This is a genomic window from Nocardia sp. NPDC058519, from assembly GCF_042719755.1.
In the GTDB taxonomy this organism is placed as follows: Bacteria; Actinomycetota; Actinomycetes; order Mycobacteriales; family Mycobacteriaceae; genus Nocardia.
On sequence record NZ_JBHXNK010000006.1, the window covers coordinates 56,792 to 169,696 of the forward strand.

General features: G+C 66.3%; 110 protein-coding genes, 1 tRNA gene, 2 pseudogenes and 1 riboswitch (2 of these 114 only partly in view). Of the genes and pseudogenes, 56 read left to right on the forward strand and 57 right to left on the reverse strand.

What is annotated here, in order from left to right; all coding sequences use genetic code 11:
• Both ACFWPK_RS09275 and ACFWPK_RS09280 read right to left on the reverse strand, forming a co-directional pair.
• A protein-coding gene (locus ACFWPK_RS09275) for a hypothetical protein (protein ID WP_378914108.1) crosses the window boundary here: on the reverse strand, positions 1-58 show its beginning. The gene continues 74 nt to the left of window position 1, outside the view; only the first 58 of its 132 coding nucleotides appear in the window; the start codon lies at positions 56-58; its stop codon lies beyond the left edge, outside the window.
• A gap of 235 nt (positions 59-293) precedes the next feature.
• Positions 294-1,007: an MgtC/SapB family protein gene (locus tag ACFWPK_RS09280; RefSeq protein WP_378914109.1), complete on the reverse strand. Its 714-nt coding sequence runs from the start codon at positions 1,005-1,007 to the stop codon at positions 294-296.
• Positions 1,008-1,210: 203 nt separating this feature from the next.
• A riboswitch (M-box (ykoK) riboswitch) is annotated at positions 1,211-1,391 on the reverse strand.
• Between the two features lie 106 nt (positions 1,392-1,497).
• Between ACFWPK_RS09280 and ACFWPK_RS09285 the strand changes: the two genes are divergently transcribed.
• A complete protein-coding gene (locus ACFWPK_RS09285; RefSeq protein WP_378914110.1) occupies positions 1,498-2,325 on the forward strand; it encodes a TSUP family transporter in 828 nt (275 codons plus the stop codon).
• A 136-nt stretch (positions 2,326-2,461) separates the two neighbouring features.
• Here ACFWPK_RS09285 and ACFWPK_RS09290 read toward each other — a convergent pair whose 3' ends face one another.
• The 6 genes from ACFWPK_RS09290 to ACFWPK_RS09315 form a co-directional block, all read right to left on the reverse strand.
• The gene (locus ACFWPK_RS09290) at positions 2,462-3,649 is read right to left on the reverse strand and encodes an MFS transporter (protein ID WP_378914111.1); all 1,188 of its coding nucleotides are present in this window, start codon (positions 3,647-3,649) and stop codon (positions 2,462-2,464) included.
• Entirely contained in the window at positions 3,649-4,215 is a 567-nt protein-coding gene (locus tag ACFWPK_RS09295) for a Chromate resistance protein ChrB (RefSeq protein ID WP_378914321.1), read from the reverse strand. The genes ACFWPK_RS09290 and ACFWPK_RS09295 overlap by 1 nt, the downstream gene beginning before the upstream one ends.
• Before the next feature lie 48 nt (positions 4,216-4,263).
• Positions 4,264-5,007 (reverse strand): ABC transporter permease, encoded by a 744-nt coding sequence (locus ACFWPK_RS09300; protein WP_378914112.1) that lies wholly within the window; start codon positions 5,005-5,007, stop codon positions 4,264-4,266.
• A 198-nt stretch (positions 5,008-5,205) separates the two neighbouring features.
• Entirely contained in the window at positions 5,206-5,649 is a 444-nt protein-coding gene (locus tag ACFWPK_RS09305; RefSeq protein ID WP_378914113.1) for a hypothetical protein, read from the reverse strand.
• Between the two features lie 193 nt (positions 5,650-5,842).
• Positions 5,843-6,478, reverse strand: a complete 636-nt coding sequence (locus ACFWPK_RS09310) for a TetR/AcrR family transcriptional regulator (protein ID WP_378914114.1) — start codon at positions 6,476-6,478, stop codon at positions 5,843-5,845.
• Positions 6,479-6,826: 348 nt separating this feature from the next.
• Positions 6,827-7,201: a hypothetical protein gene (locus ACFWPK_RS09315; protein WP_378914115.1), complete on the reverse strand. Its 375-nt coding sequence runs from the start codon at positions 7,199-7,201 to the stop codon at positions 6,827-6,829.
• 301 nt (positions 7,202-7,502) lie between these two features.
• Here ACFWPK_RS09315 and ACFWPK_RS09320 point away from each other — a divergent pair, with 301 nt between their 5' ends.
• Genes ACFWPK_RS09320 through ACFWPK_RS09330 form a run of 3 tightly spaced genes read left to right on the forward strand, consistent with a single transcriptional unit; the run spans position 7,503 to position 10,185 of the window.
• Positions 7,503-8,300 carry a CPBP family intramembrane glutamic endopeptidase gene (locus ACFWPK_RS09320; protein ID WP_378914116.1) on the forward strand — a complete coding sequence of 266 codons (798 nt, stop codon included), beginning with the start codon at positions 7,503-7,505 and terminating at the stop codon, positions 8,298-8,300.
• Positions 8,301-8,326: 26 nt separating this feature from the next.
• Positions 8,327-8,989, forward strand: a complete 663-nt coding sequence (locus ACFWPK_RS09325; protein WP_378914117.1) for a hypothetical protein — start codon at positions 8,327-8,329, stop codon at positions 8,987-8,989.
• Positions 8,986-10,185: a PrsW family intramembrane metalloprotease gene (locus ACFWPK_RS09330; protein ID WP_378914118.1), complete on the forward strand. Its 1,200-nt coding sequence runs from the start codon at positions 8,986-8,988 to the stop codon at positions 10,183-10,185. The genes ACFWPK_RS09325 and ACFWPK_RS09330 overlap by 4 nt, the downstream gene beginning before the upstream one ends.
• A gap of 268 nt (positions 10,186-10,453) precedes the next feature.
• Here the strand turns inward: ACFWPK_RS09330 and ACFWPK_RS09335 are convergent, their stop codons facing one another.
• Positions 10,454-11,137: a DsbA family protein gene (locus ACFWPK_RS09335; protein WP_378914119.1), complete on the reverse strand. Its 684-nt coding sequence runs from the start codon at positions 11,135-11,137 to the stop codon at positions 10,454-10,456.
• A gap of 237 nt (positions 11,138-11,374) precedes the next feature.
• On the opposite strand from ACFWPK_RS09335, the gene ACFWPK_RS09340 reads away from it, so the two are divergent.
• On the forward strand, positions 11,375-11,776 hold the full coding sequence (locus ACFWPK_RS09340; RefSeq protein ID WP_378914120.1) for a MerR family transcriptional regulator: 402 nt from the start codon (positions 11,375-11,377) through the stop codon (positions 11,774-11,776).
• Positions 11,773-12,777: an organomercurial lyase gene (gene merB, locus ACFWPK_RS09345; RefSeq protein WP_378914121.1), complete on the forward strand. Its 1,005-nt coding sequence runs from the start codon at positions 11,773-11,775 to the stop codon at positions 12,775-12,777. Before ACFWPK_RS09340 ends, merB begins: the two co-directional genes overlap by 4 nt.
• Positions 12,778-12,911: 134 nt before the next feature.
• On the opposite strand, the gene ACFWPK_RS09350 is transcribed toward merB, so the two are convergent.
• The 7 genes from ACFWPK_RS09350 to ACFWPK_RS09380 form a co-directional block, all read right to left on the reverse strand.
• Positions 12,912-13,673, reverse strand: a complete 762-nt coding sequence (locus ACFWPK_RS09350) for an ABC transporter permease (protein WP_378914122.1) — start codon at positions 13,671-13,673, stop codon at positions 12,912-12,914.
• Positions 13,670-14,476, reverse strand: coding sequence for an ABC transporter ATP-binding protein (locus tag ACFWPK_RS09355; RefSeq protein WP_378914123.1), 807 nt, complete (start codon positions 14,474-14,476; stop codon positions 13,670-13,672). The genes ACFWPK_RS09350 and ACFWPK_RS09355 overlap by 4 nt, the downstream gene beginning before the upstream one ends.
• Complete coding sequence (locus ACFWPK_RS09360; protein WP_378914124.1) at positions 14,476-14,847, reverse strand: DUF1048 domain-containing protein; 372 nt, start codon at positions 14,845-14,847, stop codon at positions 14,476-14,478. The genes ACFWPK_RS09355 and ACFWPK_RS09360 overlap by 1 nt, the downstream gene beginning before the upstream one ends.
• Positions 14,848-14,849: 2 nt before the next feature.
• Positions 14,850-15,179 (reverse strand): PadR family transcriptional regulator, encoded by a 330-nt coding sequence (locus tag ACFWPK_RS09365; protein ID WP_378914125.1) that lies wholly within the window; start codon positions 15,177-15,179, stop codon positions 14,850-14,852.
• Positions 15,180-15,308: 129 nt separating this feature from the next.
• Positions 15,309-16,199 (reverse strand): hypothetical protein, encoded by an 891-nt coding sequence (locus tag ACFWPK_RS09370; protein ID WP_378914126.1) that lies wholly within the window; start codon positions 16,197-16,199, stop codon positions 15,309-15,311.
• Positions 16,200-16,285: 86 nt separating this feature from the next.
• Positions 16,286-17,089, reverse strand: coding sequence for a DUF4239 domain-containing protein (locus tag ACFWPK_RS09375; protein ID WP_378914127.1), 804 nt, complete (start codon positions 17,087-17,089; stop codon positions 16,286-16,288).
• 238 nt (positions 17,090-17,327) lie between these two features.
• The gene (locus ACFWPK_RS09380) at positions 17,328-18,191 is read right to left on the reverse strand and encodes an acyl-CoA thioesterase (protein ID WP_378914128.1); all 864 of its coding nucleotides are present in this window, start codon (positions 18,189-18,191) and stop codon (positions 17,328-17,330) included.
• Positions 18,192-18,518: 327 nt separating this feature from the next.
• On the opposite strand from ACFWPK_RS09380, the gene ACFWPK_RS09385 reads away from it, so the two are divergent.
• Together ACFWPK_RS09385 and ACFWPK_RS09390 are read left to right on the forward strand one after the other, a co-directional pair.
• Entirely contained in the window at positions 18,519-19,280 is a 762-nt protein-coding gene (locus ACFWPK_RS09385) for a BTAD domain-containing putative transcriptional regulator (RefSeq protein WP_378914129.1), read from the forward strand.
• Positions 19,281-19,344: 64 nt separating this feature from the next.
• On the forward strand, positions 19,345-21,063 hold the full coding sequence (locus ACFWPK_RS09390; protein ID WP_378914130.1) for a hypothetical protein: 1,719 nt from the start codon (positions 19,345-19,347) through the stop codon (positions 21,061-21,063).
• Here ACFWPK_RS09390 and ACFWPK_RS09395 read toward each other — a convergent pair.
• Positions 21,053-21,820 carry a BTAD domain-containing putative transcriptional regulator gene (locus ACFWPK_RS09395; protein ID WP_378914131.1) on the reverse strand — a complete coding sequence of 256 codons (768 nt, stop codon included), beginning with the start codon at positions 21,818-21,820 and terminating at the stop codon, positions 21,053-21,055. The genes ACFWPK_RS09390 and ACFWPK_RS09395 overlap by 11 nt on opposite strands.
• A 141-nt stretch (positions 21,821-21,961) precedes the next feature.
• Between ACFWPK_RS09395 and ACFWPK_RS09400 the strand changes: the two genes are divergently transcribed.
• From ACFWPK_RS09400 to ACFWPK_RS09435, 8 genes are all read left to right on the forward strand, one after another.
• Positions 21,962-22,165 (forward strand): hypothetical protein, encoded by a 204-nt coding sequence (locus ACFWPK_RS09400; protein ID WP_378914132.1) that lies wholly within the window; start codon positions 21,962-21,964, stop codon positions 22,163-22,165.
• A gap of 65 nt (positions 22,166-22,230) precedes the next feature.
• Positions 22,231-24,642 carry a hypothetical protein gene (locus ACFWPK_RS09405; protein ID WP_378914133.1) on the forward strand — a complete coding sequence of 804 codons (2,412 nt, stop codon included), beginning with the start codon at positions 22,231-22,233 and terminating at the stop codon, positions 24,640-24,642.
• Positions 24,642-25,892 carry a hypothetical protein gene (locus ACFWPK_RS09410; protein WP_378914134.1) on the forward strand — a complete coding sequence of 417 codons (1,251 nt, stop codon included), beginning with the start codon at positions 24,642-24,644 and terminating at the stop codon, positions 25,890-25,892. The genes ACFWPK_RS09405 and ACFWPK_RS09410 overlap by 1 nt, the downstream gene beginning before the upstream one ends.
• Positions 25,893-25,916: 24 nt before the next feature.
• A complete protein-coding gene (locus ACFWPK_RS09415) occupies positions 25,917-26,444 on the forward strand; it encodes a hypothetical protein (RefSeq protein WP_378914135.1) in 528 nt (175 codons plus the stop codon).
• Positions 26,445-26,459: 15 nt separating this feature from the next.
• Positions 26,460-27,782 (forward strand): hypothetical protein, encoded by a 1,323-nt coding sequence (locus ACFWPK_RS09420; RefSeq protein ID WP_378914136.1) that lies wholly within the window; start codon positions 26,460-26,462, stop codon positions 27,780-27,782.
• A gap of 51 nt (positions 27,783-27,833) precedes the next feature.
• The gene (locus ACFWPK_RS09425) at positions 27,834-29,789 is read left to right on the forward strand and encodes a hypothetical protein (protein WP_378914137.1); all 1,956 of its coding nucleotides are present in this window, start codon (positions 27,834-27,836) and stop codon (positions 29,787-29,789) included.
• A 22-nt stretch (positions 29,790-29,811) separates the two neighbouring features.
• On the forward strand, positions 29,812-31,986 hold the full coding sequence (locus ACFWPK_RS09430) for a glucosaminidase domain-containing protein (protein ID WP_378914138.1): 2,175 nt from the start codon (positions 29,812-29,814) through the stop codon (positions 31,984-31,986).
• 480 nt (positions 31,987-32,466) lie between these two features.
• Positions 32,467-33,588, forward strand: a complete 1,122-nt coding sequence (locus ACFWPK_RS09435) for a serine hydrolase domain-containing protein (protein WP_378914139.1) — start codon at positions 32,467-32,469, stop codon at positions 33,586-33,588.
• 87 nt (positions 33,589-33,675) lie between these two features.
• Here ACFWPK_RS09435 and ACFWPK_RS09440 read toward each other — a convergent pair whose 3' ends face one another.
• Both ACFWPK_RS09440 and ACFWPK_RS09445 read right to left on the reverse strand, forming a co-directional pair.
• Positions 33,676-34,014 carry a hypothetical protein gene (locus ACFWPK_RS09440; protein WP_378914140.1) on the reverse strand — a complete coding sequence of 113 codons (339 nt, stop codon included), beginning with the start codon at positions 34,012-34,014 and terminating at the stop codon, positions 33,676-33,678.
• A gap of 174 nt (positions 34,015-34,188) precedes the next feature.
• Positions 34,189-34,273, reverse strand: a tRNA-Leu gene (locus ACFWPK_RS09445).
• A 67-nt stretch (positions 34,274-34,340) separates the two neighbouring features.
• On the opposite strand from ACFWPK_RS09445, the gene ACFWPK_RS09450 reads away from it, so the two are divergent.
• Positions 34,341-34,535 carry a hypothetical protein gene (locus ACFWPK_RS09450; protein WP_378914141.1) on the forward strand — a complete coding sequence of 65 codons (195 nt, stop codon included), beginning with the start codon at positions 34,341-34,343 and terminating at the stop codon, positions 34,533-34,535.
• A 617-nt stretch (positions 34,536-35,152) separates the two neighbouring features.
• Here the strand turns inward: ACFWPK_RS09450 and ACFWPK_RS09455 are convergent.
• The 6 genes and pseudogenes from ACFWPK_RS09455 to ACFWPK_RS09480 form a co-directional block, all read right to left on the reverse strand.
• Complete coding sequence (locus tag ACFWPK_RS09455) at positions 35,153-35,617, reverse strand: DUF1349 domain-containing protein (protein WP_378914142.1); 465 nt, start codon at positions 35,615-35,617, stop codon at positions 35,153-35,155.
• Positions 35,614-36,588, reverse strand: a complete 975-nt coding sequence (locus ACFWPK_RS09460) for a toll/interleukin-1 receptor domain-containing protein (RefSeq protein ID WP_378914322.1) — start codon at positions 36,586-36,588, stop codon at positions 35,614-35,616. The genes ACFWPK_RS09455 and ACFWPK_RS09460 overlap by 4 nt, the downstream gene beginning before the upstream one ends.
• A gap of 284 nt (positions 36,589-36,872) precedes the next feature.
• The gene (locus ACFWPK_RS09465) at positions 36,873-37,874 is read right to left on the reverse strand and encodes a hypothetical protein (protein WP_378914143.1); all 1,002 of its coding nucleotides are present in this window, start codon (positions 37,872-37,874) and stop codon (positions 36,873-36,875) included.
• Between the two features lie 10 nt (positions 37,875-37,884).
• Entirely contained in the window at positions 37,885-38,898 is a 1,014-nt protein-coding gene (locus ACFWPK_RS09470; RefSeq protein ID WP_378914144.1) for a trypsin-like serine peptidase, read from the reverse strand.
• 508 nt (positions 38,899-39,406) lie between these two features.
• Positions 39,407-39,580 (reverse strand): annotated as a pseudogene (locus tag ACFWPK_RS09475) (IS481 family transposase); the annotation flags it as partial.
• A gap of 267 nt (positions 39,581-39,847) precedes the next feature.
• The gene (locus ACFWPK_RS09480; RefSeq protein WP_378914145.1) at positions 39,848-40,207 is read right to left on the reverse strand and encodes a nuclear transport factor 2 family protein; all 360 of its coding nucleotides are present in this window, start codon (positions 40,205-40,207) and stop codon (positions 39,848-39,850) included.
• Positions 40,208-40,549: 342 nt separating this feature from the next.
• On the opposite strand from ACFWPK_RS09480, the gene ACFWPK_RS09485 reads away from it, so the two are divergent.
• From ACFWPK_RS09485 to ACFWPK_RS09495, 3 genes are all read left to right on the forward strand, one after another.
• The gene (locus ACFWPK_RS09485) at positions 40,550-41,827 is read left to right on the forward strand and encodes a serine hydrolase domain-containing protein (protein WP_378914146.1); all 1,278 of its coding nucleotides are present in this window, start codon (positions 40,550-40,552) and stop codon (positions 41,825-41,827) included.
• Entirely contained in the window at positions 41,828-42,619 is a 792-nt protein-coding gene (locus ACFWPK_RS09490; protein ID WP_378914147.1) for a class I SAM-dependent methyltransferase, read from the forward strand.
• A gap of 250 nt (positions 42,620-42,869) precedes the next feature.
• Complete coding sequence (locus tag ACFWPK_RS09495; RefSeq protein WP_378914148.1) at positions 42,870-43,376, forward strand: pyridoxamine 5'-phosphate oxidase family protein; 507 nt, start codon at positions 42,870-42,872, stop codon at positions 43,374-43,376.
• Between the two features lie 512 nt (positions 43,377-43,888).
• Here the strand turns inward: ACFWPK_RS09495 and ACFWPK_RS09500 are convergent.
• A complete protein-coding gene (locus tag ACFWPK_RS09500; protein ID WP_378914149.1) occupies positions 43,889-44,377 on the reverse strand; it encodes a hypothetical protein in 489 nt (162 codons plus the stop codon).
• Positions 44,378-44,610: 233 nt separating this feature from the next.
• Positions 44,611-46,095, reverse strand: coding sequence for a helix-turn-helix domain-containing protein (locus ACFWPK_RS09505; protein ID WP_378914150.1), 1,485 nt, complete (start codon positions 46,093-46,095; stop codon positions 44,611-44,613).
• A gap of 118 nt (positions 46,096-46,213) precedes the next feature.
• On the opposite strand from ACFWPK_RS09505, the gene ACFWPK_RS09510 reads away from it, so the two are divergent.
• The 3 genes from ACFWPK_RS09510 to ACFWPK_RS09520 are packed head-to-tail and all read left to right on the forward strand — an operon-like array spanning position 46,214 to position 48,433.
• Complete coding sequence (locus ACFWPK_RS09510) at positions 46,214-47,107, forward strand: helix-turn-helix domain-containing protein (RefSeq protein WP_378914151.1); 894 nt, start codon at positions 46,214-46,216, stop codon at positions 47,105-47,107.
• 32 nt (positions 47,108-47,139) lie between these two features.
• Positions 47,140-47,964, forward strand: a complete 825-nt coding sequence (locus tag ACFWPK_RS09515; protein WP_378914152.1) for an SAM-dependent methyltransferase — start codon at positions 47,140-47,142, stop codon at positions 47,962-47,964.
• A 55-nt stretch (positions 47,965-48,019) separates the two neighbouring features.
• Positions 48,020-48,433, forward strand: coding sequence for a hypothetical protein (locus ACFWPK_RS09520; protein WP_378914153.1), 414 nt, complete (start codon positions 48,020-48,022; stop codon positions 48,431-48,433).
• A gap of 93 nt (positions 48,434-48,526) precedes the next feature.
• On the opposite strand, the gene ACFWPK_RS09525 is transcribed toward ACFWPK_RS09520, so the two are convergent.
• Positions 48,527-49,462 (reverse strand): NAD-dependent epimerase/dehydratase family protein, encoded by a 936-nt coding sequence (locus ACFWPK_RS09525; RefSeq protein WP_378914154.1) that lies wholly within the window; start codon positions 49,460-49,462, stop codon positions 48,527-48,529.
• A 126-nt stretch (positions 49,463-49,588) separates the two neighbouring features.
• Between ACFWPK_RS09525 and ACFWPK_RS09530 the strand changes: the two genes are divergently transcribed.
• Complete coding sequence (locus ACFWPK_RS09530; RefSeq protein WP_378914155.1) at positions 49,589-50,323, forward strand: TetR/AcrR family transcriptional regulator; 735 nt, start codon at positions 49,589-49,591, stop codon at positions 50,321-50,323.
• 184 nt (positions 50,324-50,507) lie between these two features.
• Here ACFWPK_RS09530 and ACFWPK_RS09535 read toward each other — a convergent pair whose 3' ends face one another.
• Positions 50,508-51,734 (reverse strand): FAD-dependent monooxygenase, encoded by a 1,227-nt coding sequence (locus ACFWPK_RS09535; protein WP_378914156.1) that lies wholly within the window; start codon positions 51,732-51,734, stop codon positions 50,508-50,510.
• A 61-nt stretch (positions 51,735-51,795) separates the two neighbouring features.
• Positions 51,796-53,262, reverse strand: coding sequence for an MFS transporter (locus ACFWPK_RS09540; RefSeq protein ID WP_378914157.1), 1,467 nt, complete (start codon positions 53,260-53,262; stop codon positions 51,796-51,798).
• 215 nt (positions 53,263-53,477) lie between these two features.
• Between ACFWPK_RS09540 and ACFWPK_RS09545 the strand changes: the two genes are divergently transcribed.
• Positions 53,478-54,803 (forward strand): sensor histidine kinase, encoded by a 1,326-nt coding sequence (locus ACFWPK_RS09545; protein WP_378914158.1) that lies wholly within the window; start codon positions 53,478-53,480, stop codon positions 54,801-54,803.
• Complete coding sequence (locus ACFWPK_RS09550) at positions 54,800-55,480, forward strand: response regulator (RefSeq protein WP_378914159.1); 681 nt, start codon at positions 54,800-54,802, stop codon at positions 55,478-55,480. The genes ACFWPK_RS09545 and ACFWPK_RS09550 overlap by 4 nt, the downstream gene beginning before the upstream one ends.
• A gap of 249 nt (positions 55,481-55,729) precedes the next feature.
• Here ACFWPK_RS09550 and ACFWPK_RS09555 read toward each other — a convergent pair whose 3' ends face one another.
• Positions 55,730-56,101: a hypothetical protein gene (locus tag ACFWPK_RS09555; RefSeq protein ID WP_378914160.1), complete on the reverse strand. Its 372-nt coding sequence runs from the start codon at positions 56,099-56,101 to the stop codon at positions 55,730-55,732.
• Between the two features lie 966 nt (positions 56,102-57,067).
• Here ACFWPK_RS09555 and ACFWPK_RS09560 point away from each other — a divergent pair.
• The 3 genes from ACFWPK_RS09560 to ACFWPK_RS09570 all read left to right on the forward strand — a co-directional run bounded on the left by ACFWPK_RS09560 (position 57,068) and on the right by ACFWPK_RS09570 (position 59,028).
• Positions 57,068-57,469 carry a DUF4231 domain-containing protein gene (locus ACFWPK_RS09560; protein ID WP_378914323.1) on the forward strand — a complete coding sequence of 134 codons (402 nt, stop codon included), beginning with the start codon at positions 57,068-57,070 and terminating at the stop codon, positions 57,467-57,469.
• A gap of 123 nt (positions 57,470-57,592) precedes the next feature.
• The gene (locus ACFWPK_RS09565; RefSeq protein WP_378914161.1) at positions 57,593-58,201 is read left to right on the forward strand and encodes a dihydrofolate reductase family protein; all 609 of its coding nucleotides are present in this window, start codon (positions 57,593-57,595) and stop codon (positions 58,199-58,201) included.
• Positions 58,195-59,028 (forward strand): MBL fold metallo-hydrolase, encoded by an 834-nt coding sequence (locus ACFWPK_RS09570; RefSeq protein ID WP_378914162.1) that lies wholly within the window; start codon positions 58,195-58,197, stop codon positions 59,026-59,028. Before ACFWPK_RS09565 ends, ACFWPK_RS09570 begins: the two co-directional genes overlap by 7 nt.
• A gap of 23 nt (positions 59,029-59,051) precedes the next feature.
• On the opposite strand, the gene ACFWPK_RS09575 is transcribed toward ACFWPK_RS09570, so the two are convergent.
• On the reverse strand, positions 59,052-60,161 hold the full coding sequence (locus tag ACFWPK_RS09575; RefSeq protein WP_378914163.1) for a glutamate--cysteine ligase: 1,110 nt from the start codon (positions 60,159-60,161) through the stop codon (positions 59,052-59,054).
• A gap of 144 nt (positions 60,162-60,305) precedes the next feature.
• On the opposite strand from ACFWPK_RS09575, the gene ACFWPK_RS09580 reads away from it, so the two are divergent.
• The 3 genes from ACFWPK_RS09580 (at position 60,306) to ACFWPK_RS09590 (ending at position 64,772) form a co-directional block, all read left to right on the forward strand.
• Positions 60,306-60,917 carry a flavodoxin family protein gene (locus ACFWPK_RS09580; protein ID WP_378914164.1) on the forward strand — a complete coding sequence of 204 codons (612 nt, stop codon included), beginning with the start codon at positions 60,306-60,308 and terminating at the stop codon, positions 60,915-60,917.
• A 120-nt stretch (positions 60,918-61,037) separates the two neighbouring features.
• Positions 61,038-61,781, forward strand: coding sequence for a Crp/Fnr family transcriptional regulator (locus ACFWPK_RS09585; protein ID WP_378914165.1), 744 nt, complete (start codon positions 61,038-61,040; stop codon positions 61,779-61,781).
• An 87-nt stretch (positions 61,782-61,868) separates the two neighbouring features.
• A complete protein-coding gene (locus tag ACFWPK_RS09590) occupies positions 61,869-64,772 on the forward strand; it encodes a UPF0182 family protein (protein WP_378914166.1) in 2,904 nt (967 codons plus the stop codon).
• 20 nt (positions 64,773-64,792) lie between these two features.
• Here ACFWPK_RS09590 and ACFWPK_RS09595 read toward each other — a convergent pair whose 3' ends face one another.
• The 3 genes from ACFWPK_RS09595 to ACFWPK_RS09605 are packed head-to-tail and all read right to left on the reverse strand — an operon-like array spanning position 64,793 to position 66,465.
• Entirely contained in the window at positions 64,793-65,404 is a 612-nt protein-coding gene (locus ACFWPK_RS09595; RefSeq protein WP_378914167.1) for a methyltransferase family protein, read from the reverse strand.
• 15 nt (positions 65,405-65,419) lie between these two features.
• A complete protein-coding gene (locus tag ACFWPK_RS09600) occupies positions 65,420-66,133 on the reverse strand; it encodes a cation transporter (protein WP_378914324.1) in 714 nt (237 codons plus the stop codon).
• Positions 66,130-66,465: an ArsR/SmtB family transcription factor gene (locus tag ACFWPK_RS09605; protein WP_378914168.1), complete on the reverse strand. Its 336-nt coding sequence runs from the start codon at positions 66,463-66,465 to the stop codon at positions 66,130-66,132. The genes ACFWPK_RS09600 and ACFWPK_RS09605 overlap by 4 nt, the downstream gene beginning before the upstream one ends.
• Positions 66,466-66,579: 114 nt before the next feature.
• On the opposite strand from ACFWPK_RS09605, the gene ACFWPK_RS09610 reads away from it, so the two are divergent.
• Positions 66,580-66,912, forward strand: a complete 333-nt coding sequence (locus tag ACFWPK_RS09610; protein WP_378914169.1) for a YnfA family protein — start codon at positions 66,580-66,582, stop codon at positions 66,910-66,912.
• Between the two features lie 50 nt (positions 66,913-66,962).
• Here the strand turns inward: ACFWPK_RS09610 and ACFWPK_RS09615 are convergent, their stop codons facing one another.
• Entirely contained in the window at positions 66,963-67,790 is an 828-nt protein-coding gene (locus tag ACFWPK_RS09615) for an SDR family NAD(P)-dependent oxidoreductase (RefSeq protein WP_378914170.1), read from the reverse strand.
• Entirely contained in the window at positions 67,787-68,587 is an 801-nt protein-coding gene (locus ACFWPK_RS09620; RefSeq protein WP_378914171.1) for a crotonase/enoyl-CoA hydratase family protein, read from the reverse strand. The genes ACFWPK_RS09615 and ACFWPK_RS09620 overlap by 4 nt, the downstream gene beginning before the upstream one ends.
• A 140-nt stretch (positions 68,588-68,727) precedes the next feature.
• Between ACFWPK_RS09620 and ACFWPK_RS09625 the strand changes: the two genes are divergently transcribed.
• A complete protein-coding gene (locus ACFWPK_RS09625; RefSeq protein ID WP_378914172.1) occupies positions 68,728-69,318 on the forward strand; it encodes a TetR/AcrR family transcriptional regulator in 591 nt (196 codons plus the stop codon).
• A gap of 19 nt (positions 69,319-69,337) precedes the next feature.
• Here ACFWPK_RS09625 and ACFWPK_RS09630 read toward each other — a convergent pair whose 3' ends face one another.
• Complete coding sequence (locus tag ACFWPK_RS09630; RefSeq protein ID WP_378914173.1) at positions 69,338-69,739, reverse strand: DUF302 domain-containing protein; 402 nt, start codon at positions 69,737-69,739, stop codon at positions 69,338-69,340.
• Between the two features lie 307 nt (positions 69,740-70,046).
• Between ACFWPK_RS09630 and ACFWPK_RS09635 the strand changes: the two are divergent.
• From ACFWPK_RS09635 to ACFWPK_RS09645, 3 genes and pseudogenes are all read left to right on the forward strand, one after another.
• Positions 70,047-71,584 (forward strand): annotated as a pseudogene (locus tag ACFWPK_RS09635) (arylsulfatase).
• Between the two features lie 4 nt (positions 71,585-71,588).
• Positions 71,589-72,530 carry an HAD family hydrolase gene (locus tag ACFWPK_RS09640; RefSeq protein WP_378914174.1) on the forward strand — a complete coding sequence of 314 codons (942 nt, stop codon included), beginning with the start codon at positions 71,589-71,591 and terminating at the stop codon, positions 72,528-72,530.
• 74 nt (positions 72,531-72,604) lie between these two features.
• Positions 72,605-73,474 carry a formylglycine-generating enzyme family protein gene (locus ACFWPK_RS09645; RefSeq protein ID WP_378914325.1) on the forward strand — a complete coding sequence of 290 codons (870 nt, stop codon included), beginning with the start codon at positions 72,605-72,607 and terminating at the stop codon, positions 73,472-73,474.
• Between the two features lie 113 nt (positions 73,475-73,587).
• Here ACFWPK_RS09645 and ACFWPK_RS09650 read toward each other — a convergent pair whose 3' ends face one another.
• A complete protein-coding gene (locus ACFWPK_RS09650; RefSeq protein WP_378914175.1) occupies positions 73,588-74,619 on the reverse strand; it encodes an enoyl-CoA hydratase-related protein in 1,032 nt (343 codons plus the stop codon).
• 319 nt (positions 74,620-74,938) lie between these two features.
• On the opposite strand from ACFWPK_RS09650, the gene ACFWPK_RS09655 reads away from it, so the two are divergent.
• The gene (locus tag ACFWPK_RS09655; protein WP_378914176.1) at positions 74,939-75,868 is read left to right on the forward strand and encodes an SMP-30/gluconolactonase/LRE family protein; all 930 of its coding nucleotides are present in this window, start codon (positions 74,939-74,941) and stop codon (positions 75,866-75,868) included.
• A gap of 11 nt (positions 75,869-75,879) precedes the next feature.
• Here the strand turns inward: ACFWPK_RS09655 and ACFWPK_RS09660 are convergent, their stop codons facing one another.
• Positions 75,880-77,121 carry a PucR family transcriptional regulator gene (locus ACFWPK_RS09660; RefSeq protein WP_378914177.1) on the reverse strand — a complete coding sequence of 414 codons (1,242 nt, stop codon included), beginning with the start codon at positions 77,119-77,121 and terminating at the stop codon, positions 75,880-75,882.
• Between the two features lie 455 nt (positions 77,122-77,576).
• On the opposite strand from ACFWPK_RS09660, the gene ACFWPK_RS09665 reads away from it, so the two are divergent.
• Positions 77,577-78,377, forward strand: a complete 801-nt coding sequence (locus ACFWPK_RS09665; RefSeq protein ID WP_378914178.1) for an adenylate/guanylate cyclase domain-containing protein — start codon at positions 77,577-77,579, stop codon at positions 78,375-78,377.
• A 4-nt stretch (positions 78,378-78,381) separates the two neighbouring features.
• On the opposite strand, the gene ACFWPK_RS09670 is transcribed toward ACFWPK_RS09665, so the two are convergent.
• Positions 78,382-79,182, reverse strand: coding sequence for a PucR family transcriptional regulator (locus ACFWPK_RS09670; protein WP_378914179.1), 801 nt, complete (start codon positions 79,180-79,182; stop codon positions 78,382-78,384).
• Between ACFWPK_RS09670 and ACFWPK_RS09675 the strand changes: the two genes are divergently transcribed.
• Complete coding sequence (locus ACFWPK_RS09675; protein WP_378914180.1) at positions 79,148-79,522, forward strand: hypothetical protein; 375 nt, start codon at positions 79,148-79,150, stop codon at positions 79,520-79,522. The genes ACFWPK_RS09670 and ACFWPK_RS09675 overlap by 35 nt on opposite strands.
• A 238-nt stretch (positions 79,523-79,760) precedes the next feature.
• Positions 79,761-80,678 carry an LLM class F420-dependent oxidoreductase gene (locus tag ACFWPK_RS09680; protein WP_378914181.1) on the forward strand — a complete coding sequence of 306 codons (918 nt, stop codon included), beginning with the start codon at positions 79,761-79,763 and terminating at the stop codon, positions 80,676-80,678.
• Between the two features lie 67 nt (positions 80,679-80,745).
• Here ACFWPK_RS09680 and ACFWPK_RS09685 read toward each other — a convergent pair whose 3' ends face one another.
• Both ACFWPK_RS09685 and ACFWPK_RS09690 read right to left on the reverse strand, forming a co-directional pair.
• On the reverse strand, positions 80,746-81,123 hold the full coding sequence (locus tag ACFWPK_RS09685; protein ID WP_378914182.1) for a VOC family protein: 378 nt from the start codon (positions 81,121-81,123) through the stop codon (positions 80,746-80,748).
• A 106-nt stretch (positions 81,124-81,229) separates the two neighbouring features.
• Complete coding sequence (locus ACFWPK_RS09690) at positions 81,230-81,985, reverse strand: class I SAM-dependent methyltransferase (RefSeq protein ID WP_378914183.1); 756 nt, start codon at positions 81,983-81,985, stop codon at positions 81,230-81,232.
• 177 nt (positions 81,986-82,162) lie between these two features.
• Here ACFWPK_RS09690 and ACFWPK_RS09695 point away from each other — a divergent pair, with 177 nt between their 5' ends.
• A complete protein-coding gene (locus tag ACFWPK_RS09695; protein ID WP_378914184.1) occupies positions 82,163-82,591 on the forward strand; it encodes a hypothetical protein in 429 nt (142 codons plus the stop codon).
• 15 nt (positions 82,592-82,606) lie between these two features.
• Here the strand turns inward: ACFWPK_RS09695 and ACFWPK_RS09700 are convergent, their stop codons facing one another.
• Positions 82,607-83,539 (reverse strand): LysR family transcriptional regulator, encoded by a 933-nt coding sequence (locus ACFWPK_RS09700; RefSeq protein WP_378914185.1) that lies wholly within the window; start codon positions 83,537-83,539, stop codon positions 82,607-82,609.
• 113 nt (positions 83,540-83,652) lie between these two features.
• Here ACFWPK_RS09700 and eno point away from each other — a divergent pair, with 113 nt between their 5' ends.
• The 8 genes from eno (at position 83,653) to ACFWPK_RS09740 (ending at position 93,392) form a co-directional block, all read left to right on the forward strand.
• A complete protein-coding gene (eno, locus tag ACFWPK_RS09705) occupies positions 83,653-84,981 on the forward strand; it encodes a phosphopyruvate hydratase (RefSeq protein WP_378914186.1) in 1,329 nt (442 codons plus the stop codon).
• 79 nt (positions 84,982-85,060) lie between these two features.
• A complete protein-coding gene (locus ACFWPK_RS09710; protein ID WP_378914187.1) occupies positions 85,061-86,239 on the forward strand; it encodes a serine/threonine-protein kinase in 1,179 nt (392 codons plus the stop codon).
• A gap of 4 nt (positions 86,240-86,243) precedes the next feature.
• Positions 86,244-86,522, forward strand: coding sequence for a hypothetical protein (locus tag ACFWPK_RS09715; RefSeq protein WP_378914188.1), 279 nt, complete (start codon positions 86,244-86,246; stop codon positions 86,520-86,522).
• Entirely contained in the window at positions 86,519-87,718 is a 1,200-nt protein-coding gene (locus tag ACFWPK_RS09720) for a hypothetical protein (protein ID WP_378914189.1), read from the forward strand. Before ACFWPK_RS09715 ends, ACFWPK_RS09720 begins: the two co-directional genes overlap by 4 nt.
• 5 nt (positions 87,719-87,723) lie before the next feature.
• A complete protein-coding gene (locus ACFWPK_RS09725; RefSeq protein ID WP_378914190.1) occupies positions 87,724-89,259 on the forward strand; it encodes a serine/threonine-protein kinase in 1,536 nt (511 codons plus the stop codon).
• Entirely contained in the window at positions 89,246-90,691 is a 1,446-nt protein-coding gene (locus ACFWPK_RS09730; protein ID WP_378914191.1) for a serine/threonine-protein kinase, read from the forward strand. Before ACFWPK_RS09725 ends, ACFWPK_RS09730 begins: the two co-directional genes overlap by 14 nt.
• A gap of 33 nt (positions 90,692-90,724) precedes the next feature.
• Positions 90,725-91,927 carry a hypothetical protein gene (locus tag ACFWPK_RS09735; protein ID WP_378914192.1) on the forward strand — a complete coding sequence of 401 codons (1,203 nt, stop codon included), beginning with the start codon at positions 90,725-90,727 and terminating at the stop codon, positions 91,925-91,927.
• Positions 91,920-93,392, forward strand: a complete 1,473-nt coding sequence (locus ACFWPK_RS09740) for a serine/threonine-protein kinase (RefSeq protein WP_378914193.1) — start codon at positions 91,920-91,922, stop codon at positions 93,390-93,392. Before ACFWPK_RS09735 ends, ACFWPK_RS09740 begins: the two co-directional genes overlap by 8 nt.
• A gap of 10 nt (positions 93,393-93,402) precedes the next feature.
• Here the strand turns inward: ACFWPK_RS09740 and ACFWPK_RS09745 are convergent, their stop codons facing one another.
• From ACFWPK_RS09745 to ACFWPK_RS09760, 4 genes are all read right to left on the reverse strand, one after another.
• Positions 93,403-95,043, reverse strand: a complete 1,641-nt coding sequence (locus ACFWPK_RS09745; protein ID WP_378914194.1) for a LuxR C-terminal-related transcriptional regulator — start codon at positions 95,041-95,043, stop codon at positions 93,403-93,405.
• Positions 95,044-95,048: 5 nt separating this feature from the next.
• Positions 95,049-96,161 (reverse strand): flavin-containing monooxygenase, encoded by a 1,113-nt coding sequence (locus ACFWPK_RS09750; protein ID WP_378914195.1) that lies wholly within the window; start codon positions 96,159-96,161, stop codon positions 95,049-95,051.
• A gap of 91 nt (positions 96,162-96,252) precedes the next feature.
• Positions 96,253-96,726 carry a hypothetical protein gene (locus ACFWPK_RS09755; protein WP_378914196.1) on the reverse strand — a complete coding sequence of 158 codons (474 nt, stop codon included), beginning with the start codon at positions 96,724-96,726 and terminating at the stop codon, positions 96,253-96,255.
• Positions 96,727-96,914: 188 nt separating this feature from the next.
• A complete protein-coding gene (locus tag ACFWPK_RS09760; protein ID WP_378914197.1) occupies positions 96,915-97,580 on the reverse strand; it encodes a TetR/AcrR family transcriptional regulator in 666 nt (221 codons plus the stop codon).
• 63 nt (positions 97,581-97,643) lie between these two features.
• On the opposite strand from ACFWPK_RS09760, the gene ACFWPK_RS09765 reads away from it, so the two are divergent.
• From ACFWPK_RS09765 to ACFWPK_RS09775, 3 genes are all read left to right on the forward strand, one after another.
• Positions 97,644-97,946, forward strand: a complete 303-nt coding sequence (locus tag ACFWPK_RS09765) for a hypothetical protein (protein WP_378914198.1) — start codon at positions 97,644-97,646, stop codon at positions 97,944-97,946.
• 215 nt (positions 97,947-98,161) lie between these two features.
• The gene (locus tag ACFWPK_RS09770) at positions 98,162-98,338 is read left to right on the forward strand and encodes a hypothetical protein (protein ID WP_378914199.1); all 177 of its coding nucleotides are present in this window, start codon (positions 98,162-98,164) and stop codon (positions 98,336-98,338) included.
• A gap of 114 nt (positions 98,339-98,452) precedes the next feature.
• Positions 98,453-99,079 carry a TetR/AcrR family transcriptional regulator gene (locus ACFWPK_RS09775; RefSeq protein ID WP_378914200.1) on the forward strand — a complete coding sequence of 209 codons (627 nt, stop codon included), beginning with the start codon at positions 98,453-98,455 and terminating at the stop codon, positions 99,077-99,079.
• A 16-nt stretch (positions 99,080-99,095) separates the two neighbouring features.
• Here ACFWPK_RS09775 and ACFWPK_RS09780 read toward each other — a convergent pair whose 3' ends face one another.
• The 3 genes from ACFWPK_RS09780 to ACFWPK_RS09790 all read right to left on the reverse strand — a co-directional run bounded on the left by ACFWPK_RS09780 (position 99,096) and on the right by ACFWPK_RS09790 (position 103,364).
• Complete coding sequence (locus tag ACFWPK_RS09780) at positions 99,096-100,160, reverse strand: lipocalin-like domain-containing protein (RefSeq protein WP_378914201.1); 1,065 nt, start codon at positions 100,158-100,160, stop codon at positions 99,096-99,098.
• 17 nt (positions 100,161-100,177) lie between these two features.
• A complete protein-coding gene (locus tag ACFWPK_RS09785; protein WP_378914202.1) occupies positions 100,178-101,467 on the reverse strand; it encodes an oxygenase MpaB family protein in 1,290 nt (429 codons plus the stop codon).
• A gap of 94 nt (positions 101,468-101,561) precedes the next feature.
• Positions 101,562-103,364: a multicopper oxidase family protein gene (locus ACFWPK_RS09790; RefSeq protein ID WP_378914203.1), complete on the reverse strand. Its 1,803-nt coding sequence runs from the start codon at positions 103,362-103,364 to the stop codon at positions 101,562-101,564.
• A gap of 238 nt (positions 103,365-103,602) precedes the next feature.
• On the opposite strand from ACFWPK_RS09790, the gene ACFWPK_RS09795 reads away from it, so the two are divergent.
• Positions 103,603-105,231: an FAD-dependent monooxygenase gene (locus ACFWPK_RS09795; RefSeq protein ID WP_378914204.1), complete on the forward strand. Its 1,629-nt coding sequence runs from the start codon at positions 103,603-103,605 to the stop codon at positions 105,229-105,231.
• Positions 105,232-105,303: 72 nt separating this feature from the next.
• Here the strand turns inward: ACFWPK_RS09795 and ACFWPK_RS09800 are convergent, their stop codons facing one another.
• The 5 genes from ACFWPK_RS09800 to ACFWPK_RS09820 form a co-directional block, all read right to left on the reverse strand.
• On the reverse strand, positions 105,304-106,116 hold the full coding sequence (locus ACFWPK_RS09800) for an esterase/lipase family protein (protein ID WP_378914205.1): 813 nt from the start codon (positions 106,114-106,116) through the stop codon (positions 105,304-105,306).
• A gap of 28 nt (positions 106,117-106,144) precedes the next feature.
• Positions 106,145-107,689: a family 20 glycosylhydrolase gene (locus tag ACFWPK_RS09805; protein ID WP_378914206.1), complete on the reverse strand. Its 1,545-nt coding sequence runs from the start codon at positions 107,687-107,689 to the stop codon at positions 106,145-106,147.
• Positions 107,686-109,269, reverse strand: a complete 1,584-nt coding sequence (locus ACFWPK_RS09810) for a CocE/NonD family hydrolase (protein ID WP_378914207.1) — start codon at positions 109,267-109,269, stop codon at positions 107,686-107,688. Before ACFWPK_RS09810 ends, ACFWPK_RS09805 begins: the two co-directional genes overlap by 4 nt.
• Positions 109,270-109,525: 256 nt before the next feature.
• Positions 109,526-110,554, reverse strand: a complete 1,029-nt coding sequence (locus ACFWPK_RS09815) for a crotonase/enoyl-CoA hydratase family protein (RefSeq protein ID WP_378914208.1) — start codon at positions 110,552-110,554, stop codon at positions 109,526-109,528.
• 159 nt (positions 110,555-110,713) lie between these two features.
• Entirely contained in the window at positions 110,714-111,475 is a 762-nt protein-coding gene (locus ACFWPK_RS09820; protein WP_378914209.1) for a PaaX family transcriptional regulator C-terminal domain-containing protein, read from the reverse strand.
• Between the two features lie 542 nt (positions 111,476-112,017).
• Between ACFWPK_RS09820 and ACFWPK_RS09825 the strand changes: the two genes are divergently transcribed.
• Positions 112,018-112,188 (forward strand): hypothetical protein, encoded by a 171-nt coding sequence (locus ACFWPK_RS09825; RefSeq protein ID WP_378914210.1) that lies wholly within the window; start codon positions 112,018-112,020, stop codon positions 112,186-112,188.
• Positions 112,189-112,402: 214 nt separating this feature from the next.
• Here the strand turns inward: ACFWPK_RS09825 and ACFWPK_RS09830 are convergent, their stop codons facing one another.
• Entirely contained in the window at positions 112,403-112,618 is a 216-nt protein-coding gene (locus ACFWPK_RS09830; protein ID WP_378914211.1) for a helix-turn-helix domain-containing protein, read from the reverse strand.
• A gap of 269 nt (positions 112,619-112,887) precedes the next feature.
• Here ACFWPK_RS09830 and ACFWPK_RS09835 point away from each other — a divergent pair, with 269 nt between their 5' ends.
• Positions 112,888-112,905 carry the start of a hypothetical protein gene (locus ACFWPK_RS09835; RefSeq protein ID WP_378914212.1) on the forward strand. The gene runs 1,257 nt beyond the window's last position, so 18 of the gene's 1,275 nt are visible here — the first part of the coding sequence; the start codon lies at positions 112,888-112,890; its stop codon lies off the right edge, out of view.

Here is a 112,905-nt window from a genome sequence, read left to right on the forward strand (position 1 = left end):
CGACCGGCACAGCGCAGCGCATGCGCGAGGCGCCCGGATTCGCGGTCATGTCAGCCATCCAACCTGTCCCCGTCGTGGTCGATCAAGATCCAGCCGATCGGATTGACGATTCCCTAGCGCCCTGTCGCGAACGCGGTTCCCACGGCCGACGGCAACACCGACGCAGCGGTCGTCCACGGCGCGTGCCGGTCAGGGTGTCCGGCGTCGGTACGACCGCGCCCGCCGAACCCCTATCAGCACAACTCAGCTCCGCAGTTCCGGTTCGACGTGCCTTCTCGTCACAGACTCGGTCGTCACTGCGCCTGCGATTCGGTGATCTCGGCGGTATGCCAGCTGACGCTGGTCACGGAGGGCTCGAGGCTCAACCGGCTGACCGCGGACTCCATCTGCCGGTCGTCGCGATCGTCGCCGATCAACTCGGCAAGCACTTCGACCCGGCTCGGTACGCCGGTGTTGGCGCTGGCGATCGAGGTCAGCCGGAAATCGGTCCGCGTGAGCGCCTGCACCAGCAACGCCCGCACATGCGCCTCGTTGTCGTCGTCGGTCAACGCGCGGAATATGTACCGCACCGACTGCTCGGCACCGGAATCCGGCGCCCGGTCGACCGCGCGACCAGCCGCACGCAAGGCGACGTTCACAGCGATGATCGCGACGGTGCCCGCGGCGGCGGTGGAGTACATCCCCGCACCGGCCAACGCCCCGACCGCAGCCGCGCACCACAACGTGGCCGCGGTGTTCAGGCCGCGAACACTGACCCCGTCACGGATGATCACACCCGCACCGAGGAAGCCGATCCCGGACACGATCTGCGCGGCGACCCGCGTCGGATCAGCGGTTCCTCCCTCGAATCCATTGGCGGACAACAGAACGAACAATGCGGCACCGGCCGCGACGAGCGCGTTGGTCCGCAGACCGGCCATGCGCGCCCGGTACTGGCGTTCGATACCGATCAGCGCGCCCAGGCCGACACCGGCCCCCAAACGCAACAACATTTCCCAAGTGGACATGGGCAACAACCTTCGAAAGTTCGAATGGTGACCCCGCGCACAACAAACTAGGCGAGAACGACCCCGCCCGAGCCGACGCCACGATGGTCACCGCGTGAAATGTGAACAAAGCAATGTCTATGACTGCCGTCGGACACGACGACCACCTCCCTTCCACACACGAACATGCCAAGGCAGCGGATTCAGCACTGGGAAGACCGATCCGGTACCACTCCTCGTAAGACCTTTGGCACTCCACGGCGTGAACCCACACACCTGCTGGTGTCGGGAGCCAATCGGGGCCACCCCTTAAGCCGGGGAGACCTGTCCTGACCCGGGGCGTCTCTCGACGTTCGGGGTCGCTGGCCTGTATCCGTGAAGGAGCCTCAGCGAACGACGGCACCTTGCGTCAGGCAGTTAACACCCCGCCTTCAGATCACGCAACCCGCATAGGCCTCACAACACCCACCAGGAGCGATGCGGCCGAGCCGGGGCCGTACCGTCTCGGCATGTGAGCAAGACAGCTGAGGACCCGGCGACAACGGCTGCCGCGGCGCGACGCGATGCGCTGCTACTGGTCTTCGCCACCGGCGCGGTGATCGGTGTGCTGGGTGGCCTGATCGGCCTCGGTGGCGCGGAGTTCCGGCTACCCCTGCTGATCGGGCTGTTCGGGTTCGCGGCCCTGCACGCGGTGATCGTGAACAAGGCGATGAGTCTGATCGTGGTACTCACCGCCCTGCCTGCTCGGCTGATCACACTGCCGTATGCCGAGGTCGCCCAGCACTGGACGATCGCGGCCAATCTCCTCATCGGCAGTCTCGCCGGTGCCTGGTTGGGTGCGGGCTGGGCCACCCGAATGCACTCACGGGCCCTCTACCGGGTTCTCGCGCTGCTGCTCGTGCTGATCGCCGCTGCCCTGGCCGTGAGTCACCTGGGCCACCTCGGCACCGTCGAGCTCCCGGCACTCGCTCGTTTCGGAGTCACGGTGGCCGCCGGTGTCGGGATCGGGATCGTCGCCGCATTGATGGGCGTGGCGGGCGGAGAGCTGCTGATCCCGACCATCGTGCTGCTGTTCGGCGTGGACATCAAAGTGGCCGGAAGCCTGTCGCTGATGGTGTCGCTACCGACGATGCTGGTCGCCTTCGCCCGCTACAGCCGCGACCAGAGCTTCCAGATCCTGCGCACCAACACGCGTTTCGTGTTCGCCATGGCCGCCGGATCGATCGCCGGAACCATCATCGGCGGGCTGCTGCTCGGAGCCGTGCCCAGCGCGGTGCTGATCCCGATTCTGACCGTGCTGCTGCTCATCTCCTCGGTCAAGGTCTGGCGCCACCAATAGCCAGCGACGTCGGCGGTTGCCGATTTGCAGCGTGTGATGGCCGAGCTTCTCAGGTAGTCGACCGGACGAGTAGGCCACCGAGAAGAGGCTCAGCTCGCCGAGCCAGGATCTCAGTCGTCGGCCGACACGTTCGTTCTCAGCCCTCTCTCGTTGCGACTCGGGGGCCCGTTCGTTGGGCTACCAGTGCTGGTGCGGCGGCGAGGAGTAGAGCCAGTGCTGCGTAGCCGACCGTGAGCGTCGCCGCGGCAGCTACACCGGCGACCAGCAGCGGTCCGCCCGCGTCGCCGAGTTCGCGGCCGAGTTCGGCGGCGCCCATCGTCTGCCCCATCCGCTCGTCGGGGGTGGTGGCGGCCAAGGTGGCAAAAGCCAGCGGCGTGATGAGACCGGTGCCGATTCCGATGCCGACCGCGGCCAGCAGTACCCCGGCCAGGCCCGGGAACATGGCGAATCCCAGTCCAGCCGCGGTGATCACCAGTCCGGCCGCGATACCCTGCCGCGCCGGCAGACGACCGTCGTCCATCGCCCGGCCCGCGCGCGGCTGCACGACCGCGGCGCTCGCCGCCAGCAGCGAAACCGCGGCGCCGGTGACCACCGGTCCGAGACCGGCGGCGGCACCGGACACGGGCAGGAATCCGACGCCCACCGACAGCGCGGCGGTCGCCGCCGCGAGGGCAGCGGTCGGGCGCAGGAACGACCCTTCCGAGAGTCGCCTTGCCAGGTCGACGACGGTTTGTCTGGCGCGGGGCAGCGGCGGGACCGACGGGACCGCGCATGCCGCCCAGACCGCTACCCCGGCTGCCAGCACCGCCATGACCGTGAACAACAGCGACAGTCCGCCGACCCAGACCACGGCACCGCCGAGCAGCGGACCCAGGGTGTAGCCGATGCTCTTATAGAATCCGTAGCTGCCGAATGCTCTGCCCTGCTTGGCTTTCGGGTGCAACCGGGCAACAAGCGCGCTCGCAGCGGGTGAGAACGCCGAGGCGCCCGCGCCTTGGCCGAGGCGCGCCAGCCACAGCCAGCCGGAGTCGTCGACCATCACGAACACCGCGGACGCGGCCGCGAAGGCGATCAGCCCCCCGATCAGGACCGGACGCGCCCCGACGCGGTCCGCGATCGACCCGAACACCGGCTTGAGCACCACCTCGGCGCCGTCGTAGAGGGCCAGCAACAACCCCAGATACAGCAGCGAACTACGCAGATCCCCGGTCTCCGGCCCCAGATTCGCCGCGATGCCGTGGGCACCGAACGCGGTGGTGAAGCCCGCCGCGTACAGCGGCCACATCCGCCACCTGGGCGGGAAAGGAGGCGTGGAACCGGTCATCACAGCGCACCGCCCGCCGACGGGTCCGGCGCGTGCAGCGCGGCGAAGACCCGCTCGGTGTAGTCGGCGAAGCGTTCCGCGCAGTACTGCAAACGCTGTGTTGCCGCGGCCGCTTTCGGTGCGCCGAAGACGTCGCGCGCCTTGATATCGCGATGCCAGCGCCGCAGCCGTTCGAGGCTCTGCTCCTCCTCCTCGAGCTCGGCGAGGGTGAACTTGGCATTGCGGATCTCCTTGTCGAGTTCCACCTCGTACTTGCCGCAGTCGGCGACGAATTCCGACCATTCTTCTTCCCGCGCAGCGGTGAACATCGCCTCGAACCGGGTCGCGTCAGCGGTGCTCGCGCCCGAGGCATGCAATGAAATCGCTTCTCCACCAGCCTTTTCGGTCAACTCCACCGCCCGCGCGATGCCCGCGGCGAAAACCGCGACCTCCGGCGCAGCCCACACTCCCTGCCCCAGCGACAGCGCACCCACCCGGCGCAACTCCCGCCACACCGCCACCCGATGGCGCGACGGCTCCGAGGGCAACTTCACCAGCACAACGACCCACCGCATCAGCGAATCCATCTCCGTCACGGCCGCAAATGTATCAGGCGTTACATTCGACCGAGTAACTCAGCGCGGTCGAGCACGGTGGACACCTCTTCGCGCGACCAGTTCGACCGTCACCGCGACCGCGACCGCCTGCGAAAGCATCAGGCCGATCAGGACCAGGATCTGCACGGCACCGGCTTGAACGACCGACCCGCTCGTGAGCAGCACGCCGATGAAAGCGCCGGGGAGACTGACCAATCCGACTGTGCGGGCCTGGTCCACACCCGGTATCAGCGCGTCGATCGCGGTGTTGTCGAGGACCAGCAGGTGGGCCGCCCGTTCTCCGAACCCCAGGCTCAACGCAGCCTCGACCTCGCCCCGGCGCAGGGCGATGGCGTCCAAGCCGCGCCGCGCTGCCAGCGAGGTCGCTGTCATGGTGCCGCCGAGGAGGATGCCGCCGATCGATACGAGGGTGATCCCATGGATCGGGACGACTCCGCTGAGCAGGGTCGCGGGCAGCACCGCGGTGATGCCCGCGGCGATGGCCAGCCCGAGCCACGCTCCTGACCGGCCTGCCTCGGCGCGTCGCGCCGAGGTGACGGCCGCCGCACCGGACATGACGAGCAACACGAGCACCGCTGACCACACATGCCGCAGCGCCGCGGCGAGGATCAGCGCGATCAGGCTCAATTGCAGCACTGCTCGACCCGCCGCTGCGGGCACCACCGACAGTGAGCCCAAGTGGGCCAGCCAGTAGACCAGGGTCGCGGCGGCTACCAGCGCCAAGCAGAGCAGGGCGAGACCGAGACCGGGTGTGACCGCCATGATGTCTCCTCACTGCTCTCAGCCCAAGGCGAAATCCGCCTCAACTAACAGTCGACCGGACAAGATTCCCAGGTCACCCACGTTCCCATCTCCGATGTGCCCCGCCGGGGGCGCGTAGAAACCCGCACCGCATCCAAATCACGAACGGCGCCTCCGGAATTCCGGGGCGCCGTTCGGGCACTTCGCACCGCGTCCGGATCAGGCTTCGCGCACCGCCGTGACGATCGCGACGACCGCCGCGGACAACGCCCCGATCACCACCCCGCCGAGGACGACCACGGCGGCGGCGACCGTGAACTGATCCCAGCCCACCATGAGCGCGGCGACGCCGAGGACCACGAGGATCGCGTCGACGCCGACGGCGGCCAGGACAGCGTCGTCGCGGCTCAGCAGCCGAGAAGTCAGCGCAACGGTGGCCGAGCCGATCAGGACGGACACCAGGCCGACCACGACGAAGACAGGGACGGCCATTCCGGTGCCGACCTCGGTCCCCAGGATCAGCGTGGCGAACGGGACGAGGCCGTACAGGACGCGGATCGCGCCCACACCGCGCAGCGTCCACGAGGACACATCGACGGGGGCGCCCCCGGTAGAGGTCTTGGTCGCGTACGCCATGCGCACAGTTGCCACCTGGCTGGTCATATCCCGCTCCTTCGACATTTTCACACCTTCGTGCAATTGCACGTAGCTGTGAAACTACGTCCATTGCACACCAATGTGCAAGAACTCGTGAAGGGACTCACAGCCGCCCGGGTTCGTGCCGGCGAGCACACCCTTGGATTCATTCGGGGACAGCGCGTTTCGACGAGCAATCGCCCGACGAGCGCACCTGCGATCAGTGCTGCGCGGCCTCCGCGGCGGACCGGGCGATCTCCGCGGCACCGGAACGGTCGACGCCGACCGCGATCAGGCAAGCCAGGGCGGCGTCGCGCGCGGCTTCGGCACCGACCCATTCACCATCGCTGTGCGCTTTCAGCAGCTCGAGCACCAGCGCCGTGAGCACCCCGGCCAACGCTGCGGGCGGCAGGTGACCAGCGAAGGTTCCGTCGGCTTGACCAGCCGCTATCAACGTGATCAGCCGGGCGCGGACGGGCGCGAGCCGGTCGGCCATCCGGGCTCGCGACCCGGCTTCGTCCAGGCACAGCAGCAGCTGGAACTCGTCGCCGACAGCCCACAGCGCGACCGCCATATCCGCGGTCGCCCGGGCGGGCGGTTGCGCGGTGTCGATACCGTCGAGTGCGCGACCGACCTGCTCGAAGGCCTCGTCGAGCATGCCGTCGATCAGCGCTTCCCTTGTGGGGAAATGACCGTAGAGGGTGCGGCGGACCATCCCCGCGGCCACAGCGATGTCTTCCATACTCGCCAGGGGATTTCGCAGCAACTCGTCCCCGGCCACAGCGACGATGCGTCGCCGGTTGGCCAGTGCGCGCGGCCCGAGGCCGACGGTGGTCGAGTGCGTCGTCGCAGTCACGTCCGTCCTTTCACCCACCACCATCCCACACCTGCGCAAAGGTGTGCAAAAGGCCGTCGTCGCCGCGTTGGAACCGGACCACTTCGTGACTGCCGGGATCGCCGACGATATCGGGCCAGAACACGTCAAGTTTCCGGGCACAGAAGCCTCTTCGACCGAGGTCAGAGGGGTTTCACTGTCGGTCTGACAGGAATCTGACCTACGACCACTCGGCGCGCGTTCCAATTGTCCAAACCCATCAGTACCCAATAGCGCTCAGCGCCAGGCTCTTTCGCGAAACGACTGTTCTCACCGTTTCGCATGAATTCGCATCGATTCCGGTCAAATCTGTGAGGTTTCCGTGCGGCGCTACCTACAGCTTTCAGTGCTCGGCCGAGATTTCGTGTCCAGGCACCGCTTGCCCACCAGCTGCGCATCCTCGGCGTAGGCGTGGGAATGCATGATCTCGCCGGTGAATTCGGCTGCGCCCGGCCACATCGGGTCGGGCAGCCGCGGATCCCAGTGGTGGCCGTTGGCGACCAGTGCCGCGTCGTACGGCACGCTCTCGCCGGTCGAGAGCGTGACCTCGAAGGTGCTGTCAGGCTGTGGCGCGATGTGTGTGTGTGACCCCGCCCCGCCGAGACCGACCGCGACGAGGGCGAATTCGCCGCAGTCCTGGACGAGCTGACGCCCGACTCGTGCCCGGCCGCGCCGTCGCTGCACCGCTACGACGAACTGCTGCAATCACAGCAGTTCCGACCCTGACCCGGAGACGTCACAGTTCGGCGCCAGATTGTTCGCCCGAAATTGGCCAACCGATGCTCCGGCCGGACGAACCGGTACATCTACCGGTCAGCGTCCGCGATGTCGATCATGATCGAGATCAACCCCGCCAGCATGATTACCCCCTTCCCCCGCGAAGATACCGCGCACGGGCGGAGCCACCTTGCGTGGTTGCCATAAGGTCGCTACCAGAGCGGCAGGCGTCGAGCGACACGAGTCCATATCGAGCGTCCAGCTTTCCGGGCGGATATTCTTTACCCGCATGAGCACGCCCGAAACTGCGCTATCGGCCACACAGGCCGGTCGCCGCCGCCTGTCCTATCCGATGTTCGCGCTGGCCGTGATCGTCTATCTGGCGATCATCCAGCTCGGTGGCCTGCTGATGACCGAGCTGACCGGCGAGGACGACTTCTTGTCCACGCGTGCGGTGTTCTACGGCATGATCATCCCGCTCGGCGTCGCCCTGGCGTTCACCTACGGGCTCATCGCCTATCTCGGCTGGACGCGACCGGTTCTGCACGACGATCGGCCGACCCGGCCGTGGGTGCGGGTCGTGCCGATCGTGTTCCTCGTCGCGATCGTCTTCGGCATCAACTACAGCGCCCTGTCCGACAAAGGCCTGCTGTACACACTGGTGCTGCTGATCGCCACCCAGTTCGTCGGCTGGGGCGAGGAGGGCATGTTCCGCGGAATCGGCGTGGTGGTCCTGCGTGATCACGGGCTGAGCGAGGGCAAGGTCGCGCTGTGGTCGAGCATCGTGTTCGGGGCGGTGCATCTGACCAACGGCATCACCCACGGCGCGAACGCGATCGGGCAGGCGATCATGGTCAGCCTGGCCGGCTACTTCTTCTACCTGACGCGGCGGGTCACCCGCGGCAACACCGTCAACTCGGTGCTGCACGGCCTGTTCGACTTCACCCTGCTGACCGGCACGTCGATTCTGATCGATCAGACCTTCTATCTCGGTGCTCTGCTGCCGATCCTGCTCTACCCGGCGCTCGCGATCGTGCTGCTGGTGAAGCGCCACAGTATCGAGCCCGCTCCGGCGCACGCCGCCTGAGCCACCGACCGATCACGGAGACGCACGTGGGAACACATCAGCGAGAGACCGAAAGGGTCTTCTCGGAACAGTATTTCGACCCGGGTGACCGCTGGGTGCCGGTGGATCGCCGCTGGCTCGGCATGGACAAGCGGACCATCCTGCCCGCCCTGGTCGTGCTCGTGCTAGCCCTTCTGCAGGGGGTGCTGCTGCCGCAGATCGACGCCGCGATCCCGGAGAGGGACGTGACCGCCGTCGGCGATGTGATCGCGGTGCAGGGTCAGGTGGGCTTCACCGCCGCCGGTGGCTGGTCGCTGGTCGCCGGGGAACGTCGAAGCGACGAGCCCAGCGGGCAGGGCTACCCGCCGCAAGCGGTGCTCACCCGTGGCGGGACCCAATTCGTGGTCCGCACCGGCAATTTCGACGGCGACGCCACCGCCCTGCTCGATCAGATCCAGCGCACCGACGAACTTCTCGGCGGGGCGCTGAACGCGACCGGTGACCCGGTCGCCATCACCACCCGCGCCGGTCTGACCGGAATCATCACCCGCTACGCGGCCGCAGGCGTAGATGGTGTGCTCGCCGCGTTCGTTTTCAACGGAACCGGAATCGAGGTCGTGGCCGTCGGCCCGACGCAACCGGGCCAGGACATCCTCGGCGAGGTCGCCGAGATGATCGCCAGTATCGAACCGATCGGAGCAGTGCGGTGACCGGCAGCAGCGACCTGACCCAGACCAGGTTCCTGGCCATCGAGAACTCCGGCTGGGGCCGCGATTTCACCTTCTACCAGCCACGCAATCTCGCGTTCTGGGTGTATCTGCTGATCACCGGTTCCGGAGCGATGCTGTTCGTCTCACGCATCGCCACCAGCTATCCCGCCTACGGGCGCGCGATCGCCGTCACTGCCGTGGTGTTCACCGTCTACGGCGCGTTGTTCTGGTGGTTCGTCGCCCACATCGACCGCTACGCCCGCCAACCCACGAAACTGCTCGTCGCCGCCTTCTGCTGGGGCGGGTTCGCCGCCACCTGGTCGATGGCCTCCTACGCCAACACCGCCCTGATCGCCATCTACGGCAAGGTCTTCGGCCACGCCTTCGCCCAGGACTGGGGTCCGGGCCTGAGCGCACCGTTCACCGAGGAAACCGCCAAGGGCTTCGGTCTGCTGCTGATCATCGCCCTCGCGCCACGGCTGATCCGTACGGCGTTCGACGGCTTCATCGTCGGCGCGTTCCTCGGCCTGGGCTTCGAGATCATCGAGGACATCGCCTACGGCATGAACGCCGGCGCCTCGCAGTTCGGCGCCAACCAGGTCGGCGCATCGATGAGCACCGTCGTACTGCGCGTGATCACCGGCGCCACCGGCCACCTGCTCTACACCGCGATCTTCTGCGCCGGACTGGTGTATCTGCTGGGCCGCCCCGCCGAACCCCGCAAGATCGCGCGCGGCATCGGCCTGATCGCGATCGCGATGCTGCTGCACGGATTCTGGGACTCGATGGGCAACCTCGCCGGCGACAGCGCCCTGGGCAGCATCGCGATCATCGCCGGCACCATGATCATCGCCCTGTCGATCGCCGCAGGCGTCTTCGCGACCACGGTGCCCCGCGAACGAGAGTTTCTCGCCCGGATCCTGGCGCCCGAGGTCGACAACGGGACACTCACCGAAACCGAGGCGGCCGCAGCGTGCGCGGATGCCAAGGGCCGCAGGACATTCCGCAAGGCGGGAGCGGACAGGGCCGGACGCGCCCGCAACGAACAACTGCTCGACGCGATCTACGACCTGGCTGACGCGCTGGCCACCGACCGCGGCGGGGAAACACCACGGGTGGAATTCGCACGCTCGGAGATCACCCGTATCCGCGACGGGCGCCCGGCCACCCAGGCACAGCTGCCAGTCCGGATCTGAACACCTTTCGAGCAGCCTTCGAACACCACTGAAGCCGAGTTCGGAAACCCGTTCGGAAACAGGACTGAGCGAACTTGCCATGACCGCTCAGGACGACCGAATCGAAACCAGTCCGTACCAGCGGACCCGCACCGTCAGATCGGATATGAATCCGCGATGACCAGGCGTTTCCAGTTGCCCATGTTTTGTGTGTCCTGCCGAGGGCGCGAACCCGCGACGTGACCGCACCGTCATCATGGGCTCCCACATCGATGCCTGAACATCGAGGTCACTCCACAGCGGCATCGAGAGCAGCAGCCAGGTCGCGGGACCCGCTCACCGTGATCTTCTCGCCGTTGAGGAAGAAGCTGGGTGTGCCCGCGACTCCCAGTGCGAGGCCTTCGTCGAAGTCCGAATTCACGCGCGCCGCGGTGCGCGGGTCGTTATAGGCGATGTCGAAAGCGGCCATGTCCAAGCCGATTTCAGCGGCCAGGTTCCGGAACACCGTGTCCTGGGCGACGCGCTTCTCACCCCACTCCGCTTGGGTTTCGAACAGTCGCTGATACATCTTTTCGAAGTGCCCTTGCTGCGCGGCCGCCTCGGCGGCACGGGCGGCCCGGCCGGAGTTGAGGTGCGACGGGATCGGGAAGTAGCGCACCACGAAGCTGACGCGATCTCCGTACTCGGCGCGCAGGCGCTCCATGGCCGGGAACATCGCTCCGCATGCCTCGCATTCGAAGTCCAGGAACTCCACCAGGGTCACCCTGGCACCTGGAGGGTCCGACAGCCGGTGGCTGTCCGGACGCACCACCGCGGCCGGTTCACCGGTCGATCCGGCCTCGCGTGCCGGAGCGCCCTGGGCACGGTCGTCGCTGCGTGCCGCTGCCAGCACAATCGCGCCGACGACGAGGACGAGTACCGCGGCCAGCGTGGTCAGTATGCGGGTGCGGCGCGGCACCGGGCGGGCGTTCACCGCGCCCGACTACGGACAAATGAGACAAACAGGATGATCTCGACCATGGTCGCCATGTTAGCGCCCGCCGGTCCCAACAATCCAAATTCCCCTGAATACAGAATCTTATGTACTGATTGAGCCGACGGGCGTATCGCCGTCGCGCTGGGCGGCCTGGTGGGTCCGCGCCCGCGAACGCGACTGGAACCAGGCTGCGCTCTTGACCTTGTACCTGGGTACAGGGTCGAGAATGGCGGTATGCGAACCGGTGAGCTGGCCGCGCAGGCGGGAGTCAACGCGCAGACCCTGCGCTACTACGAGCGACGCGGTCTGCTGGCCCGCCCGCCTCGGTCCGCTTCGGGCTATCGCAGCTATCCCGACGAGGCGGTCGTGACGGTGCGGTTCGTCAAGCGCGCCCAAGACCTGGGCTTCGCGCTGGGCGAGATCGAGGAATTGCTCCAATTGGCCGACGGCGGCCCGGCGGACTGCGACGCGGCGCGCGCACTGGCGCAGGACCGGGTCACCCAGCTCGGGCAACGGATCGCCGACCTGCAACGCATGCAACGGTCGCTGGCGGAGCTGATCACGACCTGTGAGCTGCCGCCCGCGCAACGCCGCTGCCGGATCCTGACATCACTCCACGAGGGAGAACATCCATGAGGCTGGAGATCCTCCAGGTCCCCGACTGCCCGAATGTGGCAGTGCTCGAAGATCGAATCCGTCGAGCCGTCGCTGGTCGACCGGTTGACATCGAGATCGTGCATCGCATCGTCGACGACGCCGAACAGGCCGTATCCGCTGGGATGACCGGCTCCCCCACCCTGCTCGTCGACGGCCGCGACCCCTTCGCGACAGCCGCATCGGTGCCGAGCCTGTCGTGTCGGCTCTACCCCTCGCCGACCGGTCTCGACGGCGCCCCTACGGTCTCGGCGCTGAGGGCGGCACTGGAGGCGGCTGAGTACAGCGAGTCGAACGACGGTGCGGACACCGCGTCATGTTGCGCTCCTGGATCCGGGGCAGAGACCGCGGCGGACGAGCTGAGTTCCCAGCGTGCGGATGCCCGACCCGCTGATCCTGCCGAGCGTGCGCTACACCAGGCGATCCTGAGGGGATTCGCGGAGCGCGGATTCCCACCCAGCCGCGCCGAACTGTCCGAAGTGGTTGCAGGACAGAACATTTCTCTCGCTGAGGCGATGGAGCGGCTGCACGAGTCCGATGTCGTTCGTCTCGACGGCGGGGGCGAGGTCGCGTCGGCCTATCCGTTTTCGGGAACACCGACCTCGCACCGTGTCCAAATCCTGGGCGGGCCGGCCGTTTACGCCATGTGCGCTGTCGATGCCCTCGGTCTGGCGGCCATGCTCGACACCGACGTCGAGGTCAGCTCCACCGACCCGGTCACCCACACCCCGATCACCGTCACCGTCCACGGCCAACACCTGACCGCCGAGCCCGCGACCGCCGTGGTGTTCGTCGGAGGCCGGGCGACGCAGGGACCCACAGCGGAATCCTGCTGCAACTACCTGAACTTCTTCACCGACCGACCCGCCGCCGAGGCGTGGGCCGCTGACCACCCCGAGGTCCCGGGCCTGGTCCTTGACCTGTCCCAGGCGCATACTCTCGGAAACCAGATCTTCGCGAATCTCCTCCGAGACGTGGATTGACGATGACCCGGGTCGCGAACGCGTAAACCGCCTGCCTCCCAACACGGTTCGTGAAAACCGGCGCCGCGAGCACCGTGCCTGCACTGCTGTGGGTGACCGCATCGGATGCACGGCCACCCACAGTGGTCAGCGGGTCAGGAGACCTTTCGGCGATAGGTGGCCGTGGCGACGAAGTACGCGACGACGAGGATGCCGACACACCAGCCGAGGGCGATCCAGATGTCGCTGCCGACCGGCTCCTGGGTGAACAGGTCCCGGATCGCGTTGACGATGGAGGTCGCCGGTTGGTGTTCGGCGAAGGCGCGCACCGGACCGGGCATGCTGTCGGTGGGCACGAACGCCGAGCTGATGAACGGCAGGAAGATCAGCGGGTAGGAGAACGCGCTGGCACCGTCCACCGACTTCGCGGTGAGGCCGGGGATGACGGCCAGCCAGGTCAGCGCCAGGGTGATCAGTCCCAGGATGCCGGCGATCGCGAGCCACGACAGCACACTCGCCCCTGTCCGGAATCCCATGAGCACGGCGACGAGGACTACCACCACCACCGAGATCAGATTGGCGACCATCGAGGTCAGCACGTGCGCCCACAGAATGGCCGACCGTGCGATCGGCATGGACTGGAATCGCTCGACGATTCCGTTCTTCATATCCAGGAAAAGCCGAAAGGCGGTGTAGGAGATGCCCGAGGCGATCGTGATGAGCAGGATGCCGGGTAGCAGGTAGTTCACATACGACTCCGACCCCGTGTTGATCGCGCCGCCGAAGACGTAGACGAACAGCAGCATCATGGCGATCGGTGTGATCGCGGTCGTGATGATGGTGTCCGGGCTGCGCGCGATGTGGCGCAAGGATCGTCCCAGCAGGTAGCCGGTGTCACCGAGGAATCGGGTATTCATCGTTGTTCCTTGCTCATCGACGCCGACGAGGCGGCTTCGTCGTCACCGACGATGGCGAAGAAGATGTCCTCGAGTGTCGGCTGTTTCTCGACGTATTCGACCTTCGCAGGCGGGAGCAGTTGTTTCAGTTCGGCGAGGGTGCCGTCGACGATGATTCGCCCCTTGTGCAGGATCGCGATCCGGTCGGCGAGTTGTTCGGCCTCGTCCAGATACTGGGTGGTGAGCAGCACTGTGGTGCCGTTGTCGGCCAGCCCCTTGACGGTCTTCCAGACCTCGATGCGTGACTGCGGATCGAGTCCGGTCGTCGGCTCATCGAGGAAGATGACCGGCGGGTTCCCGATGAGGCTCATCGCGATGTCGAGGCGTCGGCGCATGCCGCCGGAATAGGTCGATACCTTGCGCGCCGCGGCCTCGGTGAGCGAGAAACGCTCGAGCAGTTCGTCGGCGACAGCGCCGGGGTTCTCGAGCCGCCGGAGGTTGGCGACCAGCACGAGATTCTCACGTCCACTGAGGATTTCGTCGACAGCGGCGAACTGTCCGGTGAGGCTGATGGCCTCGCGCACTTTCGCCGGCTGGGTGGCGAGATCGAAGCCGTGGACGCTGGCAGCTCCGGCATCCGACTTCAGCAGGGTGGACAGGATTCTCACGACGGTCGTCTTACCTGCCCCGTTCGAGCCGAGCAATGCGAAGATGCTGCCCCGCGCCACGTCGAAGTCCACGCCGCGCAACACATGCAGGTCTTTGAAGGACTTCTCCAGCCCCCGCACACGAATCGCCGGCACAAGGGTCTGTTGCGTTGTCATCAGCGCGGCCCCTCTTCCTTCTCTGCACGCTCGACGGCGGCGGTCAGCCGTTGCCGCTCCGCGTTGATCCACTGGCCGTCGGCGTAGTTCGCCAGGAATGCCTCCGCGAACTCCACCGGATCGTCACCGACGATCGCCCGAACCGGAACCGCTTCCGCCACGTTCTGCTCGAAGAGATCGACGAGGTCTTCCACCATTTCCATCAGGATGTCCGGGTTGGTGATCGCCCCGCGATACATCAGGTAGCGGTCCAACGCTTCGACCGTCACGCGGTAGCTCTCGGGAAGTTGCTTGACCCGCGCCTTGTACTGCCGGTAACGCTTCTTGTCCTCGAAGGGCCCGGTGACCCGCTCGATCCAGCTCTTGCCCATGGCTACTCGTCTCCTTCGCGAAGCTGTTCCAGTCGTCCTGCGAGGAAGCTCCAGGTCCTCCAGAACTCGTCGAGGTAGTCCCGGCCCGCGGCGTTGAGGGTGTACACCTTGCGCGGCGGCCCCTTCTCCGACGGAACCTTCTCCACGTCGACAAGGTCGCGCTTCTCGATCCTGACGAGCAGCGCGTACACGGTTCCCTCGGCGATGTCGGAGAAGCCGTGCTCACGCAGCCACGCGGTGATTTCGTAGCCGTATGCGGGCCGCCCGGCCAGGATCGCCAGGACCATGCCTTCGAGCGTGCCCTTGAGCATTTCCGTTATCTGCTTGCCCACCGACGCACCTCCTTCATCTACTAAGCGACACTTAGTACTGGTAGATAGTAACGCTGACTACCGGTACATAGCAATACTTACTAGCCAGGCGTGGGGTCGGCACCGCGATGTCTTTACGGCCCTCAGCGACTACTTCCGGCCACGCAGGCGAGCACGCGCGCCTGCGATGATCGTGATGATCATGACGGTCATGACCTGCAGCGCGGTGAGCGGAGGTGCAGAGGGTGGCTGAACACGTGCGGTGAACTCGACGGAGGGTGGCGGCAGCGGCAGCGGCGGCGGGATCGCTGCGGGGATCGATGGGATCACCTCGGGCAGTGGCACTGGGACAGGCACGGCGGCCGGTGCCACCGGTGTCGGTGGAATGGTCAGGGGGATACCGGGCTCCGGCAGACCCGGGACCGGTAGCAACAGCATGCAGGTCAGCAAGGCGCTGCCGGTCGCCGCGCTGCCGACGGCCACGCTGCCCGCACCGGCCGAGCCCGAGCCGACGCTTCCGCTGGAACCGAGGCCGACCAGGCTCGAGCCCATGCCGCTACCGGTGACGATGCCAGACCCCAGCGCGGCGCTGCCGACTGCCGCGCTGCCGACACAGGCGGGAAGCACATGGTCGGGGTTGAGGAGCAGCAGGCCGCCGAGCGTGTCCGGGCCTGCGACCGGAGTCGTCAGCGCCGTACCGGGCCCGGAATCGGCGGCCCCGGGATCCACGGCGGTTGGATCGATCGTCGCGCGGGCGGCATCGATGCCGCTGGGAGTGCTCGGTCCGAGGCCGAGAGCTTGCCCGGCCGCCGGGTTCGGAACCATCCCCGCCGAGCTTCCGGTCGGCGCCGACGACCAGCCCGGTTCACTCGCGGCGCTGCTGCCGGTGCCGAGCCCCAGCTCCAGCCCGCCGGTTTGTCCGTCGCCCGCGGCGGCCTCGGTGCCCGGAGCCGCACTGCCGCTGATGATCTGGTCGATCGCCGGTATTCCCGGGTCAGCCGCAGCGAGCGGTGCGTGGACGGCCAGCCCTGCCGCAGCCATCGATGCCGCCGCGAATCCTCGTACTGCTCTTCGTTTTCCGCGCACTACGCCTCCGAAAGCCAAGTACTGATTGCTGTTCGACCCGGTCAACGAGGAATATCGCCGCTGGACGACGTTTCCGCGGCAAGGTGCTGGAAGCGCGCGAGCGCGAGTTCGTAGGCGTCCTTGGCGACGTGGTTACCGCCGGCGAACGGCCGATCCAGTTGATAGACAGCCACAATGACCGCACCGATCACCAGACCGAACAACCCGGTCATGAGGATGCTGCGCTTGGTGACCACAACACCGGAGAAGACGGTGCCGAACAACAGCATGGCAGTGGCGAACCACAAGGCGATGTAGAGAAACCAGGGCAACCGATAACCGGCGTCCAGGCCACGGTCGAAGCGGGCATCGGTGATCGCCGCAACGGCAGTGGCGGTCTCCTCCTGGGCCGCCTTCGCGTCCGCGGTGGCGGCAGGCACGGAATTCACCGCCTCCCGCAGATCATCGAGCGTCGCCTGCGTGGACGAGCTCAGTCGGCGCTGTTCGTCCATGACCTGCCACTCCTCGTCGATCACCTGTCGGGTGTAGGCGGTCACCAGGGTTTGGATCTTCTCCCGATCCGGCTCGGGCATGCTGTTCGCGGACTCGTACACGCCCACCAGGGCTTTGCCCTCGGACACCGTGTGCGCGTGCGAGGTGTCGTACTGCTGCCACAGGATCACCACCACGAACGCCACGATGGCGGCGAAGAACATGTTGACCATGTCCAGCATCATCGAACCAGCACCGGAATCGTCGTCGTGCCGCCATGATTCGGGCCGCACTCGATCCCCCAGCACGAAGATCCCCACCGCGACGCCCACGAAAAGCGCCAATACCGCCAGCTGCAACAGAATTCCTAGCATTCCGCGACTCCGTTCCTGCCCGGGGTGGAAGCGATCACACGGTATTCGCGGCCGCCGCGCGGATGGATTGCGATCCGAATCCCTTCCACCCCAACGATTTACGACCGACCGGTCGCTTTCGTGGCGCTGCCGCCGTGAACCCGGCCGACGCGCGATCGTTCGAAGACGGCGATCTCGAGCCCGGTGAGGAGCTGCTGCGGCTCCCGACGGCCCGTGTACGACGTCGGCTCTGGAATGCTCAGTCGTGGGTTTTGGAGGAGTACCCGTGCGCGCGCATCAGGCCCTGCGCATCCACCGAAGCCACCAATTCGCCTGCGGACGTGAATATCTGAATCCGCGCGTACATGCGCCCCGCACCCGCGAAAGGACTCTCGCAGCGCAACAGCAGCCAGTCGTGCACGGTGAACGGACGATGAAAGGTGACAGTCTGGGCGAGCATGGCCGACTGCCCCCGGCCACCGCGCCGCGCGATCTCGGCCTGCGGATACGGGCGCGAGGCGACCGGGCCCAGGAAACCCTCACTGCCATGGGCCAATAGCGCCCGCGAGAACACAGCCAGATCGGGAGCCTTGTCACAGCGCATCCACACATCCAGGGACGGCGGACCCGCGAGATCGAGCGCCAGCGCGTCCGCGCCACCGGGCGTCCGGACCTCCCACGGCAGCAGGGCACACGGCAGGTCGGCACACTCCTCCGGACCAGGCACCTCGGGCGGCAGTACGGCATCGTGTGCGAGGAAGTCCGGCTCGTCGACACTGAGCATGGCCAGCACCCGGGCGTGCTCGCGCCCGTCCTGCCGGAACGACACCTGCACGGTGGCCAGCGCCCGCCCCGACTGGACGACCTCGACATCCACGTCGACCGCACGATCGGCGTGCCCACCGCGCGGGAACACACCGTGCAGCGACTGCACCGCCATCTGCGGCACCGTGCGCTCGGCCGCGACCACCGCCTGCGCCAGCGTCTGACTGCCCAACGTCGTCGGCAGCGTCGAAGTCACGTTCCTCGCCCGAAATCGTCCGGGCGCGATCTCGGCGAGATCGAGCACTTCGAGCAGGTCGGCCAGGTCGACGACCGGCCAATTATCGGTTCCACCAGCCACTGCGGAATGCTCGCACACACCTCGACCTCCAGGGAAGCCACGATGAGCGGTGAGTGGGACACTTACTCTGGACGACCCCGCCGCACAGTGGTCACGTCAACGGGGACCGGCCACTGGCGATTCGAGTAGGAAACTACTCGTGTGAGGCTGTCGAACAAGAGGTCTCATTGATGTCGAGCTCATTGTTGTGTCGAGATCGATTGCGTTCTCAAAGGACGTACAGGCTATGTGGACATCAAAGTCGACCGTCGGCCGCGGCCGTCGAGCGAACCGGCCCGACGTCGCATGCGTCGGGTATCCCCGACTCGTGCCGATCGTGGCGCGACGATGATCGCACCCGCGGATCCGGTCCCTTCCGATGCGGGACGAGCGTCCGCCCAACTCTCCTTGTTGGGCGGATTCGAACTCCGTATCGACGGCGTGGAGGCCGCGCTGCCGATGCACGCCCGCCGGGTCATCGCCTATCTGGCGCTGCGCAAGTCGAGCGACAGGGAATGCACTCGGCAGGTTCTCGCCGAACGCCTGTGGGAGGACTCTCCCCCGGTCCGATCGCTGGCCAGTCTGCGCACCGCGCTGTGGCGAATACGCCGCGTCGACCCCCATCTACTGACCGGCGACACCGAGCGCGTGGCCTTGGCCGACCATGTCGAGGTCGACGTCCATTGTTTCCGCCGGTACGCCGAAGGGCTGCTCTCCGGCATCACCACCTGCGTACCGCCGGACGTGCGGCTGCTGTGTGGCGCGGCCGAGCTGCTACCCGGTTGGGACGAAGACTGGCTGATGTTGTTCCGCGAACAGGTCCGCATGCTGCGGCTGCATACCCTCGAGGCAGTGGCCCGCCGGTTGTGTGAGCAGGGGCGCCATCCGCAGGCCATCGACCTGATCCTGTGGGTGGTCGCGGAGGAACCGCTGCGCGAATCGGCCAGGGCGGTACTCATCGATGCCCACTTGGGCGCCGGAAACGCCGCCGAAGCGCACCGGCAGTTCCACTTGTTCGCCACCGGTCTGTGGCACGAACTCGCGCTGCGCCCCTCGCCCGAACTCGGTCGGCGCCTCGGTCTACCGGCCGCCGCCGCTACGGGGCATTGACGCTCGCGATCATGCCCGGGCAGCATCGTCGAACGGCCGGGTCCTTCGATCGCAAGGAATCACTATGTCGGCCGATTTCACCGATGCACCACCTCCGACGACGGTCGCGGGCCTACGCGCCGTAGCGATGCACATCCAGGAGCTGCGCGCGGTCGTCACACTCGATGCGACGACCGCTACCGCCTCTGCGGAAGCGCAGATGACCTATGAGATCGGCCCGCAGTCCGGGTCACCGATCTTCGATCTGCGCCAGTCCGTGCAGTCCTGCCGACTCGACGGCGTCGCACTGCCACCGTCGACGATCGCCGCGCGCGATGTCGGCGCCGGGCCGCACAGTACGGTCCGGGTCCTCGACGTCGCGCAGAAGGCCGGATCGGTGCACCGATTGACCATGGCCTACCAGCTCGCGACGCCGACCGCTGATCTCGGAGGCGCCTATCCACCGGTGCTGCAGCTGTCGAACGGACGGGTGCGATGGTCGCTCGGTATGTCCGATCTGTTCGCCGGTCGGTATCTGGAAGCCTGGTTTCCTTCGAATCTTCCCTTCGACCGGTTTCCCTTCGCACTCGAATTGCGGATCATCGGCGACTCGGTCGCGCACTCCCTGATCACCAACGGCGATGCGACCGTCGTCGGGGTCAACTCGTGGGCCGTGCGTTTTCCCGCGTGGTTCACCACCATGTCCCCGCTGATCGAACTGCGACCCTCGGATGCGGTGACCGTCAGATCCACGACCACCGTCCTGCCTGTCTCGCGGCGAGCGGTGATCGTCGAAACCTGGAAGCCGTTGAGGGGCAGCGAAAACCTGGCTGCGCTCAACACCCGAATCGCCGAACTGCTGGCCGAGAACGAACGTACCTACGGCGAATTCCTCGGCACCAGGTTCGTCTGCTTCTTCCATGGCGCCTCCGGTGGGATGGAGTACGCCAACGCGGCCACCACCGCCGCGGGTGCGCTCGGCCACGAGGTGTTCCACTCCTGGTTCGCCCGGGGAGTCACCCCGGCCGCGCAGACCGACGGGTGGTGGGACGAGGCGTACACCAGTTTCCGCGATGACGGCGACACCCGGACCGAGCGATTCGACTACACCGAACCACCGGTCGAGTTGTGCTCACGCGCACCGTTCCAGCGCACGACGCCGTCGTCGGCCTATGACCGGGGTAGCCGGTTGTTCCGGGGCATCGCCGAGCGGATCGGCGCCGACCGACTACGCACCCTGATGGCGGAGCTGTACCGCGCGCACCGTGCGACGCCGGTCTCGACTGCGGTGTTGGAGTCGTGGCTGGTCTGTGGTTCCGGTGCGACGGATCTCGTCGACGCGTTTCACCGATTCGTCTACGGCTTCGGTGAACAGACGCCCGACGCGCGCGTCACGTTGGTGGCCGATCCCGCCCCGTGGATCCGCCACGCCGCCGATCAGGCGGTAGCCCACTTGTCACCGAAATTCGGTCAGGACAACTGGTTTCATGCCAGGGTTCGCAATTCGGCGACCGCGGGAGCCTGCCGTCACTTCGTCGTCACCTTCACCGTCCGGACGACCACGGCAACACCGGCCACGTATCCGGGCGACTTCTTCCCCGCGCTGACCGCGACGGTCGGATTCGATCTGGCACCGGGTCGCCGGCGCACCGTCTCGGCACGCTGGCCCAGCGGTGCGGTACCCGCGCGCGGAACGAAGGTGACCGTGTTGGTCTCGGTCCATGCGCGGCGCTCGCATCCGGCCACGGGCACCCACACCTGGGAGCAGGCGTCGACGGCGCGGCGCCACATGACTATCGACTGATCGGCGGGCGGGCGGGCGGCGTCGCCACCATCCCCACCCTGCCGAACAATTCGGGCGAGGGCCAGATGCCGAGTTGACTCCACAGCAGCTCGGCGAAGATACCGAGCTGCCGCCGCGCCTCGACCACATTGCTCTCGCACAGATGGGCCTCGATCAGTGCGGTCTGGGCCGATTCGCGCAGCGGCTCCTCGGCGACGACGGCGAGCATGACATCGATCGCCTCCAGATAGCGCCCCTGCCGGGACAATCGGCGCGCGTCCACCTCGAGTGCGTGTAACCGCAACTGCCGCAATTGTTCCCGAGCGAGCAGAAGCCAGGTCTCGTCCCATCCCGGGAGCAGGTCGTTGGTGCGAGCCAGCAGGCGCGCCCGCTCGCGCGGACAGTCACGCTGCTCGGTCAGCATCTGCTCGGCGTTCCGGCGGAACTCGTGCACGTCGACCACAACCCGGTCGGCCAGCCGCAACCGCCCGCCCTCCCCCTGCACCAGCGCCGGGCCGGCCTGACGGATTCGCCACAGCGCCGTCCTGAGACTGGACCGCGAACGTTCCACGCTCGAGTCGGGCCATAGTCGTTCGGCGAGCACGCCCCGGTCGCAGTCCGGTTCGGCGATCTTGTCCAGCGACAGATAGGCCAGAACACGGCGGGAATGCTGCGGGAGCGCGACATGCTTCGCGTCGACTCGCAGCGCGAATCCGCCGAGCAGGGAGATAGCGAGTTTCTGGTCGCTCGCGTCAGAAGCGCACGCGGACACCGGCATCGGAGTTCCCCTCTCACGGGCCCGGGTGTGGCCCAGTGCGGCAAGCCTGCGCCGGCGACGCTGCGGATTCGTCAACACGGCGTCAACACCGTCCACAGAGCGTTGACGCAACCGGGTAGGCCGATAGGCGACCGTCGGCCGATGACTGGCAACAAGAGCGGCGTGATCGTGGTGCGGGTATGGCGCGACACCGGTCGTTTGATCATTCGAGTACTGGCCGGAACCGATGACGCGAACTCGAGCCGCGAATGGGTTTTCGCCGACGTCGAGGCCACCCTGGCGTGCATCGGGGACCTACTGAACACCCTTCGCGAAGAAAAGGATTCGGACGACACGAAGTGTTGACGCTCGGTCATATCACCGACCCGCACAGTATGCCGAAACAGCCGTCGTTTGCGGAGGTGAACACAATGCGAGTCGACTCCTACATCGAGTCTCGCGGCGATTCCGAGGACTACGTTTCGCCCTTCGCGGGAATGTCCCCGCTGGGTGAGGCGACGGATCAGGCGACCGAACAGGCCGACCCGGAGTTCGACGAATCTCCGTTCGAGAGTTTCTCTTTCACCGAATCCCCGTTCGGCGAGCACACCTACTCCGAGGCCGATGAACAATCGCAACTGGCCACCGAGTTCCTCGAGACCATGCACGACGAGGAGTTCACCGAGGCGCTCGAACAGCTCCTCAACGAAGGGGCCGCGCGTGCTTTGTCCGACGCTCAGCAGTGGACGATCACCCCGTCCGAGGCCGAGTGCCGCGAGTCGCTGCAGGAGTGGATCGCCCCGCTCGTCACCGAGTGGGAACGCGCGATCGACAACTTCGCCGGCGGGCTGGAGAACGCCGATCTGCACGGGCTCGCCGAGCACGAAGTAGACGAGTTGCTCGATTCGCTCGAGACCCCGGCGGCCCTGGGCTCGGAAGCGTTCGAGAACTTCCTGGGCAAGCTGGTCCGCAAGGCCAAGAGATTCATCAAGTCGAAGATCAAGCAAGCCGTCGGATTCGTGAAGAACCCGATCAAGGGCGTCATCGGTATCGCCAAGAGTGGCCTGAAGACGATCAAGAGCGGCCTGCAGACCATCGGCAAGCACCTGATCGGCCCGCTGCTGAATCGGCTGAAGAAGATCGGGCTCTCGCTGCTCAAGGGCGTGGTCAAGAAGCTGATCAACCCACTCACCAAGATCCTGCCCGCCTCGATCCGTCCGCTGGTGCCGTTGCTCACCAAGCGGCTCGGCATCGGCGAGGCCGCCGACGAGGCCGACAATGAAGTCGACGGCGAGCTCGGTACCGCGGCTCTCATGGCGGAGGCGTTCGATCAGGAGCTGCTCGAGTTGTTCGCGGCCGAGGACGCTGACGAAGCCGAGGAAGCCGACTACGAAACGTTCGACGAGGCCGAAGAGCCCGAGCACAACGTGGTCGCCGAGCTCGACGACGCTCGCGCGCGCCTGGCCGCCCAGCTGAGCGGTTACACCAGCTCCGAGGATCCGATCGCCGAGATCGAGCAGTTCGTGCCCGCGATCCTGGCCATCCGGCCGCTGATCAAGCTCGGGCTGAAGGTCACCGGTGCGCGCACGAAGCTGGTCAACCTCATCGCGCGGCCACTCGCGAAATTGATCAGGGGGATGATCGGGCCCGAGGCCGCGCGCACCATCGCGAAGGTCGCCGGACAGGACCCCGCCACCATGCTGGCTCGGGCGGTCGTCGGCGTCGGCTTCACCGCGCTGGGTCTGGAATCGACAGACCAGCAGGAAGACACGATCGCGGGTGAGGCGCTGGCCTCTACCGTCGAAGCGACCGTTACGCGGGTACTCGACGAACTGACCGAGGAGGCGCTGAGCGATCCGCTGCAGGTGAGTGCCTCGGTCCAGCGCGCCTTCGCCGAAGCGGCCGCCGCGTATCTCCCGGACCGGCTGCTACGTGCCGATCTGCCCGAACGGGAGACCGCCGAAGAGGGTGGCTTCTGGGTGATGATGCCGCGCGCCACTCGGCCTCGCTACCGATTCCGCAAGTACACCAAGGTTTTCGCGGTGCCGATCCCCCGGCAGGTGGCGCGGGCGGTGCGCTGGAACGACGGTGGCACCCTCGAAACCTATCTGCTCGACCGTGGTGTCGGTCAGTGGCCGGTGCAGGCGGAGATCGACCTGTACGAGACGCTGCCGGGTACCCTGCCCGGTCACTTCACGAGAGACGAAACCCTGCCTGCCGCGGAGAGACCCGCCGATGACGAGTTCCAGCCGCTCACCGGCGAGGCCGCGGGGCTGCTGCTGCGTGAGCCCGCGCTCGGCCGGGCACGCAGAGTCGGCACCACACCGGGCGCCTATCGCCCGGTCCCCGGCCAGCGGTACTTCCGGGTGCGCGTGGGCAAGATGCCCGCCCGCAAGGCCCGTCGTCCCCGTCGCCTGACCATCGTGCGCTGGGATCCGACAGCCAAACGCCTGGCCGTGGTGGTCAAACTGTCCGAACGGCGTGCTCGTGGTCTGCAGGCCCGCTTGCAGCGCACCGCACCGGCCGGTCAGCGTGACCTGCCCGCGGTGCTGTCGGCCCTGCGGGAGATCTTCTTGCCGCGCTTGCAGTATCGGATCGCCAAGCGACTGCTGAAGGCCACCTCGGTCACCGACCCCGCGGTCGCGGCCACGCTGGCAGGCAACCTCGCCGCGGCGACGAGCACCGGCATCGCCAACTACCTCACCCAGCGCGGCGCGCAATTCGCCGCCGCGGTGGCCGATCCGGCCGACGGTGTCACGCTCACAGTGACCTTCACCGGCGTGCAGGCAGGCGCTGGGCAAGTTCCGGTCCCCGAAGTCGTTGCTACTCCCGGGTTGTCGTGATGGCCGACGGGTTCACCACCGAGACCGCCGCGCTCGCCTCCGAGGCCAGGCATTGGCGCCGCGCCTGCGCGGCGCTGGCCGACCTCGAGGTCGGTGCCTCTGCCGCCGCGTGGCGTGAGCTGGAGACCTACCTGGGGATCAGCGTGCGAGCCACCTTGACCGCTCACGCCAAGCGACTCACCGCGCAGGCCGACCGGACACTGTTCACCATCAAGGCCGCGTCGAGTCCCGCCGATCTGAAGACCGCCCGTGCGGAACTGCTCACGCTCCGGCGCCGCTACAGCCGCGCCGAGGCGATCGTCGATTTCTATTGCGACGCGGTGAATACCAGAACGAACCCCCGGATGGCCGCCGTCCTGCGCGGACTGGACGCGCTGGCCGTGCACAGCATGGACCAGATACTGCGGCCGTTGGGAATCGATACTCCGCCGGTACTGACCTACCTCGACAAGGGGATGGGTGCCTCCATCCTGCGGGCGGGAGCGCGGCTATGGGACGCCACGCTCTCACCCGCCGCCGCCGTCAAGATCACCCGGCACAACCTGTGGCAGCCCACATCCCTGGTCCACGAGACCGGCCACCAGGTGGCCCATTTGACCGACTGGACAAAGGAATTGGCGGCCGCGCTGCACACGGCTCTGACCCCGCACAGTCCGCTGGCCGCCGATGCCTGGCAGAGCTGGGCGTCCGAGGTCGCGGCCGATGTCTACGCGTTCTGCCTACTCGGCTTCGCTCCGGTACCCGCGCTGGCCACCGTCGTGGACGGTCCGTCGCGTGCGGTGTTCCGGATGCCGATCGGAGATCCCCATCCCATCTCGGCGCTGCGGGTGCAGTTCAACGCGGCGCTGTGCCGATCCTGGTTCGGCCCCGGCCCGTGGGACGACCTCGCGCGCCGGTGGATGGACCGACATCCCCTCGAGCACGCCGCCCCCGATGTCAGAGCTGTTGTGGGCGCGAGCATGCCGTTGCTGCCCGCCATCGCAGACGTGTGTACGCGTCTGCCGATGCGCGCGTTCAACGGCGTCCCGCTCTCGGCCTTGGCCGACCCACGCCGCGTCTCACCGAACGAGCTCAACCGGTTGGCAGATCGCGCGGGCGCCTCGCTGTACACCTCGACCTACCTGCAGCGAGTCGACCCGATGCGAATCCTGGCACTGACCGTGCTGCGCGGGCTCGAATCACCGAATCCGCCGACGGAGATGGAGAACTGGTTGCGGCGGATGGGCGGCGATCGAGCCGTCGCCGCTTGATGAGCACAGAGAGAGGAAACCGAGATGGACAACGAACCGCCCCCGGTGATGACGCGCGAAGACGTCAAGAACCTCGTCGCGGAGGTGCTGCAACAGTCAGGCCGCCTTCCCGCGGACTGCCCACCACCGCCCAAGAGTGACCTCAAAGAAGGCAACGACTTCACCCTCGCCGCCTTCAGCATGCTGCAGTACAACCTGGGGTCGAGGAATCTCTCGTCCAACGGGCCGCTGACACAGACGTTGTCGGTCCGTGTCAACACCGACGACGAACTCGTATTCGACAAGGAGCTGCCCGACTACGCCGTTCAGGCCGTCGTCGTGCACAGCAACAAACTGCCTCCGCAAGTAGAGACCGTGCTCGGCGGGCAGATCCCCTGTCCGATCCCGCTGCGCGACCCCGCCTTCGCGGTCGCGGTGCAACTGCGGGACTGCCACAAGAAGATCCGTGACATCGCGTTCGTCACGCACGACCCCAAGCCATTGCCTTCGTGTGGAGACCCCTGCTGCCACGGTGGGCATTACCGCTCCCAGCCCGATACAGCATCCGAATAAGGAAGAGGCAGCGCCATGTTTCGCACCCTGGCCACACTGGTCGCCGCGCCGAACGATCCGTTCACGCCGGCGGACGCGGTTTTCACCTTTCATCCAGAGCAGTTGAGCCGATGGCTGGACGAAATCTGGGCATCGGGCGGCGTGTCCACCTTGGCGCCGATCTTCACCGACAATCCCGTCCCGCTCGGCGACCCGGCCGCCATCAGGATGACGGCGATTCCGAGCAACCTGATCCTCCAGTCCTTCCAATCCGGCGTCGCCCGTCCGGCTCCCCCGACAACCTTCCCGCTCCCTTTCGGCTACAACCCGCCTGCGGTCGGCCTGGGCGGAAAGTTGCTGTGGGACCACATGTTCTATGCGTACCTGCTCGAAAGCACCGGCATCTTCGAGATCTTCGCGGAGGTCGTACGGCGGTACGTCGTCGGCGAATCGCTGCCCGCGCCCTCGGTGGAGACGATGGCCTGGGTCCGTGCGACCGAAGAGCTGTTCTTTCGTGACCCGCCGTTGTTCCGGGTCGGCGGCCTCACCAGTCAGCTGCGCCCCGACGCCCGCGTCAACCGGCGCAATGCCTACTGGCGCATGTTCGGGCTCGATCTGCCACACCCGACGCCAGGTGTGGCTGGTCAACCGTGGAAGCGAGATGCGGTCGCCACCAGCAACACTCGGTTCATAGAGATGTGGAACGAGCTGCTGCGGCAGGTGTGGCTGGGCATCGAGAACGACCGCAACACCTCCGGCTCGAATCCGACCGACTCGAGCTACGTCGCCTACCTCTGCCAGACCATCGGTGAGATGCTGCGGCTGCGGCGGCTCGGCGGAATGCTCTCGCGGGAAGAGTTCAGCAACGTCTGCATGCTGAGCTGGTTCCACCTCACCGTCGAGCACGAGAGCGCGGTGGTGCGCGACCTCAGCGCCAATGCGGGTCTCGCCGGTGGCAATCCGGCCGATCGATTGGCGACGGTCGGCGCTCGCGTCGGCGTGGCGCCGTCCCGGCAGGCCCGTGAACTGTTCGAACTCGGAACGGTGGTCTCACCACTGCTGTGGTCGATCGAGCTGCGGATGTTCGACGCACCGCAGCAAGCGGAGCTGTTGTACCGCTCCAGGGACATTGTCGACCCCCGTCCCGCGCAGACGATGAACCGGATCATCGACCTGTGGCAGTCGGCGACCGGTGAGCGGGTCAAAGACCTGGCTGTCACGGTCCGCAAACCGGCGGCGCAGGTTCGGTCCGCGCAGCCATCCAAGTTGCTGCCGACGAGCGTCCTCTCCGCCGGGAACGCACCCGCGGCACCGTCGACGAACGGGCATCATCCCGCCGTCCGAGTCCCTCGGCCATGAGCCGCCCGTCCGCCGAGTCGCCACCAGCGCGACACCGATTGGGAGCTTGATATGACTACCGTTGCCGAATCGTCGATCTTCGCCTCGCCCGAGTCGACACCCGATACCGGCATGTGGCCCACTCGCGAAGATGTGTTCGCCGAGACCGTGGGCGACACCGAGTACGCCGCGGAAACCGGCTGGGGCCACGAGGAAGCCGATACCCCGTGGCATGAAAGCGGTGACAGCAGTGCGAGTTACGCCTCTGCGGCCGAGTACGACGAGGCGAGTGACTACGAAGACGACAACGAGGACGTGGAGTTCACCGAGACCGGCTATCACGAGGCAGACTACGAAACCGACTATGAGGACGCCGACGCCTACGAGGACCCACAGCTCACCACGGTGACACCGGGCCGACTGATCGTGCAGCGCCACCCGCTGCTGCGTTCGCACGCCGGGACCCCGCCGGACGTGTTGGTCGAATGGAACGGCATGGTCCAGCCATCGGTGGTCGATGTGGTCGTCCATCTGCACGGGTACTCCGGGCACGGCGCGGCGATGAACATCGTCAAGCACAAGAAGCCGATCAGTGGCCTGGATTTCACCGACCCGGCGAACAAGGCCGCGGTCGGCCGCACGAACCCCACCCTGCTGGTGCTGCCGCGTGGCCATCACCAGCCGAAAGGGCGGTATGTGAATCAGCAGCGCTACACCTTCCCGGCATTGCTGAAACCTGGTGCGCTGCAATCGTTGATCGATGACGCGCTCGCCCGGTTCGCCACCGCGACCGGGGCCAGGGTGCGGCGGCACCGACTGATCCTGACCGCCCACTCCGGTGGCGGGGCGGCGCTGATGGCAATTCTGGCGCACACCGATCCGGACGAGGTGCACACCTTCGACGCGCTGTACAACGACCCGACGCCGCTCATCGCGTGGGCTCGTCAGCGGATGGCCGCGGGCACCGGCGCGCTGCGTGTCCTGTACCGACCCGGCGAAGGGACCGCGCGGCACAGTGAGCGCGTCGGTGCGGCGGTCCGCGCCGCGGGTTCACCGAACTTCCGAGTCGAGCGCACCAGCGTGGCGCACAACGCGATTCCGCGTCACTTCGGCTGGCAGCTGCTGGCCGATCCCTCAGCCGATATGCGAGGCATCACCCGAGGCAAGGAGGCCGAGGAAGAGTCGTTCGCGACGCAAGAGGGCGACGGCGAGTATTGGGGCGAAACCTCCGAGGAGGAAGCCGAGTACGTCGCCGAGTCGGATGCACACGAGTGCGCCTGCAACGTGCATCGAGCCGCCGAAGAGGAAGCCCCGACCAAGCGCACCCGGCGAATCCTCGGCAAGTGCGCACCCGCACAGGACGACCGGACGCCCACAAAATCGTGGGCTGAGCAGCAGAAGAAGTTCGCCAAGCAGTGCAGTGTGAACAGTCGCAAATTCGATGCCAAGTCCCTGGCCGACTGCGCCTGCGCGGTCGGTGAACCACGCCAGGTGGCCATGGTCGCGATGGCTCGGGTCCGGGCCGCCGGCCCGCTCGCGGCCCGGCTGTTCCAGCATTTTCTCGACGCCACCGGCACCGAGGTCAATATCGACGTCCTCGATATGATCCGTCGCTCCAGTGGCGTGCGGGCCAAGATTCGCAAGTCGATCGCCCGCGGCGGCATGGCCGGGGTCACCCGGATCGAACAGAGCGAATACGGCGACAGCGACCTGCAATTCGCCTACGGCGCCATCGACTGTGTCCAGTGGCGCGTGCTGCCACCCGCGGGCGCGAACTGGCGCAAGAATCCGGCCACCAAGATCGAGATCTCGATGCTCGACTACTACGAGTTCCATCCCGAACGCACGGCTGCGAGCCAGTGCGCGCATACCGCCTGCGTCGAACTCGTCGCCCGCCGTCAAGCGAAGAACTTCTGGACCAGCGGCCGAGCGGCCGTCAGCTGGGCCGATCTCGGCGGGAAACCCGCGCCCGCACCGGCGCGACCCCCGAAACAACGACGCGATGTCGTCTACCAGAACACCTACTGACGCGATCGATGAGGAGTCTGTCATGAGCACCGTTGCCGAATCGTCGATCTTCGCTTCGCCCGAATCGTCACCCGAATCCGGGTACTGGCCCACGCGCGAAGATGTGTTCGCCGAGATATCCGAAAGCGCCGACGAAACCGGTTGGCAGAACGAAGATTCCGCGACCACGCAGGCAGATCTCGAGTACCTCGGCGAGGTAGCGGAGGGCTATCTCGGCGAGAGCTACACGGACAGTGCCGAATACGGCTATGAAAGCCCCGACGCCGAGGACGCCGATCAGGAAGCCGATTTCGAGGACGCGGATCCGGAAACCTTCGGATACGAGGTCGCCGACTACGAAGACGTCGATCCCGAGTCGTCCGAGTACGGATATGCCGGGGAGGACGCCGGGTACGAAGAGGCCGACGAGGAAACCGCGCCCTACGGCGAAGAGGTCGACGGCGAAGAAATCGACTACGAAGAGGTCGAGAACGAAGACCTCGAGGAAGAGTCCGGTGAGGTCGAGGAGTACGAGTTCGATGAAACCTTCGGCGAGGATGAGGCTTTCATCGAAGGCGAGACCTTCCCCTCCGGACTGGTTCTGACGGCGCGGCCGGGACCGGAAGCACCCGGCCAAGAGCATTGGGATCCCAACAAGACCGGCCTGCCGCTCTATGACACCGGACCCGAAGTGCGTCGCCAGCAGATCTCCCCGCACTTCACCGTGGGTGAACTGGTCACCAGTGGCGGACGTGCGGCCGATCGGGCTCGTATCTCCCCCGCACTGATCCAATGCCTGGAGGCCATCCGGGTGCGCGCGGGCCGACCGGTCCGGATCAGCTCCGGGTATCGCTCGTGGGCTCGCAATGCCGCCGTGTACAAGCAGCGCAACAAGAAGCCGACCCTCAGCAGGCACTGCAGCGGCCAGGCCGCCGATATCACCATCGCCGGACTGACCGGGCTGCAGATCGCCGAGATCGCGATCGAGGCCTACGGCAACAACATCGGACTCGGGATCGGCAAGACCTTCGCACACGTCGATGTCCGAGGGCGGCCGGACACCTGGGCGTACTTCGGCGGCGCGGCGAAGACTGCCGCACTCGGTGCGGTCGAGCGTTACCGGTCGCGTGGTGCGAGACAGCCCAGACCACGAGCGGTGCCAGGGCCGGCCCCGGCACCGCAACCGGCTCCCACGCCCACCCCCTCCGGGACAGGTGACCGAGCCAGGGGCATCGTGCGACGTGGCACCTTCAAGGCATGCTCGAAGCAGGAGCAACCCGGTGCTCGCGCGATGGCGGATCAGTGGAAGCGGCTGACGGGCCGCAGTGCGGGGACCCACTCCTGCCGCAAGACCACCTGGGGCACCCCGTCACTGCACGGTGAAGGCAGATCGATCGATCTGAATGCGCTGGTGTCGGACCCCCGCCAACGTGCCCAGGCCGATGCGTACGTCGCCTGGATGCAGGCCAACGCGGTCGAACTGCAGGTCGCGTACATCATCTGGAATCGCAGGCAGTGGAGCTGGCAATCCCGCGCCAAGGGCTGGCGGCCCTACGGCGGCACGAACCCGCACACCGATCACGTCCATGTCGACCTCAGCTGGGAAGGCGCGCTGACGCCCAGCCGACTGTTCGCAGGCCCGGTCCCCGGGCTCGGCTCGGGTACCGCGCCGACGCCGCCCGGACCGCGGCCGACACCGAAACCAGCGGGGAACGTGCCCGCCCACGTCGTCGAGTTCGTCCGCAAGTACCGCCCGCACGCCCAGGCCAACGAAGCGCGTTCGCGTATCCCCTGGCTGGTCACGCTCGGACAGGCCGCCCTGGAATCCGGGTGGGGCAAACGGTCCTGCGGCAACAACTACTTCGGCATCAAGGCCCGAACCACCCTCCCCGCAGCCCAACGAAAGCTGTGCCAGACCAAGGAAGTCCACAAGACGTCCACGGTGCAGTACCCGGAGGTCGTCTCGGTCACCCAACGTCCCGACGGCCGCTTCGACTACGTCGTCAAGGACTGGTTCCGCCTGTACAGCAGCCCGGCCGGCTCGTTCGACGATCACGCGCGCGTCCTACTGAACCGGCGCTACGCGAAAGCCTTCGCCCATACCCGAGACCCGTACGCTTTCGCCCGCGAGATAGCCGCCGCCGGATACGCCACCGCACCCGACTACGCCCGAGTCCTGACCGGCGTCATGAAGCTGATCGACAAAGTTCCCCAATGACCCGGGTATCAGCCCAACCGAGTACCACGGAGCCAAGTCATAGCTGGAACTCCTTGACTTCTCCACCATCCGATCGACCCTCAGGCGCTCAGAAGACGCCGGACTGCTCGGCAAACTCGGCACTGCGCTCCGGATCGAGTTGCCCATGCAGGCTGTCTACCTGGCCCGACTACTTCAAGTACATAGCGGTCGGCCGTGACCCGCTTCAGTTCTCGCACCCGGCCCGGAGTTTGCGCAGCTCCTCGGCGGCATCGTGGGTCACCCCGGGACGCTGGCCGGTGTCGACCTGCTCGCGGCGGATCCAGTTGTGACCCCCGGGTGATCGGGCTGTGATTCTTCAGCGCACCAGGTCGGATTCCCATTCCGGCCATGAACCGGCCCGTGAACGCACCTGGTGGTCGCCTAGAATCTGTGGCAGCGTTTCTCGCTCGACCTCGTCCACCGGAGTGGGGCACCATGCGATTCACCCGAGCGGTTTCGATGGCAACCTCGACTGTGATCGTGTTGTCGGCGTTCGTGACGTCATGCGCACCCCCACCCGCGCAATTCCCTCGCGCCGAGATCGAATCCGAGCTGAATCAGCTCGTCCGCAGCGGCGGCATCCCTGGCGCACAACTGGTGGCGACCAACAGCGACCGTGAGATCCAGCTCAATGGCGGGTTCGGCGACCTCACCGCCGAGACACCGTTCCCGGACGCGGCGCGCGTGCGGATAGCCAGCAATACCAAGACCTTTGTCGCTGCCGTCGTCCTGCAGCTGATCGCCGAAGGTAGCGTGGCACTCGACGCTCCGGTGGAGCACTATCTCCCCGGGACCATCGCGGGTCCAGGTGGCGACGGAACCCGGATCACCGTGCGTCAGCTGCTCAACCACACCAGCGGCATACCCGACTATCTGCCGTTGCTCGGACCGCTCTCCGAGGCCGATCTTCGCCGACCACGCCCCGTCGAGGAGTTGATCGACCTCGCGCTGGCCCAACCAGCGATATTCGAACCGGGTACGAGATTCCGCTACTCGAATACCAACTACCTGCTGATCGGACAAGTAGTCGAGCGCATCAGCGGTGCGTCGATCGCGGACGAAGTCACCCGACGGGTGATCCGCCCGCTCGACCTCACCGACACATACTGGCCGAATTATCCTGCGGAACAACAGATCCGCGGACCACACCCGCGGGCCTACCACTACTTCGGTCACGAGCGTGTAGACATCACCGATATCGACCCCAACTGGGGGCTCCCGGATGGCGCCATGGTGTCGAGTGGGCGTGATCTGAATCGATTTCTCACCGCGCTACTGTCCGGCCGGGTGGTACCGGCAGCGGAGTTCGCCGAGATGACCCAGACCATTGCCGTCGATATCCCGGGAATCACCGGGGTCGGGCTCGGACTGTTCCGGCGGACCACCAGTTGCGGACTCGAGGTGTGGGGCCACAACGGCGGCATGGATGGTTTCTTGGTGCTCGTCGCCGCGACCGCGACCAACGCCGTGACGATCAGTTTCAACCAGCTACCACACACATCTGATGCCGCTCGATTCGAACCGGACGTGCTCATCGACAAGGTGCTGTGCACCGTCGGAGATCTGCCGAGCCATCGATGACAGCGGTATCTCCGCGCGCCATACCTGCGGCGCCTAGTACTCCAGCCGACCGCCCAGCGAGCACCAGCGACCCGGATCAGATCCGCGTCACGGGTGCCGATCGGGGCACCGCACAGGCAGTAAGGCGATCTCGAGGTCGCCTTTGGCGTTGTGGGTCAGTGACCGTCTGGCCAACAGCCAGCGTCGCCAACCAGCGCCTGCCTCGCTGAAGGTGGGCAGGGTGGCCACGGCCCAGTCGAACAACAGAGCCCTTTCGCGCCCTTTCCGCAACTCGAGCGTTCCATGTGCGTCCGCGACGAGGCGGTCCGCGACACGGTCGAGCAGTTTCGCCCATCGGATCGCGGCGGCGTGGTCATCGTGCGTCTGGAGGGTTGCGACCGGCTCGGAGACGCCGGGGCGGGGAACCCGGTAGCGCACTTGGCTCACGGTCGAGCCGTCCTTACGAAACGCGAACGCGGGGCGTGTTCTTGCGGGTCCGTGCCATTGGCGCGGTCCTTCTACTAAGGCCGAATCCCCTCAGATTCCTTAGTTTGTGGACCGCAATATGGACGCAGAAGGGGCGCAATATTTTGATTGCGCCCCTGACCTGCTATTTAACTGTGTCCGGAGGGGGACTTGAACCCCCACGCCCTAATACGGGCACTAGCACCTCAAGCTAGCGCGTCTGCCATTCCGCCACCCGGACTTGCTGGTGTGCCAAAAGATTATCCGACGCGCTGTCGGAAACCAAATCGCCTAGATGACCTGCGGTTTTGCGCGAGGTCGGCGTGGTGTCGGTCGGTCCGGAGGCGCGCGTGGAGATGCATGCCATGAGGGCCGTCGCGGTGCCGTCCAGCGCCGCGCAAGGTCTGCCAACCGCCGATCCGGTGCCGGACCTGGTCGACGGACTCGGCAGCTCGCACATGCCATCGCTGAGCCAGGTTCGGCCGGATGACGATGAGGAGTGAGTCGAGTCATGTCTATTGCACCGCTGACGGGCTGCCTTGTCTAGACCGGCGTATCCATCGCCTCCCCCGGTATCGAAACCCGCCGACCGAGCTAGCCGGAACCGACCGCGACCACCCGAACGCGCTCGACGATCTCGATCCCCGGGGTCGGCGCGATGGCACCCATGCCGTTCACCCGCATTCTCTACCGCGACCGCGACAATGCTGTCGTGATCCGGCGAGTTACACCCATGGTCGCGGCGCTGCCACTGGAGCCGGCGCCGCCGCTGCGCACAAATCCCCCCGTGGCCGGGCCGCCGCAGTCACCAGGGACGTTATCGGCACGCCGCCTCGGGGCACTGTCAACCTCGAACCACGGTTCGAGACGGCGGTGCTGCTGATCGACTTCCCGCAGCAACTCAGATCGCTTGCTGCGCAACTATTCTAGATCCTGTGGCCCGGCCCGGCTCGGCCCGGGCTGGCGAATGTTGTGCCCTTCGAACCCCGACTATGCGCCAATCGGCTTCAACAATCGGTCCAGCTTTCGCGGCAGGCGGAATCAGCAGGGCAGAATTGAGGGCACCGAGAATGTTGCCAACCGGCATGTCACACCGCATCCGTGCGCGCGAAGCCGACCGTCACTCCGCACACACGACGGACAACTCGCGGAACACGGCAGACAGCGGACTGCCGGGTATCGGTGTGTTGAGCACGGACATTCCGGCCGTCGCCTCGCCGGCGAGCTGAGCCGACCCCGGTAACGCTTCCCATTGCCGTGCACCGGTGGCTCGCCACTCCCCTGTGACCGCCGAACCGTTTCGTTGTAGACGTAGATCGACCGCATCTGCCGACGTCCGGATCACCGCACCGGAATCCGGCTCATTCGCAAAGGGAGTCGTCAGCTTGACGTGTTCGCCGTTGGTGGAGAACTCGAAGGCGATCGCGTCGAACGAGCCGTGGCCGCGTTCGAGACGAACATAGTTGAGCTGATCGACCATGATCAGCAATCCGGCGGCTTGGTAGCTTTTCGTCGGATCTACGGTCACACTGGTCTCCAACGCGAAATCGCCCCGCACGGGAATGCTTACGAACGCAGCCGTCACCGAGCCTTGAAATCGGTTCGCACATCCGAACCAGGAGCACCCACAACGACAAGGCCGTCCCGTGTGTACTCCGGTTCCGTCGGCATGTGAGCGGTTGCGAATTGCGGATACTCCGACCCGTTCGTGAAATCGGCATTCAGTGCGCCGCACGCACTGTTCGCCTGGCCGCCCCCACCCTCAGCCACGAATCTCACGAGCACAACGCCACCGACGACGGCGGCAGATGCGAGGAGCGCTGCAATCACCAACAACCGCGACCGTCGGCGTCGCGGCTCGCTCAGGTGAACCGGTTCGAACGACGCGGCACGAACGAATTCGGGCGTTCGCGCCGGCCGTGCCGATGGTTGGGTTACCTGCCTTTGATGGGGTTCGACGGAGGACGTGTCGGCTCGACTCACATCGTCGGCGTGGTCGCGGAAGGCGTTGGGGACTCGGCCCCGGGTCGGATGCTCGGGGGCCAACGGTGTCGGAGGAACACGTTCGGCCGGCGTCGCGCTCCCGTCCAGCAGCATCGTCAAGCGGTCGAGCAGCCTGTTCACGTCTGAACGAAAGGACTCGTGCGATAGGCGGATGGCGTTGCGCACGGCCAGGGACTCGATGGACGGCGGGAGTTCCGAGCTGCGCGGCATGTCGGCGCCGTCCACGAGCACCGGGATCACGCGGATGCCGCGTGCCAGCGCCGTCGCGATCTCCAATACGACGAAGTCACCGGATCTGTCCAGTCGGCGTTGGCCCTGCTCGTCCACGACCGACACCCAGCGCCGCCCGATCAGCGCGAGGAATACGTCGCTGACGCTGACGGCGTCGACGATCGCCTTCGTGAAGTCGACTCCTATCTCGATCGAGTCGATGTCCATGAACACCCGATCGGCACCGAGTCGGTCAACGAGGCGTTCGCGAAGGTGGCGGGCGGTGCCTTGGGTGTCCTCGCGCCGATAGCTGAGGAATACGCGACCGGAAGCCTGTTGCATGGATGCCACACTCCGCTCCTGTGATGCCGTCCCGCACACCCGAATGTGCTGGCTACGCACCCATTATCGACTACTGAGAGCCGCTGCCGACACATGTCTGCGGTCGAGGTGTCGGGCCGGCTGATTACGTCGACCTCCGACAGGTTCGCGAGGCATCCGGGTTGAACCTCATGTGCGGCGGCTCGGCGGAATGACGCCCTGGGAACACAACGATTGGCTCAACCCTGATGCAGCCGCCGCTAAATTCAGACTTACAGGACATCCATTATGGCCAACGGGGAGAGTCACCCTTCCATCGCGCGTGAGATCGGCACCGCGACGTCCGGGTCGGCGAGATAATCTTCGATCGCATGGGGGCCAGTCGGGTTGTGGGTCCGTTCATCGGCAAGTTGCCCGGCGAAGGACTCGTCGAATGCCCCCGCCAACGGGTGGACGAGGGCAACGATGTCCAGCACGTCGTAGGCGTTCAGCCACGCAGCTGAGCGCGTCGGGACGTTCGCCGGGACACCGGGTCGCCGCCCAGCGACCTTGCCCAGGAGGTTCTTCTGCACAATCGGGAACCCCAACGGGCTGCCGGCGGTCACCAGCTGCCTGACCTTGTACGTCGCCGGGAGCCGGGTGAGCAGATCGTAGGCGACGATGCTGCCCAGGCTGTGCCCGACGATCACGACATCACCGCCGGACCCCACTTTCGCCCGCAGGTCCCGCTCGACGAGGGCGAGGACCTGCTCTCGCATCTCCGCCATTTCCAGGTAGTAGGCGACATCGTCGAGGAAGCGTTCGATGATCAGAGCGGGCGCCCCGGTCTTGCGACTCAGGAATTGCAGAGCGCCACGCACGACCGGCAGCTTGAGCGCATCTCCGAACCCGAGCTCCTGCGCCACGTCGTGTTCGGTGAGCCCGACCCCGGGATCGGTGTAGCCGAGTTCCTTGACCGGGTCATAGTTGATCGCACCCGCGGCATCCAGAAGCAGAGCCACCTTCGTTTGCACCAGCTTCGCTTCGTCGGCATCGGGAGCGGTGTCGAGCATCTCGAGCTCCGGCCGCCGGCCACCACCGGCCTCGAAATCCTTGATGGCGTCAGCGAAGACATTGCCGTAGAACGGAAACACCACGTGCGATTCGTCGACCAGGCCACGTCCAGCCGCGATCAATCCCTTGGCCAGTCCCCCGACCCATTTCCGCTTCATACTCAGCACGTAGGCCGCGAGCCGGTCAGGATCGCGAGCGACCTCGTCGTCACTCTCCTGGCTGCGACCATGGATGAACAGCAGCGTTGTCGACATGAACCTGCTCCTAGTCTTGTTGCAGAACCTTGGTGAGCAGTGCGGCCTGGTCTGTCGACAGGTTCAGCGTTTCCAGGCGAGCGACGATGCTCGATACACGTATGCCCGCGTTGGCAATCCAGTGGCGCAGGTGATCGGGTGTCTGTCGTGTGACGAGGTTGCCGTTGACGTCGAGCTGCCTGCCCTGAGAGTCCTGTGCCTGTTCGGCTCGATAGTGCAGCCCGACCAGCTCCCACTCGTCGTTGAACACCGGTGAACCCGACGACCCTGGCATTGTGTCGGTTTGATAGATCAGCCGTGTCGGGTCCACCTTCAGCAACAGGTTCTGCCGGAACGCCAATTTGCGCGAATTCCCGCCCGGATGTTGGACGATGTTGAGAGGTTGGCCCTGGAGGATCTTCCCGATGGCCGGGTTCAATCGGATCCGGCCGAATCTGGACGCCGCCGCTTTTCCGTTGGGTAGTGCGGAGACTGCCACCAGCGCGAAGTCGAGTTCCCGGTCTCCGGTGACGAAGAACCGGTCCGGGTCCAACGTCAAGCTCACCGAGGAGCGGATCTGGCCGGCTTCGTTCTCCTCGAATCGGAAGACCGCGCGGACCCGAGGATCTTGTGCCGATTCCAACGTCGGGAACACGTGCCAGTTGGTGAGCAGCAGCTCGTCCGACACCAGGAAGCCGGTCGCCGGCCCGCGGGGTGTCTTGATCAGCGCGACGGAATCCGCGGCCGCGGCTGCCCGCTTGAGCCACAAGCCGGGCACCATGTCGTCATTGCCCATCGCCTGCTCGAGCTCGCCGTCGATCACCACGTGATCGGCGTTGTCCGGGATGTCGATGCCGCGAAGATTCGCTGCCGCAAGCTTGCGGCTGACCGGCTCGGACCGCCAGGCCTGAGCGGGGTCAGCCAGCACCGAGGCAATGTGTTCGACGTTGCCTGCAGTCACGATCGGCCCGCCGTCTGTCGGTACCAGTGGGTCGACCCGTTCGATCGAGCTGATGTCGCCAGACGCGCGACGTCCATCGTCCATATCGCACCGCCCCCGTACCTCGTTCGGCCACGGAAAACACAACGATATTGCACTCTATGCCCCGCAGGACCACGGTCCTGCACACCGCTACGCAATCGTGACGGCTGGAACCTCATGACTCGACATCCCGGCCCCAGGGCGACAGGTCGCGGAGAATTGAGGTAGTGCCTTACTCGTGTCCCGCCCAGCTGAGAGCGGGAGGATCATGGGACATGATCGCCTGGTAGTAAAGCTGTTCCGGTTGCGGACCGGGATGCCGTAACGAGACCTGCCGAAATTCGGTCCGTGGCATACGGTTTGGAAGCGGCATCGCCGACGGCCCAAGTGTCAAAGTCAGCAGCTCCCGCCTCGATGAAGGCGTCCGGGCAGCGTTCTTCGCACCTGATCTTCAGTTACGTGGCGAAGTCAGAGTTGACGATGAGCATCCGGTCAACACCGGTCCGCTGGCCGCGGCGAGCTTGCAGAACAACCGCTTTGCGATTGCATGGCGCGGCGGCGATAGCGATGCAATTCCGTTGTCTGCAAAATAACTTCGGGCGCGCTGCCAGAACGCGACCGCTGTTTCCTTGCGTTCGTCGTCCAGGATTTCGCTGTAGACGAGGCGGGAATGGTCGTCGACGGCGTTGTGTAGGGAGCTGGGGCCGACGTGGCTGTTGCGGTCGAGCCGTTTGCCGGCGGTGCGAGTGCGGTGCAGTTGCCCGGCTCAACTCCGACAACGGCGCATAACGGTGGGACACGAAGACCTCCGATTGGTGAATGCGTTCATAGACAGCTCGCAGTTCACTCGGAGGTCTTCGCCATGTTCAGCTCGCCACGCCGTCACCAACGTCCGTGGTCAGTACACCTAGGCTGCATCTACACCATCGTTGGCGGAGGCTCAGGCGGCGGGACGCCGGATGGCGTTTCAGACGCCCTCTTACATACATGTCGAATTCGGGCGACAGGACCATCAATCCGTCGTACTGGCGTGTGCTGCGATAATCCGCCAGCCGTGCATATCGTCGTGCAACCAGGAACGCGTGTAACGCATCCTGGCTCCGAAAGGCTCGCCGTTGACGGTCCCCTCGACGGTCCCGAGAAACCAGGTCACCCCGGCACGCCCGTCGGTGAGTACGCTCAGCTCTTCCTCGACCATGGCCGTCACCACCTGCGTCCGGGTGCGGTGAAGCTCCAGGTCATCGGTCTTGGTGTAGACGTCTGCGCCGAAGGTGAAGATCAACCGGTCATCCAGCAGACGATCCAGCGCCTGCACATCCCCAGCAAGTTGGGCGGCCTGCAGCCGCCGCTCAGCGTCCCGCAAATTCTCCATGCGCCTCACCCTGCCAGCCGATGTCGCACTCACGCCACGATGTTCGCGTTCGGCTGAGGCTCTCAGACAGCGTATCGGCACGGGCCCTAGCACGGGAACCGACCGCGTCAGGCCCTCCCCCACCGCATACGTCAACCCGCCACCAGCGACGTCTGCTGGGCCAGTTGGTGTGCGTAGTGGTCGAATCGCCCTGCGGACGCAACGCTTTGCAATGCACTGCAGGGATTCGCCGGGTCGTCGGTGCTGTTCGTTTGCTGCGCGGTCATTTCGAGGTCACCGGGGCATAGAATCGGCTATTCGGTCGATCCATATTTCGGAGGACGGTAACCAGGAAGGTGACCAATGTCCGTTTCTCGGAAGGTTCTGGTGTTCGTCTGCACACTGGGTCTGCTGGCGGCGGCCTGTTCATCGAACGAGACTGCGCAGGATTCCCGATCGGCCTCGGGCGCGCCCTCGACGTTCACCAGTGAAGACCCGGTGCAAGCCGAGGCCATCATGAAGATCGTCGACGATTACATGGCGGAGGCGCACCTGAAGTCGGTGATCGTGCGCGTGACGGTCGACGGGAAAGAGATCGTCACCGCGGCCAGGGGCGCGTCCATGACGGGTGTGCCCGCCACCACCGCGATGCATTTCCGCAACGGCGCCGTCGCGATCTCCTACGTGTCGACCCTGCTGTTGATCCTGGCCGACGAGCGGAAACTGAGCCTCGACGACAAGCTCTCGAAATACCTGCCCGACATTCCCAACGCGGACCGAGTGAATCTTCACCAACTCGCGCAGATGACCTCGGGCTATCACGATTTCGTGCTCGGTAACAAGAAATTCGCGGAGATCGCCTACGCGGATCCGTACAAGGCGTGGACCACCCAGGAACAACTCGCTCTCGCGATCGACGACCCCCTGTGGTTCGAGCCCGGAACCAACTGGGCCTATGCGCACACCAACTACGTGCTCCTCGGGTTGGCGCTGGAGAAGGTCACGGGAAAGCCGCTCGCGGATGCCCTGCAGGAGAAGGTTCTCGGCCCGCTCGACCTGAAGAACACCGTGCCGAACCTCACGCCCTACATCCCCGAGCCGGTCCTGCACTCCTTCACCTCGGAACGACGCGAGTACTTCGCATTGGCGCCCGACGTTCCGTTCTACGAGGAATCGACCTACTGGAATCCGTCGTGGACGCTCAGCCACGGCGCTATCCAGACGAGCAACATCTACGACCTGGAGCGAAGTGCCGTCGCCGTCGGCAGCGGCGAATTGCTGTCCGAGGAGTCGTACCGGGCGATGACGACGACGGACCTGCGAGGTAAGACGACAGCAGTCCCGGGTTGCGTCAACTGCCGGCCGCTCGACGATTTCCAGACCTATGGTCTCGGCCTGTGGCTCACCGGCGACTGGTCCTACCAGAACCCACTGTTCTATGGCGGCGCCGCGGTGAACGCCTACCTGCCGTCGAAGAAGATCGCGATCGCGGTCGCCGTCACCTACCTGCCCGAAGCGTTCAGCTCTACGGGCGGTTACTCGAACGGCGGTGACGCGCTGTTCCGCAAGATCGGTGCGCACCTCGCCCCGAACGACGCCCCGCCGGTCAAGAAGGATGTAGCGCCGCAGGGCGGGTCGTAGATGGCCGACTGGGACGGCGCAGGCTACGCCCACATCAGTGGACTCCAGCGCACGATGGCGACCGACGCTGTGGAGTCCGTCTCGCTCGCGGGTGCCGAGCACGTCCTCGACGTGGGTTGTGGCGACGGCTACGTAACTCGCCTGATCGCGGCGCGGGTGCCCGGTGGTTCCGTGCTCGGCATCGACCCGTCGCCGCGGATGATCGAGGCCGCCCGCACGGCCGACGACCAGCTCACGAACGTCGACTTCGGCGTCGGCGATGTCACGACCATGACCTTCCCCCGCGACTTCGACCTCGTTGTCTCGTTCAACGCACTGCACTGGGTGCTCGACCAGGCGGCCGCCTACCGGCACATCGCCGCGGCACTCGCACCCAGCGGACGGGTGCTCGTGCAGTACGTCTGCGACGGGCCACGCCCGAGCATCGAGAACGTCGCGATGGCGGTCACCGGCGATGCGCGCTGGTCGACAGCGTTCGCCGGGTTCGCGCGCCCCTACGTGCATATCGACCCCGGCGCGATGACCTCGATCGCGGCGATCGCCGCCCTCGAGGTCACCGCGCTCTCCGTGACCGACCGGGAATGGGATTTCGGCTCACGCGAGGCCTTCGCCCAATGGTGCACGGTCGGGTTCGCGGACTGGACAGCCCGCATTCCCGCCGCCGACATCCCCGTCTTCGTGGACGAAGTCGTCGACCGCTACGAAGCCGTCGTCGGCCGACCAGGACTATTCCGATTCCTGCAGTTACGGGCCGAGCTGTCGAGGCGGACCGCCTTCCTGGAACCCAGGTAGAGGAGGCACTGTTCTGACCGGCGTGGTGTACGACGATGCCACCCAGTGGCCCAGCGGATTCACACGTCCTCCTCGGAGGCTCGGTGGCGGTCACCGGAGCGACCTTCGACAATTCCACGCCTACTACAAGATTCGACATGCGACCTGGTGATCGCCGCACAGCTGCACTGACCAGCGAAATAATCGCGTTCGGGATCGCCGAACGTGGTTGCTCGATAGGGTCGGCGGAGAGATCGAGCTGGAGGTGAACGTGGGAGTCAAACAGCGGGCCGCGGTGCAGATGAGTGCGGACGAGATCGCGCAGTTCCTCGACCGCAGCAGGGTGCTCACCTTGGCCACCCTCGATGCCGAGGGGAAACCGCACCTGACAGCGATGTGGTTCGGGCACATCGACGGCAAGATCTACTTCGAGACCAAGGCGAAGTCGCAGAAGGCGACCAACCTGCGCCGCAACCCGACCCTCACCTGCATGGCCGAGGCGGGCGACACCTACGACCAGTTGCGCGGCGTTTCGATCGAAGGAACAGCCCATCTGATCGAAGACCCCGCGGACGAGGAGTACTGGAACGCCGGAATCGACGTCTTCCGCCGCTACGTCGGCCCATACACCGAGCAGGCTCGTCCGCTGGTCGAGTCCATGATGCACAATCGCATCGTCGTTCGGGTCGAGCCGACGCGGATCCGCTCGTGGGACCATCGCAAACTCGGACTGCCCGCCATGCCGCTCGGCGGCAGTACAGCGGACGTTCAACCCTGATCAGCGTTCATCGGGTCGGCCGAGGCGGCCAACGCGTCGTACCGGATTCCTCAACGCCACCGCCGTACAGCCGCGTGCTCACATCGCGATCGACGTACTGAACGCGACCTGTGCCCGCGCACGTCGGCGCGCGGTCGACAGTTGCGCGCGACGCTCTCCGCTGGGCAACCGCGTAGCGGTGCGCGAATTCCTGCGAATCGTCGGGAAGGGCTGTTTCGCGAAACGGCCTGGTGCTGAGCACTATTGAACTCTTCCGGGTTCGCTCTCATCCGGCGGGTGGATGGTGTGCGTCCGTTGAGAGTTCTTGGGAAAGTCCGGTTTCTGCATCGGTCAGGTACTGACAGGTTCACGATCCGACCCGCACCAGCTCAACGCCCAAGGCCGCGCGCTTCCCGACCGCACCGGCCAACGTGCCCTCGACACCGTGCTGGGTGCAGCTGCGGCATGATCTGTCGCGCTGCCGCTCGTGAGCCCAAAGTGGGTGCGCGGCAGGCGGGTTCGGGTTGCGGCCGTTATGGGGCGGGCGTGTTGCCCCGACCCAGTGGTAGTGCGACGCGCAAGGCTCGAATTTCGTCGACCAGATCGGCATAGCCTTCCTGGACTTGAGCAAAACGCAGGGCGGCGTGGTGCTGGTGTTCAGCGCTCTTGGTGTGGCGCAGTGTCCATTGAACATGCGTGTAGGTGTCTGCGACGTGGCTGATCACCTCGCCGAGGGAATGGGTGTGGCGGCGGCCCGCGGTCGGGCGAGGAAGGTGGCAGGCCGACCACTCGTCGATCAGGCCGATGATGGTGTTGATTCGGCCGCGGGTGGTGGTGGCATCGAAGTCGGCCGGCCGACGGGTGATCGACACCGATGCGGTGAACAGGGTCGCATGCAGATCCGCCAGCTCGCGCGCCCACTCGATCAACGGGGAACCGCCCTGGAGGTTCCCGGCGACGGCGAGCAGGAGCTGGCGAGCTTCGAGCAATCCTTCTGCGGTCCGTGCCCGCACGTCGGCCACAGCGCGGTTGTCAGGCTTCGCGGTGGAGACGACTGCGTGCGCCACTGCAACACACACCCGGTTCACCGGCCTCTGTCCATATCCCGATGGCCACGTCTCGGCGTCGTGGTAGTCATGGTCCGATTACATCGCCGAACATTCTCTGCGACAATGACATTCGACAGGGCATGTGGTCGGAATCGCTATGCGAGGATGACATCGACCTGAGACGGTCAGGACGCGCACCCCCATTGCTATGCGGTCGCGAGACGGTGTCGAGTCATCGGTTGCGGAGCGCTCCGGTCGGTGCGGACTGTCCGCCGGATCGCATGGCAAACATCCCGGACATCGGATCGCGAGGACGCGAGGGTCGCGGCGTGCACCAGCTGCCCCAGTCGGTCGCCGACTCTCCGGCTGTCGACCTGGCCGGTCATCTCCAGCGAAGCTGTCGCGAAGGAGACCGCATCGTCGATCTGGCCGAGGCGGAAGGTGCCCGTGGCGATAGTGATGTTGTCGAACAGAATGCTGCGGGCCGGCCGTCTCGGTGTGGACGCGGCCAACGAGGCTCGGGCGGCGTCGACGGCTTCGGATGTGTAGTGTTCAGCGGTCTGTCCGCGGGCTGTCAGGGCATACTCGTTGTAGATCACCGATTGCATACCGGTGAACTCTCCGGGTGTGAAGAACACCCGGGTCCACGGGTCGACGGGGTCTGCGACCATCGCCATCTCTTCTTCGGCACGCGAGAGCGCGGTCCGCATCCGGCCGACGTCGCCCATCATGGCATGCGCCCATGCCTCATTGGCATACAAGCGCGCGGATTCCCCACCGCCGGTGGCGTCTTGGGCGGGCAGCTGCCCGAGTTGAAACATTCGCAGGGCAACGCGTGGGTCGCGCTCGGTCAAGCTGATCCGTCCCAGAACGTAGAGCGTCGACGCCACCAGACTGTCCGCACCCGCCCGCCGCGCGGAAACCAAAGCCATGGTGGCGTATTGGCGCGCGCGATGTTGATCACCGATGTCGTGGTAGGCCCATCCGATCAGACGGGCCAGGTCGGCGGTGGCGACCAGCAGTGAGTGCGCGAGAGTCGTGTGCCCCCGGTACTGGGCCAGCAGCGCGGTCGTCGATTCCAGGAGATCGACGGCCGTGCGGGCGACTGAGCCGCCACCGTGTCGCTGGTCGAGTTCACGTAATTCCGTGGTGGCGCTGCGCACGGTATCGAGATCGAGTTGACCTGTGTGGCTCGGTATCTCGGAAACATCGAGAGACGGCAGCCAGGGCGTCAGGATGTCAGCAGAACCGACAACGGCGGTCGCGAGAGCCTCCAGCAAAGTCGCGTGCGCGCCGGGACGTGTACCGGTACGGGGGCTTTCGGGCGACCATGACACCACATCCCGAGCCAACCCGGCATTCGGGTCTGCGGATGACACGACCTCTGGAACGGGTGCGCCGAGCACAGCCAGCAGGGCACGGTAGGACTTGCTCGGCCTGCGGACCTCGCCGAGCTCCCAGCGCGCGACGTGGCGTTCCGAACACGCGACATTGATGCTGTCCCGGCGGGCTCGATCGTTGATCAGCTCGGCGAAATCCCCACGGCTGAGCCCTAATCGAGCGCGGCGATAGGTCCGAAGTCGCTGCCCCCAGCTGTTCGCGGCCCCGGTATCGGGATCGGTGCGCAGGGTTTCGGGGTCGGTGACGTCCATGAGTGGGCCCCACTCTTCTTGCGCCGCAGGGTATGTCACAGTGCGGACTCACCCTCAGACTTGTTCGCCAAATAATCGTGGTTGATAATCTAACCTGATAATCAGGATTGCGAAACTGGCGGCATCCGCCGCTCAGCATCCCGATACGGTGGGATCCATGGCACGAACCGCACGAAAAGTGCTGCTAGGTCGAGAGATCGACGCGCTCCTGCGCCGGAATCGAACTACCCAGGCCGACGCGGGGAAGATGATCGGGGTCAGCCAGTCCCGCATCGCGGCGGTGATCAGCGGCACCGGTAACCTGAGCGCTCAGGCGCTCGACGAGTTGGTCAGAACGCTGGGCGTCACCGACGACAGCTACATCGGGATCCTGCTCGATCTACGCGAAGACAGCCACCGCCGCGGATTCTGGAACTCCGGTTACCGCCGCGCCTACATCGAGGAACTGCGACTTCTCGTCGATCTCGAGGATGTGGCGGATCGCCTACGCGAGACCGGTGCCGAGATAGTTCCCGGCCTGCTACAGCACGAGAACTACATCCGCGCGCTGCACGAACCCCTGCAACCCGACCCCGACGATCCGGACGCGGTCACCGTCGACGACTACGTGCAAGCCCGAATCGCGCGTCAGCGAATCCTTCTCAAGCGGGGAGCACCCGAGTTCCACACCATCCTGTCCGAGTCCTGCCTGCGCCGCACCTACGGTGGGGACGCGGTGATGCTCGACCAGATCACTCATCTCCTCGAGCTGTCGGGCCGCCCCAACATCCAGATCCAGGTCATGCCCTTCACCCACCAAGCACCCGGCGCGGGCATGGAGGACCGCTACATCCTGGTTCGTGTGCCCTCCCCTGGGGCCGCGGGCGATCTCGAGATGGCCGTGATCGAAGCCCAGGGCGAGATCCGCTACATCGATGACAAACCGGCTGTCGGGATCCGCGACAAGATCTTCAACCGTCTGACGATGACCGCATTGAGCCCCCACGACTCCCGTCAGTTCATGGAACACCTCGTCCGCGGCCTCCGCAGCCGACCGACCATCCAGCGATAGACCGGCGACACCGCAACCGGATAGGAAACACCGTGTCCTACAGTGACTTCGAGCCCCGCCAGATCGACACCAACAAGCCCAGCTCCGCACGCATCTATCACCACATGGTGACCGGCGAGGTGATCTTCGAATCGGATCTGCCGTTCATCCAGCGGCTCTACACCGATATCCCCTTCTACCCGATGTGGGCCCAGCACAATCGCCGGTTTCTGGCACGCGCCGTTCGCTACATGTCCGGCACCGGAATTCGCCAGTTCCTCGATATCGGGTCAGGCCTGCCGACCGGCGGCAACACCCACGAAGTCGCTCGTGAGCTCGCGCCCGACACCCGCGTCGTGTACGTCGACAACGACGAAGAAGCAATCAACCGCGCCCGCGACCTGCTGCGTGACCAAGGCATCGGCGACACTGCGGCGATGGTCGACGCCGATCTGCGCGAGCCGGCACGCATCCTCGCCCACCCCGACACCCAACGCCTGATCGACTTCACCGAACCCGTTGGGCTGCTACTGGTTTCGGTGCTGCCATGGGTCACCGATGCCAGCGAACCCGGCAAGCTCGTCGCGCAACTGCGCGACGCACTCGCGCCCGGTAGCCACATCGCGATGACACATGTGTCCCTCGAAGACGCGGGCCCGAAGATCAAAGCACAGGTTGCCGCAGGCGCTGCGGTCTTCACCGATGCCAGCACACCGGTCACGCTGCGCACCCGCCGGCAGTTCGAGACCTTCTTCGACGGGTGGACCATCGCCGACCCGGGCATCACCTACGCCACGGACTGGCGACCCGACCAGCCGATCGACCACGACGACTACGCCCGCCCATGCAATTTCGCCGCGGTCGGCAGCCTCCCCTAGCGCGCACCCGCGCTGTCGGCACCGCCGCCGACAGCGCTGTTCGAAAGGATCCACCATGGCGTTGCCGACACCGACCGCCCACCACTTCCGCAAGGCGGCCGCCAGTTCCCCGCAACAGGCGTGCGTGATGGTCTACCGAGACAACCACCGCACCCTCATCTGGGACGACAAACTCGGGGACCCCCTCGACACTGCGGCACAACCTGTCCCACTCGACGAATGTCTGAGCCTCGACCACCGCCAGTTCGAAGGCCTCCAACAGGCGATCCGGGCAGGCCGACCCGTCCGGGGAGCTCTGATAATCGATCGAAGACCCGACGGCCTCTATGAATTCAGCGCCGCGCCGGAATGCAGAGCCTCAGCCGGGACCGCCAGGCTCTCCTTCGATCACCTCGAATACACCGCGTTCGTCCACGCGGTGCGCCACCGCGAGTTCGAGCGATCAGCCTTCTTCTCGCCCACCGCGTGACCGACTCGGCCGTGAGCCATCAGCCGGGTGATGGACAGGTGCGCCTCGGGCTGGTCCTGCGGCGGAGGACCCCCGCTCCTGATCACTCGCGGCTCAAATGGTCGTCGCTGGTGCGCGCAAGGTTTCGATTGTTTCGCGCAGTGCCTCGCCGGTAGGGGTGGGTTCGATCCCGAACGCGGCGGTAGCGGCGGACGAGTCGAGCACGAAAGGCGACCGCAGCTGATATTGGACCTCGAGCGCTTCTCTGGCAACGGAGTTGAAGAGCCCGGCCGAACGCATCACGAAACCGGGCATCTCCGACACCCTGGCGGGCGATGCACCCGCGAGATCGGCGGCGAGGCTTGCCAACTCGCGAACCGATAGCGGCGGCGGCGTCGGTACGTGCCATGGTCGGCCCCACGCATGTTCGTCGGCGGCAACGGCGACAAGGGTACGAGCCACGTCACCGACGTAGGTCCAGCTGTGCGGCGCGTCCAGATCGGCTGGTACCCAAGCCCGTCGGCCGGCGAGCACGTTCGGCAACACCATGGCAGTAGCCACCGAAACCGCGCCCGCACCTAGATAGTCCGAGCCGCGGACCTCAGCGGTGTGGATGCGCCCGGCTTCGTGTGCGGCCAGTGCGACGGTCCACAGTTCGGCCCGCACCCGGCCCTTCACCGAGTTGGGGCGCAACGGGGACTGTTCGGTCATCGGCGTGTCGACCCGGCCGTAGACGTAGAGGTTGCCCGTGGTGACGAGTACTGCACCGCTGGACTCCGCGGCATGTACGAGCGCGGCGCCGAGCGGCGGCCAGTCGGTAGACCACCGGTGATAGGCCGGACCCGCGCAGCAGTACAGCGCGACAGCACCTTCGGCGTGCCGGGCCAGCGTGTCGAAATCAGTCGCATCGGCGGCGACGCGCTCGATCCTGTCGTGCTCCGGCCCCCCGCCGCTGCGGGTCATCAGACGCACTCGTTGGCCCGCGTCGGCGAGCAATCGGGCAGTGGCGCGGCCGACTGGGCCGGCTCCGACGATGACGTGAAGGGTCATGGGTCGCACTCTCTCCGAGAACAGTGTTAACGAATACAAACACCGTACTCATCGCGCGGCAGCCGAGTCAAGAACAGTGTTCTCGAATATTTCTGACGTTCTCGAATCTGTGCGAGACTAGAAGCCATGACCGCACAGTCGTTGCGGGCCCGCGTCCGCTCGGAGATGACCCGAGAGATCAAGGAAGTCGCGCGCCGACAACTCGCCACCCAGGGCGCGAACCTGTCCCTGCGTGGCGTCGCACGGGAAATGGGAATCGCCGCCTCGGCGCTTTACCGATACTTCCCCAGCCGCGACGCCCTGCTCACCACCTTGATCATCGAGGCATACGAGACCCTGGGCGAGGCGGCGATCGAGGCCGAAGCAGCCGCGCCTCGCGACGACCTGCGCGGTCGATGGTTGGCCGCCTGCCACGCAGTGCGTAGCTGGGCTCTGGCACATCCGGTCGAGTACGGCCTGCTCTACGGCAATCCGCTGCCCGATTACGCGGCGCCGCCGGAGACCATCGCCCCTGCCGCGAAAGTGGTCTTGCTACTGGTAGACATCGCCATCGACGGCGCGGAAACCCTAGCGCCGGTGCCGTCTCGAGCCCCGATCCCAGCACCGGTCCGCGCCGACCTGACCCGCCTGATCGACCAACACCCGGGTGATCTCCCGGCGGAACGGCTCGATCTCGTGTTCGTCGGCTGGACCCAGCTGTTCGGCCTGGTCAACTTCGAGGTGTTCGGCCGATTGAACGACACGATCGACGCGCGAGCTGAATACTTCGACCACCACATGAATCTGATGGCCGACCTGGTCGGCCTGCCGGGCCTGCCGCGGATTCCTTTGGCACCAGGCACGGAATATGTTGAGGCTTAGTAATTTTCAGAGCGTCGATAACACGAACCGCAGTTGTTCGGCGGGGCCGATCCAGCGAGGCGGCGACTGCGAATGACTGATGCTCGGGGGTTGACTGCGCAGCACCCGAGTGCGTTCCGGGCGACGTGGCACGCCGAACGTGTCGTGCCACGTCGACCTGGCGACATCGAGCGGACCTGACGATTCACTTACGATGAACGGCGATCTCAGATCTCACCGCGGCGGGTCTGGGATCGGGCAACGTGAGTGCTGTATGGGCCGGTCGCCCTGTGGTCGGCGGCGATGTGGTGAGGCTGCGGAGTCTGTGGTTGCGAGCTTCCAGAGCATCGGCCGTGGTGGGAATCAGTGCCGCCTCGCCGGTGGAGATCTGCGCTTGGTTGAGGTCGACGAATCCGCGGCTGGCGCGCTCGTAGGCGGTGAAGGCGGTGGTGTGATCGTCGTGTGCGGCCAGGGAGTCGGCGAGCATGTAGGCGCCGACGAGGGCGAGACTCGACCCTTGCCCGGTCAGGAACGACGGCGCGTAGGCGGCATCGCCGACGAGTGCCACACGCCCGCTGGACCATTGCGGCATATGGATCTGACTTACCGTGTCGAAGAAGGGGTCTGGGGCGTGGTGCATGGCATCGACAATGGTCGGTATCTTCCATCCGTCGTCGCCGAAGACGGTGGAGATCAGCTCACGGCGAGTATCGGCAGCGCGAAGGACTTCGTGCGATGGTTCGGAGTGGGCGAAGGTCAGCAGGGCGTGTACGTCGCTGCCGTCTCCGACGGCGTAGAGCGCAGCGGCTCGTCCGGGGGTGTTCCAGATGAGTGCTTCGTGCGAGAGCCCGAAGGTATTGGGCATGGCGCAGATCGAGAAGCAGTAGCCGAGGTAGCGCAGGTAGTGCTGTTCGGGGCCGAAGGCGAGTGCCCGCGTTCGTGAGTGCAGTCCGTCAGCGCCGACTACGAGGTCGAAACTGCGTTGGGCGCCGCTGCGGAAGGTGACATCGACACCGTGATCGTGTTCGGTGAGTGCGTCGATGGAATCGTCGAAAACGAACTCCACGTTGTTGCGGACTGCTGCGTAGAGCACGTTCGTCAGCGTCCCTCGCGGAATCTCGAGGTCATGTCCGTCGATACCCCCGACCACTGCTTGCGGATGCACGACCGCAGCTCGACTGCCGTCGGCATTGAGGAAGGTCACCCGCCGCGTGTCGATATGGGCTTGCTGTAGTTGCGGCAGGATGCCCATCCCGTGAGCGACAGCTACGGCGGTGCCACGCACGTCGATCGGGTATCCGCCGTCGCGCACACCGGCGGACTTCTCGACCGCTGTCACCGTGAAGCCATATTTGTGCAGCCAGAACGCCAACGCGGGACCCGCGATGCTCGCGCCGGAAACCAGGACGGTTCCTCTCGATCCGGTATTCATGTCAACTCCTGTGCTTCTCAGGGGATTGTCGAGGGAAGGGCTCATTCGCGCGTTTCGCGGTTCATCCGACAATCTCGGGCTCGAGTCTCGGCGCGGGCGTCTGACGCTCCGGGCGCATGGTTCGTACGAGAACGGCGACGACTATCGCGGCGATCGCGAATGCCGCGGTGGCGATCGCTATGTAGCTGAATACACCGGTAGCCGAGTTCACTGTCTCGCCGTCCACGACGACCGTGGTCGATGCGAGGACAGCCGCGCCGACGAAGTTGAACACCACGGCCCCGGTCGACACCATCACCATGACCAGGCTGGACACGATGCCCTGCCGTTGTGCCGACGCCAAGTTGCCTGCCATGTTGAATCCCGACGCGCCCAACGCGGCGACCGTGACACCGAGCAAGAACGCGAAGCACAGCGCCGCGAGTAGCTGCGAAGCACCGAGAAACATCCCGATGGTGGCTACCGTTCCGAGCATGACCGCCCCGGCCAAGGTCCGGGCAGGCCCGATACGCGTACCCAACCATCCGGCCACCGGACCGCCGAGCATGACGCCGACGGCCGGTGCCGCGAGTAGCAGCGCCACTGACCCGTGATCTGCGAGTCCGTAGCCCAAGTGCTGGTCCGCCGAGATATCACCGATGAGGGGAATGAGCTGCAGCATGCTCTGGTAAGAACCCGCACCGAGGAAGACGACCAGTAGCGTGAGAATCAGTGGCCTGCCGAGGTTTCCGACGTCGATCAGCGGGTCAGGCTTTCGGCTCGAGGCCGTAAACCATCTGGCCAACGCCACGACCCCACCGAAGAGAAGGGTCAGCGGGCCGATGGCGGACCAGCCGAGGTCGGGACCCATGCTGATGTAGCCGAGCACACCGAGCAGGCCACCCCCGAGCAGGAGAGCACCCGCGATATCGAGCCGGCCCGGTGTCTTCACCAGTGATTCGGGAACCAGGAAACGCACGCAGATCGCCATCGCGACCGCGATCACAGCGGAGAGGAGGAACAGGATCTGGAAGCCGAACTCCGTCGCCAGCTGCTCGATGAGAAACCGGGAGGCGACATTGAGCACCGCGGTGCCGGTGGTCACGATGCCGACGATGATCATGGCCAGGCGTGGCGTGCACACGGTTCGCACGATCGCGACCGACAAGAACATGGCGGCCAACGCGGCTCCCTGCAACATGCGTCCCACGACGAAGACCCACATCGTCGGGGCCACCGCACAGATCAGCGCACCCCCGCAACTGATCAGCAATGCCGACACGAGCACTCGACGTTTGCCGTAGATGTCAGCGCTCTTCCCGAGCAGCGGCGCCCACATCACTCCCGCCAGCATCGCGGTGGCATTGAGCCACGCCGCCTGGTCGGTGCCGAAATGGTCGAGCATCTCGGGCAGGACGATCAGCGGTGCGCCGATAGCCGAGTCCACCACGAAGTTCACCAGAGCCAGGACCGCCACGAGACCGAGTAGGCGCCAGCTCCACCTGGAATGAAGGCCGACGTTCGCACCGTCGGTTATGTTCTGCTGCATCGAAATTGGCTCCTCACCAGAACTGATCCGCCCCGGGTAGCGCCGTGGCGACGTTCTGGCTACAACAGTTCCAGCGGAACTTCTGGCGGACATCGTCTCTCGTCACCGATCGCCGCTAGTGCTGCTGCACCAGACGGCCGCGCACGCCTGGTGCGTACGTACCGGGTCGAGCGCCACGCGGTCGAGGGAGGCTTCGGACGCGTATCTTGGGCGAGGTGTTGGGCGACCCCGCAGCGTTCCCCGATCAGGTGACGGCCACTCGCCAGGTGGCGCGACGACCGACGTCGTGGCGCGAGGCGCTGGTCCTGGCGACAGCGTTCCTGCTGTGCCTATCCGGCGGGATCTTTCACCTCGACGACACCCTGGGATGGCCACCGATCGCCACCTATGTCGTCGCGGGGGTCTCGTGTGCGGCGCTGTTCGTGCGGCACCGGGCGCCCGTGGGCGTGGTCGCGGTAACCACAGCGTGCGGGATGCTGGCCGCGCCCGCGGGACTGCTGCTGACCCCGCTGATCGTGGTGCCGGTCGCGATCGCTGCCTATGCGCTGGCAGTGCATACCGAGCCCAGGGTGACGATCGCGGTCCTGCTCCCCGCCGTGGCATTGCTGGTCGCGGTGACCCCGTTTCTCGATGGCTTGTCCTGGCAGGACAGCAGCAGGCTGGTGTCCGTGGCAGCGCTGCCGCTGATCGCCGCAGCGCTCGGTAACGCGACGCAGAGCCGACGGGCCTACCTGGCGGCTATGGAAGAGCGAGCCCTGCGCGCCGAGAAGAGCCGGGAGAGTGAGGCGCGCCACAGCGTTGCCGAGGAACGGGTACGCATCGCGCGCGAGCTCCACGATGTCGTCGCCCACCAGATCACGCTCGCCAACGCCCAAGCAGTGGTTGCCGCGCACGTGTTCGACTCTCATCCTGAACAGACTCGCTCGAACCTGCACAACATTATCGAGACCACGAGAAACGCCCTCGACGACCTGAGGGCCACGGTCGGGCTGCTACGCCAGGCCGGGGACGCGAACGCTTCCGCCGAACCGTCGCCCGGCCTGTCCCAGCTTCCCCTGCTCCTCGAGTCGTTCAGCCGTGCGGGACTGCAAGTGACGATGGACCACGAAGGCGCGCCCACACCGCTTCCACCTGGCGTGGATCTCACTGCCTACCGGATCATCCAGGAGGCCCTGACCAACGTGAGCAAACACGCCGGGACCAGCAGCGCTCGAATCCACTTGTCCTGGAGCCGCAACCGGCTATCCATTGCCGTCACCGACGACGGACCGGACTCGCAGGCCGCACCGAAACGGCTGCTCGAGCCGAGTGCGGTGACGCGATCGGACCGGCCATCGGGCTACGGGCTGATCGGTATGCGAGAACGCGCCACAGCGATCGGAGGCCAACTGTTCACCACTGACAGCCCGGCGGGTGGCTTCATCGTCTCCGCCCAGCTGCCGCTCACGCCCGAGTACGCGGCGGCTGTCGACAAGCCGGTAACCGACGCCAATTCAGCCGCTGGGCGCGTCGGTGACGCAGAGAACGGTGGTCCCCCATGACGATTCGAGTGTTACTCGCCGACGACCAGGCCCTGCTGCGCCAAGCGTTTCGGACGCTCCTCGACTCCGCCGACGACATCAGCGTGGTCGGTGAGGCCGCCGATGGCCGACAAGCGGTGAGCCTCACCCGCGAACTGCACCCCGATGTGGTCATCATGGACATCCGGATGCCCGATGCCGACGGCCTCACCGCCACCGCACAGATCTGCGCGGACCCACAACTGCACGACAGCCGCGTCCTGATCCTCACCACCTACGAGACCGACGACTACGTCGCGCAGGCGCTCCGCGCGGGCGCGAGCGGCTTCATCGGCAAGGGCATCGGCGCAGCGGAACTACTCGACGCCGTCCGCACCATCGCACACGGAGAAACCCTCCTGTCTCCCGCGGCAACGCGCAGCTTGATCGCTCGCTTTCTGGCAACGCCAACCGACCACGCGGCCGACCACACGTCCGAGCTACTCGACGCACTCACACCGCGAGAACGCGAAATGACCATGCTGGTCGCAACAGGACTGTCCAACAACGAGATCGCCGAGCAACTGTTCGTGAGTCCGTTCACCGTCCGCGCCCATGTGCAACGCGCCATGAACAAACTGCAGGCTCGCGATCGTGCACAACTCGTCGTCATCGCCCACCAGACCGGTCTGGTCAACCGAGCACATCCTGGGCGTTGACGCCCGAGGCACCCTTCACTCTGACGTTGGCGATGCCCTGTCGCCGATTTTCGGCAGATCAACTCTAAGACCAAATATCCTGTCGAAGAACAGGATTGATCATTCAGACTGCCCTGATAACATCGACACGGCACCGAGTGATGGTCACGGTGCACCGGCAATCCTGCCCGCTTGAATATCCTCGGCTTCGCCGGGAGGTAGCTGCCGCATAGCCATGAAGATCTTGTCCGCTTGTGCGCCGACCGGGTCCTACATTTCCTCATCTCGAACGACTTCGCCCGTTCGCCTCAACGTCTGCCGCACACGCACGAGTTGATCGCCCTGAAATGCGAGATCGGTGTCGTATCCGCGCGGTTTGTTGGGATAGCTCCAGAAGCGCTGACTGGGCAACTTCCCGTCCGTGACAACGGCTGTGTAACTCGCGAGGAGCTCTTCGGTGCTTACCTGCTTATTCGTATAGCCCAGCAGCGCAACAACTTCCGCTTCTGTCATTCCGAGAGCGACCTGCACTTCACCAGCGCTGCTTCGTTTCCGAAGCTCGGTTCTAACGATACCGAGCAATATGACGGCCAGTATGACAACGATGACGGCCAAACCGACGAGGAACTGACCGGACGACATGATGGATTCACCTCGGCTGTGAGTGTTCGTGGCAACCCGATTCGGGCGTGCCGTGCCCGTACGAATGAGAGAGCCAGCCAGCTCACTTTTCCCTGACTCGCAACCACTTTCACGATATTTCATCGTGACGAACGGCGCACCTGTTCGATCTATATCCGACCGGGTCCACCCTCTTCCCCTCCCCCACCGCATGCGTCAACCCACCACCAACGACGTCTGCTGCGTCAGCACCAAGGCTGTCACCCGATGAAACATCCGGCTTCTCGAGTGAGTTCCGATAGCCGGCGGCCTTGTCTGGGTGTCGCAGTGCGGTGTCTGGTCGGCCGCCGAGGAGTTGCTGGCTGACGCGGAGGGTTGGTCGGTACACACGGGCGACGTTCGATCTCGGCAAAGGGATCTCCGCGGTATCCGGTCCGAGGACTACGCCCCAGCTCGTTTGGTGAATAACACTAAGGCAGGTAGTCGACCACTCATGACAACTGCGACCCCGGCGAACACGATGAGTGAACAGAGCACCAACGAATACGCATTGATCGTCATGACACGTCGCGATGTGCGCCCCCGGCCGAGTACAGGTAGGGAGGCACATCTAACGGCCGTGGCATAGCTGGGGGGTTGCACAACGCCCTTCTCAGGGTGTCGCGAACTGAAGGACTCGTCATGGAAACGACCTCGTTTTTCGGCGCAGGTGGGGCCTGTTCGGCCGATTCCCAACCGAAACTACCCGGCGCAAACGCGGCCATGGGTGTCGCCGGACTGAGCCCGACGACCGCCGGAATATGAGATGCGATGAGCTCGCAAGACGAAAGACCGCCGCGTGCGGGCCACCCGATTGCAGGTGGACCGGAAGTAGACGGCGGACTCGCGATGTCAGCCGATGTTCTGGTCCCAGGCTCCATGGACTGGTTGCTTCAGGCAAGAACCCCAAGGGGCGCCTCCGTCCCTCCGTCGGTGGTGACCGCGTGGATGCGGCACGTTCGAGCCGGGCACGAGGCTCGACTGCGGTATGGGGCGCTGGAGATCCTCAGTCTGGTGGTCGCTGCGGCGATTCCGGCTGTTGCCGCATTCGGAGTCGGAACCAAATGGATAGTGTTCCTCGGCTCGTTGGCCATCGTTCTCAACGGCTGCCGGCAACTGTTCGGCTGGAAAGAGAACTGGGCAAACAGGAAGCGAGTCGTCTACGCGATACAACGTGAGGTTGCCTTGTTCTGCGTCGGCGCTGCCCCGTACGGGGCAGCCGAAGATGCTGCCACGCTGGTGACGTCTGTGGAGGACATCTGTACCGAACACTGGGAGCAGTGGTATTCGCGACGTCTCGCCGACGCCGGAACAGCCGAACGCCGTAATGGGGGCACCGACCTCGCGTGAGGTGGCGCTGCGGATTCGATCCTGACCACGAGCGCACCTGCCTGGTTCAGGACGCCGCGAACCGCTGTCGCCAGAACGCCGCCGCACCGATGAGTTTCGCTGACCGGCGGAGTCATACCCGATATGAACACAACCCCTCAGCTGGAACCACAGACCGCGGCCGGCAAGGTGCTCTGGCACTTCACGATGTCGCTCGACGGGTTCGTCGCGGGCCCGAACCACGAGATGGACTGGATGGCTGGGTTCTCCGGCAAGCCCGGGCTGGAACAGGAGTACACCGCGACCACCGGCGCTGTGCTCGGTGGCCGTGACGGCTGGGACGCGTTTCCCGGAGCTCGCCCTTACGGTGGCGGTGATGCATGGCAGGGCTCGGTCTTCGTCCTCACTCACCACCCCGAGGACGCCACGCCGGACGCGGATGTCACGTTCCTCAGTTGCGACGTCGCCGAGGCCGTGCGGATCGCCTTGGAAGCTGCGGGCGGCAAGAATGTCGAGATCCATTCGGCTTCGATCGGCGCGCAGCTGATCGAGCGCGGCCTGATCGACGAGCTCGACCTGCACATCGTGCCGATCCTGCTCGGCGACGGCATCCGGTTGTTCGACAAGCCGGGCTGCGCACCCGTACGCCTCGATCGTGTGCACGATGGTGCTCCGAACGAGGAGCTCAGCGTTCGCTTCCGCCCGGCGGCCCAGCGCGGTGGCGGACCACAAGAGGGAGGCGCCCCATGCTGAAGCAGGTGGCGGAGGGTGTACTGGTCCACCAGAGCGAGATACTCCGCAACAACACCGTTGTCGTGCAGGGCACGGGCGGTGTGTTACTCGTCGACCCCGGGATAACAAACGCTGAAATGGTCTGCCTGGCGAACGACCTTCGCGAGTTGGGCCAGCCCGTTGTAGCCGGGTTCTCGACGCATCCTGATTGGGATCACGTGCTCTGGCATGCCGAGCTCGGCGATGCGCCTCGTTACGGTACGGCCCGCTGCGCCACTTTTATGCAGGACGTGCGGTCGGATGCGGACTGGAAGACCAGCGTTGCCGAGGGGTTCCCGCCGGAAATCGCCGAGGAGATACCGCTGGACCCGTTCGGCCTCATTACCGGTCTGCGTGCCGGCACTGCGCAGATCCCTTGGGATGGCCCTGAGGTCCGGATTATCGAGCATCCAGCACATGCCCAAGGCCATGCGGCGCTGGTGGTCGAAGAACTCGGGGTTCTCGTCGCCGGCGATATGCTCTCCGATCTCTTCGTTCCGATGCTCGACCTGGACGCCGCAGATCCCATCGAGGACTATCTCGCCGGGTTGCGGCTGCTCGAGGGCGTGGTGGACAACGTTGATGTCGTCATCCCTGGTCACGGGTCGGTCGGTAGGGGTGATCAGGTACGCGCGAGGATCGAACGGGATCGGGCTTACGTGCACGCCCTGCGTGACGCCCGTGTTCCCGTCGACCCGCGGGTCGGTCAATCGGTTGAGCCCGGTTGGGAGTGGGTGAACGACATACACGAAGGGCAATTCCACAGCCTCGCCCGAATACGAGGTGTGCGCGACGAGACGCCCGGTTAGAGATCAGGGACACTGTGCTGCGGTCAGTCACACCCCTCGAGCGTCGCCCGACCCAATTCGGCTACCACATCGGCGATCTCGCCTCGTGCGCGCAATGCCTGCACCTGTCGCCGCGCGCCGTTGCCGCGCGCGTACAGCGCGGCGATCGCCGCGGTGACGAAGGTGTGGTCACCGCACTCGCGTAGGGCGGGCTCGACGTGCTCGACGAGGCGCCCCATCAGCTCGTGTTGCGGCACGACAATCCCGTCGACGAGGTCGAGACCGTTGCCGTCCAGGCCGGAATGCGCGGCATTCCAGTACGCGGCGCGCAGGAGCTCCCCCGACACCGCGGGCGCGGCTTCGTGCTGTGCGATAGACCGCAGGCCCGTCCCGACGAGTCCTCGGATCAGGGCAGCGAGCAGCGCTGATTCCTCGGCAGTGGCGGGAATGTCGCTGACCCGGATCTCGACCGTCGGGAACGACTCCGACGGACGGACATCCCAATACACCATCTTGTTGTCGAGGATGCTGCCGCTGGACCGCATCATGGCCACGATCGAATCGTAGTCGCCGAGCGAGGCGAAAAATGGTGGCGGTCCCGCGCTGGGCCAGCGTCGCCACAGAATGCTGCGCCAGCTCGCGTACCCGGACTCGAAGCCGCGGTAGATAGCCGAATTCGCGGTCATGGCCAGCAGGACCGGCAGCCAAGGCCGCACATGGTTGCTCACCAACACCGCGGTCTCGCGATCGGGGACACCGATATGCACGTGGCAGCCGCACAGCCCCTGCTCGTGGGCGAGCATCCCGAAGGTGTGCGCGATCCGCTGGTAACGCGGGGTGTCGGTGACCGGATAGCCCTCGGGCACCGTCGGCGGGACGGCCACCGCGAGCAGACGCGCATCGTGGTCGACCGCGCAGGCCGCGACCCGGCGGCGGGAAGTGCGCAGCTCGGTCAGCAGTTCGCCGATGTCGCAGTGCACGCTGCTGCTGGTCTCTACCTGACAGCTCGTGAGCTCCAATTGCAGGTCGATGCCGATCTGTCGCGCCGCCGCGGCGACCTGGGTGTTCTTCGGCGCCGGTGCGCCGGTACCGGGATCGGTCAACAGGAATTCTTCTTCGACGCCGACCGTGAGTACGTGTTCGTGCCTGCCCACCGCCTGCCTCCTTCACGCGAGGTTCGACGCGTGCCGGGGTATTACCCCGGCACGCGTCCCGCAATCGGCTCGACGGCCCGCGGATTACCGGAACCGAGTGCGGGCATTCGCCGGGCAGGAAGAATCCCGAGAAAGGATCTGGCGATGACCGTCCCATTGCGCGCCCTTGCTCTGGTCTGCACGCTCAAGCCGTCACCCGCCGCGTCGAGCAGTGCGCTCATCGCCGATCAGGTCCTGGCCGAGCTGGCCACACACGACATCGAGGGCGAGTCGGTGCGGATCGCCGATTTCGACATTCGCCCCGGCGTCAGCGCCGACGAGGGCGACGGCGACCAATGGCCGCAGATCCGGCGCCGCGTCCTCGACGCCGACATCGTCCTGCTCGCTACCCCCACTTGGATGGGACATCTGTCCTCGATCGCGCAGCGGGTCCTCGAGCGGCTCGACGCCGAACTGTCCAGCACCGACGATGCGGGCAGACCCGCGATGTTCGGCAAGGTGGGCATCGCCGCGATCGTCGGCAACGAGGACGGCGCGCACAAGATCGCCGCCGACACCTTCCAGGCGCTCGACGACATCGGATTCACCATCCCCGCGCAGGGTTGCACCTATTGGAACGGTGAGGCGATGGGCAGTGTCGACTACAACGACCTGCCCGCTACCCCGGACGCGGTGCGCGCGACCACCACAACCATGGCCCGCAATGCCGCCCATCTCGCCGGCTTGCTGCGCACGCGGAATTATCCGCCGGGCTGAGAACCCGCTCGAGACGGATCGGGAGCTGTGGTTCTCAGTTGATCGCGTTCTGTCGTCATTGCGAGGATAATTGTCACCGGGGATGACAGGTTCGCCCGAATCACCCACCTGGAGCCAGCGATGATCCACAGCCACCGGATGTTCTCCCACCTGGTCCGCACGACCGGTGAGGAGTCGTTCTACGACGATCAGTTACGGCACGCGGCGTGGGGTGCGCGGTGCGTGGGCCGGGGTCCCACCGCTCCCCTGCACGCCGGAGGACTCACCGCGCTCGCCGATCGGCTCGAGCTCAAATCCTTGCCCGCCGGGTCGCCGGTGTTCTCGGCGGGCGCGCCACCGGACGGTGTGTGGATCGTGCGGCACGGGCAGATCGAACTGTCCGTCGGTTCTGGCAGCCAACACGCTGTCGTCGACGTGCTCGGCCCCGGCGATGTCGATGGCGACATCGCACTGCTGCTGGAAATGCCGCTGCCCTACACCGCGCGCACGCTCACCGAGTCGGAATGCCTGTTCCTGCCCGCCGCCGACTTCGACGCCGTGCTCGCCGGCCATCCAGCGATCGCGCGCCGCTGGCTTTCCAGTGTGGCACAACGCCTTTCGGCAGTTCAGGCACAGCTGATCAACATTCTCGGCCGCCCGCTGCCCATCCAGGTGTCCCAGTTGCTGCTCGACGGAGCCGTCGACGGGTCGGTCCCACTCGACCAACGCACCCTCGCCGCCATGCTCGGTGTGCCGTGCCCGTCGCTGAACAAGACCGTCAAGGAATTCGAACGACACGGCCTGATCAACATCGGCGACGAGACGATCGACATCATCGATGCCGAAGGGCTGCGCCACCTCCACCTTCCTGCTGAAACGCGCTGACCACGCTGCTCAGTAGCCCGGCGAGTAGAATTGCCACCAGATGGCCGCCGTCGGTCAGGTGATCCGGCGTGGTCACAGGAGCGGCAGATGAGCGCACGAGACGACTCCGCTTCGGGACGGGTTCCCCGAAGACTCCGACTGATGCTGACGGCCGCCACGGTGCTCTTCGTGTTGCTACTGACCGTGCCGCGTCTGATCGGCGCGTACGTCAATTGGCTGTGGTTCGGCGAGGTCGGCTACCGCGGTGTCTGGTTGACCGTGCTCCTCACCAAGCTGTCGCTGTTCGCCGTGATCGCGGTGTGTCTCGGTGGCGCCGTGTTCGTCGCCATGTGGCTGGCATACCGCTCTCGTCCCGTCTTCTTTCCCACCGCACGCACCGACGACCCGCTCGGCGAGTACCGCCGCGTGGTCGGCCGGTGGCCGCTGCGCTTCGGGTTGGGGATCGCCGTCGGCTTCGGGCTGATCTGTGGTCTCATCGGGCAGTCGAGGTGGGAGACGGTGCAGTTGTTCTTGCACGGCGGGTCGTTCGGCGAGCGCGACCCCGAATTCGGGGTCGATATCGGTTTCTTCGTCTTCGATCTGCCGTTCTATCGACTCATCTTGAGCTGGCTGTTCGTCGCCGTCCTCTTCGCGTTTCTGGCTTGTCTGGCAACGCATTACCTGTTCGGCGGGCTCCGTCCGGTTCGCAAATCGATCGGTCTCAGTCATGGGGCGCGCATACAGCTCGCGGTGCTCGTCGGCCTGTTCTTCGTGTTCAAGGCCGCTGCGTATTGGCTCGACCGGTATGCGCTGTTGTCGAGCCATCGGCGGGAACCGACGTTCGCCGGCGCCGGCTACACCGATATCAATGCCGTGCTGCCCGCCCGGTTCATTCTCCTCGCGATTGCCCTGATCTGCGCTGCCGCGGTCTTCTCGGCGGTGGTGATCCGCGATCTCCGGGTCCCGGCGATGGCCGCTGTCCTGCTGTTGCTGTCGTCGATCGTGGCGGGGGGCATCTGGCCGCTGGCGGTGGAGCAGTTCTCGGTGCGGCCCAACGCCGCCGACCGGGAGAGCACCTATATCGAACGCAATATCGCGGCAACGAGGCAGGCCTACGGGATCGGCGGCGACATGGTCGACTACCGGCCGTATCCAGGTGTCGGTTCCAGGCCGCCACCCGAGGTCGCCGCCGACGCGACCACGATCGCCAATCTCCGGCTGCTCGACCCGCATGTTCTCTCCCGCACATTCACCCAGCAGCAGCAGCTCAAGAACTTCTACAGCTTCCCGGAGAATCTGGACCTCGACCGCTACCGGATCGACGGCCAATTGCGCGACTATGTCGTCGCGGCGAGGGAGTTGACCCCGAGCGCGCTCAGCGGCAATCAGTCCCATTGGGTCAATCGGCACACCGTCTACACCCACGGTGACGGGTTCGTCGCAGCGCCGGCGAACCGGGTCAACGCGGCAGTCCGGGAAGCGTCGGGCGATAGTTCGGCCAGTAACAGTGGGTATCCGATCTACGCGGTCAGCGACATCGCCTCCCAACGCGCCGGCGACCAGGTGATCCCGGTCGAACAGCCACGCATCTACTTCGGTGAGGTGATCGCGCGGGCCGATCCCGACTACGCCATCGTCGGCGGCGGCACCGAGGCGCGCGAGTACGACACCGACACGACCAAGTACACCTACACGGGTGCGGGCGGTGTCCCGATCGGGAACTGGTTCAACCGGCTCGCCTTCACCGCGACCTACGCTGAACGAAACATTCTCTTCGCCAAGGCGATCGGGCCTGATTCGAAGATCATCTTCCATCGTGACCCGAGCGAGCGTGTCGAGCTGGTCGCACCGTGGCTCACTGTCGACAACAACCCGTATCCGGCGGTCGTCGACGGCCGGATCGTCTGGATCGTGGACGCGTACACCGCGATCGACGGCTACCCCTATGCCGCGCGGAGTTCGCTGGCCGCGCTCGCCCGCGATGACAGCAGATCGTTGCGCGATCCGGCCGAGATCTCCTACGTGCGGAACTCGGTCAAGGCCACCGTCGACGCCTACGACGGCACCGTGACGCTGTACCAGGTCGACACCGACGACCCGGTGCTGTCCGCGTGGATGCGAGTGTTCCCGGGCACCGTCGAACCCGCGGAGAAGATCAGTGACGACCTGCGCGCGCATCTCCGATACCCGGAGGATCTGTTCGTCATCCAGCGCGACATGCTCGCCCGCTACCACGTGGACGAACCACGGGAGTTCTTCACCAACAACGCCTTCTGGTCGGTTCCCAGCGATCCGACCGTCGACGCCAATCCCCAGCAGCCGCCCTTCTACGTGTTGCTCGGTGACCCGGACAGCGCCGCGCCCTCGTTCCGGTTGACCAGTGCGATGGTCGGGTTCAAACGGGAGTTCTTGTCCGCGTACATCTCCGTGCACTCCGACCCGGAGAACTACGGCAAGTTCAGCATTCTGCAGTTGCCCACCGATACGCTCACCCAAGGACCACAACAGATTCAGAACTCGATGATCTCCGACACGCGAGTGGCTTCCGAGCGAACCCTGCTGGAGCGCTCCAACCGCATCCAGTACGGCAACCTGCTCACCCTGCCGATCGCCGACGGCGGCGTGCTCTATGTCGAACCGCTGTTCACCGAACGGATATCGACGGCCCCGAACGGGTCGACTTTCCCGCAGCTGGCACGCGTATTGGCCAGCTACCGGGAACCGGGCACCGGCGGAGTCAGAGTCGGCTACGCACCGACCCTCGCCGAGGCGCTCGATCAGGTATTCGGCCCCGCCACCGGCAATCTCGCGACCCCGCCCGGTGGCAGCGCGGCAGCGCCGCCACCTCCGGGCCGGACGGCGGTGCCACCGAGTGAGCCGCAGCCCTCAACTACCCCACCGCTGATGGACGAGGCCACGATCGCCCGGCTGGAGGCTGAGCTCGAGGCGGCCCGTGCGGCGCTCGATCGCCTCGAGCAGCAACTCGATGACATTCTTCGCCCGAACAAGTGAGGAGCGGCAACTCTGCCCGACTACACGCTCCCTCTGCCGATGCCGGGAACGAACCGGCCCGTCGCCGCCAGATACGCCTGATATCCCGGGCCGTGCACCCGGGCCAGATACGGCTCCTCGACGACCCGGACTTGCAGTTCGATAGTCACCAGAAGCACCACGAACCCGGCGATCGCGACGACGTTCGGGATCAGCAACGTGACACCGGTGGCGAAGACCAGCATCGCCGTGAAGATCGGGTTCCGCACGATCCCGAACACCCCGGTGTGCACCAAAGTTGTTGTCTCGGTGGCATCGACGCCGATTCGCCAGGACTCCCCCATCTGGTTCTGCGCGTACAGCGTCGCGGCGATCCCGGCGAGCGCGAGCACCGTCCCGGCGGCTTGGATCGGGGCCGAGGACAGCCACGCGATCGGCGCGACGACATCGACCAGCTGGAGAACCGGGGCTGCGAGCCCGACTGCGATCGCGGCGATGAATCCGACACCGGCGAACCATTCCAAGGAGCCGGGTCGTCCGCTGATGCCCCGGAATCCGGTGGAACCGGTGGCACGGTGCTGTCGCCAGCTGCGCCATCCGAATCCCAAGGCCCCGAAGAGCAGGTACAGCGCCGATGCCAGCCAAGCGGCCATTGTTCTTCCTCGATTTCAGTCGTCGCAGCAGGCGCAGGCATCGGCCTGGGCGGTGGGTTTCGCGGCGGCACCGATCGGTGGTGTCGCACAGCAGATATCGCCTTTCCAGGCGTTGAGACCTTCCTTCACGGCGATCACGGCGATCACCAGCGCCGCGATCGGATCGGCCCACGACCAGCCCAGCAGGCTGTTGAGCAACAACCCCACCAGCAGTACCGCCGAGAGATAGGTGCACAGCAGCGTCTGTTTGGAATCGGCCACGGCAGAGGCAGATCCGAGTTCACGTCCGGCCCGGCGTTGCGCGGCCGAGAGGACCGGCATGATCACCAGGCTGGCCGCGGCCAGCGCGATCCCGACCGTGGAGTGCCTGGCCTCGCCGATGCCGAACAGGGCGCGTAGCGAGTCGATGGTGACGTAGGCGGCGAGGGCGAAGAAGGAGAACGCGATGATGCGCAGTGCGACCTTCTCCCGCTTCTCGGGGTCGCGTCCGGCGAACTGCCACGCGACCGCGGCGGCGGAGGACACCTCGATCACCGAATCCAGACCGAACCCGATCAGCGCGGTGGAGGACACCCGAACACCCTCGGCGAGGGCGATGATCGCCTCGATCACGTTGTAGGTGATCGTCGCGGTGACGAACCAGCGAATCCGCTTCGACAACAACGCTTTACGCGCCGGATCGGGTCCGACCGTCACAGCGAACAAGGGCATACCGAGCGAGGCCATCAGCAGCACCCCTCGGAATCCGCATCCGGGCAGCACGCCGGATCTACGGCCAAGACCAGTCCGAGCAGATCATCGAGCGCGGCGCCGATGCGAGCGTCGGCGAGCTCGTAACGACTGCGCCGCCCTTCGGGAACCGCGACAACCAGACCGCATCCACGTAGGCAGGCCAGATGATTGGACAAGATCTGGCGTGATACCCCGATCCGCTCGGCGAGCTGCGACGGGTATCCGGGCGACTGGCGCAGATTCAGCAGGATCTGGGTACGAGTCGGGTCCGACAGCGCGTGCCCGAATCGGGCCAGCGCGTCGGTGTGTAGCACCGGCAATATCTCCATAACCAAACAGTACATCTAGATCTGTATTCAGAAAAGAGTGGATTGTCTCCGATCCTGGTTGAGGGTGGACACCACGGTGACCAGCCGGTCGCAGCCGACTTCTAGGCTCTGCTCATGACTGTGGTGCGCTCGATCCTGCTGTTCGTCCTGGCCGCCATCGCCGAGATCGGTGGGGCCTGGCTGGTCTGGCAGGGTGTGCGCGAGCACCGCGGCTGGGCCTGGATCGGGGCAGGCGTCATCGCACTCGGCATATACGGGTTCGTCGCGACATTGCAGCCCGACGCCAACTTCGGACGCATCCTCGCCGCCTACGGCGGGGTATTCGTCGCCGGTTCGCTGTTGTGGGGGATGGCGCTCGACGGGTTCCGCCCCGACCGCTGGGACGTCACCGGCGCGGCGATCTGCCTGGTCGGCGTCGCGGTCATCATGTACGCACCACGCGGCTGACCACTGCCGACCGCCCCATTGCGCCGGGCATCGCAGGTCGAGGATGGGCCTCAGCCGACCAGGCCGCCGCTGCACGCGAGCACTTCGCCGGTGATGTAATCCGACTCCGGCAAGCACAGCAGATAGACCGCGCCCGCCGCTTCCTCCGGGGTGCCGAGGCGGCCCAAGGGAGCGATGTGCTGGGCTGCTTGGAGCAGCATCGGATTGACGCCGACCTTGATCTCCTGTCCGGCGATGTCGATCGTGGTGTCCTCGGTGGCCGATTCGGTGAGTCTGGTCTGAATCAAGCCGAAAGCGACTGCGTTGACCGTCACTCGGTAGCGGCCCCATTCTTTGGCGACGGCCTTGGTGAGACCGAGGATTCCGGCCTTGCCCGCGGAATAGTTGGCCTGTCCCGCGTTGCCGTAGAGCCCGGCCAGCGAGGAGATGTTGACCACCTTGCGTGTGATCGGATTACCCTCCGCCCGTTCACGTTTCGCCGCCGTGCTGATCACGGGCTGGGCGGCACGCAGAATCTGGAACGGCGCTTTCAGGTGAACGTCGAGGATGGCGTCCCACTGGTCGTCGGTCATCTTCTGCACAACAGAGTCCCAGGTGTAGCCGGCATTGTTGATGATGATGTCGAGCCCACCGAAGGAGTCAACAGCGGTGGCGACGAAACGCGCGCCGAACTCGGGATCGGTGACGCTACCGGCGCAAACCGCCGCCCGCCCGCCTGCGCCGACGATCTCGTCGGCCACCTGTTGGGCTGCCTCGGGGTCGAGATCGTTGACGACGACAGCCGCCCCGTTGGCCGCGAGTTTGCGGGCGATAGCCGCCCCGATGCCGCGCCCGCTGCCGCTGACGATCGCGGTCTTACCTGCCAGTGATGACGTCATGAGTGCGCCGATCCTTCCGTGGTGAGTGCTGTGAAGTCGCCGTGCCTGCCCGCACCCGCCGCGAAGCGGGCCGCACCGGCGAGTGTGTCGGCCTGGAACGAGGTCATTCCATGGGTGAATTCATTGGCGAGTGCCGTGGTTTCGTCCGATCCCGCTTGTTCGAGCGCGGACAGGCGGTCTTGGCGCATGCAGGTCTGCGGGAACCGGGTGAGCTCGTGGGCGAGTTCCCGAGCGAGCGCCAGTGCCTTGCCCTTGGGGGCGATCCGGTTGACCAGGCCGATCCGGAGCGCTTCGGTGGCGTCGACCGGCCTGCCGGTCAGGATCAGATCCATCGCGTGGCTCTCGCCGATCAGCCGGGGAAGTCGGACCGTGCCTCCGTCGATCAACGGCACGCCCCAGCGACGGCAGAACACGCCGAGAACCGCGTCCTCGTCAGCGACCCGCAGGTCGGCCCAGATCGCCAGCTCCAGTCCGCCCGCGACCGCGAATCCGGATATCGCGGCGATAACCGGCTTGGACAAGCGCATCCGGGTCGGCCCCATCGGACCGTCACCCTCGACTCCGGCGACATTGCCACGTTCGGTACCGAGGGCCTTGAGATCGGCTCCCGCGCAGAATGTTCCGCCGATTCCGTGCAGAATCGCCACGGCGGCGTCGGGGTCGGCGTCGAACTCCCGGAATGCGGTCGCCAGCGCCGCCGCGGTCGGGCCGTCGACCGCGTTGCGGACGTCGGGGCGGTTGATGCCGATCAGGACGACGGGGCCGTCACGCTCGACGAGAACTGTGGAACCAGACATCAGAACCTCGAATCGTTGCGCTCGGTCTACAGCGACCGCGCGACGAGCTCTTTCATGATTTCGTGCCGCTTCGACCGCGGCGACCGACGCCAATGAAACAGTCCAATCGTACTGTTGTCAATGCCTGGGAGGATGCATCCATGGCATCACCCACGGAAGGTCGGCGGCGTAGCGACGCCGCCCGTAGCGGCCGCACACGTGAACGCATCCTCCAGGCCGCGGTCGACTCCTTGATCGAGGACGGCTACGCGGCCACGAGTATCGGCGCGATCCAGAGCCGGTCCGGTGTCTCCCGTGGGGCGCTGCTGCACCAGTACCCGAACAAGGCGCACCTGCTCGTCGACGCTGTGCGCCACCTGTCGGATCAGCAGGTAGACGAGGTCCTCGCTTACTCGGAACCGGCCGCCGCCGAGGACTGGATGACGGTGCTGTGGCACAGCTTCGCGACCCCACTGTTCGGCGCGGTGCTGGAACTGTGGGTAGCGGCCCGGACCGATGCCGATCTCCGCGGCGCGCTGCTACGCCATCAACGTGATCTGCACGGCAGCATCCGCGAGTCGATCACGCGCAATCTCGAAGGCCCGCTGCCGGAGAACTTCGATTCGGTCTTCGAGATGACTCTCACCTATTTTCGCGGCCTGGCGTTGACGACGATTCTGAGCACCAACCACCGAGACCGGCTGCTCGACGACTGGCGCGCGACGATGCGATCGGTCTTCTCCTCGCCCTGAGCCGCGGACGGCTGTGCGTTCAGCCCTCGGCGAGCACGCTGATCGCCGCGCGCAGTCGAGTGGTGGCGTCGGCGACGACGGGGTCGAGTGCGGGTTCGCCGGTGACCGTGGCCATCAGCGCCGGGTTCATGGCCTCGATGATGATGGAATCGGTTGCCGTGCGGTCGCGGCGTACCACCACGTTGCAGGGCAGCAATACTCCGATCTGCCGGTCGATGTCGACGGCGCGGTGGGCCAGGGATGGGTTGCACGCGCCGAGGATGCGATAGTCCTCCATCTCCTCGCCCAGTTTGGCTTTCATGGTCGCGCGCAGGTCGATTTCGGTGAGGATGCCGAATCCCTGGGCGGCAAGCGCCGTTGTGGTGCGTTCGATCGCGTCGTCGAAGGTGGTGTGCAGGGTCGTCGACAAGGCCAGGTCCATCACAGATTCCTTTCGGTCATCGGAATGCGGCAGCCGGATCAGACATTGCGGCCGGTGGGGCGTCTACTGATCCTGCACGAGCGACAACAGTTTCCGTGCATACCTTCTATCGGCGGTGTCGCCGAATTCTCGACCACCGTCTTGCACGGGTCGGTGTCACCGGGTCATCACCCGGATCTCATCCCATACGGGTGAAGCCGCGAAGCCAACCCTCGTCGCATGCTGGACGAGCATGCTCCGACCCGGATCCTGATCGTCGGAGCGACGTGTGCCGACCATGAGCCGTGACCGCAATCAGGAGACGACGATGCCGCACTCGAAGCCGAATATCCTTGTCATCTGGGGCGATGACATCGGGATCACCAATCTCAGCTGCTACAGCGATGGATTGATGGGGTATCGAACGCCCAATATCGATCGCTTGGCCGCGGAAGGTATGCGATTCACCGACTCCTACGGTGAGCAGAGTTGCACCGCGGGCCGCGCGGCCTTCATCTCCGGACAGAGCGTGTACCGGACGGTATGAGCAAGGTCGGCGTTCCCGGCGTGGATATCGGCTTGGCGCCCGAGGATCCGACGATCGCGGAATTGATCAAACCACTCGGTTACGCGACCGGGCAGTTCGGTAAGAACCACCTGGGTGATCTCAACAAGTACCTGCCGACAGTTCGGGGGTTCGATGAGTTCTTCGGCAACCTGTACCACCTCAATGCCGAAGAGGAACCGGAGTTGCCCGATTATCCGCACGAGGATCAATTCCCGCGTCTCTACAATCTTCAGCTGCCGCGCGGCGTGCTGCACGCGTGGGCGACCGATACCGACGATCCCACCGAGGATCCGAAATTCGGTCGCGTCGGAAAGCAACGGGTCGAGGACACCGGTCCGCTGACGAAGAAGCGGATGGAGACGATCGATGACGAGATCGCCGACGCCTGCGTCGATTTCATCAAACGCCAGCACGAGGCCGACACACCGTTCTTCGTGTGGTTGAACTTCACCCACATGCATGTGCGCACCCATACCAAGCCCGAAAGTGTGGGCCAGGCCGGAATCTGGCAGTCGCCCTACCACGACACCATGATCGATCACGACCGCAATGTCGGCACGGTCCTGGACCTGCTGGACGAACTCGGCCTCGCCGAGGACACGATCGTCATCTACAGCACCGACAACGGCCCACACGCCAACACCTGGCCGGACGGGGCGACAACACCGTTTCGCAGTGAGAAGGACACCAACTGGGAAGGCGCTTTCCGCGTTCCCGAGCTGATCCGGTGGCCGAACAAGATCGCCGCGGGCCAGGTCACCAACGAGATCGTGCAGCATCACGACTGGCTCCCGACCCTCATCGCGGCGGCCGGCGAGGCGGAGATCGTCGACAAGCTAAAGAAAGGACACAGCGTCGGCGACACCACCTACAAGGTCCACATCGACGGATACAACCTGCTGCCCTATTTGACCGGCGAGGCGGACACGAGCCCCCGTCGAGGGATGGTGTATTTCTCCGATGATTGCGATGTCCTCGGAATCCGGTTCGAGAACTGGAAGATCGTGTTCATGGAACAGCGCGCCACCGGCACCCTGGGGATCTGGGCCGAGCCGTTCACCCCATTGCGGATACCGAAGCTGTTCAATCTGCGCACCGACCCGTTCGAACGCGCGGACGGCACATCGAACACCTACTGGGACTGGTTTCTCGACCATGACTACATCACCGCCTACGGCACCGCGATCGCGACGGCGTTCCTGGAAACGTTCAGGGAGTTCCCGCCTCGGCACGAGCCGGCGTCGTTCACCATCGATCACGCGGTGAACAAGCTGCACGAGTTCCTGGCCAGGGACTGACGTCATGACCGACAGCCTCGAATCGTGGACGGACGGCACAACCAAAGCCGCCATCGTCGAGTTCGTCGAGCGGGTCACCGACCCGCAGCGGCCAGAATTCGTCGAGCCCGCGGCACGGGTGGCGGTCTTCGACAACGACGGCACCCTGTGGTGCGAGAAGCCGATGCCCATCCAGCTCGACTTCACGATCCGCCGCCTCGCCGAAATGGCCGAGCACGACCCCTCGTTGAGAACGCAGCAGCCGTGGCAGGCCGCCTATACCCACGATATGAAATGGCTCGGAGCTGCCGTGGTGAAGCACTACCACGGTGACGACGACGACCTGAAGTTGTTGATGGGCGCCGTGGTTCGTGCCTTCGACGAGGTGACCGTCGAAGACTACGACGCTCGGGTAACGGCCTTCTTCGACAGCTCGAATCACCCGACACTGGGCCGTTCGTATCGCGGTTGTGGGTACACACCGATGACCGAATTGTTGGCCTACCTGAACACGCATGGGTTCACCACCTACATCGCCTCCGGCGGCGATCGGGATTTCATGCGCCCGGTCGCCGAAGGGCTCTATGGCGTGCCACCCGAACGCGTGATCGGCAGCGCACTCGGCCTGACCTATCGAGCCGATGATCGTGGTAACCAGTTGCTGTACAAGGCGGCGATGGACTTCTTCGACGACGGGCCGGAGAAGCCCGTCCGGATCTGGAGCAGGATCGGCCGTCGCCCGATCGTGTCTGTCGGCAACTCGAACGGCGATCTGCCGATGCTCGCCTTCTCCGAACTGCCCGACAAACCCGCCCTCAGAGTGATTGTCCTGCATGACGACGCCGACCGGGAATTCGACTACGTGGCCGGTGCCGAAGACCTCCTCGCCCGCGCGCACAAGGACGGGTGGACCATAGCCAGCATGAAGAATGATTGGCGCGACGTTTTCGCACCCGATCAGCAGTGAGTCGAGGAGAACCGAGACACGTGGACACCATCATCGGCACGGAGCTTCGCCGGATCCCCGCGCAAGTGTTCACCATGGGATCCGACCGTCACTATCCGGAAGAAGGACCGGCGCATCGGGTCGAAGTGGACGCGTTCGCCATCGAAACCCGCCAGGTCACCAATGCTCGATACGCTCGATTCGTGGACGAGACCGGCTATGTGACCGTGGCCGAACGCCCGCTGGATCCGGCGGAGTTCCCGGGTGCTCCGGCGGAGAACCTCCAGCCCGGTTCGATGGTTTTCGCCGCAACGGCCGGTCCGGTCGACTTACGCCATCTCAACCTGTGGTGGCGGTGGACACCCGGCGCCTCGTGGCGACAGCCGACAGGGCCACGCTCGTCGACGCAAGGGCGTGAGGAGCACCCGGTCGTCCATATCGCGCACGAAGACGCCCGCGCCTATGCCGATTGGGCAGGCCGTGCACTACCGACGGAGGCCCAGTGGGAAGCGGCCGCGCGTGGCGGCTTGGACAACACCGAATTCGCCTGGGGCAACGAGCCGGAACCCGACGGTCTGGCTCTCGCGAACTACTGGCGCGGACACTTTCCGTGGCAGCCGGATGCCGGGTACGGCACGACCACACCGGTCGGAACGTACCCACCGAACGCGTACGGCCTCTACGACATGACCGGCAATGTCTGGGAATGGACCGACGATTGGTACGCCGAGAACCACACCGGCGCCGACCTGTGCTGCGCCCCACGCAATCCCCGCGGTGCAGCGGTGGAGGGTAGCTTCGACCACCGGCAACCTCAGTTCCGAGTACCGCGCAAGGTGATCAAAGGCGGGTCGTTCCTCTGCGCCGACAGCTACTGCCGACGCTACCGACCCGCCGCCCGCAGACCTCAGATGATCGACACCGGCATGAGCCACATCGGTTTCCGCTGCATCGCCGAGGCCTGATCGACGACGCCTCGCCGCCGCTTCCAGTACGGCACCGCGTATTTCGCGCGTCGCGTCGTTCGCGTGGGGTGACGTTCGTCCTCGCGTATGGCCTCGGTCTGCCGTCGCCGCGCCTATCGACCTTCGCTCGATGCCGCCGCGGCCGCATCGTCGATTCCGGTCCACGGGACGAACGCCGGAATGTCGGCGGGGACGCGCCCGGGGAAGTCGGGGCGGCGCCGTTGCAGGAAAGATGTGATGCCCTCGACCGCGTCGGCACTGTCGGCCAGTCCCCCGATCAATTTCGAGTCCAGCGCGTGGGCGGGGTACGGGGTGTCGAAGGCGCTGAGCCGCAGCAGCATCTGGCGGGTGACCGCCACCGACACCGGTGCGGTGTGCTCGATGAGGTCACGGGCGTACGCCTCGGCGGCGGGGAGTACCTCGTCGGGCTCGACGACCTGGTGGACGAGCCCACCGGCCAGTGCTTCGGCCGCGGGGAAGACCCGCCCGGACAGCATCCAGTCCATTGCCCGTCCCATGCCGACGATGCGCGGCAGGTGCCATGCCGAGGCACCCTCGGGGAAGAATCCGCGCCGGGTGAAGACGTAGCCGAAGCGGCTGTCGGTGGCGGCGATGCGGTAGTCCGCGGGCAGGATGATCGTCGACCCGGCACCGACCGCGGCACCGCGGATCGCGGCGATGACGGGTTTGGTGCACTCGAAGATCCGGCGCGAGCACTGTCCGGCGGGTTCGAGCCAATCGTCGTCGACGTCGCCGCCCGGTGCGCCGCCGGACAGGTCCATGCCGACGCAGAAGTCGGACCCTTCGCCGGTCAGGATGATCGCGCGCACATCCGGGTCCCGGTCTGCCACGATGATCGCGTCGCCGAGTTCGGCGGCCATGATCAGTGTGTACCCGTTTCGCGCCTGGGGGCGGTTCATGCTGATGGTGGCGATGTGGTCGCGCACCGTGTACAGGATCTCTTCGTAGGCCATGTCGTCCTCGGGGTAGGTCGGTCGAATCAACTGTGCGATAACCAGTTTCGGCTTGGAGATGAGAAACATCGGCGCCGCGAGGGTGAGTGCGCGCGTGAGTTCGGCGGTTCCATCAGGGTGTTCCTTTCCGGCACGACTGTGCCGAGACAGTGGGAGTCGAGGGCGTGACACATGCCGGACTCCCTTCATGCTTCCATGCATGCCGCACAGCTCGCGGGTCGAGCTACCGAAGAGCTCGATCACTGCCTCTATCTGGTCATTTACCGCCAAATCATCGACGCGACTTCGAGCAACATGCAAAACCATGCACCAACGAATGCAGAAATGCAAGGCAGGCTCCGGTCACGGGACCGAAAGGGATACCGCCGATCCGTTGTTTCTGCGCGCGCTCCGAAGCAGCCGCCATAGGCTGGGGTCGATCTCGTCGACGACGCACCTTCGACGCCAACAGCACGACCCACGCCACCGGCTCGGACCCCCGAGGAACTCGATGACTATCTTCCGCACCGCTTCTCGCGCACTGACCGCGATGGCGGTCACCGCGACGGCTGCCGTCCTTCCCGTGAATATCGCTGTTGCCGAACCGGTTTCGTGTGCACCGTGGGCCCAGCACACCGTCGCGGCCGGCTACGGAATTCTCGAGAACCTCGGGTTCGACGGTCGCGGAAACCTGTTGCTGGCACAGCAGTCCGTCACCGGATCAGCAGGCTCCTTGCAGCGACTCGGTGCCGACGGCTCGACCTCGGTCGTGGTCGACGATATCGACGGCCCGGGGGCGATCCTGGTCATCGGCGGAATCGCCTACTTCACGGCGGGCAACAGCGCCGCCTCCGCCCTCACCGATCGCGCCGACGGCTCGATTCGCGCACTGCACCTCGATACGGGCGCCGTGACCACGGTGGCAACGGGGTTGACGATGCCGAACGGGTTGGCGCAGTTGCCGAACGGCGACTTCGTCGTCAGCAGGGACATCGGCGCGGGCACGCTGACCCGTGTCGGTGCGGATAACACCGCGACACCGTATGCGCCGTCGCTGAGCTCCACCAACGGCCTCGCGTTCGACAGACCACGCAATCGGCTCGTCGTCTCGACGACGTTCACCCCGGAATCGGTCGTCGCCGCCGTCGACTACGCCGATTCCGACAGCCCGCCGCGGCAGGTGGTGATTCCGGGTGCCGGACCACTGAACGCGGCGGACGACCTGACCGTCGGCCCGGACGGCAAGGCCTATGTGGCGCTCAATGTCGCGGGCAGGATTGAGCAGGTCGACCTGGAGACCGGACAGACCTGCCCGATCGCCGACGGCCTACCGCTGTCCTCGTCGGCACGATTCGGGTCCGGACCCGGCTGGGACCCGAACGCGTTGTACGTCACGAGTTTCCTCGGGACGGTCACCAGGCTGACACCGCCCGCACCCTGATCCCATACCGATCAGCAGGCCTGCGCGGCGGGCGCAGCGTTGTCAGGGTCGCCGCGGTCGGCCGTCTCCGGCTCGCCGACACCGATCATGCGGGCCACGAGCGCAGAACGCAGGCGCCAGACCCCGTCCGAGTGCATCGGGTCCAACCCGGTGATCTCGGCGATCTTGTTCAGCCGATAGTCGACGGTATTGGGGTGTATGTGCAGCAGATGCGCCGTCCGCAAGCGGGTGGAGCGGGTCGCGAGATGGGCCTTCAACGTCTCCAGTAGCACCGGATGCTGCTCGAGCGAGTCCAACGTCGCGGCCAGATGCCTGCCCGCCGCGCCCGGCCTAGACAGCTGATACTCCAGCGACAGATCCTCGAAACGCTCCAGCCCGTCCAGGCGCAGACACCGCATGATCTCGAGCACCGCCTGCCCGCGCGCTACCGCTTCGGAAATTCCGTCGGCTCTTGCCGACACGAATGTGGCGCGGACCCGCGTGTGCGCCGCGGCGGCGATGTGCTCGACGAACCGTTCCGCCTCAGCGGGATCGAAGTGGTCTTGCGGAATCAGCAGGGTCGCTGTCCGAGTTCCTATCTGCGTCAACGCATGGCCGTCCCACTGGTGCGACACCTCGGCTCTGACGCGGCGAACACTTCGGCGGGAGAGGATCTGCCGGTTCACGAACGCCACAGTGAAGACGAAGTAGCTTTCGGCAAGCCGCACCTGGCAGGCGCGGGCCATGGCCGGTGTCGCGTTCCCGGCTATCAGTGCCGCGGCCACAGCGTCGGCGGCCTCACCTCTGGCCGCGTGCATCTCATCCGAGTACGACTGTGAGATCACGGTGGCAAGCCGGCTGGCGAGCTCGACGAACACCCGCGCAACTTCGGCCACGGCCAGGTGATCCTCGGTGAGTTTGGCCTGTGCGGTGAGATGGTCGAACGCCATCTGTGTGCCGGTGTGCACCGCCGCGTGCATCGCGTCGACGGTGACGCCCTCCCGCGCCCATTCCGTCACGCCGAAGCGCACGTCGGCCAGCGGTTTCGAAGCGTCCTCACCGGTGAACAGCCTGGCGGTCAGCTCGAGGCATGCCTTCACCATCGCGATGACATCGCGACGCAGCGTCGCCAGGGGCACTCTGCCGGACAGTGCGCTGTCGACGATGAATCGGCTCATGATCGTGCCCGAAATCGTTGACACCGCAGGCAGACAGTCGGCCAACGGCCGACCTGCCATCGTCACGATCGGGGCCGACCCGACGCTGTCCGGCATGCGCACATTTCCTACTTTCGGATGTTTGCGCTCCATCGTGCGTTCTCAGCCCCTCGCGTTCCAATGGCGTTTCGCACCCGAATGAGATTTTCGTTGTGCAGTATGCACCAGCGGACGCCTACCTGGAATGGTACCCGTACACCGAAAGCGGCGCGAGCAGAGCTGCGGCTCCGGCGTACGCGTGCTCCTCGCAGTCTCCGATCAGCTCCCAGCTGCGCCACGTCAAGGATCGAAGATAGGGGTATTTCGGCTGCACATAGCTGTCGGGAGACGAAAGAAGGGGACGGATCCGACCGACGGCTACGAGGTAATCGCCCCACGATCGGCCGTCGCGTCCACCGAGCACTCCGTTCGAAATTCGAGTGAACGCCTGTGTACTATTTTGGCGTGAACAGCTCGGGCGCGCAGCCGCTACAGGGTTCGACCAGCTACGCTACTCGGCCAGGGTTTATCCGATGAACACCGTCGTGATCGTCGTGCTCGCGATCGTCGCCACCGGCGAAGCCGTCGGCTTGATCACCCTGTCGATCCTGCTGGCCCGGAGTCGGCGCAAACGACTCGCACCGCGTCGGGCCACGACGACGCAGCGGTTGGTGGTCGGCGGTCGCGAGGCGGTGCGAACGGCATGGCAGGCCGCGGACCTGGTGCGTGCCAAAGGTTTTCGCGCCGCCGTGCTGACCTCTATCGAAGATCTCGCGGGCTGGGCGCGGGTCGAGCGTCCCGACCTGGCCAGGCTGGCACCGGACGGCAATGTCGTGATCATGTTCTCCGACATCGAGCAATCGACCGCTCTCAACGAACAGCTGGGTGACCGCGCCTGGGTCAAACTGCTGGACCGCCATCACCGGCTCGTCGCACGCTGTGTGCAGGACCGCGGTGGCCATGTGGTCAAGAACCAGGGCGACGGCTACATGATCGCCTTCGCCGCTCCTGAACAAGCGGTCGGATGCGGCCTCGCCATCCAGGCGGCGCTGCACAAGGACGCCGAATCATCGCGGGCCGAGACCGATTTCAGGGTGCGGATCGGTATCCACATGGGGACCTCCGTCCGCCGGGGCGATGATCTGTTCGGACGCAACGTCGCCATGGCCGCGCGGGTCACCGCGCAGGCCGAGGGTGGGGAAGTCCTCATCAGCGAGCCGGTGCTGGAGGCGATCGGAAGCAGGACGAATCTCAGCATCGGGACCGGTCGTGACGCGACCCTCAAAGGCCTGCGAGGCACGCACCGCCTCACTCCGGTCTGCGCTGCGAGTTAGCCGCTCATGTGGGCTGGGGCGTGCTCTGCCGCCAGTCCAGCGCATCCAGCGCGACGGCGATGTGCACGCTGTTCTCCGCCAGCGGGCGAGGCAGCAACTCATCGGCACGGGCCAGCCTGCGCAAGATCGTATTCCGGTGGGTGAACAGGCGCGCGGCGGCACGCGTGGCGTTGCACTGCTCGTTGATGTAGGCGAGAACCGATTCACGCAGTTCGCTGTCGGCGTGTTCCAGATCGCCGAGGGTGTACTTGATGAAACGGTCAGCCTGAGCACCGTTTTCGGTGATCAGCGAGGTCAATTGCACCTCACTGAACGTGACCATGCGTCGGGTGCTGTGCGGGCGGGCGAGGATTCGGTGCGCGGCCTGAGCGTCGAGGTGACTCGTCCGGAAGCCCGCGAGGTTTCGACCGGTCGAGCCGATGGCTATGCGCACGCCGGGGATATGGTCCAGCGCTTCGGACAGAGCCGCGGTGTCGGGCGGGGTGGGACCGGGCACCCACACCCACAGGGTGGCCGCGCTGGCGAGCAGACTCAGCGCGGTCGCCGCACCGGCGGCTCGGGCGAGGGCTCTGGTCACCCGATGCGGTTCGTCGAGTTCGGCACCGGGAATGTCGCTCCAGGCGATGGCAGCGGTATGGGTCGTGTCGAGCCGGTATCCGAGTCGGGTCGCCGCACGCTCGATATTGATCGGTTCGCCCTCGAGAATGAGCGAGATCGTTTCCCGCCGTTCGGCATACGATCCGCTGGCGAGCTCGTCGCGCTCGTGACCGATGACCTCGGTGATCGCCTCGACGGTGCCGTCCACGAATCTCGCGATCGATGCGGCGGTGACCTCGAAGACCTCTTGCAGTTCGAACGGGTCGGGCGTCAGGATGAAGACGATGGGTCATCCACCGCCGCCATGCGACGTCCTGACCGACGCGATAGGCCTGCAGGGCGGCTTCGTTCATGCCGCGGCGGACCAGGTCGCGAACGATGGCGATCTGGTCGGCACCGAGGTTGATCGGCACCGGCATCCCCGGGTCGGCCACGTTGGCCGAGGCCCAGTGCAGCAGGTTTCCACGATTGACGCGCCGGACCGCCTCCGCCAGCAACGGATCTCCCGCGATAGCACGCAGCTGGTTTTCAGGAGGGTGGCGTCGTAGAGCTCGTCGAGCCACTCCTCCGGCGCGTTCATCGCGATCTCGGCACCTTGGCGGATCACTTCACGCGCGCGGTCGGACAGGCTTCGATCGAACAGACCATCACCAGAGTGCACCGCCTGATTATGCAACCTTCGATCTGAGACCACTTATGGCGAGTTGTGGGGCGGACGGTCGCGGGGCTGCTCGCAGCGAGATGCGTGCCGGGCGCGCCCGGTACGCATCGGGCACGATGGTGATCATGGACCTCCGCATCTTCACCGAGCCCCAGCAGGGCGCCGATTACGACACGTTGCTTGCGGTGGCGCGCGCCACCGAGGAGCTCGACTTCGACGCGTTCTTCCGTTCCGACCATTACCTCGCTATGGGCGATGCCTCGGGCCTGCCCGGCCCGACCGATGCCTGGATCACCCTGGCCGGGCTGGCCAGGGACACCTCCCGGATCCGGCTCGGCACCCTGGTCACTGCCGCGACCTTCCGGCTGCCGGGACCGCTGGCCATCCAGATCGCCCAGGTGGATCAGATGTCGGGCGGGCGGATCGAACTCGGTCTGGGCAGCGGCTGGTTCGCCGCCGAACACGCGGCCTACGGAATCCCGTTCCCGGACAACCGGTTCGGCCTGCTCGAGGAGCAATTGGCCGTCATCACCGGCCTGTGGGAGACCAAGCCGGGGGCGACGTTCAGCTTCGACGGCGCCCACTATCAGCTCACCGACTCCCCCGCCCTGCCCAAGCCGGTGCAGGATCCGGTGCCGGTGATCATCGGCGGCAACGGCAAGGTCCGCACCCCACGCATCGCGGCCCGCTATGCCACCGAGTTCAACATGCCGTTCGCGTCGATCGCCGACAGCGCCGCCCAGTTCGACCGGGTGCGCGCCGCGGTGCGCAAGGCCGGGCGCACCGACGAACTGGTGTACTCCAACGCCCTGGTCGCCTGCGTCGGGCGCACCGACGCCGAGGTGGCGGCCCGGGCTGCCGCGATCGGCCGGGAGGTCGACGAGCTGAAGACCAACGGCCTGGCCGGTTCACCCGCCGAGGTCGTCGACAAGATCGCCCACTACCGCGAGATCGGCGCCGGCCGGATCTACCTACAGATCCTCGATCTCACCGATCTCGATCACCTCGAACTCATCTCCGCCGAGGTGCAATCACAGCTCTGAGATCGCCGGGGGCAGGCTGCGGCGCGATCGGGTGCGTTCGAGCCGGATCGCTACCGCGCCAACGGTTTCATTCACTGCCGGCAGGCGGCACCGTAAGGCAGAAAGGGTGCCCGGAGGGGTCGAGAAGGACCCGCCACCGATCCGGAGCGGGCTGAAAGGCAGCCTTGACCGCACCCTGGCCGATCGCCGCCTCCTCCGCGACATCGAGGTCCGTCACGAACAGATCGAGATGCATCTGCTTGGGCACCTGATTCCCCGGCCAGTCCGGCGGTTTATGGTCCGCCACCTGCTCGATCGTCAGTGTCACTCCCCCGCCCCGAAGCACCACCAGCTCATCGGATTCGTACCGAATCTCGAAGTCGAGCAACGCTTTATAGAACTGCCCGAGATGCCGCGGATCTCGGCTGTCGAGCGATACCGCCCCGAATCTGGCAATCGCTGTCATAGCTCCCCCGAACTCATGGCCTCAGCCCTGCGCCGAGCGCCCACTACCCGCCACATCTACCACGACCGGTTCCAGTGCGCCTCACGTGCACGGAAGCCCGCGGCCCTCAGTCGGCGTGCAGGACGAAGAACAGGAAGCAGAGGAACCTCATGCCGGTGCTCTCGTCGAACACCTCGGGGGCCAGATCTTGGGCGGCGGGCAGGGCAGGCGGTTCGCTGATGACGCTGATGCGGAAGCCGGCCGCGGTGAAGGCTTCGGTCATCGCGTGCAGCGGTCGGTCCCAGAAACTCAGCTGGGCGGTCTGCCCGCCCATGGTCCATTCTTCGGCCCGGTTGCGGGTCTGGAAATAGTTGGTCTCCTCCCCGGCCAGGCGCTGCCCGAGGAAGTTGGCGAAAGGATGCTCGACCGAGGCGATGAGTCGTCCGCCCGGAGCCAGTACGCGTCGCATCTCGGCCAGCGTCGGTCCCCAGTCTTGCAGGTAGTGCAGCACCAGGGACGCGACGACGTCGTCGAATGTGCCGTCGGGAAAGGCCAGTGGGTCGGCCAGGTCAGCGACGCGCAGGTCCGCGTCGGCACCGAGGCGTCGCCTGGCCTGATCCAGCATCCGGGCACTCGCGTCGATACCGGTCACAACGGCGCCCCGATCGCGCAGCGCGGCGAACAGCGGACCCGAGCCGCAGCCGGCGTCCAGGATCCGCCGACCGGTCACGTCCCCGGCGAGCTCCAGCAACGCTGGCCGGTTGTAGTACGCGTTCAGCAGACCGGTCTCGTTCTCGGCCGTGTAGCCCTCAGCGAAGCTGTCGTAGGCGCTTGCCGACGGCAGCTCAGCGGGAAGTGCACGGCCTTCTGGAACCGAAGTCATGCGACCAATCCTGACACGCCGAACTTGCCCACGCACCTGTGATGCGTGCGGGGATATTCAGGAAGACGAGCGCCTGGCGGGTCTCGACGAACGGCTCTACCTAGGGGCTCCGGTCGCTGACGATCCGCACCACTGAATCGGTGCCGTCTGTGCCGCGATTCCGACAGAATCGAGGGCATGAGTACCGCATCGGCAGTTGCCATTGCCGTCGTGTTCGTGTGGCTGGGTATGGTCCTGGCTATTTCGTTTCTCGAAGCGCCGCTGAAGTTCCGGGCTCCGAATGTCACCCTCGCCATCGGGCTCGGCATCGGGCGCCTCGTCTTCCGTGCCCTCAATGGTGCCGAGATCCTTTGGGCGGTAATCGTTTTGGCGATGATCCTGCTCGACTCCCCCGGCAGTGCCGCAGTCGTCCCGCTGGTGATCGCGATCGGCGCGCTGACTGTCCAGCTGGTTGCGGTCCGACCGCGGCTGGCCCGCCGCAGTGACGCAATCCTGGCGGGCCTCGACGCACCCAGATCCCACGGCCACTACGTCTACATCGGTCTGGAAGTAGTGAAGGTGGCCGCGCTGATCACCGGCGGTATCTGCCTGTTGGCCAACGCCTGATCGTCGGCCGAATTATCAGCGGTGCAGTTCAGTTCTCGGGTCGGTGTGGGCGGTGGCTATGTCGAGTAGGTGGCGGGCTGGGGCGCTGAAGCGGTGGTGGCGGCGCCAGCAGGCGTGCAGGTTTCGTTCCAGGGTGAGGCTGGGGATGGGGACTTCGACGAGTGTGTGGTTGGCGAGCTCGTCGCGAACCGTCAGCTCGCTCAGCACGGCGGGGCCGAGGCCGCCGGCGGCGGCGTTCTTGATGGCTGTGGCCGACGTCAGTTCCATTGCCGGGACCGCGGTCAATGGGTCGGGCAAGGCCGAGAGCCGATCGTGGAGGACGGATCGGGTGGCCGAGCCGGGTTCGCGCAGGATCAGGGGGGCGGTGGCCAAATCGGCGGCGGTGATGGCCTCGCGCGCGGCCCAGGGGTGATCGGGGGCGACTACGACAACGAGCCGATCACGGACGACGGGGCAGTGTTCGAGCTCGGCGGAGATGTGGCCGACTTCGGCGAATCCCAGCTCCGCGCCGCCGCGACGGATCAGGGCGACGGTGTCGGCACTGTTGTGGCACAGCAGGCTGACGTTGGTCCCCGGTAACCGATTTCGCAGGGCGGCGAACCACGTCGGCAGGAAGAATTCGGCGATGGTGGTGCTCGCCGCGAGCATCAGATGCGCCGGCGAAGCTCCGATCAAGGCGTTCAGCGCTTGGTCGAGACCGGCGGTGGCGTCCAGGGCGGGGCGCGCCCATTGCAGCACCATCTGTCCGGTCTCGGTCAGGGTGGTCCCGCGGGGGTGACGGTCGAGCAGTCGCAGCCCCAAGCGCTGCTCGAGGCTCCGGATGCGGGCACTGACCGCGGGCTGGGACAGCCCGTGGTGGCGGGCACAGGCACCGATGCTGCCGGTGGCGGCGATCGTGGCGAGTAGCTCGAACGGCCCCAGATCCGAAACTCTCGACGACAAACCCATAGGCCAACCCTATGGGCACCGGATGAAACATGCTCTACCGCTGCCACGGTCGCTGCCGAGACACTGATCTCGCCAGCCGGGCACACGCAGTTCAGGATCGGAAGGACCTTCATGTGACACGAATTCAGACGGTGGTCGGATACGAGATCCTCGACAGCCGAGGCAATCCGACCGTGGAGGTCACCGTCGAGCTCGAGGACGGTTCGACCGGCCGGGCGAGCGTGCCGTCAGGCGCTTCGACAGGCACTCGGGAGGCAGTCGAGTTGCGCGACGGGGATCGGTCCCGTTTCCACGGCCGAGGTGTTCTCACCGCGGTGTCGCATGTCAATGCCGACATCGCGCCGATCGTGGTCGGCAGGGATGCCGAGGACCAGACGGCGATCGATCACGCGATGATCGCCTTGGACGGCACGGCGAACAAGGCCGGGTTGGGCAGCAACGCCACTCTGGGAGTTTCGCTCGCCGTCGCCAAAGCCGCGGCCGCGGCGCACCGTCTCCCGCTGTACCGCTACCTCGGTGGCGCGTCGGCACGGCTGCTGCCGCTGCCCATGTTCAACATCATCAACGGGGGCGCCCACGCGGACAACCTTCTCGACTTCCAAGAATTCATGATCGCCCCGGTGGGGGCGGACACCTTCCGGGACGCGGTGCGGATCGGCTCGGAAGTGTTCCACACGCTGAAGGCAGACCTCGCCGCGGCCGGTGCGAACACCAACGTCGGCGACGAGGGTGGTTTCGCTCCTGACCTGCGATCGGCGGAGCAGGCCCTGGACTACATCGTGGCGGCTGTCGAGAAGTCCGGCTACCGGCCCGGCGAGGACATCGTCATCATGCTGGACCCCGCGGCCTCGGAGTTCTACACCGACGGCGCCTATCACTATCGCGCCGACGGCACCGTCAAGACGGTCGACGAACACATCGACTACCTGGTGGGGTTGATCGACGCGTATCCGATCGTGTCCATGGAAGACCCACTCGCCCAAGACGATCACCACGGTTGGCAGGCGCTCACCACCGCCGTCGGCGAGCGTTGTCAACTCGTCGGCGACGACGTGTTCTGCACCAATCCCGCGCTCCTGAGTGCAGGCATCCGGGCAGGGATCGGGAATTCCATCCTGGTGAAGATCAACCAGATCGGGACCCTCACCGAGACCATCGAGACCGCGGATATCGCCCGGCGGGCGGGGTACTCATCGATCATTTCGCACCGTTCAGGGGAAACCGAGGACACCACCATCGCCGACCTCGCCGTCGCCCTCGGGTGCGGGCAGATCAAGACCGGCTCGCTGTCGCGGTCGGACCGCACCGCGAAGTACAACCAGCTCCTGCGCATCGAAGCCGAACTCGGCACGCAGGCTCGCTACGCGGGCGCTTCCACCCTCGCCAGTGGCAGCCGTTCGAATCATCTTCGCCCACTGCCGCAACCGCCGATCGGGCTATAGTCGGCCCGTCGGCCACGGGCGTCTCGGTCGGCTCGCGCTGGAAGGGTCCCAGTGCTGATCGGTTCGGGAAGCATGACGATTGACTGTTTCTGAGGGCATGGATTTCGCCGGGTACCGCCTCGAGCGGCGCCTGGGCATGGGCGGTATGGGCACCGTGTACCTCGCCCAGCATCCGCGACTACCCCGCAAGGACGCGCTGAAGGTCCTGTCCGAGGGGCACACCGGCGATCCGGTGTTCCGCGAGCGCTTCCTGCGCGAGGCCACGATCGCGGCCCGGCTGAACCACCCCAACCTGGTCGCGGTGCGCGATCGCGGCCAGCACGCGGGCCGGTTGTGGATCGCGATGCAGTACGTCGACGGTATCGACCTCGCCCAGCTGATCCGCCGCAGACCGGGGGCGCTGCCGCTGGACCGGGCGGTCAGAATTGTCACCGAGGCCGCCAAGGGGCTCGACACGCTGCACCGCAAAGGGGTGCTGCACCGCGATGTGAAACCGGCCAATATCCTTGTCGCAGAGCAGGACGGCCGTCCCGACCGGGTGCTGATCACCGACTTCGGTATCGCCAGGCCCGCCGACGCGCCGACGAATTCGACCGGCGCCGGGCTCAGCGCGACCCTGGCCTATGCCGCGCCCGAGCAGATCAACGGCGGCGCGATCGATCGCCGAACCGACGTGTACGCGCTGGGCTGTGTGCTCTACGAGATGCTGACGGGGTCGGTGCCGTTCCCCCGCGACACCCCGGCCGGGGTGATGTACGCCCATCTCCACGAAGCACCGCCGTCGCTCGACAAGTCCGGGCTTCCACCGGGATTCGACGAGGTGATCGCGACCGCGCTCGCCAAGAACCCGGGCGAACGGTATCCGTCCTGCGGTGCGTTGGCCACGGCCGCGGCCGCCGCCGCGCAGGGGACGGTCCGGCTGACCGATGTCCGGGCACCTTCCCGGCGACGCCCGATCGTGTACGCCGCCATTGCCGCCGCCGTTCTGATCGCGGTGACGGCCGCGGTCGTCGGTTTCAGCAGAGCCGGTTCCACCGAGCACGCGCCGGCCGCGACTGTCCTCGGCCCGCAGACCGCGGTCGACCCGGTGTCCTGGGGTGCGTACACCTATGTCGCGCAGGCGTTTCCGGCCCGCGTCACAGTTCGGGTCCGGATATCAGGAGATGTGGGGGTGCAAGCCCACCGACGAACTGCTCAGGGACCTGCCCGTCGACGTCTTCGTCCCGACCGGCCGGATCTCGTGTTTCGGCAATCGTGAACCGGTGCAGACGGTCGAATTCGTGTGCAACGCCGACCGCTCCCCGATCGCACCGCCGCCCACCTACGATCGCGCCGAGGGCGACGAACAGTGGACCAGGACCTCGAGCAACGGAAACCTGCACTGGGGAACCTATCTCGACCGCTACAAGGCCCCGCAGCTGACGGGCTACCTGCGGCTGTATTTCGACGATCCCGACCGCAGCTTCTGCCACATCGTCGTCACCGGCGCGCAGAACGGCACCGAGCTGCGGGCCGCCTGGTGGACGGAGGCACCGCTGTGAGACTCGCACGCCTCACGGTCGCCCTCGGCGTGGTACTCGCCGTGGTCTCGGGCTGCACAGTGGCCGGTGATCCGACGCCCGTGCCCGACCCCGCCACCCTCGATGTCGGCCCCTACAGCCGCTTTCCGCTGCGCGCGCCCGAACGCGGCAGCGAGTATCACGGGCGCGTGGTCGAATCGGTTCGCCTCGGCGAGGTCATCGCCAATCCTGCCAGGGTGGACCCGGTGCTGACCTTCGCCCGCACGAGAGCGGGCTCGGACCCACTGCCAACTCCAGCGAAAGCGGCTGCGCTGCTGGCGAATCCCGTTCGCGCGGTCCTGGAGCGGCACGGCATGCTGGCCGGCTACACCGTCAGCGCCACTGATTCTCCCGCCGAGTTCTCGATCGGCAGCAGCCGAATTCTGCAGGTCACCCTGCTGCGATTTCCCGATGCCGCGGCAGCGCGGCTGGCCGCGGCGGAGATCGACTCCGCTGACGCCGAGGTGAGCGCGGACAATGTGGCTGTCACGATCCCCGAGCACCCGGCGGCTCGTGCGCACTGGCGTCCGTCGGTGCCGACGCTGGCGGCGACGACAGCCGTCGACTCGTTCGTCGTCACGGTGCTGGCCGGGCACACCTCGCCCGACCTCACCGCCCTGACAGCGCTGGCGGGCAGGGCTTTCGAAGAGCAGCGGCAGATGCTGCGTGATGTCGTGCTCACCCCGCCAGAGGCATTCGCCGACCTGCCGCTCGACCGCGACGGCATGCTCGGACGCATGGTGCCCGAAGCGCCGGGTCGGTGGCCGTTTCCGGTGGTGATTCTCGGCGACCTCAGCGAGGTCGCGGGGTGGGACAGCCTGGTGCAGGCGCGCGGCATCGTCCTCGGTCCGCGTGCAGGCCACTTCTACGCACCGAGCCGACAGGTCGCCGAATTGGTCGGCCTCAACCGGTTCGACCGCCTCATGCGCTTCGCCGACGCCGCGACGGCGGCCGAGTTCTTCGCCGGCCTGCCGAACAACGACGGCCAGCTCCCGGTTCCCCCACCGAAGGGCATGGTCGACATCAACTGCGCGGAGTCGACGACCACCTCGCCGATCACCAAGTTCAGCTGCCGCCTCCGGTACGGCCGCTATGTGGCGGTGGTTTTCAGCCGGGACTACCAGGATGTGCAGCAACGAGCGGCGGCGCAGTACGCGCTGCTGGTGAACAGCGAGTAGAGGCGATGACCGAAACCCTTTCCCCGGGAACAGTTTTCGCCGGATACCGGATCGAGCGGGTGCTCGGCACCGGCGGCATGGGCACGGTGTATGTGGCCGTGCATCCGCGGCTGCCCCGCCGCGACGCGATCAAGGTGCTGCCCGAGAATGCCGGTGCGGGCGAGGAATTCCGGGCACGTTTCCTGCGCGAGGCCGAACTGACCGCCCGGCTCGATCATCCGAATATCGTCGCGGTGTACGACCGCGGGGTGCGAGACGGCCAGCTGTGGATCGCGATGGAGTTCGTGGACGGGACCGACGTGGCCGCGCTGCTGCGCCGCGAGTCGCCGATCCCGCCGCCGCGGGCCGTACACATCGTCACCGAGACCGCGCGGGGACTGGACGAGGCACACCGCCACGGCCTCCTGCACCGCGACGTGAAACCGGCCAATATCCTGCTCGAACCGGTCGAGGACGGACCGGATCGGGTCCTGGTCGCCGATTTCGGCATCGCCAGGGCCGCCGGTGACGGCACCGCGCTGACCGCGGTCGGAACGGTCGTGGCGACACTCGCCTACGCGGCACCGGAACTGCTGACCGAGCAGCGCGTGGATCATCGCGCCGATGTCTACGCACTGGGCTGCACCCTGTTCGAACTGCTCACCGGCACGAAACCGTTCCCCCGCGACTCGGTGGTCGCGGTGATGCAGGCGCATCTGATGGTGCCACCGCCGCGGGCCACCGCTGTCCGGCCGGAGCTGCCACCCGAGATCGACGCGGTACTGGCCCGTGCGCTGGCGAAGAACCCGGACGAGCGCTATTCGTCGTGCGGTGCGCTGGCCGCGGCGACCGCGAGCGCCTTCGGTGTCGCCGCGGATCACACGGTGGTCGCGGCCGCACCGCCTGCGCCGCCGCCCACCACGGCTGGACCAGCACGGCCCGTACCGAGCAAGGCACCGCGGCAACCGAATTCACGGGTTCGGTACGCCGCCGTGGCCGCGGCCATCGTCACGCTGGTCGTAACACTCGCCGCCGCTGTGGTGATCATCGGCAGCCCCGACGATTCGACTGCGAGCCCCGCCACACCGACCAGCAGTGCCGGGGTGACCTGGGGCCGTTACGCCTTCATCATCGATGCGTTGCCCGGGCTGCTGCCCGCCACCCCGACCCGAACCGGGCATCAGGGCCTTCGATGCGCCGCCATCGCCGAGGGCTCCGGAGCGCCGGCCGACCTGGAACTGATGCCCGACAAAGTCGCCCGCATCGGGTGCACCGGCAACGCCGACCCTGTCCGCGATGTCGACGTGCGTTGTTCGACGAACCGGCACCCCATCATCCTCGTGGACGAACCCGGTGTCGTGGTTCTCGGTGACCAGAAGTGGGAACGCGCTACCGGGCGCGGCCGGGTGACGTGGTCGACGATGGCCGTGTCCACCGGCGACATCGGCGTGGTCGGTATCGGATTCGACGAACCGACCCGAAACTTTTGCATGGTCGTCGTGATCGGCGCGAAAACGGGCCAGGAACTCTACGACCGGTGGTGGGCAGATGCTCCGTTCTGAGGACGAGTTCGCCGGGTACGTGATCGAACGGCGGCTGGGCGCCGGTGGCATGGGCGAGGTGTATCTCGCCCGCCATCCCCGGCTCCCCCGCCACGACGCGCTGAAGATCCTGTCCGACCGGCATGCAGGCGACGCGGAGTTCCGCATGCGGTTCCTGCGTGAAGCCGAAGTCGCTGTGCGGCTGCAACATCCGAATGTGGTCGCGGTCCGCGATCGCGGTGAGCAGGACGGCCGCCTGTGGATCGCGATGCAGTACGTCGACGGCGGCGATGTCGCCGAGCTGATCGGGCACGACACAGCGATACCGATCGAGCGGGCGCTGCGCATCGTGACCGAGTCAGCGAACGGTCTCGACGAGATCCACCGGGTCGGCCTGCAGCATCGCGATGTGAAGCCCGCGAACCTGCTGCTCACCACGGAACCGGGGCAACCGGATCGAGTGCTGGTCACCGACTTCGGGATCGCTCGCACCGCCGAGGGTGACGGAACCCTGTCCGAAGGTGCGGGATTCACCGCGACGCTGGCCTACGCCGCGCCCGAGCTGATCAACGGCGACCCGGTGGATCATCGCGCCGATGTGTACTCACTGGGGTGCACGCTCTATCAGCTGCTCACCGGGACGGTCCCGTACCCGCGGAGTAGCCCCGCGGCGGTGATGTACGCGCACCTGTCCGACGATCCACCGCGACCTTCCGTCGAAAACACCCGGGTACCAGTCGAATTGGACGCGGTCATCGCCACCGCGCTGGCCAAGGACCCGGCGCAGCGCTACCAGAGCTGCGGTGAGCTGGCCGCCGCCGCGCGCGCAGCCTGGGCACCGAAGGCCACGCCGAAGCCGCGCCGACTGCTGCTGACCGGCGTGGCGATCGCGGCGATTGTGGCTGTGGCGGTGGCGATTTCGCTCACCGTGGGGTTCTCCGGTGACGAGCCCGGATCCGCTGCTCCCTCCAGGGTCGCCACGAATTCCGACGCGTGGGGCGCGGCCGCCCTGGCCGCGGAGGCCGTGCCGAACCTGCTGCCGGTCGCACCGGGTGCCGTCGGCTACCAGGACGTCAACAGCTGCTTGCACATCGACCAGGACGGCAATGCCCTCGCGCTCGATCAGCAGGTCGCCGTCGGCGGTCTCGTCTGCCTCGGCGACCGGAACCCGGTCGAATCGCTCTCGGTCGTCTGCCGGGAGGATCGCACCCAGATTCCCCCGTGGACCGCGAATCTGACGGTGGAGGGCGAGGAACTGTGGATGCGCGACGGTGCTAGCGGGAAGGTGCGATGGGGAACCATCACCGCCGACGACGGCTCACCGATCGGCAGGCTCGACGTGATGTTCGACGGGCCCGACCGTCAGTTCTGCAAGCTGCGCGTCTCCGGAAGCACCTCAGGTTCGGTGCTGTGGGAACGCTGGTGGCCGGATGCGCCACTGGGACGGGGGTAGTCGATGTTCTCACGCGGAGAACGAATCCGAACGATGGTCGTTGTGGCCGCGGCGCTGACGGTGCTGTGCGGGTGCGTGCGCCCCGGCGAACCGGTACCGCAACCACTCGACCTGGCCACCCTGGATGTGGGTTCGAACAGTGTCGACCCGCTGACGCCGCCGACCACCAGCACCGACAAGTACGGCAGGGTGCTGGAATCGGTGCGCATGGGCGAAGCGGCACTCGATCCGGTGGAGGTCGATCCGACGCTGACCAACGGTGTCGCCAACCGGACCGCGCCGTTGCCGACGCCCTTGAAAGCGGCGGGGATTCTGGCCGAGCCGGTCCGCAAGGTGCTCGAATCCCAGGATATGCTCGCCGGATTCGCGGTCAGTGGCAGCGATGTCAACTTTCGTGGCAGAGCACCGGAGGTCGGCGTCGCCCGTTTGCTGACCGTGTTGCTGCTGCGCTTTCCGGACGATACGAAGGCGCGGCTGGCGGCCAGGCAGATGAACGCCACCGATGCCGCGGTAACTCCCGACAATGTCTCGGTGCGGATCGCGGAGTACCCGGGGGCGTTCGCGCACTGGCGTCCGACCGTGCCGACCATGGCGGCCACCCTCGCGCACGGATCGTTCGTCGTGAGCGTGCTGGCCGCGCACACCAGCCCGGACCAGGTCGCGCTGACCGGCATGGTGCGCAAGGCCTTCGATGTCCAGCTGCCCCGGCTGCGCGATTTCCAGCCGACTCCGCCGGACCGGTTCGCCGACCTGCCGCTGGACCGGGACGGCATGGTCGCGCGGCTGCTTCCCTTCGGCGCCGGGCACTGGTCGACGCCGACGGTGATCGCCGCCGACACCGACGCCAACGCCGGATGGTCGTCGTCGATCGCGATCAGCGGCGTCGTGTTCGGTCCACGGGCCACGCGGTTGATGAAGCACTTCGGTTTTCGGGACCCGATCGAAGTCGTCGCCGTGAACGGCAACAATCTGGTCGAACGGTTTCCCGACGCGGTCAGCGCGCGCCGGGTCTTCACCGAAGAGCGGCGGGCAGCCGATCCCACCACCCTGATCGACACACCGGCCGGGGTGCCGGATGTCTACTGCAACAAGCTCGATCAGCACCCGGCATCGCCCTCCCAGGTCTACTGCCATGTCCTCTACGGCAGGTACACCGCCTCGATCGTCGGCCGGAATCCGGCGCATGCCGAGCGTCAGGCCGCTGCCCAGTACGCGCTGCTGGTGCGCAGTGAATAGCCGTCCGCTGCCGCCGGGCACGATCTTCGCGGGGTACCGGATCGAGCGGGTACTCGGCGTCGGCGGCATGGGCACCGTCTACGTCGCCGCCCATCCCCGACTGCCGCGCCGCGACGCGGTGAAGGTGCTGTCGGCGGAATTCGGTGCCGACCCCGAGTTCCGGGCGCGCTTCGGTCGCGAGGCCGAACTCGCCGCGCGACTTGACCATCCGAACATCATCGGCGTCTACGACCGCGGCATCGAGCACGGTCAGCTGTGGATCGCGATGCGCTTCATCGACGGCCCCGATGCTGCCACCCTGTTGCGCGAGCGCGCACTCACACCGCACCGCGTCGCGCATCTGGTCACCGGTGTGGCTCGCGGACTCGATCACGCGCATCGGGCCGGGATGCTGCACCGCGATGTCAAACCGGCCAATATCCTGGTCGAATCCATTCCGGGACAACCGGACAGGGTCGCGGTCACCGATTTCGGCATCGCCAAGGCCGCGGCCGCGACGACGCTGACCCAGGCCGGAACCATTCTGGCCACCGTCGCCTACGCGGCGCCCGAGCAGCTCACCGGCGGGGCGATCGATCACCGTGCCGATGTCTACGCGCTGGGCTGCACCCTCTACGAATTGCTGACCGGCGCCAAACCGTTCCCGCGGACGAGCGTCGACGCCGTGATCGCGGCACACCTGCACGACCCGCCGCCCCGCCCGAGCGCGATGGCCGGGGAGCTGCCGCGCCGGATCGATGACGTGATCGCCCGTGCACTGGCCAAAGATCCGCAGCGGCGCTATGCCAGCTGCGGTGAGTTGGCCGCCGATGCGGCCCGCGCACTCGGCGTCGCCGCGGACCAGGTGCCCGTGGTCGGGCCTCGCCCGGCACGTCGCCGCAACACCGGCATCGCGCTGGGTGTGGTGGCGGCGGCGATCGCCGTGATCGTCACGAGTGTGGTTGTGCTGAAACATGATTCGACCGAGCAGAGCACGGCCGGGTCGACGTCGACGCCGTCGGCCGACCCGAATTCCTGGGCGGCACACCAGTGGGTGGTCGACGCGTTCGCCGGTCTCCTGCCGAAAACACAGGCGGACAGCGGCTATCAGGGCCTGCGCTGCAGTGCGGTCGACGGCAGCCAACGTCCGATCGATGCGCGCCAGACCCGCGAATCGTTGAACTCACTGGCCTGCAACGGTGACCAGAACCCGGTGTTCCGCCTGGTGATCGTCTGCGGAACCGACGAACCGGCGGATGAATTCGTCTCCACCGCCGGCTCGGTCCTCGTCGGCGAGGAGAACTGGCAGCGGCCGAGCGGCAGCGGGCATGCCCGCTGGAACGACAAGGAAGGGGTGGCCGGGCCGACGGGCGAGATCCTGCTCGAGTTCGAGGGCAGCACCCGGGACAAGTGCGTTATCGGAGTCTCGGGCGGTACCTCGGGCCAGGACCTCTACGACCGCTGGTGGCGAGACGCGCCCGTCTGAGCTCCGCCGTCTACCCCAGCTGGTGCTCGTAGGCGAAGGCGGCGGCCGCGGTCCGTGAGGTCACGTCGATCTTCACGAAGATGTTGGACAGGTGCCGGGCAATCGTCTTCTCGCTGAGGAACAGAGCGGTCGCGATCTCGTGGTTGGTCTTGCCGACGGCGACCAGGCGCAGTACCTCGACTTCCCTGGCACTCAGTCCGCGGGGTAGCGGAGCCGGCGCCGGCGCGGCGATCTCCCGGCAGGCGGGGCGGGCACCGAGAGTCGTCATGGTGCGACGCGCTGTGTCCAGTTCACCTGCGGCCGAGTCATCGTCGCCGAGGGCTCGCAACGCCCGGCCGAGCAGTGCCGCGCAACGCGCGCCCTCGTACGGAGCGTCGAGGGTGTGCCACAGCCGGGCCGCCCGGCGCAGGTCGGGAATGGCCTCGGCGGGGCGATCACCCACGAGGGCGACGTGGCCTGCGGCGTAGCCGGCCATGGCGAGCAGGGCTTCGCAACCGAATGCGGCGGCGAGGGTGGACAATTCGGCGCTGATCTCGGCCGCGCGATCGAAGTTCCCGGCGGCCACCGTGATTTCCACGGCCGCGGGCAGCAGCTGGCTGCGGTGCACCGGATCACGGGGCTCGGCCAGCAACCGGTCCATGGCGGCCACGGCCGCCGAGGTGCGTCCCCTGGCCAGCCACAGCAGCGCCAGCTCCGGTTGCGGTTCGTACCCGTAGCCGATCGCCTCGTCGTAGGCGGATTGCGCGCCGTCGAAGTCACCGCGAATGTGGAGCACCTTCCCCCGCTCGGCCGACGCGAATCCCGCTGCCGACGTGGTTCCCGCGGCGACGTATCGGCGGATGGCCCGGGAGAACTCCTCGATGGCCTCGTCGAAGGCGCCGTTGAGTCGCATGATCTGGCCGCGGTGTACCGCGCATTGGCCGGTGAACGGAACCAAACCGGGTTGGGCATCGCACCAGTTCGTCAGCGCGACCGTCCATTCCGCGGCCCGGCCGAAGTCCGAGACCTCCTGACAGCCCTCGATCATCGTGCAGTAGATCTGACCGGCGAAGATCGGTGACACGGCGCCGACCGCGATGCCGACCATCGCTTCGTCGAACAGGGCGAGCCCCTGCCGCACATCACCGGCGTACAGCGAGATCCGGCCCTGGGCCGACAGTCCCATCGCGATCAGGTCGGGATCGTCGAAACGATGTCCGTAGTCGACGATCTCGACGGCCCGCTGGTACGCGGCCGAGAACTCGGCCGCGAAAACGTCCTTCATCATCTCGTGGATCAGCAGGTAACCACGTTCCACCACGTCCTCGGGAATGTCGGCGAGCAGGCGCTGTCCCCGGGCCACCCATCCACCGCCCACCGCGGTTTCCCCGTTGCCGATGAGCACCAGAGCCAGCCAGAACGAGCACCGCACAGCGGCCGGGGTATCACCCGCGGTCACATTCAGCTGATAGGCCCGCTGCAACGCTTGGATGCAATCGTTGTCGCGGCCGGTCAGGTACGCGGCGGTGGCGAGGCGGGCGAAGTCGTCGGCCTCCAGGGCCGCGTCGTCGAGCTCCGCGGGTCCCAGGCCCGACAGACTCTCGTACGCCACCACCCATTCACGACGTTCGTAGGCTTTGCGGGCCCGAAGCAAGATGTCGACCACACCCATGCACATCACCTATCAGTGAGCGTACGCGTCGCTCTCGTGTTCGTTCGCGCCGCGATCCTGCGTGCGATGTACTGGGCATCTCGACCGACACCGGGCCACAGCATGGAGCTGAACGCGTATTGGAAGCTGAGCCCGCAGAAGAACAGGCCGGGAGCCTCGTCCACCACGCCGCGGTACTCGCGCGGCCAGCCGTCCTCGCCGATCACCGGAACCTGGATCCAGTCGAAGACCTGCTCGAAGCCTGTGCACCAGACGATGTTGCGCACGTCGAGCACGGTGCCGTCGGCCAGCACCGGTAGACCGTCGACCACCCCGGTGACCCGGGAGGTCTCGCGCCGCACCTGCCGCGCGGCCAGGTCCGCGCGCTTGACCCGAAGCATCGGACCGCCGTGGAACCGGATCTCGCGCATTGCCTTTCGCCCGATCGGTGTTCGTCGGGTGATTACATGCCTGGCCAGGAAGACCAGGACCGGGATGGCCAAGCGCGTCGAGCGGGACTCGAGCCGGATCGGCATCTGGCCGCAGTCACGACCGCTGAGGATCGTCGGCTGAACCGCAGCAACCTCGTAGGCGATGTCGGTGCCCGAGTGCGAGGCACCCACCACCAGCACCGTTCCCGGTTGCAGCTGACTCGGGCGCCGGTATCGGCTCGAGTGCAGTTGCCGGATGCCCGGGTCGAGGTCGGCCGCGAAATCCGGCACGAACGGGGTGCGCCCGAAGGTTCCGGTGGCGACGACGACGTTGTCACAGGTGATGGTGTCGTCGCCGACGCGGGCCGCGTATCCCCCGCCCGTGCGCGCGGTCAATCGATCGACCCGCGTACTCATCCGCACCGGCAGGTCCCAATGCAAGGCGTAGGTTTCGAGATACTCGGCTACCGCGTCCTTGCCCGGATAGCTCCACCGGTCCTCGTCGGGAAAAGGCAATCCGGGTAGCGAATCGTATTTCGCCGGTGTGTAGAGACGCAGCGTGTCCCATTGCCGGCGCCAGTTGTCACCGACTCGCTCGTTCCCGTCGACGATCAGGACGGGTCGTCCGCTCCGCCGCAGATGAAATCCGCAGGAAAGACCGGCCTGACCGGCTCCGATGATCAGCGTTTCGATGTGTTGAGTAGTCATGGACCAACGCTAGGAGCCCCTCGGCCACGCCCGCGTCGGACAAATCACCCATTAGCTCAACGGTGCGTGGGTAGCCTGGCGTACTCGGCGATCACCTCGGCGGTGTGGCATCGGGCTCGCCGTCCGGCTTCGTGTCGGCAGACCCGATTCTGCGCGGCATCACCCTCGGCCGCGCACGCCTGGGCGAACCATCCGCATTGGCACGTTTCCGGCGTGACGCACCGAGGTCGATGACATTGCGTTCATGTTCGGCGTCCCCGTCGGCCTGCGGCGCCGTGTGCATCAGCCACGCACCGGTTTCACCCTGCAATTCCGCGCGAGTCACCGGTCGGGTCGGCGCCGGATCGTCGACCTCCTCCGACATCCACGGCTGATGCCGAGCTTCGCCGGCCTCCTCGCGACCTCGCCGCGGCGGCCTCGGCAGCCGAACAACGTTCGACGCCCCACCCTCGGCCGCACCGGAACCACCCTCGGCGGCCTTGATCGCTTCCCACTTCCGACGCAGCCGTTCCACCGCGTCGTAGTGACCTCCACCAGGCCCCGTCCCGGCTTCCCGATCCGACATCGAACTAACCGCGGACAGGGGTCGCGACGTGCATCAATCCCACAGCAGCCAACACCCCAAACTTCGTCTCAGGTCTATCGTTCACCTTCACATTCTGCATCAAGCCCCTATCGGCCGTCGTCGACCCATCCCAAAGGTCTCGGCAGTGCCCCGCCCAGATCTCGAGAAACGACGATTTCTCCGGCGATTTACAAGGATGGCGGATCTGTCAGGAGCGCGCGGGTCCATGCGTCGACGATCCAGTCCCGGAAGCGCTCTGCCGTCCAACCGCGTTCGCCGACGAGCAGTACCCAGTATTCGGTCGCGTTCATACTCCACAGGATGTCGGCGACCTCGTCGTCGGACAGATCATCGCGCAACTGTCCCGTACTACGCAGGTCGGCCGCGAACTCACGCATGTTGTTCGCGCGCCGATCGCCGATCTCGGCCCAGATGCGAGCGCATGACGCGTCGGTCAGCGCGGCATCGCGCAGGGCAAGGAAGATCGGCGCGAGCCGCTGCTGGATCGCGGCCAGCGCGTCGCCGTAGATCGCGATCTTGTCCTCGGCCCGCCTCGCCGCGCCGATCGCGCGAACGTACTCGCGCTGCTGGGCCGGGATCGCTTGGTCGGTGCCGGAGAGCGCGGTCTCGACGAGTTCCCGGAGCAGCACCGGCTTGCGACCGATGGATGCGTAGACGGTGTCGACGGAAACGCCCGCGCCCGTGGCGATCTCGCTCACGGTGGTGGCGACGTATCCGTTCTGAACGAACAACCGCCGCGCGGCGTCGAGGATCGCGTGACGCGTATCCGCCGCCTGCGCGGCGCGCCGTGGGGCGTTGTATCGACGCTTGCCGACCTTGACGTTCTCGTTCATCACGCCTACCCTACCGAATATTGATCCGAATATGCCTCGGATCAATTCAGAAGGGATCCGGCCATGGTCTACGCCTACGTTCAAGATGTCCCTATCGGTGAGGAGCTCTACCAGCGGATCATCGAGGAACTCGGATCGGAGCCGCTCGATGGTTCGCTCCTGCATCTGTGCGTACGCCGCGCCGACGGCGGGCTGCGCTACATCGATGTCTGGGAATCGGAGGCACACTGCGCTCGCGCCTTCGAAGAACGCATCCACCCCGCCGTCGACACCGCGTTCGCCGGTCAACGCCCCGGCGAGCCGGTGGTAGAACACCTGGATGTCGTGCACGCGACCGGCACACTCATCGCCGGGCAGGGCACCTGATGCGCCGTTCGGGCAATGCGGTGCGATGGTTCGTCGCCTGTTCGGCACTCGGCATGTCGGCCGCGTGCGGAAGCTCGTCGGGATCCTCTGCCGAAGTACCGGCCTCAGCGACGGTCCAGCCGACCAGCACCGCATGCGGCGAGGTCGACCAGATCAAGAATGCCCTGTCCGGATTCGACGTCACCCGAGTCTCGATAACCGGCCAATGCACTACCGTGAACATCGAGACGAACCTGGCCGACGATTCATCCGGCGCGGAGACCGCACACCGAATCTGTACTGCGGCAGCAACTGTCGCCTACACAAATGATGTCAACAGTGTCGTCGTTGTTTCCACCGACGGGGCCGAACTCGCGGTCGGCATCGAAGGAGCACGCTGCATCGGAGATTGATCACCGCGCAGGCTCCCACCTCGGACTGAACCGCATCACTATCCATACCTTTTGGTAGGTTCAACTGTACGGCTGAGTACGGTATGCCGCCCGTGACGCCGAGAGGAGACGACCATGACCGAAGAGCCCGGGAACGCCCGGCCGACGGCGCCGGTGTCCAAACGCAAAGCGGCGGCCGCGCGCGGTGGGGCGCGCAGGCTCGGCGTCGAGGACTGGACCGACGGGGCACTGGCGGTGCTGCTGCGCGACGGCGTCGCCGCCATCACCATCGCCAAGGTCTGCGATGAGCTCGGCGTCACCAAAGGTAGCTTCTACTGGCATTTCGACGGTATCGATCAGCTGCTCGAGACCACCGCGCAGTTCTGGTGCGCCGATCACAACGACGCGGCGCGCGGGTTCAAGGACCTCGACGAACTGCCGGTGCAGGAGCGCTTGGCCCGGATGGGCGCCTTGCTCACCGGGGAGCGGGTCTGGCAGGTCGAGCTCGCGGTCCGCGACTGGGCGCGCACGAACGCCAAGGTGGCCGAGGCGGTGAAGGCGCTGGACCAGCGGATCTTCCACACCCTGTCCAAGACTCTGATCGAGCTGGGATTCTCCGCGGAGCAGGCGGAGATGCGCGCCGGGCTGATGTGCTTCGCCGGGATCGGCTTCGTGCACGGGAACCAGAACCTGCCCGTGCCGACCGAGGATCAGCGCCGCGAGTTCTTCCGGTTCATCACCAGCACCGAGCCGCCGGCGTGATCAGCCGACGTGCGGGTCAGGTCAGCGCCACCAGTTCGTGCAGTGTTGTCCCGCTGCGCCGCTCGGCAGCACCGTCGGTGTGTACGGTCAGCTCGAAGGACGACTCGAACCGGAAGTAGCCCGGGTGCCCGACCAGCCGGTGCACCAGGGGCTTGACCGGGCGGGAACGCACCACCGGTAGATCATCGAGCAGGTCGTGGGCGTGGATCACCCGCTCGACGTCCAGTCGCAGTTCGAGCTTGCCCGGCACCTGCAGTTCGACCCATTCGGGGTAGGTCCGGCCCGCGGTGGTGTCGAAGCGCGCGGGTCCTTCGGTGAGAACGGTCTCGCCGGTGGACAGCACGATGTCGGCGTGGTGGGCGAGCATGAGCGGGCTGATCTCGTGTCCGCCCCGGCGCTGCTGGGTCAGTACCGAGGCGAACAGCAGCGAGTAGTCCTCGACGTACAGCCTGCCCCAGTGCCAGCGCTCGATGATCTTCTTCATGTCGCCGACACCCCAGTTGTGGTCGTGATACCCACGTCCGGTGACCTCGTGTCGCACGCCGTCGACCTCGATCGCACCGGTCACCCTGGCACGCGGCGCGGCGACCATCCAGCCGAAGGAATCCGTACTGCCGAAACGGGTTTCACCCTTGCCCGGCATCCAGCTGGGGACCTCGTTGTGGAACCGCAGGTCGAAGACGAGACCGTCCTCGGCCATCCGCAGGTGATGGGTCGGCAGGCCGCCGTCGCGGAACTCGGTGTGCGCGGTGTTCTCACCGACGCGCACATCGCAGGCCTCGGGCGAGAACGAGGTCGCCGAGTGCGGGTAGCGCCGCGATACCTGGCGGCGGGTGCCGTCGGGGGCGTAGACCATCATCTCCACCCACGGCCGGGCGAAGGGCAGGTCCTCGGGTCGACGTTTGGTCAGGAAGCCGATCACCACGTGGCCGGTGTCGAGGTGCGCGTCGAAATACCAGTGTTCGAAGGCGAGTTTGCTCGGTGAGGGATGTAATCCGTTGTGGTGCGGCAGAACCGGTGTCAGTTCGCCGTCGCGGCGTCCCGGACCGTTCCACACTTCGACGATGTCTGCGGTAGTCATGGCTGCTTTCGGTGGGTTCATCGGCGCAGGGCACCGCTGGCGTCGAAGGCCGCTTCGCGACCTCGCATCTGGGCGCGATACCAGTTCTCTCGATGCGCGAGCATCAGCTTCTCGTGCGCCCGCGCGAACGGCGGGCAGATCCGGCGCACGATCTCCATCGCGGTGATCAGCGGAAAGCGCAGGACCGGGATGAGGATCCAGGGGAACGCGGGCGGCATGGTGTAGCGCCGGCGGGTGCCGGGGGCCATGTACATCGCGGAGTACACGGAATTGATCCGGTAGTTGTACTTCTCGCGCAATCGGGCAAGGCCACGGTGGCCGTCACGCGGGGCGAAGGCCGCCGGATACGACTCGATCAGTTCCGTCCCGTGCTGTCCGGCGTCGTAGGACCGCGAGGCGATGGTCATCGCCAGGACCCGCAGTCCGTCGAGGACCGTCTCCGGATACCAGCGCAGCCGCACGCCGAGCAGGTGGCCCATGTACTTCTGGAAGTGCAGCAGCGCACGGATTTCCGACGGCGTCGTCTGATAGCCCAGCGCCCACAGGCCGAGGCCGGGCGTCACGCTGCCTGCCAGCAGGGTCAGCATCTGGTAGGTCTGGCTGATCGGCAGCCCCCAGCGTTCGTTGTCCCATTCGGGGTGGCCTGCGACCTTCGCGCGCACCGAGACATGCATGACCCGCACCTTCAGCGCGGTGGCCCGGCCCGCCGAACCGGGGGTGAGCAGCGCGTCGGTGGCGGAGACGTCGATCCAGAAGCGGGTGGTCTCCAGGAACCGGCGCAGGGCGCTGTCGCCCGCGTAGCCGCCGGCCAGCGACAGCGGCGTCGCGACCGCGGCCTCGGTGTACATCTCGAGCGTTTCGGCGCCGGCGAAACTGAACAGCATCGTGCCCCAGCGCCGCCAGATCGCGGCGCCCTGCTCGACCAGTTCGGGCACCACCCAGTCGGGCACCGTCTCGAACTCGGCGAACAACGCGCGCATGGATTCCGGGGCGTCCGGCACCGCGTCGATACCCTCGGCGAGTGCTGTGTCCAGCATCCGGCGCCCGGCTTTCGCCCCGATCTCGCCGTGCATCACCTCGGCGACGAACCGTTCCGCGACCGGGTCACCGGTGAACAGGTCCTCGCACAGCGCGCTCGCCTGCTCGTCGCTGGGGAACAGCCGCTGCCTGGTCACGGTCGTGAAGACGCGCTCGAGCCTGCGCACCAGCGGGGTGTCGCGCGCTTCCCAATAGCGAAAGGCGGTGGGGCACTTCACCGGCGGCCCGGAGCGGATGTGCTCGCGCTGATCTTCGACGGCATCGACCACTGCCGGCCTCCTGATGTGACATCGACTCGCTGACTGCGATCGGTTTCGACCATACTCTGTCGAACATTCTTCCGTACCCAAAAGTACGGAACTGTCACGGCACGAGGCGGTACTTCAGCATCATGTCGTGGTCCTCGTGGTCGAGCAGGTGACAGTGCCACACGTATCCGCGCAGGTCGTCGTGCTGATGACCGGCGTGGTCGGGCACGCGGTGACCGGTATGGGTGTCCGCGCCCGCGCGTTCGGTCGCGTTTCGGCGCGGGAACGGTGCGTCCGGGTCGAAGCCCAGTTCCGCCGCGGTCGGGAACCGCACGATGATGCTGGTGACGGTGCCGCCGTCGACTCGCACGATGTCCTTGTGGCCGGCTTCCCACGCCCGCGGCGCCACCATCGGACCCGCCAGGAATCCCTCCGCCGACGGCGCCCATTTCTGCCCGATGGGCGGCTGGGGATGGGCCAGCTGATAGTCGACGGTGCGCAGCGGAGTCCGGCCGAGAATGCGAAAGGTGACCAGGTGCAGGTGGATCGGGTGCGGATCGGGCGTGATGTTGATGATGTTCCACTGCTCGACGGCGCCCTGGCGCGGCATCTCGATATCGGGACTGCTGAAGGTGAGGTTGTTCAGCGACATGATCGCGGGCGGTACGCGCAGCTCGTAGGGCTGGCTGACGGTGACATTGCGGATCACGGTCGGTGTTTCGAGCGGCGGCAGCGGCGGCGGCAGCCCGGCCCCGCCGCGCAACCGCGCAGGCACGCCGCCGGCGAAGCCCGGCCGGTCCTGCACCCGGAACTGGCAGAACCGCGGCATCGCGACCTCGCCGAGGATCGCGGCCTGGAAGACCGGCGCCTCGTCGTTGCACAGTTCCACGGTCTCGCCCGGGGCCAGGTCGGCGAAGTCGACCAGCAGGTCCACCCGTTCACCCGGCGACAACCGCAGCTCGTGGGTGGCGACGGGCGCATCGAGCAGGCCGTGGTCGTTGCCGATCACCCAGAACCGCATCCGGTTGCCGAAGAACAGATTCCATACGCTGAACGACGCCGCGTTGAGCACGCGGAAGCGGTAGAGGCCACGCGCGACCGGAAGATACGGCCAGATCTTGCCGTTGACCAGGCCGATGTCGCCGACGGCGCCACCTTCCCAGCCGCCTTCGGGCACCACCGGTGTGGACCGGACCGACTGGTGCCCGCCCGCGGTGAACAGCTTCTCCTGCAGGACCAGCGGCACCTCGAACTCCCCGGCGGGCAGACCGAGCGGGTTGCCGGGTCCGCCGGTGTCGGAATCGTCGCGGAGCAGCAGCATTCCGGCCAGGCCTGCGTAGACGTTCACACGGGTGATGCCCATGGCGTGGTCGTGATACCAGAGGTGGCCGGTGTCCTGCGCCAGCGGGAAGTCGTGGTCGATGTCGCCGCCGGGATAGACGAGCTGCTCCGGGTGCCCGTCGCTGTCGGGTGGCGTCACCCCGCCGTGCAGGTGCAGCGATGACGGCGGTGCGGTGCGGAAGCTCTCGTCGACGCCGTGCAGGCTGGTGTCCATGTCGGCGGCGAGGGGGTGGGTGGTCATCCTGTTCGCGAAGCGCAGGCGCAGCGGCGTGCCCGCCGGATGCTCGATGGTCGGGCCCAGGTAGCTCATCCCGTTGTAGCCAAGCGACGGCGATTCCGGCAGATCACGGTGGAACCGGTGGGTCGTGGTCTCGGCGACGAGTTCGAGCCGGTCACCGCGCACCACGGGCAAGCGCGGCATCTCGTCGACGAACGGCTCGACCGCCGGGGAATGGAACAGCAGCGGACTGCGCACTCCCAGTGGGGCCGCGCCGGCCTGCGTCTCCCACAGCACCGCGCCGAGCAGACCCGCTCCGGCCGCACGCAGGAACCGACGACGTTCGATCGGATGTTCCATGTCGAGCCCTTCCCGGGCTGCAACGTCGCAGGCACCGCGGCAGCGACCATACCACCGAGTACAGTAGCCAGTACTTCGATGGATGGCACCTGGTGCAAGCTTGCAGGACATGCCGATATCGACTGCGCGCGAGGAGGACCCCCGCGACCCGTTCGTCCGAGGGGTTCCGCGGGTCGGCGCCGGGCGTACGATCAGCGGACAACATGAGGCGGGGGCTTCCAGCGCGAGGTGATGTCGCATGTTCGATACCGATGTTCTGATCGTCGGCGCAGGTCCGGTGGGTTCGGCCGCCGCCGTGGAGCTGGTCCGGCGCGGCGTGCGATGCCGGATCATCGACGCGCTGCCCGATCCGCCGCAGTACGCGAAAGCGGTCGGCATCCAGCCCCGCACGCTGGAACTGTTCGAGGCGATGGGCATCCTGCGGGAGGTCCTCGACGCCGCGATCCTGCTGCGCGGTCAGATCGTGTACATCAACGGCGCCGAGGCGGGCCGAATGGATCTGACGCTGCCACCCGAGATTCCGTTCGGGTTCCTCGGACTCCCCCAGTACGAGACCGAGCGGATCCTGCGCAGGCACCTGGAGTCGCTGGGCACGCGCATCGAGCGCGGCGTCCGGCTCGTCGGGTTCACTCAGGACGCGGACGGCGTCGATGCCGTGCTCGACGGACCCGAGGGCGAACACACGGTGCGGGCACGGTATCTGGTGGGCTGCGACGGCGCGCACAGCACCGTCCGCAAGACGCTGGGCCTGACATTCGAGGGCGCGGCCTTCACCGAGCAGTACATGCTCGGCGATGTCGAACTGGACTGGTCACAGCCGCACGGCTACAACGTGCGGTCGATGCATCAGACGAACGGTGTCACCGACGACGTGCTGGTGTGCATCCCGCTGCCCGGCCGCCACCGCTACCGGGTGTCGATGCGGGTTCCCGCGGAACTCGAGATCGACACCTCCGTCGGCGGCGACAAGGTCGAGCACGGGCTCGGCACCGGGCCCGGCCCGCGATTGGCCGATATCCAGGCGGTGCTCGACCGGCTCGCGCCCGAACCGGTGACCGCCTCGCAGGTGCGCTGGTCCTCGGTCTTCCGGATCAGCCATCGCATCGTCGACTCCTACGGGCGTGGACGGGTTTTCGTCGCGGGCGATGCCGCCCATATCCACCCACCCACGGGCGCCCAGGGCATGAACACCGGCATCCAGGACGCCGCCAACCTCGCGTGGAAGCTCGCGTTGGCCGTTGCGGAGGTGGCCGCGCCGGGGTTGCTGGCGAGCTATGACGCCGAACGCAGGCCCGTCGGTACGGAGGTGGTCGGGCGCACCGTCCGCGACGCCCGCGAAGGGATCGGCGCCGGAGAATCGGACCCCGAACGTGTCCTGCTCCGCGAGGCGCAACTCCTGATCGACTACCGCGACAGCCCCATCGTCACCGAATCCCCCACCGGCGCACCGTCTCCCACCGCGGGTAGCCGCGCTCCCGACGCGATCGGGCTGACCAGGGACGGCGTGACCTCCCCTTTCCGTCTCTTCCCCCTCCTCACGGGCACCGGCCATACTCTGCTCCGGTACGTCGACAACACCTGCGACACAGCCACTCTCACCGATCTGGAACGCCACGTCGGCCTGCTCCGGCAGCTGACCGGCGACCACCTCGACACCTACCTCGTCGCAGGCCCGGGGGCCACCGTCGACCCCACGGCCCTCCCGGTCATCCGTGACAGCGACGGCGACTTCGCCCGGCGGTACCACTGCGCCGACGGCGCGGCCTACGTCGTCCGCCCCGACGGCTACCTCGGCTACGCCGCCTCCCCCGCCTCCCCCGACGACCTCCTCCGCCATTTCGAGTCGACCTTCGCCCCACGGAAATGAGCGGAAGAACCGCCATCGGCGCAGGCCACCGATCGGCCCATCGCGGGACCTCGGCGCAGGTCGGTAAGTCAGTCAGGCCGCGGCGTCGAGCTGTTCTCGGACCCAACGGCCCGCGACCGCGTCGCGTGGCAGGTCCTTGTGTGACACCGCGACCGGAGCCAGTTCCTGCACATAGTGATTCGTCACGCCGGGTTCTTCGATGAACGACGCGGGCCCGGCCGGGGTGGCGACGGCGTCGTCACGAGTGGCCAGTACCGCGTAGCGCACACCCGGTTGGGCGATCGGCCCTGCGTCGAGCGCGGCGATGAATGCCGAGCCCGTCTCCAGGTCGGCACACGCCGCGCAGAACACCGGCAGCACGGCGGTGTCCACCAGACCGCGCAGGCCGGGGACGGTGTCGGCGGCACCGACCGCGCCGCTCAGCGTGGTGCCATGTGAGACCGGCGCGAGCATGATCGCCGAGCGTATCCGTGCCGTCTGCCTCATGTTCTTGGCCAGGTACTCGGCGATCGTGCCGCCCTGGGAATGGCCGACGATGTCCACCCGGTCGCTACCGGTGGCCGCCAGTACCCGGTCGAGGAAGTCGGAGATCTCCACCGCGGACCGGGAGACCGGCGCGACGCCGCCCAGTCCCGGCACAGCGCCTGCCACACCATAGGTGGGCGCGAACACGCAATAGCCTGCCGCGGTCAGCTGGGGAGCCAGGGTGCTCCAGGCCGTAGCGTCATCCATGGTTCCGTGCAGCAGCACCACGGGAACTGGATGCGCCCCGGTAGGCGTACAGACGGCGGTGTCTTCTGGGGTCGCCGCAGCCGGACCGGCGGCCAGTCCACACGCTGTCGCCAGCACCACAGCGGCGGTCAGACCCTGCCGGATTCGATCCACGGTCGACCCCTTGTTCTCGTTCGGATTATCATACGCTGGGCGTTCCCAACATCCGTACTCGGGCCACGAATTCGGGATAGGCGGCGCCGCCGGTGCCTGCCCACAGTTGCTGCGCCATGACCGGCAGCCGCTCCCGTACCGGCGAGACCATCTGCTCCTCGGTCATCACAGTCGGGTCGTCGCACCACACATGCAGTTTCGAGCCGAGCAACCGCTCTCGCTGGTCCTGACGGAGCCGGGTGCCATTGACGAAAAGACCTGGGTCCCAGGCGTATAGCAGGTGCGGCGGGGTGTTCATCGGGGCGGCGTAACCACCGGAGGCCCAGTAGGTCGGGGTGAACGCGGAGTTGTTGAGCAGGCGACCCTGATCGGCGAGCTGCTCGGGGCCGTTGTCGTTGCCGACCCATGGCAGGAGTCCGTTGCCCGCGGTCCAGTGCTCGACGACGATCGATTCGTCCACGGAAAGTCTTGCACCACGGGGTATTCCGTCATTCCACAGGCGCGCGGTCTTGCCGTAGGAGGCGACGATGTCGCCGGCCCCGTTCACGGTGTCGGCCACGAGGTCCTGCGGGACGGCGTCAGGTCCGAGGCGGTCGTGCGCGGCGGCGGCGAGCTGTGGGTATCGGCTGTAGTCGGTGACGTATTCGTCGCCGCCGAGGTGGAAGTACCGGCCGGGGAACAGCGGGACGAACTCGCGCAGCAGGTCCTCGATCAGCGGACGCGCCGCCGGATTCGACAGATCGATGCGGCCCTCGGCGGTGCCCGCCAGGAGGCTGTCGGTAGCAACGTCGATCGGGCTCGTGGTCGCCGGATGTAGGACGAGTTCGGGGTGCGGCGCCAGGATGGCGTTCATGTGACCCGGGAACCCGATCTCGGGTACCACCTCGATGCCGTAGGTGTCGGCGTAGGAGATGATCTCGGCCAGCTCGGCGCGGGTGTAGTGCTGCGGTGAGGTGATCTCGGGGTGACTGGTGCTCGCCAACCGGAATCCGTAGTGGTCGGACAGATGCAGGTGCAGCAGGTTCATCCGGTAGTAGGCCATCTCGCGGATGCGTTGCTTGATCCATCCGACGCTGAGGAACTTCCGTCCCACATCGAGCATCAGCCCGCGTTCGGCGAAGTCCGGCCGATCGATGACCGCACCGGCGGGCACGGTGGTCGTCTGCGAGAACCATTGCAGCAGAGTTTGTGTCGCATGCGTGGCGCCCTGGCGGGTCCGGGCGGTGACGGTCATGTTCGCGCCGATGTCGATCCGATAGGACTCGGCTTCGGCCGGACCGGAGTCCGCCACCCGCACCACGATGTCGCCGGAGGCGGCCGGACCTGCGCTGACCGCGGCGGGGCGTCCGCCGCGGGAGAGGTCAGCGGCCAGAGTGCGCGCTACGGTCGCGGCCTCGCCCGTGTCGGCCAGCACCCGGACGTGCGCGGCCAGGATGAACTCGCCTACGCCGGGGTCGAAGTGACGAACACCCGGCACCGTCGGCGGCAGTCCGACGGCTGCGTTCGCTGCCGGCGCCGGAAGCGATCCCAGTGCCAGCACCAGCAATACCAGGGCAGGCAGCGACCGTTTCACGAACTACTCACCGGGAGTTCCACGGTGGACGGCGAGACGAAGGTGACGATGCTGCCCATCGGTGTCGAGCTCTGGAAAGGCACCGGATCCTGCGAGGTAACCGTCATCGTCAGTCGGTGGCCAGGTGCCAGGTTCCAATAGGTCGGCGCGAGATCCCAGCTCATCTGCGTCGGCGCGAACGGAGTCAGCCCGTGCCTGGTCAGCGGCCAGTAGGAGACGGCTTTGCCGGTGCCGTCGGGAGCCTCGTCGTAGAGAATGCCGATCAGGGTGAGGTCGGTGCTCGCGGGAATCACGGTCAGGTCCAGCCGGGGATGCCCGGAGACGACGGCGCCCTCGGCGAAGGGCTCTGTGCGCCAGACACCGGCCAGGTCGCGGTCCACCGCGCCCAGCGGGATGGCGGGCGCCAGCCCGAGCTGCGCCAAGCTACCGGTGAGGTACGGCACCGCGGCGACCGCGATGGTCGGACCGGAAACCACGGACTGCGACCAGCTTTCGGCCGGATCGGCGCCAATGACACCGATCGACGGCGCGGACAACGCAAGCGTGCGCACTGCCTGCTGCGCGTCGGCCACCGAGTCGAAGTGCCGGTAGGGGCCGGTGTTGGCGGGCTCGATGGTGACCACAGGTTCGGCGTCGATGCCGTTGTCCGCGCCGTTGACATGGTGGTCGAGCCACCGCAGCGCCCGGTCCCAGATGGGATTGGGCAGGCCGACGATCTGGCCCGCGCCGCCACCGGTGGAGTGGTCACCGGGCTGCAGCCACAGCTTCTTCGGGCCGGTGAGCTCGTCGAACAGCGAGTACACCGGCTCCACCGGCAGCAGGCTGTCCTGCCAGTCGTGTGCGAGGAACACCGCGGTGCCGTTGGCATTGAGTTCCGGCACCGCGCGAGCCAGCAGATCACGCGAGGGCAGCGTCTTGAAGGCATCGCCGTTGCCGCGCAGGATCACGTCCAGACCACGGTCGACCAGGTCGGGGCTGAAGCGGTTGGTCGCCGCACCCGCCGCGGCCAAGGCGATCGGACCTCCGGTCTTGGGTGTGTCGTTCGGGGCCAGTGCCTGCGCCAGATCACCGGGCGGGGAATCGGCGACGAGCGCCTTGATCCGGGAATCGTGCGCCGCGGCGAGAATCGCCATCCCCGCGCCGTAGGAACCGCCGGCGATCGCGATCCGATCGGGATCGACATTCAGATGGGCGATGGCCCAGTCGATCACCGCGGAGGCATCGGCCGCGTCCTTCTCACCGAGGACATCGACCTCACCGCCGGACAGGTACATGCCGCGGGCCGTGTATTCGATCGAGATGAAGTTCTCGCCGGTGGACAGCCGGTAGGCCGAGCCGAGGCTGCCCATCGCGGGCATCCCCCAGCCCGACGGTTGCAGCACCAGCGGATTCTTGTGGGTGGCGATATCGGCGGGCGCGGTGATCACCGCGTTGAGTTGGACACCTTCGGAGCCCGGAATGAACAGCGTGGTCGCCTGCCCACCAGGGATGGGAACAGCACCCACCGGAGCGACGCCGAGCACGGTGGTACCCGCGACGACGACAGACGCGGCAAGGGCGCAGAGAATTCGTACGGTCATCGCTGTGTCACAGTCCCAGGAGGTTCGCGACCACGAGCCCGAGATTGTGCAGGAGCGAGACCGGGGACATCAGGAGGTAACCGAGGAGGGTCCCTAGGAGATCGGGTGCGGGTAGTTCGTTCATCGGGGTCCTTACTCGGTGGAGCCGTCGACGGTGTGGCCGTCATCAGAGCGATTGATGCCTCTGAGGACGACGGGCCGTCACGTTCGATCAGTACGAGGGTGAAAGCTCGGATAGCCGAGGTGGTCCGGCTGGTTACTGCGGCGCGTCCCGGTCGAACTGTGCGCGTTTGTGGTCGCCGAACGGCTCGTCGCGCTCACGGACCGCCTCCCGGAAACCCACTGTGGCAGAGCGCATTTGGAAGGCGTAGCCCTCACGGGTATGGCGGGAGATGCCATCGAAGACGGTGCTGATCATTGCCGAATTGGCCACGCCTTGCGAGTGCAACGCCGAGTTCAGCGCGAGCTTGGCCATCATGAGCTGGTTCACCGGCATTCGCGCGATGCGCTCGACCAACGCCTCGGTACGGGCGTCGAGTTCCTCGGCGGGACACGATTCGATGGCCAGGCCCCACTCCTGCGCCTGTTGACCGCTGATGCAGTCGCCGGTGAAGAGCAGCCTTTTGGCCCGCTGGTCACCGAGTCGATGGGCCCACATTCCGGCGGCCGGAATGCCCCAGGCACGCGTGGGCGGATAGCCGATCTTGGTATCGTCCGCGCAGATGATCTGGTCGCAGTAGAGCGCGATATCGGTGCCGCCCGCGACAGCGAATCCGTGCAACTTGGCGACCGTCGGCTTGTTCGCCTGCATCAGGCTGGCGAATCCGCGATTGAATCTGCTCATCATCGCGTAGTCGATCATCGGGTCCCAAGTACCCCACGGATTGTGGTTGGCCGCGTTGACGACCGGGTCGAGAACCGTTCCGGTGACTTCGTCCGGTCCCGAGCCGGTATCGAAGCCCTTCTCCGCGAACATGTCCAGGTCGTATCCGCCGCAGAAGCCCTTGCCTCGCCCCGAAACCAGAATCACGTGCACGCGCGGATCGAGGTCGGCGCGCTCCACCGCGTGGGCGAGTTCGACCGGGGTGTCCGGTGTGATCGTGTTGCCCTTCTCCGCTCGATCGAAGGTGATCCTCGCGATCCGCCCGTCACGCTCGTAGGTGAGGGTCGCGTACTCACGCTCGTAGTCCGGTGCCGGACGGTCCTGCCAGGGCGAATCGGGCACCTCCGTCCAGTTCTCGTACCACGCAGCAGGACGCTGACCCGAATGCGATTGATCGTTCACGGCATTTCCCCTTCGGCGGTATGCGGACAGTCGATTTGATCCCAGCGCCGAGCGACAGCCGCGAGTATGCGGTACTCAGGGTTCCGGCATTACCAACCTCGCACCCGCGCTAGATATTTGTCAACACCATGTTCGCGGCAGAAGTTCGGCCGACGGAGATCACCGGGACGTGGGGATGTCCCCATGCTCCGACATCAGCGGTTCGGCGAACGCCTGGAATTCGACACGGAACCGCTCGTAGATCGCTCGCAGCGGTGCACCGGGCCATGGCACCGGAAGAAGATCTTCCGGGAGCAGCGGATCATCGAGCAGATGCCGCACACTCGCCGCGGCGAGCTCGAACCGCGCAGCCATCGGCGCCTCGGGGTCGTACGCCGCGACGAGTTCGGTAGCCCTGCTCGCCCACACCGACGGCGAGAAGAGCCGCTCGGCGAGCTCGATCGAACGCTCCTCCGGCAGTGCGGTGAACAGCGCCACCCGCTCGCGCATCCGGGGCGAGAGGTCGACGTCGAGATTGTCGGGACGAGCCCAAACACCCTCGCGCAGTTCGCCGAATCGCGCGGCACGCAGCGATTCCCGCATCGCGGCACGGTCGGTGGAGTCGTCGGCGCCGACCGTGACGACAGCCAGCCGCCACTGCCCGATCCAGTGCCGCGTGCGCGGAGCGACAGCCGCGTCCTGGCGGCGCTGCCGCTCGACCAACCGGTCGGACAGTCGATAGACACCGTCGGATCGCTCGAGATCACTGCTGGCGACCATTCGCGTGAGCGCGACACGAACGGCCGATTCCTGCAGGCCGAGCTCGGCGGCGACGGCGAGGATTCCACCGACCGTCGCCTGCGGCGGGTGGGCGCCGAGCAGCGCGCTGAGGATCGCCGAACGCGCGGTCAGTTTGCGCGGACGACTCGAGGTTCGGACCATCGGCAAATACTATTTCATTACATACTTCACGCGTCTCACACAGACATGTAATGTCGAAATTGCGCGGGTCAGGGCAGCAGGTAGAGGCGCTCGTTCGGGAGTCTTGGGAGCCCGACACAGTGGCCGGAATCGACGGCGACGGTGCAGGGTCGGCGGGCGGCCATATCCTGTACGAACACGAGCGCGGCGGTCAGGCAAGCGGCGAATTCCACTCGTACACTGGCGAATTGGATGGTGAGGTGGATATCGGGTTCGTCAGGGCAGGGTGACCGGCAGCCGGGGTTCATCGGGGGTGCTGCCTCGATAGGCACGCTCGGGCGCATTCGAGAACGACCGCCCCGGATGGCCGGAACTTACTGATTGCCGGGGATATCCACGTGCGGGCGATCAGTGCGTCCGGCACCGGCGAGGGCAATGCGATATCGCCCTCACGGATCACAACCACCCGCGATCGCCATAGCTGTGCCACGACGGCGGGATCACCGATCGGGCGGATGTCGGACCTCACCAAGAACGTCCACATTCTTGCGCGGGGGTGGCCGATGATCGGCAACGGCGCGACACCACGCACATCGAGGGCGGTTTTGACCCGTTGCGCCAGCTCGGTGGGCATCATCACCGCGCCGACAAACCCTGCCTTCATCGTGATCCGCCCGGTATCGGGGTCGATCACGGTGGGCAACGAGCACGTGCCGGTAGAACTCGCAGCGTGATCGGGGAGTTTCGGCGTAGGCGGTGGCGGGTGGGCTGGGCTGGGTCATCGGAGTACCTCGGGCAACCCGGTCGCGGGGATGCGCGGCCCTGTCGCATCGACCGTTAGTGGAGTGGGTGCGTTTGTGAGCCAACCGGCTTCGCGCATCGCTTCGAGCGTTTGGGTGAGTTGGATGAGCGATGGCGGTGGCGCGGGCGTGGCGGGGGTGGGGTGGCTCATCGCGCGGCCTGCCGTTCCGTGTGACTCTGTCCGGCCGTGATCTGCCACTCCGCACGCCGGTTCCGAAATGTGTCGCCGTTGCGCCGCAACGAGTTCAGGGCGCGCACCACGCGCCAAGGCGGCACGTTCAGGTTGCGGGCGATCGTGTCGGCGGTGAGCTGCCCACCGACTGCGAGAATGGCGAGAACATCGGCTTCGATGGTGGATGTCATCGGGTCACCGATGAAGTTGGCCGCTCAGCCGTGACCACATTTGTCTGGCCTCTTGATGGGTCGGGCTCGTTCATCGTTCCTCCGTGTCATCCTTCTCAGATGTCCGTTTCGTGTGACGAGACGGGCGGCTACCGCAAGCTCAGTAGCTCTACAAGACCCACAGTGACTCAATGCAAAGGTCGAAAGAAGGACAAATAAGCGGACATAAGACGGCCACATGCGACATGCTCCCTCGTCAAATGTCCCGATAGCGGACTACTCTCGCGGGCATGGCAAACAATGGGAAT

Excerpts from the sequence above, each read along its gene's own strand:
- ACFWPK_RS09370 (WP_378914126.1), bottom strand. The coding sequence starts at position 16,199 with ATGGCTGCGGCAGGGCTGGCCGTCCACGCACCGCTCGCTGCGGCTGAC.
- ACFWPK_RS09360 (WP_378914124.1), bottom strand. The coding sequence starts at position 14,847 with ATGGGCAAGAGCTGGATCGAGCGGGTCACCGGGCCCTTCGAGGACAAG.
- ACFWPK_RS09560 (WP_378914323.1), top strand. The coding sequence starts at position 57,068 with ATGCGGCACGTTCGAGCCGGGCACGAGGCTCGACTGCGGTATGGGGCG.
- ACFWPK_RS09830 (WP_378914211.1), bottom strand. The coding sequence starts at position 112,618 with ATGACATCCACCATCGAAGCCGATGTTCTCGCCATTCTCGCAGTCGGT.
- ACFWPK_RS09620 (WP_378914171.1), bottom strand. The coding sequence starts at position 68,587 with ATGTCTGGTTCCACAGTTCTCGTCGAGCGTGACGGCCCCGTCGTCCTG.
- ACFWPK_RS09405 (WP_378914133.1), top strand. The coding sequence starts at position 22,231 with ATGCGAGTCGACTCCTACATCGAGTCTCGCGGCGATTCCGAGGACTAC.
- ACFWPK_RS09580 (WP_378914164.1), top strand. The coding sequence starts at position 60,306 with ATGACCGTCCCATTGCGCGCCCTTGCTCTGGTCTGCACGCTCAAGCCG.
- ACFWPK_RS09625 (WP_378914172.1), top strand. The coding sequence starts at position 68,728 with ATGGCATCACCCACGGAAGGTCGGCGGCGTAGCGACGCCGCCCGTAGC.
- ACFWPK_RS09765 (WP_378914198.1), top strand. The coding sequence starts at position 97,644 with ATGGTCTACGCCTACGTTCAAGATGTCCCTATCGGTGAGGAGCTCTAC.
- ACFWPK_RS09375 (WP_378914127.1), bottom strand. The coding sequence starts at position 17,089 with ATGCTAGGAATTCTGTTGCAGCTGGCGGTATTGGCGCTTTTCGTGGGC.
- ACFWPK_RS09655 (WP_378914176.1), top strand. The coding sequence starts at position 74,939 with ATGACTATCTTCCGCACCGCTTCTCGCGCACTGACCGCGATGGCGGTC.
- ACFWPK_RS09520 (WP_378914153.1), top strand. The coding sequence starts at position 48,020 with ATGGCGTTGCCGACACCGACCGCCCACCACTTCCGCAAGGCGGCCGCC.
- merB (WP_378914121.1), top strand. The coding sequence starts at position 11,773 with ATGAGGCTGGAGATCCTCCAGGTCCCCGACTGCCCGAATGTGGCAGTG.
- ACFWPK_RS09400 (WP_378914132.1), top strand. The coding sequence starts at position 21,962 with ATGACTGGCAACAAGAGCGGCGTGATCGTGGTGCGGGTATGGCGCGAC.
- ACFWPK_RS09570 (WP_378914162.1), top strand. The coding sequence starts at position 58,195 with ATGCTGAAGCAGGTGGCGGAGGGTGTACTGGTCCACCAGAGCGAGATA.
- ACFWPK_RS09460 (WP_378914322.1), bottom strand. The coding sequence starts at position 36,588 with ATGCAACAGGCTTCCGGTCGCGTATTCCTCAGCTATCGGCGCGAGGAC.
- ACFWPK_RS09350 (WP_378914122.1), bottom strand. The coding sequence starts at position 13,673 with ATGAATACCCGATTCCTCGGTGACACCGGCTACCTGCTGGGACGATCC.
- ACFWPK_RS09730 (WP_378914191.1), top strand. The coding sequence starts at position 89,246 with ATGCTCCGTTCTGAGGACGAGTTCGCCGGGTACGTGATCGAACGGCGG.
- ACFWPK_RS09700 (WP_378914185.1), bottom strand. The coding sequence starts at position 83,539 with ATGGGTTTGTCGTCGAGAGTTTCGGATCTGGGGCCGTTCGAGCTACTC.
- ACFWPK_RS09300 (WP_378914112.1), bottom strand. The coding sequence starts at position 5,007 with ATGGCGGTCACACCCGGTCTCGGTCTCGCCCTGCTCTGCTTGGCGCTG.
- ACFWPK_RS09690 (WP_378914183.1), bottom strand. The coding sequence starts at position 81,985 with ATGACTTCGGTTCCAGAAGGCCGTGCACTTCCCGCTGAGCTGCCGTCG.
- ACFWPK_RS09565 (WP_378914161.1), top strand. The coding sequence starts at position 57,593 with ATGAACACAACCCCTCAGCTGGAACCACAGACCGCGGCCGGCAAGGTG.
- ACFWPK_RS09605 (WP_378914168.1), bottom strand. The coding sequence starts at position 66,465 with ATGGAGATATTGCCGGTGCTACACACCGACGCGCTGGCCCGATTCGGG.
- ACFWPK_RS09420 (WP_378914136.1), top strand. The coding sequence starts at position 26,460 with ATGTTTCGCACCCTGGCCACACTGGTCGCCGCGCCGAACGATCCGTTC.
- ACFWPK_RS09755 (WP_378914196.1), bottom strand. The coding sequence starts at position 96,726 with ATGTCGGATCGGGAAGCCGGGACGGGGCCTGGTGGAGGTCACTACGAC.
- ACFWPK_RS09540 (WP_378914157.1), bottom strand. The coding sequence starts at position 53,262 with ATGCAGCAGAACATAACCGACGGTGCGAACGTCGGCCTTCATTCCAGG.
- ACFWPK_RS09760 (WP_378914197.1), bottom strand. The coding sequence starts at position 97,580 with ATGAACGAGAACGTCAAGGTCGGCAAGCGTCGATACAACGCCCCACGG.
- ACFWPK_RS09660 (WP_378914177.1), bottom strand. The coding sequence starts at position 77,121 with ATGCCGGACAGCGTCGGGTCGGCCCCGATCGTGACGATGGCAGGTCGG.
- ACFWPK_RS09665 (WP_378914178.1), top strand. The coding sequence starts at position 77,577 with ATGAACACCGTCGTGATCGTCGTGCTCGCGATCGTCGCCACCGGCGAA.
- ACFWPK_RS09595 (WP_378914167.1), bottom strand. The coding sequence starts at position 65,404 with ATGGCCGCTTGGCTGGCATCGGCGCTGTACCTGCTCTTCGGGGCCTTG.
- ACFWPK_RS09735 (WP_378914192.1), top strand. The coding sequence starts at position 90,725 with ATGGTCGTTGTGGCCGCGGCGCTGACGGTGCTGTGCGGGTGCGTGCGC.
- ACFWPK_RS09280 (WP_378914109.1), bottom strand. The coding sequence starts at position 1,007 with ATGTCCACTTGGGAAATGTTGTTGCGTTTGGGGGCCGGTGTCGGCCTG.
- ACFWPK_RS09675 (WP_378914180.1), top strand. The coding sequence starts at position 79,148 with ATGACCTCGGTGATCGCCTCGACGGTGCCGTCCACGAATCTCGCGATC.
- ACFWPK_RS09525 (WP_378914154.1), bottom strand. The coding sequence starts at position 49,462 with ATGACCCTTCACGTCATCGTCGGAGCCGGCCCAGTCGGCCGCGCCACT.
- ACFWPK_RS09780 (WP_378914201.1), bottom strand. The coding sequence starts at position 100,160 with ATGACTACCGCAGACATCGTCGAAGTGTGGAACGGTCCGGGACGCCGC.
- ACFWPK_RS09535 (WP_378914156.1), bottom strand. The coding sequence starts at position 51,734 with ATGAATACCGGATCGAGAGGAACCGTCCTGGTTTCCGGCGCGAGCATC.
- ACFWPK_RS09695 (WP_378914184.1), top strand. The coding sequence starts at position 82,163 with ATGAGTACCGCATCGGCAGTTGCCATTGCCGTCGTGTTCGTGTGGCTG.
- ACFWPK_RS09555 (WP_378914160.1), bottom strand. The coding sequence starts at position 56,101 with ATGTCGTCCGGTCAGTTCCTCGTCGGTTTGGCCGTCATCGTTGTCATA.
- ACFWPK_RS09530 (WP_378914155.1), top strand. The coding sequence starts at position 49,589 with ATGACCGCACAGTCGTTGCGGGCCCGCGTCCGCTCGGAGATGACCCGA.
- ACFWPK_RS09395 (WP_378914131.1), bottom strand. The coding sequence starts at position 21,820 with ATGCCGGTGTCCGCGTGCGCTTCTGACGCGAGCGACCAGAAACTCGCT.
- ACFWPK_RS09430 (WP_378914138.1), top strand. The coding sequence starts at position 29,812 with ATGAGCACCGTTGCCGAATCGTCGATCTTCGCTTCGCCCGAATCGTCA.
- ACFWPK_RS09685 (WP_378914182.1), bottom strand. The coding sequence starts at position 81,123 with ATGACAGCGATTGCCAGATTCGGGGCGGTATCGCTCGACAGCCGAGAT.
- ACFWPK_RS09610 (WP_378914169.1), top strand. The coding sequence starts at position 66,580 with ATGACTGTGGTGCGCTCGATCCTGCTGTTCGTCCTGGCCGCCATCGCC.
- ACFWPK_RS09630 (WP_378914173.1), bottom strand. The coding sequence starts at position 69,739 with ATGGACCTGGCCTTGTCGACGACCCTGCACACCACCTTCGACGACGCG.
- ACFWPK_RS09550 (WP_378914159.1), top strand. The coding sequence starts at position 54,800 with ATGACGATTCGAGTGTTACTCGCCGACGACCAGGCCCTGCTGCGCCAA.
- ACFWPK_RS09750 (WP_378914195.1), bottom strand. The coding sequence starts at position 96,161 with ATGACTACTCAACACATCGAAACGCTGATCATCGGAGCCGGTCAGGCC.
- ACFWPK_RS09425 (WP_378914137.1), top strand. The coding sequence starts at position 27,834 with ATGACTACCGTTGCCGAATCGTCGATCTTCGCCTCGCCCGAGTCGACA.
- ACFWPK_RS09795 (WP_378914204.1), top strand. The coding sequence starts at position 103,603 with ATGTTCGATACCGATGTTCTGATCGTCGGCGCAGGTCCGGTGGGTTCG.
- ACFWPK_RS09615 (WP_378914170.1), bottom strand. The coding sequence starts at position 67,790 with ATGACGTCATCACTGGCAGGTAAGACCGCGATCGTCAGCGGCAGCGGG.
- ACFWPK_RS09390 (WP_378914130.1), top strand. The coding sequence starts at position 19,345 with ATGTCGGCCGATTTCACCGATGCACCACCTCCGACGACGGTCGCGGGC.
- ACFWPK_RS09320 (WP_378914116.1), top strand. The coding sequence starts at position 7,503 with ATGAGCACGCCCGAAACTGCGCTATCGGCCACACAGGCCGGTCGCCGC.
- ACFWPK_RS09485 (WP_378914146.1), top strand. The coding sequence starts at position 40,550 with ATGTCCGTTTCTCGGAAGGTTCTGGTGTTCGTCTGCACACTGGGTCTG.
- ACFWPK_RS09435 (WP_378914139.1), top strand. The coding sequence starts at position 32,467 with ATGGCAACCTCGACTGTGATCGTGTTGTCGGCGTTCGTGACGTCATGC.
- ACFWPK_RS09290 (WP_378914111.1), bottom strand. The coding sequence starts at position 3,649 with ATGACCGGTTCCACGCCTCCTTTCCCGCCCAGGTGGCGGATGTGGCCG.
- ACFWPK_RS09510 (WP_378914151.1), top strand. The coding sequence starts at position 46,214 with ATGGCACGAACCGCACGAAAAGTGCTGCTAGGTCGAGAGATCGACGCG.
- ACFWPK_RS09480 (WP_378914145.1), bottom strand. The coding sequence starts at position 40,207 with ATGGAGAATTTGCGGGACGCTGAGCGGCGGCTGCAGGCCGCCCAACTT.
- ACFWPK_RS09585 (WP_378914165.1), top strand. The coding sequence starts at position 61,038 with ATGATCCACAGCCACCGGATGTTCTCCCACCTGGTCCGCACGACCGGT.
- ACFWPK_RS09340 (WP_378914120.1), top strand. The coding sequence starts at position 11,375 with ATGCGAACCGGTGAGCTGGCCGCGCAGGCGGGAGTCAACGCGCAGACC.
- ACFWPK_RS09725 (WP_378914190.1), top strand. The coding sequence starts at position 87,724 with ATGACCGAAACCCTTTCCCCGGGAACAGTTTTCGCCGGATACCGGATC.
- ACFWPK_RS09410 (WP_378914134.1), top strand. The coding sequence starts at position 24,642 with ATGGCCGACGGGTTCACCACCGAGACCGCCGCGCTCGCCTCCGAGGCC.
- ACFWPK_RS09385 (WP_378914129.1), top strand. The coding sequence starts at position 18,519 with ATGATCGCACCCGCGGATCCGGTCCCTTCCGATGCGGGACGAGCGTCC.
- ACFWPK_RS09790 (WP_378914203.1), bottom strand. The coding sequence starts at position 103,364 with ATGGAACATCCGATCGAACGTCGTCGGTTCCTGCGTGCGGCCGGAGCG.
- ACFWPK_RS09295 (WP_378914321.1), bottom strand. The coding sequence starts at position 4,215 with ATGGATTCGCTGATGCGGTGGGTCGTTGTGCTGGTGAAGTTGCCCTCG.
- ACFWPK_RS09415 (WP_378914135.1), top strand. The coding sequence starts at position 25,917 with ATGGACAACGAACCGCCCCCGGTGATGACGCGCGAAGACGTCAAGAAC.
- ACFWPK_RS09590 (WP_378914166.1), top strand. The coding sequence starts at position 61,869 with ATGAGCGCACGAGACGACTCCGCTTCGGGACGGGTTCCCCGAAGACTC.
- ACFWPK_RS09640 (WP_378914174.1), top strand. The coding sequence starts at position 71,589 with ATGACCGACAGCCTCGAATCGTGGACGGACGGCACAACCAAAGCCGCC.
- ACFWPK_RS09355 (WP_378914123.1), bottom strand. The coding sequence starts at position 14,476 with ATGACAACGCAACAGACCCTTGTGCCGGCGATTCGTGTGCGGGGGCTG.
- ACFWPK_RS09810 (WP_378914207.1), bottom strand. The coding sequence starts at position 109,269 with ATGACCGTACGAATTCTCTGCGCCCTTGCCGCGTCTGTCGTCGTCGCG.
- ACFWPK_RS09775 (WP_378914200.1), top strand. The coding sequence starts at position 98,453 with ATGACCGAAGAGCCCGGGAACGCCCGGCCGACGGCGCCGGTGTCCAAA.
- ACFWPK_RS09305 (WP_378914113.1), bottom strand. The coding sequence starts at position 5,649 with ATGACCAGCCAGGTGGCAACTGTGCGCATGGCGTACGCGACCAAGACC.
- ACFWPK_RS09465 (WP_378914143.1), bottom strand. The coding sequence starts at position 37,874 with ATGTCGACAACGCTGCTGTTCATCCATGGTCGCAGCCAGGAGAGTGAC.
- ACFWPK_RS09490 (WP_378914147.1), top strand. The coding sequence starts at position 41,828 with ATGGCCGACTGGGACGGCGCAGGCTACGCCCACATCAGTGGACTCCAG.
- ACFWPK_RS09745 (WP_378914194.1), bottom strand. The coding sequence starts at position 95,043 with ATGGGTGTGGTCGACATCTTGCTTCGGGCCCGCAAAGCCTACGAACGT.
- ACFWPK_RS09645 (WP_378914325.1), top strand. The coding sequence starts at position 72,605 with ATGGGATCCGACCGTCACTATCCGGAAGAAGGACCGGCGCATCGGGTC.
- ACFWPK_RS09825 (WP_378914210.1), top strand. The coding sequence starts at position 112,018 with ATGATCGGCAACGGCGCGACACCACGCACATCGAGGGCGGTTTTGACC.
- ACFWPK_RS09820 (WP_378914209.1), bottom strand. The coding sequence starts at position 111,475 with ATGGTCCGAACCTCGAGTCGTCCGCGCAAACTGACCGCGCGTTCGGCG.
- ACFWPK_RS09470 (WP_378914144.1), bottom strand. The coding sequence starts at position 38,898 with ATGGACGATGGACGTCGCGCGTCTGGCGACATCAGCTCGATCGAACGG.
- ACFWPK_RS09680 (WP_378914181.1), top strand. The coding sequence starts at position 79,761 with ATGGACCTCCGCATCTTCACCGAGCCCCAGCAGGGCGCCGATTACGAC.